The organism is Pseudoduganella sp. UC29_106, assembly GCF_044055365.1.
Classification (GTDB): Bacteria; Pseudomonadota; Gammaproteobacteria; order Burkholderiales; family Burkholderiaceae_D; genus Rugamonas.
Map to the genome: position 1 here is coordinate 5,731,615 of NZ_CP171977.1, position 115,343 is coordinate 5,846,957.

Below are 115,343 nucleotides of genomic sequence, written 5' to 3' on the forward strand. Positions count from 1 at the left end.
CCACAAAGCCGGGCATTTTCCAGCTCGGCATTCCGGCGTTGGAGAAGGGCTTGCCCCAGCAGCTTTTCGCGCGCGCCCGCTCTTCGAATCTGTTGAAAGCAGGTTCGTTCTCGACACTGGTCTATCCCGATCCCAGAGGCGAGTTCGAGCTGCGCCGTGAGATTGCAGGCTATCTCTCCATTTCGAGAAACCTCCAATGCTTCCCGGAGCAGGTGTTCATTACTTCGGGATTCGCGTCAGGCTTGGGCCTTGTCCTGCGTGTGCTTGGTTTGGAGGGGGAAAAGGCCTGGATGGAAGAACCCGGCTTCCGATTTACGCGGAAAGGCCTGGAGCTTGCTCGTTTGCGCGTTGTTCCTGTACCGGTTGATGCGGAGGGTCTCAATGTAGACTATGCAATTGAGCACTGTCCGGATGCCGCACTGGCGGTAGTGACGCCAGGTCAACAAGCGCCCTTGGGCGCCACGATGCCTTTGCGGCGGCGGCTGCAACTGCTTGACTGGGCGGCCACCAGCGGTGCCTGGATTATCGAAGATGACTATCTGAGCGAGCTACAGCTTGAAGGCAGGCCCGCGCCCGCCCTGGCATCGTTGGACGAAGGGCAACGCGTTATTCACATCGGCTCGTTCAGCAAAACGATCAGTCCTGGGTTACGCCTCGGATTTGTAGTGGCGCCGCCGGAACTGACGACTCCACTCTCCGAAGTGGCAGCGACGCTTGCACCAGCCCCTTCGCCGGTGGTTCAGCTCGCTACTGCGCGATTCATGCGTGATGGTCATTACATCCGGCGGGTGCACCGGCTCAAGCGTCTGTATTCTGCACAGAGTAATACCTTGTGCGAGCAGTTGCGGATGCGCGATGCCCAGTGGATGAAGGCCGGCCTGGCTGTGCTGCTGAAACTGCCTGATGGGGTACCTGACACGCAGATCGTTCGCGAAGCAATTAGCTGCGGCATGGCGCCATCGCCGTTTTCCTCCTGGTTTGGAACGCCTTCGTGGACTTTACAAGGCCTGTTGCTCGGCATTGCCACGTCGCCCGAACAGTATGTCGCCACAGCCTGCAGTCAGCTGTTCGAGATCATCGACCAATATCGTTAAGCGTGCGGGGAGCGGCCTGGGGCCGCATGAGATCGTCGGGAATTTTGTTCGGCCCGCTCTCAACATCCCAAGCCTGCGCGGCGATCCGCCAGCCCCCGTTCTCGCGCACCAGGACCGTAGCGTTCATCTCCCGAGTAACGGTCGACGCATCTTCCAGCATCTCGCACGCCGCGAAAGCGACGGCGACGTTACCGAAAACGCGCACGTCACAGCCAAGAGGCCTTACCTTGAACGCCACAAGTTTCCCCTCAGCCCGCAGTCGTTTCATGCGCTCGATGAACTCGTTAAGAGATTGCGTCTTCGCCGGCCGGGCGGCCGGAAAGAGTGCGGCGCCGGGGAGAAATGTGCCGGCGAACGTTTCCCAGTCTGCGCTCTCGACTTCGCTCCAGGAAAGAGTCAGTTCCTGGCGCATCAGCTGCCTGATTGCACAAACATCAGCATCTTCAAGGTCGTCCATGGCTTCCTCCGCCCACATGATTGCTGTGAACGACAGCATATGCCCAAAACTGCGAGTCGCGCTAGAAGCCGGCTTCGGACAAAGCCTTGTCCCAGGGCGGAACCGGCTGATACTCGACCAGCAGGAAATCGATCAGCGCGCGGACTTTCGGCGAGGGCTGGCGGCTGGCGGGATAGAGCGCGCTCAGGTGATTCAGGGGAAGTGACCACTCACCCAGCACCGGCACCAGGCGGCCTTCGAGGATGTCGCGCCAGGCGAGGAAGGTGGTGGTGTAGACGATGCCGAGCCCGCGCAGAGCGGCATGCTGCAGCACCAACCCGTTGTTGGCGGTGAAAGCGGGCGTGACGCGGACGGTAGTTTCGTCGTCTCCGCGCTTGAAGTGCCAGGCGATGCCGCCGGTGAGGTGGCTGAAGTGAAGACACTGGTGGCGATGCAGGTCCTCGGGCGACGATGGCTTGCCCCAGCGCGCCAGATACGCGGGAGCCGCACACAGCACGCCCACGCAAGGCGCCAGCGGTCGGATCGCGAGCGCGCGCGAATCGGGGATGCCGCCCACGCGTATCGTCAGGTCGAAGCCATGCTCGATGGGATCGAGCAGCGCGTCGTCCACGTGCAGCGAGGGCGTGAGCTGGGGATGCGGCAAGCTGAAGCGGGCCACGGCATCCGCCAGCCACTCGCTGCCGAAGCTGGACGGCGCCTGGATGCGCAAGGGACCGGCCAGTTCGATGCCGGCGTGAGTGACCACTCTCGCCGCTTCCTGCGCCTGCGCTACGGCCAGCGCGCACGGTTCGAGATAAGCCTGCCCCACGTCGGTCAGGCTCACGTCGCGCGTGGAGCGGTGCAGCAGGCGCGCCTTCAGCTTTTCCTCCAGCGCCAGCACATTCTTGCTGACCATGGCGCGCGTAATGCCGAGACGGCGCGCGGCGCCGCTGAAGCTGCGCTGGCGCGCCACCTCGACGAAGATTTCCATTGCCCTGAGCTGGTCCATGCAGCAATTGTCTCCATTTTGGAGACAATGTGTCAACCGTTTGCCTGTAGATGGGCGCGAATCAAATCCCTACAATGGCTCCATCGAATACAAGGAGTCCCGCCATGCTGAGCGCAGAACAGAAAGCCCAATACCAAAAGGACGGCTTCATCATCATCCCGAATTTCAAGACCGCCGAGGAAATCGCCGCCCTGCGCGCCCGCGCTGCGCAAGTGGTCAATGATTTCGACCCCGGCGCCGCGCAAGGCATCTTCACCACGAAGAACCAGAACGCGGACGAATACTTCCTGGCCTCGGACAACACGGTGCGCTGCTTCTTCGAAGAAGAGGCTTTCAGCGCGGATGGACAGCTGAAGCAGCCGAAGGAACTCTCGATCAACAAGATCGGCCACGCGATGCACGACCTGGATCCCGGCTTCCGCGCCTTCACCTCCGACGCGCGCCTGGAGCAGGTGGCGCGCGACCTGGGCCTGGAGCAGCCGCAGGTCTGGCAGTCCATGTACATCTTCAAGCAGCCGGGCATCGGCGGCGAAGTGCGCTGGCACCAGGACGCGACCTATTTCGAAACCACGCCGATCAGCGTGACCACCTTCTGGTTCGCGCTGGAAGATGCGACGCTGGAAAACGGCTGCATGTGGGCGGAGCCAGGCGGCCATCGCACGCCGCTGCGCGAGCGCTTTGTGCGCAATGGCGATGCGGTGCGCATGGAAAAGCTGGATGACATGCCCTGGCCAACCGACGCCACCGCCGTGCCGCTGGAATGCAAGGCCGGCTCGCTGGTCTGCTTCCACGGGCTGCTGCCGCACTACTCGGCGCCGAACCGCTCGCCGGTGTCGCGCCACGCGTACACCTTGCACGTGACGGATGGCCGTACCGAGTATTCGCCGCAGAACTGGATCCAGCGTGACGCCTCCTTACCGGTGCGGGGTTTCCTGTGAAAGTAAAGATTTTCGCTCCGCATTGGGGCAGCAATGAGCTGCCTCCGGATGTGTTCATCGCGCGCGTGCTCGACGCAGGCTTTGACGGCATTGAAATGTCGCTGCCGCTGGATGTGGCGCAGCGTGATGACTGGGTCTCGCGCATTCGCGCGGCAGGGCTGGATTTGATTGTCGCTCAATGGGAGACAGTCTTCCATACCGACTTCGAAGCGCATAAGCGGGCGCTGGGCGAGCTGTTGAACAATGCTTGCGCCGTCAAGCCGCGGCTGGTCAATTCTCACACGGGAAAGGACTTTTATTCGCCGCAGCAGAACGAGGAATTGATCGCGCTGGCGGACGCTATCTCGAAGGAACATGGCGTGCCGATCGTGCATGAGATCCACCGCAGCCGTTTCAGCGCGCACCCGATGCTCCTGCTGCCTTACCTGTGTCGCGTGCCTTCGCTGATGCTGAACGCGGATCTGTCGCATTGGTGCGTGGCTTGCGAATCGCTGCTGCAGGATCAGCCGGAAATGCTGGAGCGCGTGTTTCCGCACGTGCGGCACATCCACGCGCGCGTGGGACATGCGCAGGGGCCGCAGATTGCGGATTTCAGGGCGCCGGAGTTTGAGGCGGAGCTCTCCGCACATCTGGCGTGGTGGGATCGCATCATCGAATTGCGGCGCGCGGGCGGCGCCGAGATCATGACGATTACGCCGGAGTTTGGCCCTGCGCCGTATACGTTCAATATGCCGTATACGCGCCAGCCGGTATCCGACGCGTGGGAGTTGAATGTCGCCATGCTGCATACGCTGCGGGCCCGATACGCAACGGCGGATCAATGATCCGCCCTACGCGACAACGACTTCTTCCGGTTCCACGACTCGCGGCAACGTGATTATGATCAGGGTGCCGGCACCGGGGCTCGGACTCGATGTTGATGGCCCCGCGCAGCACGCCGGTCACAATGTTGTAGACGATGTTCATGCCCAGCCCCGACCCGCCCTGCCCCATCTTGGTGGTGAAGAAGGGGTCGTAGATCTGGTGCAGCGTCTTGCTGCTCATGCCCACGCCATCGTCGCGGAAACGGAGTTCGGCCATGTCGCCTTCCAGTTCGCGGATGCTGATGGTGATCAAGCCGCGCTCGCGGCCTTCGAAGGCGTGCAGCATGGCGTTGTTGATCAGGTTACTGAGAACCTGGCCTACGCTGCCGGGGTAGGAAATGCACGTCACGCTCTCCGGCATATCCACCTTCACTTCGCAGTTCGCCCGCCGCAACTGGGCGGCATAGGTGGCGAGCGTGTCGTGCAGCACGCTGCACAGGTTGAAGCTTCGGCGCTGGTCGGAGGTCTGGTCGACCGCCACCTGCTTGAAGGAGTTGATCAGGTCCGCCGCGCGACGCAGCGAGCCAGCGATGATGGAACAGGCCAGCTTGGCGTCGCGCAGGTGGGCGTCCAGCGTGGAGCGGCGCACACCGCCGGCTTCGATCAGCTGACGTTCGAAGTCCGCAACCATATCGTTCAGCGCAGTCGCCGTCAGCAGGCTGTTACCGATCGGCGTATTCAGTTCATGCGCGATGCCCGCCACCAGTGCGCCCAGCGACGCCATCTTCTCGGACGTGATCAGCGTGGCCTGCGCCTGCTGCAGCGTTTGCAGCACGGCCGACAAATCCTTGTGCGCCGTTTCCACATTATTCTTCTGCAGCGCCAGCTCTCCTAAGCTGCGTTCCAGGCCATGCTTGGCGTCCATCAGGTCCGCCTCCGTGCGTTTGCGATCGCTGATATCGCTGATCACCCACACGCAGCCTTTGGATGCATCGCTCTTGTCGAGGACTTTGCAGTTCACCATGCACCACAGGCGCGAGCCATCGATGCGGCGCAGCTCCGCTTCGAAGTGGGCACGGCTGCCCTCCATACCGCTCTGGAAGGGATCGGCCACGCCTTCGTTCACCAGCGATGTCGTGCGTTCTCCGGCCAGGCTGCCGGCCGGATAGCCCATCATCTCTTCCAGGCCGCGGTTGCAGCGTACGATCACGCCGTCCGCGATGAGGGCGATGCCGACAATGGCGCTGTCCTGGAAGGCGCGCTGCTCATCGAGCGTGCCGCGCAAAGCGTGGGCCAGTGCGCGGCGGCGCTGCAGGTTGGTGATCAGGGCCGCAATCAGGGTGCTGATCACGAAACCCGACAAGGCGATCGCCAGGATCAGCGTGGCGTTGCGGCTGTAGCGCTCACCGGCATGGCCTTCGAACTGCATCAGCCAGCGGCGCTCACCCACGTCCATCGCAATGGTGCGCGTAAGGCCAGCCAGCGCAGGCAGGCGCGGACCCGAACCGACCTTGCCGGCGCTGTCGAACATCAGGTTATCGACGCCGGACGGCTGCGGCTTCTCATCGTTCATATAGCCGGCGTCGTTGATCCGCACGTACAGATGCTGCAGCAGCGGACTGTCGATCACCTCTTCCATCAGGTCGTGCACGCGGAACACGATGGCGACGAAGCCGACGATGGCATCGTGACGTTCTGCCGGGGTGATCAGCGAAGCCCCGCGGCGATAGATCGGCGCGCGCGCCACGAATCCCGGCTGGCCGCTGGCATCCTGCACCAGGGTGATGCGCTCGGTGGCGATCAGGCGCCCCGTCTCCACGCCCATTTGCAGCGCGCGGTAGTGCGGCGGCAGCGCAGCGAGATCGAGGCCGAAGGCATTCTCGTTGCCGCGCATCGGCTCGTTGTATTCGATCAGGTAATGCTCATCGCGCACCGAGGCTGGATGGATCTTGTACTCGGGATAGCCGCCGCTTTGCAGGCTGTCGTCGTGGCGGATTTGTTCGGCATAGCGTTCCAGCGCGGACGACGGCACGCGGCGCACAAACTGGATGGCCTGGAAGCCGGGATAGCGGCGCTTTACATCGAGCTCGCGCACATAGCGGCTGAATTCCAGGCGCGTGACTTCCTGGTCGATCGCGAACAGGCCCTTGATGCTGAGGAGCGTGTCGAAGTAGGCCTTCTGGCGCTGCTGGGTATCGCGGGCGATTTTTTCGGTGTCGCGCTGGAAGGCTTCGGCCGCCTGGCGGTCCTGCTCCTTCATCACGAACAGGCACACCCACGCTGTGATGAAGATGCCGACAACAAAGGCCAGGTATCCGTGGGTGCGCATGGGACAATTCCGCTAACTGGGATCGGGAAAACGCGCTGCAATCTCCATGAACTGCTCCTCGATCGCCAGCATAGCATCGACCACGTCCGGATCGAAATGCTCGCCGCTGCCCTGCCTTATCAGCTCGATCGCCGTCTCGTGGGTGAAGGCCGGCTTGTAGACGCGCTTCGAAATCAGCGCGTCGTACACATCTGCCACCGCCAGCAGGCGGGCGGACACGGGAATCGCTTCGCCCGCCAGGCCTTGCGGATAGCCGGAACCGTCGTAGCGCTCCTGGTGCGAATACGTGATCTCGCGCGCGAAACGCAGGAACGTGGTGCTGCCGCCGAAACGCTGCGCCACATTGTCGATGGCGTCGCGGCCGTGCACCGTGTGCTGCTTCATGATCTCGAATTCTTCGGGCGTGAGCTTGGCCGGCTTGAGCAGGATCGCATCCGGTACCGCGACCTTGCCGATGTCGTGCAGCGGCGCGGCCTTGCACATCAGTGGGATATTTTCGTCGCTCAGTTCGTGGGCGAAGCGCGGGTGGGCCTGCAGCTGGCGCGCCAGGGCTTCCACATGGTGCTGCACGCGGGAGAGATGGCTGTCCGTCTTGCCGTGGCGCTTTTCGGCCAGGCTGGCCAGCGCCCACACGGCGGCATCGGCCAGCTGCGCCAACTCGCGCGTGCGCTCGGCAACCAGCTGTTCCAGGTGCCGGCCCTGGTGCGCCAGCAGTTCGCGCGCCTGCTTCAGTTCCAGCAGCGTGGACACGCGAGCCAGCAGCACCTCCTGCACGATGGGGCGCGTAACCACGTCCGCCGCGCCTTCGCACATCATGCGCAGGCGCTGTTCGTCATCATCGCGGTCGAGCACAATGATCACGGGAATGCTGGCGGTATCGGGATTGGCTTTCAGGTGCTGGCACAGGCGCACGCTATCGATGCTCACATCGGCCAGGATCAGGTCCGGGCGCGGCAGTTGCTGGGCCAGGCGTAACGCGGCCGGCCCGTCATCGGCCAGCCGCGTTTGATAATGGTCCTGAAGCAGAGCATTCAGGCGAACCAGGTTTTCGGCAGACCCGTCGGCGATCTGAATTACCGGCTTCGTCTTGGCATACATTGACAGCATCTCCTTGCGGCCGGCGGCCGCACTTTGCTGAATGATACCGTAGGACAAGGCCTAGTTGTCAGTCGGCAAGTGCGGGAGTCCCGTCGGGCAGGAAGGCACCGAAGCAGCGCGTGCACTCTATACAGAAGAGGTGCGCCACGCGGACGTTTTTTTGACGCAACACTAGTTGCAGATGGCCCTCTTCGCAGACGGGGCAGGTCTCGCGCATCGTGCCGCAGGCTGTTACATCCTCGGCAAGATAGTTACCGTCGTAGCGTACCCCATCTACAACACTTTGGGGGTCGAGCTCGACGAGAAAGAGATTTGGGGCAACTCCGCGTTGTTCCGGCACGGGTTTCCCCGGCGTGTAGAAATGATCCGCCTGATTCATTCTCATCCCCTTTTGCCCTGCGCGCATGCGGGCACTTAAACCTTAGTCAAATCGGCGGCGGGTGGCAAGGAAAAAATCCCCTTAGAAATAGCTTGCAATTAGATCGCACGCTATCTATACTGCCTCACATGGACACCAAAACCACCAACCCGCTGACTCAGGTACCCCGGCTCGATCAACAGCTGTGCTTTGCGCTGTACTCGACCTCGCTGGCCATGAACAAGCTCTACCGCAAGCTCCTGCGCAAGCTGGGGCTGACCTACTCGCAATACCTCGTCATGATGGTGCTGTGGGAACAGGATGAGCAGACCGTGTCCGCGCTGGGCGAGAAGCTGTTCCTCGATTCGGCCACGCTCACGCCGCTGCTGAAGCGGATGGAGCAGGCTGAACTGATCGCACGCAACCGCAGCCCGGAAGACGAACGCCAGGTCATCATTTCGCTGACGCCGCAAGGCAAGGCGATGAGCGACGAGGCAGCCGCCCTGCCGGCTTGCGTGCTCGATGCGAGCGGTTGCAGCCTGGACACCGTATTCCGTCTGAAAGACGAACTCGGTGAACTGCGCGACAGCCTGATGAAGAACGCCTGAAAGAAGTACTTTGCGCCGTTAAGGCGTCCCAAATAAGTAGCACACTATTTAATAGCACGTTATTTTTAGGAGAAATAGATCATGAAAAGCCTGAACACCCTGGTAGCTGCCTCCACCCTCGCCATCGCCAGCACGAGCGCTTTCGCCGTCGACTACACCGGCGTTGAGCCGCAAACGGCCAACTTCCTGAAAGCCATCGAAAATGCGCCGCCGCTGGAAAAGCTGAGCCCGAAAGATGCGCGCCAGGTCCTGGTCGATGCGCAGAAAGGCGCCGCGCTGCCCAAGGCGGACGTCTCGGAAAAGACCATCAAGGTGGACGGCCAGGATGTGAAGCTGCACATCGTGCGCCCCGCCGGTGCAAAAGGCACGCTGCCGGTGTTCATGTTCTTCCACGGCGGCGGCTGGGTGCTGGGCGACTTCCCGACCCACGAACGCCTGGTGCGCGACCTGGTCGTGAGCTCCGGCGCAGCCGCGGTGTTCGTCGATTACACCCCCTCGCCTGAAGCGGGCTATGGTGTGGCGATCAACCAGGCTTACGGCGCGACCAAATGGGTGGCGGCGCATGGCAAGGAAATCCATGTTGACGGATCGCGACTGGCGGTGGCCGGCAACAGCGTCGGCGGCAATATGGCGGCGGTGGTGTCCCTGATGGCCAAGAACAAAGGCGAGCCCAAGCTGCGCGCCCAGATCCTGCTGTGGCCGGTGACCGACGCCAACTTCGAAACCGGCTCCTACAACCAGTACCAGAGCGGCTACTTCCTCACCCGTAACATGATGAAATGGTTCTGGGACAGCTACACCACCGACGCCGCAGCGCGCAAGGAAATCTACGCCTCGCCGCTGCAGGCCACGACCGAACAGCTGAAAGGCCTGCCGCCCACCCTGATCCAGACCGCCGAGTTCGACGTGCTGCGTGACGAAGGCGAAGCCTACGGCCGCAAGCTGGCCGAAGCCGGTGTTGACGTAACGACCACCCGTATCAACGGCGTGATCCACGACTACGGCCTGCTGAACCCGCTGGCCAAAGTCCCCGCCGTCCAAGGCGCCCTCCGCGCCGCCGGCGCCGAACTCGCCTACCGCCTCAAGTAATCTTAGGGGTCAGGCACGAAACGTTACATGGGCTCGCCTGCCAGGCGAGCCCATGTAACGTTTCGTGCCTGACCCCGAAAACCAGTGTCCGCGCGGACGTCCGCGGACAGTTGCCGTGTATCAGGTTTTTTACAAATGAATTGATCGCGCAAATTAGGAAGATACGTAGAATACCCCGGCAATTTTCTTACAATATGTAATGTCAGGGGATTCAATGAAGCGCTCGATTTTCAGTATTGCCGCCCTATGCCTCACCGCCTCGGCCATCGCAGCCGATCCATTCGACGATAAGTTCCGCCAGCTCGACGAACTGCTGCCCACCGCCACCCAGTACCGCACCGCATCCGGCGCGCCGGGTCACGCTTACTGGCAGCAGCGCGCGGATTACAATATCCGCGCCACGCTCGATGAAGCCAACCGCGCCATCACCGGCAGCGAAACCATCACTTATCACAACAACTCGCCGGACACCCTCACCTACCTGTGGGTCCAGCTTGACCAGAATATCTTCAAGCCCGATTCCGATGCCCGCCTGATGATGACGGCGCCGTCGCGCGAGGCCTGGGCCAAGGCGCGCGGTGAAGAGGAAGGCATGAAGTTCGAGGGCATGCGCAATATCCTGACGCGCGACTTCGATGGCGGCTTCAAGATCACCGGCGTGAAGACCGCCAGCGGCGGCGCGCTGAAATACACGATCAACCGCACGATGATGCGCATCGACCTGCCTACGCCGCTGAAGCCGGGCGAGCGCTTCACCTTCGGCATCGACTGGAACTACAAGATCAATGAGCAGAAGGTGCTCGGCGGCCGCTCCGGCTTCGAATACTTCGAAGAGGACAAGAACGCGCTGTTCGAAGTGGCCCAGTGGTTCCCCCGCATGGCGGCCTACTACGACATCATGGGCTGGCAGAACAAGCAGTTCATCGGCTCCGGCGAATTCACGCTGGAATTCGGCGACTATGATGTGCAGCTGACCGTGCCGGCCGACCACGTGGTGGCGTCCACCGGCGAGCTGCAGAACCCTGCCGACGTGCTGAGCGCCGCCCAGCGCGACCGCCTGGCCAAGGCCCGCACTGCGGACAAGCCGGTGGTCATCGTCACCCAGTCCGAAGCCGAAGCGGCCGAGAAGTCCGTCAGCAAGGCCACCAAGACCTGGCGCTTCAAGGCGAAGAACGTGCGCGACTTTGCATGGGCCTCGTCGCGCAAGTTCATCTGGGACGCGCAGGGCTTCAGGAAGGATGGCACGAATGTGATGGCCATGTCCTACTATCCGAAGGAAGGCAATCCGCTGTGGGAGAAGTACTCCACCCAGGCCATCATCCACACCATCGACCAGTACAACAAGTTCAGCTTCGACTACCCTTACCCGGTCGCGATCTCGGTCAACGGGCCGGTGGGCGGCATGGAGTATCCGATGATCTCCTTTAACGGTCCGCGTCCCACCAAGGACAAGAAGACCGGCGAGATCACTTATTCCAAGCGCGCCAAGTATGGCCTGATCGGCGTGGTGATCCACGAGGTTGGCCACAACTACTTCCCGATGATCGTCAACAGCGACGAGCGCCAGTGGACCTGGATGGACGAGGGCCTGAACACCTTCGTGCAATCGCTGGCCCAGGAAGCGTGGGAAGAGAACTACCCGGCCGGCCGCGGCGACGCGCGCTACATCGTCGATTACATGCGTTCGAAGAACCAGGTGCCGATCATGACGAATTCGGAGTCCCTGCTCCAGTTCGGCAATAACGCCTACGCCAAGCCGGCCGCCGCGCTGAACATCCTGCGCGAAACGGTGCTGGGCCGCGAACTGTTCGACTACGCCTTCCGCGAATATGCCCGCCGCTGGAAGTTCAAGCGTCCGACTCCGGCAGACTTCTTTCGCACCATGGAAGACGCTTCCGGTACCGACCTTGACTGGTTCTGGCGCGGCTGGTTCTACACCACCGATGCGGTGGACGTGAGCATCGATGGCATCACCGAATACGGCGTGAGCACCAGAAATCCGGAAACGGAGAAAGCCTGGAAGAAGCAGCGCCACGATGAGGAACCTGTCAGCATCACCGATGAACGCAACAAGGGCATGCCGCGCCGCGCGGATGCGCATCCTGAGCTGAAGGACTTCTACAACGAGCACGATGACTTCACCGTCACCAACAAGGACCGCAACAAGTACGCCGAGTCGCAGGAAGAGCTGGAGCAGTGGGAAAAAGACCTGCTGGCCCAGGGCAAGCACCTCTACCTGGTGGACTTCTCCAACCTGGGCGGCCTGGTAACGCCGCTGATTCTGGAGATCGAACTGAAGTCCGGCAAAAAGTACATCGAGCGCATTCCGGCCGAAGTATGGCGCTATTCGCCGAAGAAGATCACGAAGCTGATCGTGACCGACGAGCCGGTGGCGTCCATCGTGCAGGATCCGAAGTGGGAAACCGCGGACATCGACCAGAGCAACAACGCCTGGCCGCGCCGTGTGGCCCAGTCGCGCGTGGAGCTGTTCAAGTCCAAGCGTCCGGATGATATGATGAAGGACTTTAATACTCCACTGAAGAACGGCAAGGACCAGAAGGCCAAGGCCGAACTCGATCAGAAGTAATGCGTTTCTTCAAAGCCGTTCTCCTGGCGGCGCTGATCTCGGTCGGCGCCGCTGCACAAGCCCATAATTACCACATGGGCTTGACCGACATCAGCTTCAATCCCCGCACAGGCAGTACCGAAATCGTCCATACTTACACGGCGCACGATGTGGAAGCGCTGCTGATGAATCTCTACCAGCGCAACTTCGACCTGGGCCTGGAGGAAGATCAGGCCGTGTTCCGGCGCTATCTCGAGAAGCAGTTCAGCATCTCCGCCAACGGCAAGCGCTTGCCCATCCAGTGGGTGGGCATGGAGGCGAAAGCCGACAGCATCGTGGTCTACCAGGAAATCGAGAAGACGCCGCTGCCGGCAAGCGCCACGCTGCATGACGCTGTCCTCAGCGATTTCATGCCGACGCAAGTCAACACCGTCAACGTGGCTGGCTTCGGCCGCCCGGCGCAAACCCTCGTTTTCACCGCGCAGAAAAAATGAGCAGCCGCTGCCCTGAGGCACGGCAGCTGAACGCCATGGCGGCTGCCGTGGTGCTCGCGCTGGGCGCCGCAGCGCCCGCCCGCGCCGACGATCCCTTCCTGCAGCGCGTGCTGGTGGAAGGCTCGCGCGCCAGCCAGATCGGCCTCGCCGACTCGGCCAGCGCCGGCACCGTCACGCAAAGCCAACTGGAAGCGCGCACCGTCTATCGCCCCGGCGAGCTGCTGGAAGCGACACCTGGCCTGGTCGTCAGCCAGCATAGCGGCGAAGGCAAGGCCAACCAGTTCTACCTGCGCGGCTTCAACCTCGATCACGGCACGGACTTGCGCACCACCGTGGATGGCATGCCCGTCAACCAGCGCAGCCACGCCCACGGCCAGGGCTGGACCGACCTCAATTTCATCATCCCCGAACTGGCGGCGCGCCTCGATTACAAGAAAGGCCCCTACTCCGCCAGCGAAGGCGATTTCGCGTCCGCCGGCGCGACGGCGCTGACTTACGCGAACCGCCTGCTCACGCGCGAGCTGGCCATCACGGGCGGCAAAAACGGCTATGCGCGCGCGCTAGTCGCCGGCTCGCAGGAAACGGACAACGACGGCAGCCTGCTGTACGCGCTGGAATCCATGCACAACGACGGCCCCTTCACGCGCGGCGACAATTATCGCAAGCTGAACGCCGTGCTGCGCTACAGCCAGGGCTATGCGAACAATGGCTACAGCATCACCGCCATGGCTTACCGCGGCAACTGGAACGCCACCGACCAGATCCCGCTGCGCGCGGTGCAGGGTGGTTCGCTGGGCCGTTTCGATGCTGTCGATCCGACGGATGGCGGCGGCGCGCGGCGCTACAGCCTGTCCGCCGCGTGGCGCCGCACCAGCGATGAAAGCAGCTCGCAGGCCAATGCCTATGTGATCAACAACCGCCTGTCGTTGTTCTCGGATTTCACCTACTTCCTCGAAGACCCGGTCAACGGCGACCAGTTCGCACAGCCGGATCGCCGCGTCACCAGCGGCGTGACCGCCAGCCACACCTGGCACGGCCACGAGGAGGATATGGCCTGGGAAACCACGATCGGCCTGCAGGCGCAGAACGACAATATCTTCAACGGTCTGCTGCACACGAAGGCGCGCGAAACCATCGATGTCGTGCGCGAGGACCATATCGTGGAGTCGAGCCTGGGCCTCTACGTCGAGCAGCAAATCCGCCTGACGCCCGCTATTCGCGCCGTCGGCGGCGTGCGCGCGGACCGCTACCGCTTCCGCGTGACCGGCAACCGCGCAGAGAACAGTGGCGCGGCGAGCGACACGCAGCTCAGCCCCAGCCTGAACTTCATTTTCGGTCCCTGGTCGCGCACCGAGTTCTACGTGAACGCCGGCAGCGGCTTCCACAGCAACGATGCGCGCGGCGTCGTGGCGAAGACCGATCCGGCCACGCCGCTTTCCCGTTCGCGCGGCTACGAAGTGGGCCTGCGCAGCGAGGCGGTCAAAGGCCTGCAGACGGTGCTATCCCTCTACCGCCTGGACTTCGATTCCGAGCTGGTCTACCTCGGCGACGCCGGCACCACCGAAGCAGGCCGCCCAAGCCGCCGCTACGGCATCGAATTCTCGAATTACTGGAAGCCCCTCAAATGGCTCTCTTTGGACGCGGATCTTGCTTTTGCCCGCGGCCGCTACCGCGAGCCAGCGCCCGAGGGCGACCGCATCCCCGGCGCCGTGGAAGGTGTGGCCCAGCTGGCGTTGACCCTCACGCCGCAAGGACCGTGGTCCGGCGCCCTGCGCCTGCGCTACTTCGGCCCACGTCCCCTGGTCGAGGACAATAGCGTGCGCTCGCAGGCCACGTCCACGCTGAACGGCCGCATTGCCTATAAATTCAGCAAATCCACCCAGCTCGAACTGGAAGGCTTCAACCTGGCCAACCGGCGCGATTCGGCCATCGACTATTTCTACGCCTCGCGCCTGAAGAACGAGTCCGAGGCCCATGACGATATCCACTTCCATCCGATCGAGTCGCGATCCTTCCGGCTGACCCTCACACACGCTTTTTAGACTGGCCGTACAATAGGTGGATGACACCTATTTTTACACCGCTGGCGGAGCTGACCGCCTCCCTGCGCGGCCAGGGTTATGCGCTGCTGGCGCCCGCCGACGTGGCTGCGCTGTCTGCTTGCACGCTGGACGAACTGAATGCCCTGGTCCCGAGCTGGGACCTGCTGGCGCCCGATAATTACCTGAAGGACGGCGGCCGTTATCGCCGCCGCCGCCATTCCTGCTTCGTGCAGGAGTACGGTGAGCTGACCCAGACCGCGCACCGCGCGCACTGGCAGCCGGTCGAGTACAACGCCCTGCACGGCGGCATGCGCCGCATGTTCGAGCCGATGGACCCGGCCATCGTGTCGCAGCCGGGCTGGCAGAAGCTGGTCTCCGCCCTGGGCCGCGCCTGCACCGAGGTGCGCGGTACGCACCCATGGTATGTGGAGGCGCATCAGTTCCGGATTGATACGACTGATGGTATCGGGCGTCCGACGCCTGAAGGCGCCCATCGCGATGGGGTGGACTGGGTGGCGGTGATCCTTATCGGCCGCACTGGTATCAAGGGTGGAGAGACACGCATCTTTGAAGCCGATGGGCCGAACGGCAAACGGTTTACCATGACGGAACCGTGGACTTTGCTACTGCTCGATGACGCAACTGTAATTCATGAATCCACGCCGATCCAGCCGCTGGAGGCGCACGGACACCGCGATACCCTGGTCCTCACCTATCGCGCAAACAGTTTCCAGGGCGACTGAGCACGCACGGCGGATCAAACGATCCGCCCTACGCGCCGCCGACCAGGAAAACTGCCTTGTGTTGCGGCGTAGGGCGGATCATTGATCCGCCGTGCGTGACCCGCCTATAACCTCAATCTCCGCCGCGCGCAATAATCCGGTAATATTCCACCATCCAACCAGCATGGAGGTGGTGAGTGGACTCGAGTTACGAGATTGCACCCGATGAGATTGAAATCCTCATCGTCGAGGACAGCCCGACCCAGGCCGAGCGTTTGCGCCGCCTGATCCAGTCCATGCGCTATAAGGCCCGCGTTGCGGGCAATGGCAAGTATGCGCTGGCCGAGATCCGAGAACGCAAGCCGCACCTGGTCCTGTCCGACATCGTGATGCCCGAAATGGACGGCTATGAGTTATGCCGCGCCATCAAGGCCGACCCGGCCATGCGAGATATCCCGGTCATCCTCGTCACATCGCTGACCGACCCCAAGGACATCATCCGCGGCATCGAATGCGGCGCCGATAACTTCATTCGCAAGCCTTACGCGGAAGACTACCTGCTGAACCGCATCGGCCAGATGCTGGTGAACCAGAAGCTGCGCAAGAACCAGAACATGGAAGTGGGCATTGCCCTCTACCTCGGCGACCAGAAGCACTTCATCAACGCGGAACGCCAGCAGATCCTCGACCTGCTGATCTCCACCTACGAACAGGCGGTGCAGGTCAACAGCGAGCTGCAGGCGCGCGAGCGGCAGGTGATCGAACTGAATATGCGCCTGGCCCACCACGCGGGCGAGCTGGAAACGATCAACCGCGAAATCGCGATGAAGAACCTGGAGCTGGCCGAAGCGAGCCGCATGAAGTCCGCCTTCATCGCCAATATGTCGCACGAGCTGCGCACGCCGCTGAACGCCATCATCGGCTTCACCGGCGCCCTGCTGATGAAGCTTCCGGCCCGCTCACCGGCGAGCAGGACCGCCAGCTGACCACCATCCGTTCCAGCGCGCGCCACCTGCTTTCGCTGATCAACGACATCCTGGACGTGGCCAAGATCGAAGCAGGCAAGGTCACGCTGTCGCTCGAGCAGGTGCAGTGCCAGGCCCTGATGAACGAGGTGGCGGACACGCTTCGTCCCCTGGCCGCGCAAAAAGGCCTGGCGCTGGAAGTGGACCTGACCACGGAGCCCATCACGCTGGACACCGACCGCCGCGCCCTGACCCAGATCCTGATCAACCTCGCCAACAACGCCATCAAGTTCACGGAAAAAGGCCACGTCAAGCTTAGCCTGAAGCAGCGCATGGACGACGGCGCGCGCATCACGGAATTCAGCGTGGCGGACAGCGGCCAGGGCATCCGCGAGGAAGACCAGGCCAAGCTGTTCCAGGCTTTCTCCCAGCTCGATTCCACCTCCACCCGCCATGCCGAGGGCGCAGGCCTCGGCCTTTATCTTAGCCAGAACCTCGCCAACCTCCTGGGCGGCTCCCTGTTCTTCAGCAGCGACTTCGGCAAGGGCAGCACCTTCACGCTGGCCCTGAAGACCAAACAACAGCATCACTGAACGCCCGCGCGGCGGAGGCAAGATGGCGGCACGCATCCTCATCATCGAAGACAACCAGGCCAATATGGATTTGCTGGTCTACCTGCTGTCCGCCTTCGGCCACGTGCCGCTGCAGGCGTATGACGGCGAGCGCGGCGTGGCCATGGCGAAGGAGGAGCGTCCGGACCTGATCCTGTGCGACCTGCACCTGCCGCGCCTGGACGGCTATGGCGTGCTGGCCGCCTTGCGCGCCGATCCCGCCACGCACGACATCCCTATCCTGGCCGCCAGCGCCGTGCCGGTGACCGATGGCGGCGCCTCGCTGCGCCGCTCCGGTTTCAGCGGCGCCCTGCCCAAATCGCTGGAGCCGGATGTGCTGATTCCTTCGCTGGAAGCGTGGCTGCCGGCGGCCATGCGTTCTTCGGTCGCGCCGTCCGCGCCGGCGCCGGCGCCGTCCGAATCGCCGGCTTCCTCGCACAATGGCTCGTCGCGCGCCCATATCCTGCTGCTGGACGCGGCGCCGGAGAACGCCGGCCTGGCAGCCAGCATCCTGGCGCATTGCGGTTATGGCGTAACGGTAGCGTCCACGGCGGAGCAGGTGCGGGATGTGATCCGGCAGCCATTCGACCTGGTTTTGTGCGACCTGGGGCTCTACGAGGACGGCCGCACGCGTTTCCTTGCTGATGCCCTGCACCAGCTGCCGGCCCAGCCGGTGATCGTGATCCGCCCGGATGACGACGATGACGTCTCCCCCCTCGGCCGGGGCCGAAGCAAAGCGCCGATTCTTTTATCCCATCCGTTGGAACCACAGCAATTGGTCTCCGCTATCGAATCTTCTCTTGCTCGGCGGGACTGATACCGTAATTCTACGGTATTGCAGTGCAACATACCCGGTACTATATTGGAAACGTCTCCTCCAAGCGTTCACAGAACATTTGGATTCAGCCCGCGCACAACGACGCGGGCTTTTTTCGCGCCGCATCAGCGCATCCACGGCGGAGACGGTATCTACGCACCTCGACGGAACACACGTTGCGACGTATACACCACCGCCGTGTAGGGCGGATCATTGATCCGCCGTGCATGCTACGCCAATAGCTTCAGCGACGCCCCGGCTGGCAGCGCCGGAAACGCCCTCGCCAGCGCCGCATCCGCCAACCGCAAATGCCGCTCCCCCACTTGCGCCAGCACCCGCCGAAAGTCAGTAGTCACCGGCAAGTCACGCCCCTCATTCAGCTGCGCCGTCGCCAGCCCGCGCCACTCCCCATGCACCTTCCCGCCATTAACACCCCCGCCGAGCACCCACATCACATTCCCGTGCCCATGATCCGTACCCTTATTCCCATTCTCGCGCGCCGTGCGCCCGAATTCGGACATGACCACAATCACCGTGTCATCAAACAAAGGCCCCAGCCGCTGCGCCAGCACGGACAAGCCCTGTCCCAGCGGCGCCAGCCGGTTCGCCAGCTGCCCGGTGCCTGCCCCCTGCCCCGCATGCGTATCCCCACCCGCCCAGCGCAAAGAAAGCCAGCTGGATATTCGGATCATTGCGCATCAGCGTAGCGAGACGGGCCGCATCGTCCGGGAAGCCATAAGGCAGCGGCGCGCCGCCGTCGGCCGCCTGCATCTCGGCCATCATCGGACTGGAGGCCGCCGCCCGCACTTCCTTATGCGCCTCGCGCCCCTCCATATAAGCCTGCCCGAAGCGCTCATGCCCCATATACAGCTGGTCGAAGGCCGAAGCCAGCGCCGGCCGCTCCAGCACCGCATTCTTCAGCGCCGCCGGACCATTGGCGAGATTGATGGCCGCCGCCCGCCCGCTCAGGATGCGCGGCATCACGGGCCCGATGCTGAGGGCGCGCGTGGGCGTGGAGTCCCCCCGGCAGCTGCGCCAGCAGGCGGTTCATCCACCCATCCTGCGTGCTTTTCACGCCCGGCGTGGCGGACTCCATATAGTCCTGGGCATCAAAGTGGGAGCGGCTGGCGTCCGGCGAGCCGCTGGCGTGGACGAAGGCCAGCTTCTTCTGCTGCCACAGCGGCATCAGCGGCGCCAGCGCCGGGTGCAGCGCGAAATAGCCATCCAGGTCCAGCGCCCCGCCCTCCGCACCCGGCTTTGCCAGCGCAATCGTGGGACGCAGCGCCGCATAGTCGGCATCGGCGACCGGCGCAACCACGTTCAGGCCATCCACCGCGCCGCGCAGCATGACGACGATCAGCTTGCGCTGCGTGGGCGCGCCGCTGGCCGATGTGGCAGCGGTAGCGGCCCAGGCGCTGCGCCCCAGCGGGACCATCAGGCCGGCGCCGGCAGCCAGGGTATTGAGAAAGTATCGACGGTCCATGATTACCTCTGCATGAAATCGGGGCCGCCCAGCAGCATGGCGGCGCGCAGTTTGTCCGGGCTGGCCGCCACCAGGGCGGCAGTGCGCGGCGTGATGGCCGGGCCGAGGGCGGCTTGCAGCGCCTGGGCATCGGAGTTCGTCGCAAGCGTGGTGGCGAAGGCGATGCGGCGGCTCAGGGCATCCGGATTGAGCCAGGCATCCTGGGTATTCTTGTAGCCGTCAGGAGTCTGGCAGCCATACAGAGGCTGGCCGAGGCGGCTCAGGGTACCCAGCATGGGTTTCACGTCCGTCACCGGCGCGGCGCTGGCGCGGGCGGCGGACACGACGAACTGGTATGGCGTCTTGAACTTGGCGTTGGCCGCCGCCTGGTCCATGAATTCCGGGCTGGTAAACATGGTGCGCAGCACGGAGCGGATATCGCCGCCCGTATCGCGCCAGGTGCGCGCCATGCGCTCGACCAGCGCCGGCGGCGGTTCATCGGCCACGAAGTACTGCGCCAGCTTGGCGCTGATGCGGCGCGCGGTCGACGGGTGGGCGGCCAGCACGTCCAGCGCCATTTCGCCCTCGGCCTGGCCGCGGGGCGCAATAGTCATGCCCAGCCACTGCTTGGTCCCGTTATCGTGGCGCTTGGGATCGAACACGAAAGTCTCGTTCCGCTGCACCATGCGGCGCGGCGCGTAGGTCCAGCCGGTCAGCATGCGCGCCAGCTCGGTCACATCCTTCTGCTTGTAGCCATTGTCCACGCCCAGCGTATGCAGTTCCATCAGCTCGCGGGCATAGTTCTCATTCAGGCCATCGGCCTTCGACACCCAGTTATCCAGGTAATGCAGCATGGCCGGGTGCTTTGCCGTGGCAGCCAGCAGGTCGCGGAACTTGCCGAAGACGTGGGGACGGATGGCGTCACGCTCATAGCTGGAAACCAGTACGCGGTCCTGGCCCTTGCCCTGGAAGACGTTGAAGTGGTTGAACCAGAAATCCACCATCACCTCTTCCAGCTGGCGCGGGCTCTCCACCGCGCGCAGCAGGCGGGCTTCAGCGGTTTCCGCAACCAGCTTCGCCACGGTTTCACGGCGCATGTCCTGGGCGGCGTCTTTATCCTCCTTGGCCATGGCACGCACCTGCTGGAACTCCTCCAGGGCCTGGCCGGCCGTCAGTTTCTGGGTCTGCAGCCCATCCAGGCGTTGCGCCAGCGCCGCAGGCAGCGGCGGCGGATCGAGTTGTTCATCGATATAGCGTTGCACGCCCATTTGCGTGACGCGCTCGATGTCCCCGGGGCGCGGCCCGTAAGCCAGGCGGTTCAGGACATGCAGCGCTGCCTGCTCTCCGGCCAGCGGCGCGGCGTGGGCAGGACTCAGGACAGCCGACGCGGCGAGGGCGGCAGCCACTATCCAACGTTCCATAACGTTATCCCTAGTTGATGGAGAGATTTTCTTTATACGCTTGCCGCGCCACGCTGCCAAATACTGGTTTGTATCGGGATGTTAATTGCTTGATTTGTATGCTTAAATGATTGATAGCCTCAACTTTTGGTGAATTTTGACGCTATATAAAACGATAACGTTTCGCAGAAAGTAAGAATGGAGAGAATCAAGCGCACACTGGCCGCCGCGGCAGCCCTGGCGCTGTGCGCCTGCGGCGTGCAGGGGCCGGCGGCCAGGGTCGCGTCCGAAGCGCCGCCGCAGTGGCAGGCGCCGCTGCCCCATCACGGCAGCATGGCGGAGCTGGCGGAATGGTGGCGCAGCCAGGGCGACCCTTTGCTGGTGCAGCTGATCGAGGCGGCGCAGGCGGCCAGTCCGGACATCGCCGCCGCCGCTTCCCGCATCGCCCAGGCCCGTGCGGAACGCGTGGCGGCCGGCGCCGCCCTGGTGCCTGACCTGACCGCCGTGCTCACGTCCACCCGCTCCAGCCAGCAGCAGGCCAATATCCCCACCAACACCACCAGCCAGGCCCTGGTGCAGACGCAGTGGGAAATCGATGTGTTCGGCGGCGTGCGCGCACGGCGCAATGCGGCCCAGGCGCGCCTGGAAAGCGCACAAGCCGGCTGGCATGAGGCGCGCGTGGCGGTGGCGGCCGAAACGGCCAACCAGTATTACGCCTTGCGCGCCTGCGAGCGCCTGCTGACGGTGGCGCGGCTCGATGCCGCATCGCGCTCGCATACCGCGCGCCTGACCGATATCAGCACCAAGGCCGGTTTCCAGTCCCCAGCCAATAACGCCCTGGCGCGCGCCAGCGCGGCGGACGGCAGTAACCGCGCCGCGGCCCAGCGCGCCGTCTGCGCGGTGGAGCTGAAAGTGCTGGTGGCGCTCACCGCCCTGCCCGAGGACGAGTTGCGCGGCAAGCTGGCCGAGGATTCGGCCACGGCGCCGCTGGCTCCTGCGGCGGGCCTCGCCATCAATACGCTGCCGGCCCAGTTGCTGGCCCAGCGCCCGGACGTGTTCACGGCCGAACGAGAGGTGGCCGCCGCCAGCTTCGAAGTGGCCGGAGCGCGCGCCGAGCGCTTCCCGCGCCTCACCCTGACCGGGTCCGTGGGCCGCGGCAATATCCGCGCCGGCGGCGAAAGCGTTACCGCCAATACCTGGCAGATCGGACCGGTGACCATGTCCCTGCCGCTGTTCGACGCCGGCGCCCGCCGCGCCAATGTGGATGCGGCGCGCGCCCGTTACGACGCAGCCGTCAGCAGCTACAAAGGCAGCGTGCGCAAGGCGGTCAGCGAAGTGGAACAGGCCCTGATCAACCTGCAAAGCACGCAGGAGCGTACGGGCGACGCGCAGACCGCGCTGGAGGGCTATCGCAACTTCTTCCAAGCCACGGAAGACCGTTACCGCAATGGCCTGGCCAGCCTGCTCGAACTTGAGGACGCCCGCCGCACGCGGCTGGCGGCAGAAAACACGGTGGGTAAACCTGCAGCGCGAACGCAGCGCTGCCTGGATCTCCCTGTACCGCGCGGCAGGAGGCGGCTGGACCGCCCCGCCCGCACAATGACAATGGAATCGCGCATGAATACCCACCACGCCCCCAAGGGCCGACGCCCGAGACAGCACCGCGCCACCGACTGCGTGCTGGCCGCGCCACCCGTTATCGCCCTATTCCTTGCGGCCCTGAGCGCCGGCATCGTGCTCGCCCCGCATCCGGCGGCGGCCGATGACAAGAAGGCCGAGGCGCCGCGCCCTGCGCTGACCGTGACCACGGCCCGCCCGCAAAAGACCACGCTGCCAATCCGCCTCACCGCCAACGGCAATGTGGCGGCCTGGCAGGAAGCGATCATCAGCAGCGAGTCGAACGGCCTGCGCCTGGCCGAGGTCTATGTGAACGTGGGCGACGTGGTGAAAAAAGGCGAGCTGCTGGCCCTGTTCAATGCGGACACCGTGAACGCGGACGTGGCCCAGGCCCGCGCCGCCCTGATCGAAGCCCAGGCCGCGGCGGCCGAAGCGCGCGCCAACGCCGAGCGCGCGCGCTCCATCGAAAACACGGGCGCCCTGAGCGCCCAGCAGATTTCCCAGTACATGACCGCCGAGGCGACCGCCAACGCGCGCATCGCTTCCGCCCGCGCCGCGCTCAATGCGCAGGACCTGCGGCTGAAATACACCAAGGTCGTGGCCCCCGATGCCGGCGTGATTTCCTCGCGCAGCGCCACGGTGGGCGTGGTCGCCGGCCCCGGCACGGAACTGTTCCGCATGATCCGCCAGGGCCGCCTGGAATGGCGCGCCGAAGTTACTGCGCCCGAGCTGCGCAATGTGCGCATCGGCGCCAATGCCGTCGTCAAGGCGGCCAACGGCAGCGAGCTGACGGGCAAGGTGCGCATGGTGGCGCCCACCATCGATCCGCAGACGCGTTCCGCCCTCGTTTATGTGGACCTGCCGCCCAACACTGCAAAGCAGGCGCCGTTCAAGGCCGGCATGTTCGCCAGCGGCCAGTTCGAACTCGGCTCCTCGCAGGCGATGACGGTGCCGCAGCAGTCGGTAGCCGTGCGCGATGGCTTCAGCTATGTGTTCAAGCTGAATAACGACCAGCGCGTGAGCCAGGTCAAGGTGCAGACCGGCCGCCGCCTCGGCGAGCGCATCGAGGTGCTGGGCGGCCTGCAGCCGGACACCGTGATCGTGGTCGGCGGCGCCGGCTTCCTCAACGACGGCGACCTGGTTCGCAACGCGGGTGCGCCCATCACGGGCAGCGCCGCCGTATCGGACAGCAAGCAGGCCTCCCGCTAAGGAAGCGCCATGAATTTCTCCGCCCTCTCGATCAGGAACCCCGTTCCTGCGATCATGCTCTTCATCCTGCTCACGCTGGCAGGGCTGCTGGCCTACAAGGCCAATCCGGTGCAGGATTTTCCGGACATTGAACTGCCGATCGTGAACGTTTCCGCCTCCCTGCCCGGCGCCGCACCGGCCCAGCTGGAAACGGAAGTGGCGCGCAAGATCGAGGACTCCGTCGCCTCCCTGCAGGGCGTGAAGAATATCTACACCAAGGTGCTCGACGGCGTGGCCAATATCATGGTCGAATTCGTCCTCGAGAAAAACACCTCCGATGCAGTCAACGAGGTGCGCGACGCCGTCACCCGCATCAAGGCCGACCTGCCGGCCGAGCTGCGCGAGCCCGTGGTCAGCAAGGTGTCCACCGCCGGCCGCGTGGTGCTGACCTTCGTGGTCGAAGCCAGGCCGGACGCCGGCCACGACAACCAGGACCTGAGCTGGTTCGTCGATAACACGGTGACCAAGCGCCTGCTGGCCGTGCAGGGCATCGGCCAGGTCAAGCGCGTGGGCGGCGTTTCGCGCGAGATCCGCGTGGAGCTGGACGACGAGCGCATGGCGGCGCTGCGCGTCTCCGCGCTGGATATCTCGCGCCAGCTGCGGCTGGTGCAGAAGGAAGCGCCGGGCGGGCGCGGCGACGTCAGCGGCGCCGAGCAATCGGTGCGCACCATCGCCACCGTGCAGACGGCGGAAGACCTGGCGAAGATGGATATCCCGCTCAGCAACGGCCGCCACGTGCGGCTGGAACAGGTGGCTACCGTGACGGACACCGTGGCCGAGCCGCGTTCGCTCGCGCTGCAGGACGGCAAGCCGGTGGTCGGCTTTGAAATCTTCCGCACTAAGGGCGCCAGCGAAACCCGGGTGGCAGCCGATGCGCGCGCCGCCATCGCCGAGCTGCGCCAGAAGAATCCAAACATTCAGATCACCCAGTCCATCGACAACGCCGTGCCGGTCGAGGAAAACTTTAAAGCGTCGATGGAGCTGCTGTACGAAGGCGCCGTGCTGGCGGTGCTGGTGGTGTGGTGGTTCCTGCGCGACTGGCGCGCAACCATTATCGCCAGCGCCGCCCTGCCCCTTTCCGTGCTGCCGGCCTTCCTCGGCATGTACTGGATGGGCTTTACGCTGAACGTGGTCACCCTGTTGTCGCTGGCCCTGGTGGTCGGCGTGCTGGTGGACGACGCCATCGTGGAAATCGAGAATATCGAACGCCACCTCCACATGGGCAAGTCGCCGATGCAGGCGGCGATGGAAGCGGCCGACGAAATCGGCATGGCGGTCATCGCTACCACCTTCGCGCTGGTCGCCGTGTTCCTGCCCACTGCCTTCATGGGCGGCATTCCCGGCAAGTTCTTCAAGCAGTTCGGGTGGTCGGCCGTGCTGGCCGTGCTGGCCTCGCTCGTGGTGGCGCGCCTGTTGACGCCAATGATGGCGGCCCACTTCCTGCGCCGCACCGTCAAGACCCATGAACCGGACAGCTGGCTGATGCAGCGCTATATGACCACGATGAAGTGGTGCCTGAACCATCGCGGCATCACGGCCATTGCCTCGGCCGCCTTCTTTGTCGGTTCCATCCTGCTGGCCGCTCTCCTGCCGACTGGCTTCGTGCCGGCGGGCGACCGCTCGCAAACCCAGGTCAGCCTGGAACTGCCGCCCGGCTCCACGCTGGCCAATACCAAGGTCATCGCCGAACAGGCGCGCCAGGCGATCATGCAGGTGCCGGCGGTCAGGCACGTATTCAGCTCCATCGGCGGCGGCTCGTCCGGCGACGCATTTGTACTGGGCGCCGCTCCCGAAGCGCGCCGCGCCGTGATGACCATCACCACCAAGCATCGCGGCGAACGCAGCGAGTCGATGGGCCGGATCGACAGCGCGATCCGCGAGAAGCTGGCGCCGATTCCCGGCGCACGCTTCACCGTCGGCCCGCCGGATTCAGGGGTCAAACTACAGCTGGTGCTGCGCTCGGAAGATCCGCTGGCGCTCACGCAGTATGCGCGCGCCGTCGAGCGCGAGTTGCGCACGCTACGCGGCATCGGCAACGTGACATCCAGCGCCTCGCTGGTGCGGCCCGAGATCATCGTGCGGCCGGACTTCGCCAGGGCGGCGGATCTTGGCGTGACCGCCAACTCCATCGGCGAAACCGTGCGCGTGGCCACGGCCGGCGACTATGATTTCGACCTGACCAAGATGAACCTGCCGGAACGCCAGGTGCCGATCCGCGTCAAGCTGCCGGACGCAGTGCGCGCCGACCTCGATGCGCTGGGGCGGCTGACGGTCCCGGGCCGCAACGGCCCCGTGCTGCTGGCCACCGTGGCCGATATCTCGGTGCAGAGCGGCCCGGCCCAGATCGATCGCCTGAACCGCGCTCGCAACGTCACGCTGGATGTGGAACTGGGCGGCCGTACACTGGGTGACCTGACGGAGGAGGTGTACCAGCTGCCTGCCATGAAGAGTTTGCCGGCCAGCGTCACCACCACCGAACTGGGCGACACCCAGGAGATGCAGGGCCTGTTCGTCAGCTTCGGCATTGCGATGGTGATCGGCGTGCTGTGCATCTACGGTGTGCTGGTGCTGCTGTTCCACGACTTCCTGCAGCCGATCACGATCCTGGCGGCGCTGCCGCTGTCCATCGGCGGCGCCTTTGTTGCGCTACTGATCACGCGCAATGCGCTCTCCATGCCATCGCTGATCGGCCTGATCATGCTGATGGGGATCGTGACCAAGAACTCCATCCTGCTGGTCGATTACGCCATCCTGGCGCGGGCGACGGGCATGAGCCGCTTCGATGCGCTGGTGGACGCCTGCCACAAGCGCAGCCGCCCTATCCTGATGACGACCATCGCCATGGGCGCCGGCATGCTGCCGCTGGCCCTGGGCTGGGGCGCCGACCCCAGCTTCCGCTCGCCGATGGCCATTGCCGTGATTGGCGGCCTGATTACGTCCACGCTGCTTAGCCTGCTGGTGGTGCCTGCCGTGTTCACCTATGTCGACGACCTGGAGCAATGGATCTATCGCACGGTGCGCAAGCTGCGCCGCTCGCGCCATGTTGCGCCGGCTGTTCCCGAGAGGAGAATGTAAATGGATGTCAGCATCGTTGAACTCGAGCCGGTGCGCGTGGCCTACCTGCGCCACACCGGCGAATACGGCCCTGCACTGAATGATTTCTGGCGCAAGGTCGTGCAGCCGTGGCTGGCCGCCAATGGCCTGCAGGGCCGCGTCACGTATGGCGTGGCGCTGGACGACCCCCGCACCACGCCGGCCGATCAATGCCGCTACGATGCCTGCGTTGCGGTGGACAAGGACTATGTCGCAACCGCGCCAGCGGCGCTGGAGACCATTCCAGGCGGCTGGCATGCCAGCACACGCTATTCCGGACCGGCGTCAGGCATCGGCCGGGCCTGGGGCGAATTTTATGGCAAGGTGCTGGGCGAAATGGGCCTGCGCGACCGTCCGGGCGCCTGCTTCGAGCGCTATGCAGCGGACTTCAAACAGGACCCGGTGACCGGCGCCTTCGAATGCGAGCTGTTCATCCCTATCGACCGGGACTAGGATTGGCCTGCTGCCAGCCGCCGCCCAGCGCGCGGTAGAGGTCCACGGACGCGGTCAGTAGCCGCGTCCTGAGCTGCAGCCGCGCCACGTCCGCGTTGTACAGCGTGCGCTGGGCATCCAGTTCTTCCAGGTAGGACGCATAGCCGTTGCGGTAGCGGTTGCGCGCAATGCGCAGCGTTTCGGCCGCCGTTTCGCGGCGCGCGTCGTTGGTCACCACCTGTTCCCTCAGCCTGTAGATGGCGCCGATGCCGTTTTCCGCTTCGGCGAAGGCGTTGCGCACCGTGCTTTCGTAGGCGAAGATGGCCTGGTCGCGCTGGGCCGCGGCGGAGTCGGTCTGCGCCTGCACGCGGCCGCCTTCGAACAGCGGCGCCGTGATGCCTGCGCCGAAGCGCCACAGATTGATGGGCGAATGCAGGAAGTTGCTGAAGTCGGTGGACTGGATGCCGTCCGTGGCCGTCAGGCGGAATGAAGGCAGCAGCTGGTCGCGCGTGGCCTGCAGGCTGGCGTTGGCGGCGATGACCGATTGCTCGGCCCTGGCGATGTCCGGCCTGCGGCGCAGCAGTTCGGACGGCAGGCCGGCCGGCACAGGCGGCGGGACCAGTTCGGCCAGCGGCGTGCCGCGTGCGATCGGGCCGGGATTGCCGCCGGTGAGGAAGCTCAGCGCGTTCTCTGTTTCGAAGATCTGCCGTTGCAGCTGCGGGATCTGTTCGGCGGCGGTTTCGTATTCAGCCTGCGCCTGCAGCCATTCGAGCTGCGATGTGTAGCCGACTTCGAATTGCTGTTTGGCGAGCCTGCGCGATTCTTCCCTCAGTTTCAGCGTGGCGATGGCCAGTTCCAGCTGCGCGTCGAGGCCGCGCAGATTGAGGTAGGCGTTCGCCACTGTGGCGGCGATGGACAGCGCCGCGGCGTCGGCATTGGCCTGCTCGGCGCGGTAGCTTGCCGCCGCGGCTTCCGTGGCGCTGGCCAGCCGGCCCCACAGGTCGACTTCGTAGCTTGCCTGCAGTTCGGCGACAAAAAGATTGGTGATGTAGGGAACGCCGTTGTAGGCCAGCGTCCTGGCCCGCGCCGGGGCGGCGTTCACGCTCAGCGACGGCAACTGGCCTGCGTGGGCGGCGGCCACCCGCGCGTGGAAGTCGGCGACGCGGGCGCGGGCGACGCGCAGGTCGCCATTGTGCTCCAGCGCGGCCGTGACCAGCGCTGTGAGCGCGCTATCGTTGAAGGCGAGCCACCATTGCTGTTCGACCTGCTGCGCACCGTCGGCCGCCGCGCCATTCGCGCCCGGGCCTACCGCATTGCGCCACTGCGCAGGCACCGCCAGCGTCGCCTGCGGCGGCGCCGCCACTTTCGCCGCGCACCCCGCCAGCAGGAAAGCCATCACCACCGCCGCCGTCCCGGTCCGCAGCGCGTCCCCCTCGGCGCGTGGGCGCTGCGGGCCTGCGGGCGGTACGGTGGACGCAGCGCGGGAGGTGCGGGGCGCGATCATGGATTGCGCCCTTTGCCGGCCGTAGTGGAATCGTCGAGGACCGCGGAGGTGTCGATGCTGACGATGACGGACATGCCAGGCCGCAGCCGCGCGGCAAGCTTCTGGCCGGGGTCAATCCTGATGCGCACGGGAATGCGCTGTGCGATCTTGACGAAATTGCCGGTGGCGTTATCGGCCGGCAGCACGGCAAACTCGGAGCCAGTAGCCGGCGAGATGCGCTCGACAACGCCCGTCAGCATGGCGCCGTTCAGCGCGTCCACCTTGAAGGTCGCCGGCTGACCCACCTGCACATTGGCCATCTGGGTTTCCTTCATGTTCGCAATCACCCACATCTGCGACGGCACGAGCCCCATGAGCTGGGCGCCGGAATTGACGAAGGCGCCCTTGCGCACCGTGACCTGCCCCAGCTGCCCATCCTGCGGCGCGGTGATGTGCGTGTTATCAAGGTCCACTTTGGCGGCCTTCAGCGCCGCTTCGGCATTGGCCACCGCCGCCTCCAGCGCGGCGCGGTTCACGGACACCGCCTGCGCCTGCTGCTTCGCAATCTCCACATTGGCACGCGCCTGCGACACGGCGGCCACCGTCTGCGCGCGGGCCGCACGCTGGGCGTCCTGCTCGCGCAGCGACAGCGAACCGTCCGACGTCAGCTGCTCCACGCGAGACAGGTCCGCCGCCGAGCGCGTCGCCTGCGCCTGGGCATTGGCCAGCGCCGCCTCGTTCAGCGCAATCGTGGCTTCGGCGCTGCGGCGCGACTGCTCCCAGTTGGCCAGGGCCGCCTTGGCGCCGGCCAGTTGCGCCTGCGCCTGCTCGTAGCGCTGGCGGTAGGTGCGCTGGTCGATTTCCACCAGCAGGTCGCCCTGCTTCACCAGCTGGAAGTCCTGCACCTTGACGTCGGTGACATAGCCGGAGAGCTGGGTGCCGATCACCGTCACCTGTCCGCGCACCAGGGCGTTTTCGGTGGAGACGATCGGGCTGCTGAACGGCGGCAGGCGCCAGGCGTACAGCACGATCAGCACACCGATCAAGGCGATCAGCGCGAAGCCGGCGCCGGCCATCCACTGCTGGCGCGTGTCCGGCTGGGGCGATGCAGGTGGCGCGGCTGGCGGCGCGGCCGGCGCGGCGACGACTGGCGGCGCGGGAGATGCCGGCGCAGGCGGCACAGGCTGGGCGGGCGGCGGAGGCAGGTTATTGTCGTTTGGCGTCATTACGATCCGGAGTTAGAGAGTGAGACACTGGCCATGCCTGTCTGCGCATTCTGCGGCGGCACCACGGGACGGCAAGCCGTGCACCATTGCCAGAAATAGTGCACCGCCATCCAGACCAGCGTGCCACAGGCGACATAGAAAATAATCAGGAACACGTCGTTATAAGCCAGCACATTCGCCTCGCGCGTGGCCGCCGCGCCCAGCGATGCCACACCCTGGGCATTGCGCAGCGCCGGGGTCGGACAAGGCGCCGCCCAGCGCCGCGCCCGAGCCCTGGATGCGCGCCGCCACAAGCGGATCGAGCAGGGTCAGCTCCTCCACCAGCTGGCTGGAATGGAATTTCTCGCGCACCGACTGCAGGGTGCCGATCAGTGCCGAGCCAAGCAGGCTGCCCAGGTTCTGCGTCATCGAAAACATCAGCGAGAACGAGATCAGGTTGCGCGGCTGCGCGATCACCGCGCCGAAGCCGGACACGAAAATCGGCCCGATGAAGAAAGTGCCGCTGTACGCCAGCAGGAACTGGCTCAGGTACATCTGCTCGGGACGCGTCAGGCTGGTGGCGCGCGAATCCATGAAAGCGCCGATAGCCATCAACGCCAGCGAGAACATCAGCATTTCCTGGATGCGCGCGGGCGAAATAAACAGGGCGCTGGTGACGATGCCAAGGAAACTCCCCAGCAGCACGATCAGCCACAGCGTATCCATCTGGTCGTTGTTCAGGCCCATGGCCTGCAGGAAGCCCACCGAGCCGCCGGCCTCCGACTGCACCACGCGGATCAGCAGCACGGACAAGGCCAGGCGCGTCATATTGGCCGTGGTCAGCCAGCGGATATTCAACAAGGGATTCGAGCGGTTATGCTCGATGATCACCGCCGCCGTGCCGAGAATGATGGCGCCCACCAGGCTCCAGCCTATCCATGGCGCCTCGAACCACCACACGGTGCGCCCCAGCGCCAGCACGGCGCACAGCAGCGCCACGCCGGGCGCGAACAGCGCAAAGGTCAGGAAGTCCAGCTTCTCGAAAGCCTTCACCCGGTCGCCCGGCGGCAGCTTAAGCATCAGCACGCAGCCCAGCGACAGCAGCGCCATGCCCAGCTCGAAGGAATACAGGCCGCGCCACTCCGCAATGCGCAGCAGGTCGGACGAAAAAATGCGGGCCAGCGGCAGCGCCAGCTGAGCGAAGCCGACGCCCAGCACCACGCCCTTCAGCCGGTGCTGGGCCGGAAACGCCTGCAGCACGTAATACAGGCCCAGCACCGTCAGCGCCGCGCCGCTGATGCCGTGCGCCGCGCGCACCGCGATGGCGGACGCCAGGCCGTGCACGAACAGGTGGGCCAGCGTGACCAGCGCATACAAACCCAGGAACAGCTCCGTGAACAGGCGCAGGCCGAACTGCTGGCGAAACTTCACCAGCAGCAGGTTCATGGACACGTTGGCCATCACATAGGCCGCGGGCAGCCACTGGATCTCGGCCTGGAACACGCCCAGCGAACCCTGGGCATACAGGAGATTGACGGTGACCAGGGCATTGCCCAGGCCACCCGTGATGGCGACGATGAAGCCGACCAGCAGATAGGCGATGCGCCGCGGCGTGGAATGCAGCGGCGTGGAAGGCGAACCCGGAAGCAGCGGGCGCTCGTGGGGAAGCCAGGTCTGTGGTGCGTAAACATCCATGCGTTTCGCTCAGCTCTGTCGTCGTCTTGACGACAGGATACCACCACAGACCGGCTTCGACTTCACACTTTCGGGGGGTCGGACTCGCGCTCCCAGATGCGGTGCATGGCCAGCGCCTCGCGGAAGGCCGCCAGCGCGCCGGACAGGTCGGCCGCCTCGGTGCCGATCACGCCGCGATCATGGCTGCCGTCGGGCAGCGTAGCCGGAATGCCGGCCGCCGCCAGCAGCTGGGTGCCCTCGCCCACCACCAGCATGGGCTTCAGGTGGCGGTATTGCAGCCGCACGAACTCCAGCGCCTGCGCGTCGGCGGCCAGGGTGGCGCCGGCCTGGGCGCCATCCGGGATCACGACCGCGTCCCACAGCGGCGCAGGCATCGCTTCCAGCGACACTTCCACATCCAGCGTTCCGCCATTCATGCCCTTCACCCGCCCCATGTTCGGGCCGACCAGGCGCGGCACGGCGCCATCGGTCAGCAAGCCCTCGTAAATGCTGCGCACCGACGCATCGTCCGTGCCGTTTGCGACCAGGATGGCCACGCGCCGCGACCGGATGCCGCGCTCGCCCGGCCGCGCCATCAGCGACAATGGCGGCGAAGGCTGGTATTCGGGCGGCTGGCCCGTCATCGCCGGCGGCGACGGGTCCGGCAGTTCCATGCCCAGGCCGTCCGCCACGGCGGTGGCCAGCATCAGGTCGACATTGGCGAGGTTGGCCACCATGCGGCGGCGCACGGCCGGGGTCTGAACGCGCGTCAGCTCGAAGCGGAAGCCGCCCACGATATGCGATTGCTCCACCGGCGTCTGGCTGATCCAGAACAGGCGGGCCTGCGAGTAGTGGTCGGCAAACAGTTCGGGCTTGCCGCGCACCTTGTCTTCCTCGATATGTTCGGTGAAGCTGATGAAGCCCATGCGCCCGGTCTGGAACGGGCAGCCGCCGCCCAGCGAGTTCGGCTCGTAGTTCACGCGGCCGCGGTGGATGGCCTGGCGGTGCATGCCGTCGCGCTGGTTGTTGTGGACCTGGGCCACCGGCGCGTTGATCGGGATTTCATGGAAGTTCGGCCCGCCCAGGCGGCTGATCTGCGTGTCCACATAAGAGTGGATGCGGCCCTGCATCAGCGGATCGTTGCTGAAGTCGATGCCGGGAATGATGTGGGCGGTGCAGAAGGCCACCTGTTCGGTCTCGGCAAAGAAATTATCCGGATTGCGGTTCAGGACCATGCGGCCAACCGGCTGCAGCGGCACCAGTTCCTCCGGCACGATCTTGGTCGGGTCCAGCACATCGAAGGGGAACTGCGCGGCCTGGTCTTCGGTGAAGACTTGCAGCGCCAGCTCCCACTCGGGATAGTCGCCTGCCTCGATCGCTTCCCACAGGTCGCGCCGGTGGAAGTCCGGATCGGCGCCGCTGATGCGCACCGCCTCGTCCCACGCCAGCGAGTGTGTGCCTTGCAGGGGCGACCAGTGGAACTTGACGAAGACGGACACGCCGTTCGCATTCACCATGCGGAAGGTGTGCACGCCGAAGCCCTGCATCATGCGGTAGCTGCGCGGGATGGCGCGGTCGGACATGGCCCACATCATCATATGGGTCGATTCCGGCGTCAGCGAAATGAAATCCCAGAAGGTGTCGTGCGCGGTGGCCGCCTGCGGCATGGCGAAGTGCGGCTCGGGCTTGGCGGCGTGCACCAGGTCCGGGAATTTCATCGCATCCTGGATGAAGAAGACCGGGATGTTGTTGCCGACCAGGTCCCAGTTGCCTTCTTCCGTGTAGAACTTCACGGCGAAGCCGCGCACATCGCGTGCGGTATCGGTGGAACCGCGTTCGCCGATCACGGTGGAGAAGCGGACAAAGACGGGCGTGCGCTTGCCTGCGGCCGAGAATGGCGCGGCGCGCGTGATGTCGCTCAAGTCCTTGTAGCTTTCGAAGTAGCCGTGGGCGGCCGAGCCGCGCGCATGCACCACGCGCTCGGGGATACGCTCATGGTCGAAATGGGTGATCTTCTCACGCAGGATGAAGTCTTCCATCAGCGTGGGGCCGCGCAGGCCGGCCTTCAGCGAATTCTGGTTATCCGCAACGGGCACGCCCTGGTTGGTAGTCATTCCGCGGCCGCCCGCATCGGTGCGCACGCGGTCGAGCGGGCCGTTATTGGGGTTTTCGCCCTGCGGCGGCAGGCCGTCGCCGACCTTGGGCGAGGCATTGCCTTCGCTGGCCGTGCTGGCAGTGGCGACCGGCACGCCGGGCTTGGCCGATTGGCCGGGCGCGGGCGTGCGCGCGGCATCGCCATATTCGCCGGCCTTGTTGGCGTTGTACGGCATCTGATCGGCCAGATCGCTGCCGCCGGCCACCTTCTCGCGCAACACCTCCGTGGCCGGATCGGGGCTCCCGGTCCGGTCAGGAGGTGCTGAGTTGGAAGGCGCGGAAACGGTGCTCAGGACGGAGCCTGCCCGTCGGTGGACGACGGGTCCTGTTTTCGCGTAGCCATCGGCTTAGTGCTTGCGCATGCCGAACAGTTTGGAAACGGCATAACCGGCGGCCAGTGCCACCAGTACCGATGTGGCGGGGCTCTTGCGCACATAGGTGCGGCCGGATTCGGCGAAGCGCTTGTAGGCGACGCCCAGGGTTTCGCGCTTCTTGTCGAGCGTGTCGCTCATGCGCTCAAGGCCGTCGGCCATCTTGTCGACGCCGGCGTGGGCCTGGCTGGCCAGGCGCTCGGCAGCGGCCGGGATTTTCTCATTGGCCTTGTCGATCGCGCTGTGCAGGTCCGAGCGGGTGTCGGTGCGCGTTGCGTCCTTGCCGATGTTGCTGATATTGGAGTCAGGTTTTCCGAAATTGGTATCCATGGCGATGTCCCTTCAGTGATGAGTGTGGATCGGGTGCATGGACAAAGATAGGCCGATCAGCTCACAGAGACAGTGCGCCACCTAACAATCAACAATCGCGCGCGCCACCGCGGTGGCGCTGCGCCCTTACCCCTTACTTCAAAAACTCCACCAACGCCGGCACCACCACCTCCGGCTTCTCATCAATCAGCCAATGCCCCGAGCCCGCGATGACTTTCCCGTCCACGTCATTGGCCACCAGTTTCGCCTGATCGATCAGGAAGGTACCGCTCGCCTTCTCGCCGGTCAGCACCAGCATCGGCTGCGTCAATTTCGTTTTCGAGAATTCAGCGAAGTCCTGTGCATCCTGCTCGAAGTTCTTGAAGTACTGGAAGCCGGCGCGCATGCCGTTGGGCTGGGCGTAAGACTTCGTGTAGAGCTGGCGGTCCGCTTCCTTCACCGATTTCGTCTTGTCGGCCGCGAAGTCGTTCCAGAAGTGCTCGAAGTAGATGCGCTCGCGGCCTTTGACCAGCGCGATCGCGGTTTCGCCGTGGAAGTGGAAGTGCCACAGGTCGCGCAACAGCCACACGTTTTTCCAGTCACCGACGCCGGGCAGGAAAGCATCCATCAGCGCGACCTTGCTGGTGTCGGCCGGATATTGCGCGGCATAAGCGTAGGCCACCATCAGGCCAATATCATGGCCGACAACCGCGGCCTTTTCTGTGGTGACGCCGGTGACCAGTTCGTGAATGTCCCTGGCCATATTCTTCTTGTCATAGCCTTCATCTGGACGATCCGAGCCGCCGGCGCCGCGCAGGTCCGGCACGATCACGGTATGGGTTTTCGCCAGGTCGGACAGGATGGGCTTCCACATATGGCCGGTCTGCGCATAGCCGTGAATCAGCACGACCGGGCTGCCCTTGCCGCCGATCTGGTAGTGGATTTTCGTACCGTTGACTTGCACGGTCTTGTCGACAAAGCCCGGCGCATCAGCGGCGCTGGCTGCGCCGAAAACGCTGACGAGGGCTGCTGCTGCGAGGGTGCGGGACAGGATGCTCATGATTAATTCTCCATTCAGATTTAGCGCCACCGGCGGCGGCACTGCTGTTAAGAGAACTTTAGTCATTACATTCAACGAAATCAACGCATCAAGAATAAACAAATCATTCAGTTTTTATGAATACGCCCGCCAGCGCGTAGGGCGGATCATTGATCCGCCGTGCATGCGCTGCGACAGCGCCAAACACGGGCACAATATGTTCGCCAGCCCACTGCAACTCGCCCCGGAATATGTCACCCTTAGCTCGCACGTAAGAAGCGAGGAGCAGCCATGTTTCCAGTTTCCGCCATCAACGACACCACCACGGCGCCCACGGCGGCCGGGCCAGTGAACGCCCTGCCCAGCGCAGCCCCAACTGCGCCAACGCCCACCGCAACCGATGTCTCCGACGTCTCCACCTTCGGCCAGGTGCTGTCCGCACTGGCCCTGTCGCAGCGGCGGCTGCGCGATCTCGCGGCCGCGAGCGGCGCAACGGCGCCGCCTGATCTGGCGGCCGAGCTGGACGCGGTCGTGCAATCGCTGGCTGAAGCCTTCAACACCGGCGCCGCCACGCCAGCCTCGCTGCAGCTCTCGCAAGCGCTGCAAACCCAGCAGGCCGGCCTGGCCCAGCTCGGCGTAGAGCTGACGCCATCCCAGCTCGATCCGGGCGCCACGGTCCTGGGCGTGGACCGCGGCGTGCTGCGGCGGGTATTCGAGTCCAATCCGCAATCGACCCTGGTCACGCTCAGCGGCGCGGCGGCCGCCCTCGCTCAGGCAGCGGCCAGCGCGGCGCCGGCAGTCGTTACTGCGGCACAGCTGCCGCCCGATACGGCGGAGGTTCCAGGTGCAGCCAATGATCTCGCCCTGCTGGACGCCATTGCCACTGCCGCACCGCAGGGGCAGACGGAAGCCCAGCGCACCGCCACCTTGCAGGCGCAGGCAACTGTCCAGCAGCAGGAACAGCAACGGCTGGACCCAGCACGCGCCGAACAGGCGCGCCTCGAAGCGCAGCGCCTGGCGACCACGCAGGAGGAAGCCAATCTCGCCGAGCAGAGCCGCATCGCGCGCCAGGCGGCGGAGCGTTTGCAGACGACGCGCGAAGTGGCGAACGCCCAGCTGTCCACTCGCGAAACCGGGGACACGCAGCAGCAGCGCGTGGCCGAAGCGCAGGCGGCCACTGCACGCCAGCTGACCAGCACCCGCGAAGAGGACGCCGCGGCGCAGGCGCTGGCCGACCGTCTCGCCGCCGAGCGCCGCACCGGCGTGCAACAGCCCGCGGCGCAGCAAGTCTCCCCGCGCGAGGCCGCGCAACGCACCGCGGCACAGCAAACGACCCAACAGGCCGGCGCGGCGCAGCAGGCGGCCCTGCAAACCGAGGCCACGCAGCTCGGCCAGACGCGGACGGAACGTGCCGCCGCAGAGCGTCTCGAATGCAGCGCGGCTGGCAGTGGTCGAACAGTCGGCGCGGGCCGAGGATGCCGCGGCGGCGGCGGCACGCCTCGCCCAGGCACGGCAGGCGGCTATTGATGAATTCAACGCAGCGCAGCAAGCCGTGGGCGACACCGCCGCGCAGGCAAACCGGCTGCGCGATACGCGCACGGCGCAGGAGCGTCTGCAGCAGGCCGAGGCCGGCACACGCGCGAACGCGGATCGTCTGGGGCAGCCCGACCTCGCATCCCGGCAGGCTTCCGCCGAGCAGGATGAGCTGCGCCTGGCCGGCCAGCGCGAGACCTTGCGGCGCGCGCAGGCCGCTGCAATTGCGGCCGACCAGGGCACACGCACGGCCGCCGACAATACGGCGCGGCGTACAGCGGCAACGCAAGCGTCCGACAGTGCGCAAGCGGCGCAGCGGGCCGCGACGGCGTCGGAATCGGCTGCGGCCGAGCAGGCGCGCGTTGACGCGCAGATTGCAGCGCGCGAGCAAGCCGCGCAGACAGCGGCTCCCAACCCTGCCGCGGCGGGAGGCGCCCCAGCCCCAGGCGCTACCGGCACGGCCGGCACTACGGCAGCGCCGCAGGCGAAGCCAGCCGCCCGGCCCGCAGGAGGCGGCGCGCAATCTGGCTGCCAACCCCAATATTTCCGCCGCGGTGGCGGCCTACCGCACAGGCGACATCGCCGCAGCCTCAGGACGTTCTCCCGGACCCGCGCCGGCGGGCGAAGTTGTGCCGGCCGTGCAGGCAGTCACCCGCGTTCACGGCGCCTTGCCAGTGCAAACGGGCGAGCAAACGAACCGCCCACTTGTACCCCCGCCAACATCGGCTGCACCGCCCGCCACGACCACCGCACCGGCCGCGCCCGCCAACGCTGCCAGCACCGGCCAATCCGGCACCCCGCCCCGGCGCTGACCGGCGGCCCCGTTGTGCGCCGGGCACACACAACGCAATTCTTGTAACAGTCGGGCATTCCCAAGGGAAACTCTGTAATAATCGGAGGCATGAATCCCGGTAAGCGCGCCTTCCTGCTGCAATTCCCCCTGCTACTCGCGTCACTGATTGGCCTACCCCAGGCGGGCGCGCAGCCGCAATCGCAGACGGTAAGCCTGATCATGGGCGAGGCGCTGGACGAAGCGGGCCGCAGCAAGCCGCTGCGCGCCTGGCAGCGCAAGCTGTTCGATTACCTGGAGGGAGAGCTGAACGTCAGCTTCGACTTGAAACGCTATCCCTGGCCGCGCGCCGAACGCCATGCCATCAATGGCGACGGCCTGATTTTCGGCCTGCCGAAGAGCGCGGAACGTGAACGGACGCTGCGCTTTTCCGAGCCCACCGTCAGCAACACACTCTGGCTGGTGACGCGCAGCGACCAGACTTTCGCCTTCAATTCCATGGCCGACCTGCGCGGCAAAAAGATCGGCGCCGTGCGCGGCTACGGCTATGGCGATGAATTCGAACGCGCGCGGTCGGCCGGCCTGTTCCGCGTGGAGGACGACTTACCTTCGCGCGCGATGCGCCTGCAACGTCTGCTGCTCAAGCGCGTGGATGCCGTGCTGCTCTACCAGCCGAACTGGCAGACCGCGGCCGAATTCGAAGCCGAACTGCGCGCGCAGGCGGCGCCGCTGGCGAACGACCTGCGGCTGCCGCCGGACATCACCCTGAGCGTCCTGCCCCGGGCCGTGCAAATGGAGACGCCGCTCTACTTCGCGATCGCGCGCGGGCGGGACGACGCGTTGATCGACCGTATCAATCAGGCTTTGCTCAAGCAGCAGAAACAAGCCTCACTGCGCAACCGGCGCAGCTAGCCGGCTGTCCTGGCACACATCGACGCAGGCGCGCCGCTTGCCCCGGATTCAGGATTGTGGATAATCACGCAATTAACAAAATACGGGAGACTCCTGATGAAACTGAAACACTCCGCCGGCATGCTGGCCCTGATGGCGCTCGCCGCGTCGGCCTCCGCCCAGGACCTGGTGGTCAAGATCGGCCACAGCGGTCCTCTGTCCGGCGCACAGGCGTTTTCCGGCAAGGACAATGAAAACGGCGCCCGCCTCGCCATCGAGGAGCTGAACGCGAAACCGCTCACCGTCGGGGGCAAGAAGGTCAAGTTTGAACTGGTTTCGGAAGACGACCAGGGCGACCCGAAGGCCGGCGTGTCCGTGGCGCAGAAGCTGGCGGACAGCGGCGTGAAATACGTGGTCGGCCCCTACAACTCCGGCGTGGCGATTCCCGCTTCACGCGTCTATAACGACGCCGGCATGCTGATCGCGCCAGTGGCCACCAATCCCAAGCTGACGCAGCAAGGCTACAAGGGCATCTTCCGCATTAACGCCAGCGATACCCAGCTGGGTTCCAAAATGGCCGAATACGCGGCCGGTGAACTGAAGCTGAAAACCGTGGCCGTGATCGACGACCGCACGGCCTTCGGCCAGGGCCTGGCCGAGGAATTCAAGAAAAAGGCGCGCGCTTCGGGCATGACTGTCGCGGGCCATGAATACACGACGGACAAGGCGGTGGATTTCACGTCCATCCTGACCAAGCTGAAGTCGAAGAATGTGCAAGCCATTTTCTTCGGCGGCTATGCGCCGCAGGGCGCGCCGATGACACGCCAGATGAAGCAGCTGGGCATCAACGCCAAACTGCTGGGTGGCGATACGATCTGCACGGCGGAGATGGGCAAGCTGGGCGGCGATGCCGTCGGCGACAACGTGCTGTGCGCGCAGGGCGGCGCCTTGCTGGACAAGGCTTCCAGCGGCCCGGCCTTCAAGGCCAAGTTCAAGAAGCGCTTCAATACGGATCCGGATGTGTATGCGTCCGCCTATTACGATGCGGTGCAGATGTACGCAGCGGCCATGGCCAAGACCAATTCCGTTGATCCTGCCAAGGTGGCGGCCGAGATTTCTTCGGGCAGCTACAAGGGCGTTTCCGGGACCTATGCGTTCGACGCCAAGGGCGATATGAAGTCCTCGCCCGTGACCGTGTTCGCATTCAAGAACGGCCAGCCGGCGCCGATCGCCAGTTATTGAGTTTCACTGTCCAATGATGGGGCTGGCCCCGAAGGGGCTGTAGGGCGGATCATATGGGGGCGCCCAGCCCCGCCGTGCACAGCCACGAACATCAACCCTCGCCGAGAATCGCCCGATTGCGCTTCTCAATCGACTCCAACGTCTTCTCGGTCGCCCCCGGCCCCGGTACCGCGCGCACCTCATGCAAAGCTAAAACCCGCTCGCCCACCCGCGGCCCCACCGGCTCAATCGGCAACCCCGTGCTGTGCTCCACCAATTTGATCGGCGCCTCGTGTCCCAGCCACTGGTCGCCCCACTGCATCAGCGCCACCAGCACCGGATACAAAGCCTTCCCTTTCGGCGTCAGCACATAAGCGCAGCGCTTCTCGCTCCCTTCGGCCACTACCCGTTCCAGCACTCCATTCTCGATCAGGCTGTTCAGCCTTGAAGTCAGCACATTGCGCGCAATGCCCAGGCGGCTCTGGAAATCGTCGAAACGCGTCGTGCCGAGCATCGCTTCGCGCACGATCAGCAGGCTCCACCACTCGCCGACCTGGTCGAGCGAGCGGGCAATGGAGCAATTCATCCCATCGAAAGTTTTACGGTACATGGGCTTCATCTTAGCACATTAGTTGCGTCAAACAACTTTTGTGCTATATTCAGTTTCATCACGAAACTTTTTCGGATTTATTCCATGGACAAAAGACTACTTTTCCTTGCCTCCGGCATGTTCGCGCTGGGCACCGACAGCTTTGTCGTTGCCGGCATCCTGGCGCCGGTCGCCGCCTCGCTGCACATTTCGGTATCGCTGGCCGGACAGATGGTGACCATCTACGCCCTGAGTTATGCCCTGCTGTCGCCGGTAATCGCCGCAGCGGCCGCCAACTGGCCGCGCAAACAGCTGCTGCTGGCCGGACTGGCAGTTTTCGTTCTCGGGAATGTGATCACGGCGATCGCGCCGAATATTGAACTGGTGCTGGCGAGCCGCTTCCTGGCGGGACTGGGAGCGGCCATGTTCAGCCCTACCGCCACCGCAGCCGGCGCCGCCCTGGTGCCAGCGGAGCAGCGCGGACGCGCACTCGCCATCGTAGTGGCCGGCCTCTCCAGCGCCACGGCCCTGGGCGCGCCGCTCGGCACCTATATCGGCGGCCTGTTCGACTGGCGTGCGACGATGTGGTTCGTGTCAGCCATCGGTGCACTGGCTTTCATCGGCCTGGCCACGCTGCTGCCCGCCATTCCGACGCCGCCGGCCGTGAGCCTGAAGCGCCGTCTCGAGCCGCTGGGCGATGCCCGCGTGCTCCTCACGCTGCTGACCACCGGGCTGGTTTATTCCGGCGTGTTCCTGGTCTACACCTACATCAGCCTGGTTTTCGACCGCGCCACCGGCGGCAATGGCAGTGTGCTGTCGGCCCTGCTGCTGACGTTTGGCGTCGCTTCACTGGCCGGCAACCTGCTCGGCGGACGCCTGACTGACCGCTTTGGCAACCGTCCCATCATCAATATCGCGATCATCGTGCTTGTGGTGGACTTCGTGCTGCTGCCATGGACGTCGGCTTCGTTGCCGACTGCGGCCGTGGCGCTGGTTGTTTGGGGCGTTGCCGGCTGGGGCATGATCGTGCCGCAGCAGCACCGCCTGATCGGCACCGCGCCTTCCGCCGCGCCGCTGCTGCTCGGACTGAATGCGATGGCGCTGTACATCGGCGTATCGATGTCCGGCCTTCTCGGCGGCGCCGTGATCAAGCTGGTCAACGCTCACTCGCTCGGCCTGGTCAGCGCCGTCTTCATCGGCACCGCCCTGTTCGTCGCCGAAGCCGCCCAGCGCCGCATCGCCGGTTCCACGCCACCCGCCGCCGCCGTCGCCGGCTGATCCCCGCCCCTCCCCGCGCCCGCGGACGCCAGCCTCCCAGCGTCCGCGGACCACCTGCATGGGGTGTGTATCCCGATTTCGACAAACTCCACAAACCACCTTATTCGTCCTCATTTCTCCTCAAACGTCCATTTTTCTCCATTTTTTTGTCCAAGCTGAGACAGCCAGGGCATCGACACTCCTATTGCCGACATAGTGGGCAAAGCCCACCATGCCTGGATTGCGGCGGCCGAAGGAAAGGACCCGGCCGCCAAAGCAGGCTGCTATTTCCTAAGATCCTACATGGCAGCGAGCCGCAGCCCTGCGAGGTCCAGCGCAGCACGCCAGCCGGCGCCATGCCCATCGCGATCCTCGGCTAGCGGAAGCCACGCACGGCGTGCACGCGCGCGAAGTGCTGGTGACGGCCCGTCGCACGCAGCGGGCATCCATGCATCGAGATCGCGGACAACGGGCCTGGCGTGTCCGACGAGCTGGCCGCGCGCATCGCAACGGCGGCACAGTCCGCCACGCCCGCTCCTCACCGGCGGCGCCCGCTTCGTGCTGACCTTCTGGATCTGCGCTATATCAAAACGCTTACCCGATTCCGTGCGATGCTGGAATCTTAGGTGGTGCATAATTGAAAACAATCGGAGGACATCATGGACTTCTCCGCATTAAGCGCACACAAATATGCGAAGCGCCTGTCCGAAGCAGGCGCTCCGCCAGAACAGGTGGATGCGCACGCAGACTTTGCAGGCGAGGTCGTCAAAATCATCTCGGCGCGGGACACGGTAATGGAAACGAAGTGGGCAGAAAACTCGCTTGAGCATGCGCGGCTCGAAGCGAGAATTGAATCAAGGATCAGCGAAGCCAAGCAGGACATCATGCGCTGGGTGCTGGTCGTAGTTGGCGCCGGCGTGGCAATTCTCGCCACGCTGATCACCACCACGACCATCCTGCTCAAACTAACGGCTTAAGAGCTCGCTTGCTGGATCAGGTCGCGATGCTGCGCGCGGTTCAGGCGGGGAGCGACAATGGGCACGCTGAGCATGGTGCTGCCGACCGCCATCAACAGCAGCGCGGTGAACGTGCCGTTGGTGATGATCTGCTTATCCAGCAGGATATTGGCGAAGATGATTTCGATCAGGCCCTTGGTCTGCAGCAGCCAGCCGATGATGGAAGCCTCGCCGTCCTTCCACTTCAACACACGTCCCGCAAGATGCACGCCAGCCAGCTTGCCGCCGACGGATGCCACCATGAGCAGCGCGGCGACAAAGAACACCGAATAGCCGCCCAGATCCCATTGCGTGCGCAAGCCCGTGCTGAGGAAGAACACCGGCATCACAACCAGCAGCACATGGCTGTACAGCATATCCATCTTTTTCTGGTCGAACCAGTGCGCGTCCATCACCACGCCTGCGAGGAAGGCGCCGACCATGAAGTGCAGGCCCGCCCAGTCGGAGCCGAAGCTGCACAGCACGAGCCAGATCAGCGCGACATACCAGCGGTCGCCCGGCGACAGCCACGCCATCAGCCGGCGATAAGGCACGGTCAACACGCCGAAGGCGATCAGGAAGCCAACCTGGCGGCCGACGCGCTCCCAGTCCAGCAGAATCAGCGCCAGCACGCCCCAGATCATCACATCATCCAGGCTCGCATAACGCAGGATGCGCTGGCCCATGGGCTGACGCAGGATGTCCAGCTTTTCCATCAGCAGCACGAGGATTGGCAGCGCGGTCACGGCGCAGCCCATGCCGATGCCCAGCATGAACTGCCAGGTGTGCGCCTTCTCGCCAAGCCAGCCCGGATAGAACAGCAGCACCACGGCCGCTGCGCAGCCAAGCAGCAATGGCACGCCCAGCGCCAGGCTGGCCGTGGTCAGGCTCTCGCGACGGTATTGCCACGCCTTTTTCAGGTCCAGTTCAATCCCCGCGATCATCACGAACATCATCACGCCCCACCAGGCGATGCCATTCAGCGCACCAACCACGGACGGATTGAACACGAACTTGTGATATTCCGGAAAGGCTGCTCCCAGCACACCCGGTCCGAGCAGGATGCCCGTGATGATCTGGACGATGACCAGCGGCGCATAATAATCGGTCCGGAAGATGCGCCAGATCAGGAAAGGCACGGTGAAAATCATGAGCATCGCGAGAAGGAAGATCTCGGTGGTGTTCATGTGCATGAGGGTCTCCATTATTGGTAACATGAATTTAGTCACCTATGGTAGCGCTCACAACCGCATCTTGGCAAATTGGAAAGCCAAGCCGTGGCAACGTTTCCACACTTTGCGGCGCTACAAGCCTTACTGGTCGTAGCTGTGATAGAACGGCTTGAAGACGTCACTCGCAGCCGCGGGCTGGCCGAACCAGCGGGTGAGCGTAGCCGGCCAGGACTCTCCCACAGGCACCAGCATGAATTTGCCGGCGATACGCGTCGCATCATTTACCGCAACGATGGCCTCGGGCGAAGTGCCCTTGTTACCCAGTCCGCCAATCAGCGCATTGTGGCTTAGCAGCGTGCCGTCGCCGAACCGCTCGACCGCTATGTCTGACGGCTGCGCAGCCAGCGCGAAGCCGGCGCCAACGGCGTCGGTCAGCAACGCGAGCTCCGTTTCGCGCCGGTTCCCCTGGAACCGCAGATCCTCGCGGTTCAGGTGGTACAGGCCGAATTCATTGAGCTTGTCCTTGCCCGGATAGCCGGCGTAAGGCCCCTGCCCTATCCAGCGGAATTCGCCGAAACCGGCTGGCGCCATGACAGACAGGCCGGCCTCGGACAACACGCCTTCCGCCGCAAGCGGCGTGAAATCGTAGCTGACCTGGATAGCGCCGTTGCGCCCAATTTCGAGCTGGATTGTCCCCGCGACGCCACGTTCGTGCGCGGCCCGCTTGTCCGCCTTGGCTGCACCCGGCATCAAGTCATCTGCGCCAGCCGGCGCCGCCGCCATGGGCGCGCCATCCTGCGCGGCAGCCAGCACATAACGGCCGGAGATCGAAAGCATCACGCCGCCGCCGTCGCGCGTCGCCGCTTCGACCACCGGCGCATCCAGCGACGTGATGATCGACGACAGCCACAAGCCGGACTTTTGCGCGCTCAGCGCTTCCGCCATGGTCGGCTTACGCCCCGTGTGCGGATAAATGCCGTCCACCAGCAGCTTGCCCGCATGGTCACGGATGCTCAGCTTGCCCGTAGCGCGCTGCACCGACAACACCCACTGCGGCGACGTGACCGTCACCTCGCCGGCATTCTGGGCCAGCACCGGCGCGCCAGGTTCTTTCAGCGACGATGTCCAGGCCGTCCGCTGCACGCCCGGTTGCTCCAGCACCAGCGACCGTTCATTGATCTGCAAGCCTCGCTCGTCGACGGCGCGCAGATTCAGCGCCAACACATCGCCATCGCCGCCGCCGGGTATATCCACCTGCACGCCTACCGTTTCGCGCATATGCGGCCTCGCGTGCAGCGCAAGCTGCCCCTGCTTCATGTCCTTGCCGTTGCGCTGCAAGCTCCAATGCAGCTTCACGCCTTCCAGCGACCGGAAATCGAACCGGTTTTCGACCGTGACAGCGACCGATTGCCTGCCCGGTCTGACCGTCGCGCTCCGTTGCGGGAACTGCACCGGCGCATACACCTTGCGCATCTGCCAGTAATCGACCTGCGGCGTGCGGTCCGAATAAGTCAGGCCATCCGTTCCATCCAGGCCGTGCGTGTCGTAGTAATGGGTCGGGTCCAGCCAGACCAGCTGCGTGGGCCTGGACACGTCAACCGGCTGGCTGCTCATGCGCAGCAGGCCCTGGTCGTGGAAGTGCCAGATCGAGCCACCCGCGAACACCGGGTTGTTCTGCAGGATCTCCCACTGCTCCTGCATGCGGTCGGTCGCCAGGCCCAGCGCGTGGGCATACTCGGTCAGGATGGTTGGCCGCTTCAGCGTTTGCGCGTAGTTTTTCAGTGTGGAGTTGCTGGGATAATGCGGCGCGTAGATATCCACGAACGCCGGAATGCGCTCATAGTTTTTGGCGAAGTAGCTGCCGATCTTCGGGTAAGTGATCGGACGCGTAGGATCGAGCTTCTTTGCCAGGCGGCCAGCTTCCAGCTCCGCTTCCGTGATCGGATTCTCATTGCCGATGCTCCAGACCAGCACCGATGCGTGATTCTTGTCGCGCGCGATGGTGGGCTCCACGCGCGCCAGGATGTTATCGAGGTACTCCGGCTTTTCGAGATTTTTCTCGCCGTGGCCGATCGCAACCTCGTCCATCACGTAAATGCCCATCTCGTCGCACAGGTCCAGCAGGCGCTGGTGCGGCGGATAGTGCGAGGTGCGCAGGTAGTTGACGTTGGCCTTCTTCAGCAGCTCCAGGTCGCGCCGGATTTGCGCCTCGTCCACTGCGCGCCCCAGCCTGGGATCAAGATCGTGGTGGTTCACGCCGCGCATCTTGATCGGCCTCCCGTTCAGCAGCAGCACGCTGCCATCAATGCGCACTTCGCGCAAACCGACTCGCTGCTCCACCGTTTGCACCGCCTTGCCATCGACGGACACGGTCAACTGCAGTCGGTAGAGCGATGGCGTCTCGGCAGTCCACAGGCGCGGCTTCGCAACGCGGAACGACACCGCCCTCCGCAATCCATCCGTGCGCGCCAGCACTCGTTCACCGGCCACGCGCCCGGCGGGATCAAGCAATCGGGCGCGCACTTCGCCATCGCTTCGGCTTAGCAGCACATCGACTGCCAGTTCGGCCGCGCTGCCGTCCGCCAGCGTGGTCTTGGTCGTCAGGTCCTGCATGTGCGTGGCGGGAACAGAGAACAGCGTCACATCGCGATAAATGCCTGACAGGGCCCAGTCGTCGTTCAGGTCGAACTCATAGCCATGCGGCTTGGTGGTGACGCGCACGGCGAGCACATTGTCGGCACCGGCGTCCGGCAGCAAAAGTTCGGTCACGTCGAAGGTATGGCGATTGAAGGCGCTGGCGGACGACTCGCCCGCCTCGCGTCCATTCACCCACACCTCGTAGCCGAAGCCCACGCCCTCAAAACGCAGGAATGTGCGCCGGTCCTTCCACGCCGCCGGCGCCTTGAAGGTACGGCGATAGAGTCCCAATCCATCCTTCAGGTCATCGCCATAGGACGGTTCGGCAAATCCCTGCAGTTCCCAATTGGCGGGAACCTGGATGGTCTTCCAGGCCGAGACATCGAAAGGCGGCGCAGTGAAGCCAGCGTCCGCGCCCGGCGCCAGCGATGGAATGTATTTGAAGGACCACGTGCCGTTCAGGGACTGCGCAAACGAGGCATCGCTGGCGGGATAAACGGCGGCGGCATCCGCGCAGGCGTGCGCCATCAGCATCGCGCCGAGCGCGATCATTCGTCGGAACACAGGCGCTCCCTTTATTTAGGCGCCACGCGCCAGATCTCGCCGGTGACGTCATCCACCACCAGCAGCGAACCATCGTTTTGCACGGCTACCGACGACGGGCGTCCCCATACTTGCTTGTCGCTGACCACGAAGCCGGTCATGAAGTCCTGGTACTTCCCGGTGGGGACACCGTCCTTCATGAACACGCGCACCACTTTGGAACCGGTGCGGGTGGCGCGGTTCCAGGAACCGTGCAGGGCCAGCAAGATATCTCCGTTGTACTCAGCGGGGAACGCTGACCTGGCGCCCGCCGAAGCCTGGTAGGCGACCATGCCGAGTGGTGCGGAATGGGACGTGAGCAGCAAATCCGGCGTCGTGACCTTGTCCTTCAGGTCCGGACGCTGGCCCTTCAGGCGCGGTTCCTCGTTGGAGCCGATGTAATACCACGGCCAGCCATAGTACGCGCCGTTCTTCACGCGCGTGAGGTAATCCGGCGGCAGGTTGTCGCCCAGCAGATCGCGCTCGTTCACGCTGCAGAACAGCTCATTGGTGATCGGGTACAGGTACATGCCGACGCAGTTGCGCAGGCCCGTCGCGTAAGTACGCTTGTTCTTGCCGTCCGGATCGAAGGCCAGCACCAGCGCGCGGTTCAGCTCTTCGCCCCACGCCGCGCCCATGCCCTGCTTTGCCTCGAACTGCGCCAGCGGTTCGGGCGGTGCGGCGCCGATACGCTCGGCGTAGTTCGTGGCCGAACCAATGGACAGGTACATCGTCTTGCTGTCGGCCGAGAATACCAGCGTGCGCGTGGTATGGCCGCCCGGGGCTTCGGTCAGTTTTGGCACTATCACTTCCGGCTCGCCGCTTGCGACAAGGTCACCGTTCTTGTACGGGAAGCGCACGATGGAGTTCACATACGCCACGTACAGGTATTGCGGATTGGGACCGGCAGGCCAGAAGGCGAAGCCGAAGGGGCGATTCAGGTCGGAAGCGTAGACGCTGACCTTGTCCGCCTTTTCACCGGTGGAGGAACGGAATACCTTGATCAGGCGCTTGCTCATGGAGGACATGAACAGGTCGCCGTTCGGCGCCCTGATCAACAGGCGGCCCTTGTCCGGGTCCGTCGCCCACAGGCTGACCTTGAAGTTGTCAGGAACCGATGGCAGCACGCCGGCCGGGCGCGGCACGGTGGCCGGACCGTTGTTCACGCTTGGGCTGGCATAAGGCGCCGGCAGTTCACTGGCACGGGTTTCGTGAATGCGCCCCGGCTTGTCCGCGCTCCAGTGCAGGGTATCGGACGGTGCCGCCCCAACGGCCACCGGCGCAGCCGTCGCCTTGCCCTTCTGTGTGGACAGCCAGGCGATCAATGCCTCTCGATCCTTCTGCGCGGGCACGGCGGCCTGCATCGCAGTACCGGGAGCGAAGGAGGACGGGTCTTTGAGGAACAGGTCCAGGTCGGCGGCGGTCCAGGCCTTGCCCCTCGCGCCGAGGTCCGCCAGCGCGCTGGAATAATTGAAGCCCGGCGCGCTGCCCACCTTGCGCCCCACGACGTTGAACAGGCCAGGGCCAAGCAGCGCCTCCATATTCGGCTTGACCGTATGGCACATCGAGCAATTGTTCTCGAAGTAGGCCTGTCCGGCGCTGGGGGCTGCATGGGCCAGGCCGGTGAAGGCCAGCGCAAATCCGCCCAAGGCGCCAAGTGCGCTGGCAGAACTTATCAAAGGTCGACGTCGCATTGGGAGGCAATGAGCAAATAGTGATTTTGGCAATTGTCACGGAAATGCTCAATTCCCGATAGCCCCTCATGGCACTTCAATCGCGATCTTGATCAGGCCGCGCCAGAGATATGCGCTAACCGCATAACGACTATTCCAACAATAAATTGGATCTATATATCGCATCGCAGCATAATTGCACCTGTCTCCTCTATTCTCCTCCAAGGAAAAATAGATTCAGCCCGCTCCCTGAGCGGGCTTTTTTTTATCTGTGCTGCGCTAGACCTTCGCAGTCTGTTGCGCGTCCTGCGTTACCATCAAAGCGCGTCCTTCATCGCGGTCCTTCAGCGCGCCTTCCCGCACCAGTTTCGCGATGACCCCGCCTGTGGATCGGCCGAGTTGATGTGCGATATCCCTGATCGGGACCTCCTGCCTGAATAAGGCCAGCAGTTTGAGCCGGTCATCCTCCTCCCATTTTTTCCAGGCGCTGGACTGCGCGTGATTCTGCAGCTTGACGGCGTCCTTCGCCAGGAACAAGGCGCGAATGACGGTAGGATGGTGAAAAATGCTCTCGTTGTGCAGCGGCGAGTCCGTTACCGGATCGACGCCGAGCGCCAATTTTTCAATGATGTCGTGTACAAGCGTCGGCTTCAATTGCGTGCTCCCCCCTGAACTGTGTCTGGCGATGATATCGCCAACGTTGCTGCGCCTTGATGACGGCAATCAAACAAGCACACATTTTCGTGAGGGCGCTACTGACTGGCGGGACCCAGCCAGGCGAGCAACTATAATTTCCTAAGAGATATAGCCGTAGCCTATAACCAGTATTCGAACAATAAATTGGCTATGGATGCCGCGTCGCAGCATAATTACACCTGTCTCCTCTATTCTCCTCCAAGGAAATAGATTCAGCCCGCTCCCTGAGCGGGTTTTTTTTTGGTTCACCGCCGCATCGGCAAACAAAAAGCCCCGCCAGATCGAGACCGGGCGGGGCTTCAGGATGTTCTGGTGCCGGAGATAGGAGTCGAACCTCAACAGTGGGGGTTTTTGGGGCTACAGCGGGGTCCGGCTCCCTATGAAGCCCTCCCTCCGCACTCCCCAAAAATCCCGCCAAAATCCCAAAATAATCCCACGGGCCTTCCTGATGGAAGTTGATTTGTCTTCCCATCAGTTTTCGAAAACGGACCGCCAAACGATGATCGTGATGTATCGATCGTTTGAGGCGCGACCAAGAATAAATAGCGAAAACACCTTCCCAAGTAGGTCCGCGCTCGGCTTAGTACGACTATCCGGTTCGACATCACATGCCCTTAAGCGCTAAGTCTTTCGCTGTCCCCAGCAGAAGAATTCGCATTGATTTAGATCTTCTTCAACAGGAAATGGGACAGGGCCGAAATCAGCACAAGTGCGCCTACCATGTTCAGTATGAACATGAAGGTCAGCAGGATGCCCATGTCGGCCAGGAATTTGATTGGGGACCACGCCCAACACACCACGCCAGCAGCCAGGGTCACGCCAACCAACGCCACCACCTTGCTGGTGAACTGCAGCGCATAGCGGTATGCCTCGGCCAGCGAGGCGCCGGCGCGTTGCTGCGCCAACTGCACTGACAGCAGATAGAGCGCGTAATCGACACCAATGCCCACGCCCAGCGCGATCACTGCAGAGTCGCCACTTTCACCCCCATGCCTAATGCCACCATCAGCGCTTCACATAGGACGGAAGTCAGCACCAGGGGCAACACCGCCACCAGGACAGCACGCCAGCTGCGGAACGTGATGAAACACAACGCAATCACCGCGCCATAGAAGACATACAGCAGCATGCGGGAATTGGCCTCCTTCACCACGATGTTGGTGGCGGCTTCGATGCCGGCGCCGCCTGCGGCCAGCAGGAACTGACGGCCTTCGGTGCCGTGATTGCGGGAGAATCCGTCTGCGCCCTGCACCACGCGCTCCAGGGATTCTGCCTTGTGGTCGGCCAGGTAGGCGATGACCGGCATCAGCGAGCATTCGCTATTGAATAGCTCTGGGTTGGCGGTGGAAGCCTGTTGGGCGCCGTAGTTCAGCATGTCCTGGTTGCGCGCAATGGTCAGCCATTTCGGGGCGGCGTATGGCCCTGTTTATTCAACCGTCTAAAAAAATATTTTCGAACGGGATGATGGAGCACAGTTGAGACCTCGGGCCGCCGCGGCTGAACCCAGACAGGTACAGCTAAGAATTAATGAAATAAAAACCGAATTTAAGTTCTCCCTCCTGCATTGACAGCTGAATTTTGTACCAAACGGGCGCTCAATGTGCACTTCGGCATGATTCTTGACCTCAAAATTTCCTTGGACTACTTTGGGCATAGGTACTAAGCGACTTCACATCTAGGGGGCACCATGTCCGCGCTTTGTGACATTTGTCATGCACGTCCGGCGATGGCCCGCGTTGCCATCGTGCAGAATGGTCAGCGCAAAACCATTTCGATTTGCGACTACCACTATCGCGAACTGACCCGGCATCAGAGCATGTTGAACCCTTTTGATGCCTTGCTGGGTGGAGGGTCGGGTTCGCTGTCCAGCTTCTTCAATGACCGCGAGGACGAGGAGGATGGGTTCACGGCGGAAGTGCCACGCGAATCCGTCGATGCTACCGATGCCTTTAGCGAGCAGACCCTGGAGCTCTTGCAACGCGCGGCGGAAAAAGCCCATGAACTGAAACGCAGTGAACTCGACACCGAACATGTCCTGTATGTGCTGGCCGATTCGGATGTGTGCACTACCCTGCTGAAGGAACTGAAGCTCTCGTCGCAGGACATCAAGAGTTATATCGACCAGCATGCGCAGGTAGGCACAGCCATGCCCAGCGCGTCGATTGAAAAAATGACCGTATCGCCTCGCCTGAAGAAAGTATTCCAGTTTGCGTTCCAGGCGTCGCGAGATCTTGGCCATTCATACGTGGGGCCCGAGCACATTCTAATTGGGCTGGCGGCCGTCCCTGAAAGCGTAGCCGGAACGCTGCTGAAGAAATATGGTGTGACACCCGAGGCATTGCGCCAAAAGGTAGTCAAGGTAGTCGGAAAAAGGAGCGGAAGATGGCCGGCTCGATGCTCCCAGTGGCACACCCAACCTCGATAAATTTGGCCGCGATCTTACAACGCTGGCACGGCAAGGAAAACTCGATCCAGTGCTTGGGCGCGCGCAGGAAATCGAGAACACGATTGAAGTGCTGGCACGGCGCCGCAAGAACAACCCTGTGCTCATCGGCGAGCCTGGTGTGGGCAAGACCGCCATCGTCGAAGGCCTGGCGCAGCGTATCGTCAATGGCGACGTGCCCGGAGGTGCTGCGCGACAAGCGCCTGGTCGAAGTCAACATCAACTCAATGGTTGCCGGCGCCAAATATCGCGGCGAATTCGAGGAGCGCGCCAAGCAGCTGATCGATGAGGTGACGGCGAAAAAGGACGAGCTCATCCTCTTTATTGACGAACTGCACACCATCGTTGGCGCCGGCCAGGGCGGGGGAGAAGGCGGTCTCGATATTGCAAACGTCCTCAAGCCGGCGCTGGCGCGCGGTGAACTGAGCCTCATCGGCGCCACCACGCTGAACGAATACCAGAAGCACATTGAAAAAGATGCAGCACTGGAGCGGCGCTTCCAGCCGGTGCTGGTGCCTGAACCTTCGGTGGAACAAACCATCGTGATCCTGCGTGGCCTGCGCGACAAGCTCGAAGCCCACCACCAGGTGACCTTTGCCGACGATGCATTCATCGCCGCGGCCGAATTTGCCGATCGCTATATCACCTCCCGCTTCCTGCCCGACAAAGCCATCGACCTGATCGATCAGGCCGCAGCCCGCGTGCGCATCGGCGCCACGTCGCGGCCGGCCGACATCCAGGAGCTGGAGGCGGAAATCGCACAGCTCAAGCGGGAACAGGACTACACCTCTTCGCGCAAGCGCTTCGACGAAGCCAAAGGCTTTGAGGAACGGATCACAGGCAAGCAAAAACAGGTCGACGAATTAATGGAAGCCTGGCAGCGCAAGACCGGTTCCGAAACGCTAGAGGTCACCATTGCCGCTGTTGCGGAGGTAGTGTCACGCATCACCGGCATTCCGGTGGCCGACCTCACGCAGGAAGAGCGCGAGAAGCTGCTCAAGCTGGAAGAGAATTTGCGCGTGCGCGTGGTCGGCCAGGACGATGCAGTGACGGCGGTGAGCGATGCCGTCCGCCTGTCGCGTGCGGGCTTGGGCCAGGCCAATCGCCCTATTGCCACCATCCTGTTCCTGGGCCCGACCGGTGTCGGCAAGACCGAACTGGCTAAAGCTCTCGCGGAAACCGTATTCGGTGATGAACAGGCCATCATCAGAATCGACATGTCCGAGTATATGGAGCGCCATGCGGTGGCACGTCTCATTGGGGCGCCCCCCGGTTATGTCGGCTACGACGAAGGCGGCCAGCTGACGGAGCGCGTGCGCCGGCGGCCTTACTCCGTGATTCTTCTCGACGAGATCGAAAAAGCCCACCCGGATGTCTACAATGTTCTGCTTCAGGTCTTTGACGATGGCCGCCTGACTGACGGAAAAGGCCGCGTGGTCGACTTCACCAACACCATCCTGATCGCGACCAGCAACTTGGGCGCCTCACTGATCATGGACAACCTCGCACTGCCCGAGAAGGAGCGCAAGAGCGACAAGGCCGTGCGCGAACAGCTGATGCAAGCGCTGAAGGGCCACTTCCGCCCGGAATTCCTCAACCGTATTGATGAGGTGATCGTCTTTAATGCCCTCTCCAAGGACAATATCGGCGCCATCGTGCAGATCCAGCTTGACCGCGTCATGCGAACGGCAGCGGCACAGGATATCCATCTCAAGTTCAGCAAGCCACTGCTCGATCACCTGATCGAAGTGGGTTACCAGCCTGAGTTCGGCGCGCGGGAATTGAAGCGCCAGATCCGCCAGGAAGTGGAGACCCGGCTCGCAAAAGAGATCCTGGGCGATACATTGAAGTCTGGCGATATCGTGGAAGTTGACTACGATAACGACAACAGCCAGGTGAAATTCAACAAGGCAGCGCCCAAAGCGAAGCGCACACAATCCAAGAAGAGCGCGACAGTCCAATAGCAAACGAGGAGACCACCATGGCAACACGACGCGAAGTGCCCGGCATCAGGGAATATGACGCCCCTGGTGGCGGCTGGGGAGCCTTGCGCGCCACGGCGCAAGCGGTGCACGAGCAGATGGATACCTTCAAGGCGCCCATCACACTGCTCCGAACCAACCAGCCTACCGGATTCGACTGCCCAGGCTGCGCCTGGCCGGACAAGGAGCATCGCTCGACCTTCCAATTCTGCGAGAACGGTGCCAAGGCTGTGACCTGGGAGGCCACCAACAAGCGCGTGACGCCGGACTTCTTCCAGCAACACACGGTCACCCAGTTACTGATGAAGTCGGATTATGAACTGGAAGATAACGGACGCCTCACGCATCCTATGGTCTACGACGCCGCCTCGGACAAGTATGTGCCGGTCGAATGGGACCAGGCGTTTGCCCGTATTGGTGAAATCCTGCGCGGCCTGTCGCCCGAACAAGTGGATTTCTATACTTCCGGACGCGCATCCAACGAGGCCGCCTACCTGTTCCAGCTATTCGCCCGCGAGTACGGGACGAACAATTTCCCGGATTGCTCGAATATGTGCCATGAAGCGACCAGCGTAGGCCTGCCGCTGTCGATCGGCATCGGCAAAGGCACGGTGACGCTGGACGATTTCGAGCACTGCGAACTGATCATCGCCATCGGCCACAACCCGGGCACCAACCATCCCCGCATGATGGGGACCCTGCACGAGGCGGCACGGCGCGGCGTGCAGATCATTGTCTTCAACCCATTGCGCGAGCGGGCCCTGGAGCGCTTTGCCGACCCGCAGAACTGGCTGGAAATGGCCACTTACGGGTCGACCAAGATCGCCTCGACTTACTTCATGGTCGATGGTGGCGGCGATGCGGCAGCGCTGCTGGGCATCATCAAGATCCTGCTCGACATGGAGGACATACAGGGCAATGTGCTCGACCACGACTTCATCAAGAACTACACGGAAGGCTTCGACGACTTCTCGGCCAGTGTGAAAGCCACTGCCTGGGAAGATATCGAAAAGGCCAGCGGCCTGACGCAGGCCGACCTGAAGGAAGTCGCGGAAGCTTACGCAAAATCCAATGCCACCATCGTCACCTACGGCATGGGCGTTACGCAGCACAGCCGGGGCACGGCCAATGTCCGTCTGATTGCCGACTTGCTGATGTTGCGAGGGAATTACGGGAAGCCGGGCGCCGGCATCTGCCCTTTGCGCGGCCACTCCAATGTGCAGGGCAATCGTACCGTCGGCATTACCGAGAAACCGTCCGAGGAATTTCTGCAGGCGATGGAAAAGGTGTTTGGCTTCATGCACCTGCCGCGGCATCATGGTCGCGACGCCGTACGCACCATGCAGGCCATGGTCAATGGTTCGTGCAAGGCATTGTTCTGCCTGGGCGGCAATTTTGCCGTCGCCCTGCCCGACCCCGAGCAAAGCTTTACGGCGATGGGCAATCTGGACCTGAGTGTCCACATCGGCACCAAGTTGAACCGCTCGCACCTCCTGGTGGGCAAGGAAACCTACCTCTTCCCCTGCCTGGGCCGGACCGAACTGGATGTGCAGGCCGGCGGCGCGCAATCGGTAACGGTGGAGGACTCCATGTCGATGGTGCACGCCTCGGCTGGCAGACTGCCTCCCGCCTCGGATCAGCTGCGGTCGGAACCGGCCATCATTGCCGGCATGGCGCACGCAACGCTCCCCAACAGCAAAGTCCCATGGCTGGACCTGATCGAAGACTACGACAAGATCCGCAACCTGATCGAACTGACCGTACCGGGCTTTGAGAATTTCAATGCCCGCATTCGTGTGCCCGGCGGCTTCCAGCTGCCGGTGCCACCCATGCAACGCAAATTCTCCACGCCCACGGGCAAGGCTGTCTTCTCGGTCTACGGCGGCGTCAAGGAAGATGCCGATGTACTGGGTGGCGAAAATATCCTGCGCCTCATTACGCTGCGCAGTCATGACCAATACAACACGACGATCTATGCCATGGATGACCGCTATCGCGGCGTCTTCGGCCGACGCGACGTGTTGTTCATGAATGAAGACGATCTCGCAGCCAACGGCCTGGAGCACGGCGACCTGGTCGACATTGAAACAGCGCTTCCTGGCCGCACGCTGCGCCTCGAAAACATCACAGCGATCGCCTACAAGATCGCACGCGGTTCGGTGGGGCGTACTACCCTGAAGCGAATGTGCTGATCCCGCTGGACTATATCGATAAAGAAAGCGGCACCCCTTCCTACAAATCGGTGCCGGTGCGAGTGGTGCGCCATGGAACAAATTGACGCTCTAACGCTAGCGAGAATGCAGTTCGCATTCACCGTGGCCGTGCACATCATATTCCCGGCCATCAGTATCGGCATGGCCAGCTTTTTGGCGGTGCTCGAGTGGCGGCATTTGCTTACAGGCGACCCTACTTACAAGGATATGTTCCTGTTCTGGTCGAAGATCTTCGCCGTTTCGTTTGGCATGGGCGTGGTCTCCGGCGTGGTCATGGCGTACGAGTTCGGCACGAACTGGAGCGAATTCTCGCGCGTGGCAGGCAATATCACCGGCCCCTTGCTCACCTACGAGGTGCTGACCGCCTTCTTCCTGGAAGCGGGTTTCCTCGGCGTCATGATCTTTGGCTGGGAACGGGTGGGCCCAAAGGGGCATTTCTTTGCCACCGTGATGGTGGCCCTGGGAACCCTCATTTCGACGTTCTGGATACTGTCGTCGAACAGCTTCATGCAAACGCCGCAAGGCCATGCCATTGTCGATGGCCGCATCGTGCCGGTGGACTGGCTGAAGGTCATTTTCAATCCCTCCTTCCCGTACCGCCTGGCGCACATGACGATTGCCGCCTTTATTGTCGCCGGCTTCCTCATCGCTGGGTGCGGCGCCTACCACCTGCTCAATGGTCGTCGCGACAAGCCGGTCAAGCGCAGCTTCTCGATGGCGCTGTGGCTCATGCTGTTGCTCACTCCCATCCAGATCCTGATCGGTGACGCTCATGGCCTGAACACGCTGGAACACCAACCGGTCAAGATTGCGGCCATCGAAGGTCTATGGGAAACAGAGAAAGGCGGCACGGCCCTGAACGCGTTCGGCTGGCCGGACATGGAAGCGGAGGAAACGCGCTATGCCTTCAAGATTCCGCATCTTGGCAGCCTGATCCTGACGCATAGCTGGGACGGCGAAATCCGCGGCATGAAGGAGTTCCCGAAGGAGGACCGACCGCCCTCCTATATCGTATTCTGGTCGTTCAGGATCATGGTTGGATTGGGCATGCTGATGCTGCTTGTCTCTGTGCTCGCAGCACTGCTGCGCAAGGGTGACCGCTTGTACGAGGCGCGCTGGTTCCAGTGGTTCGTGCTGTGCATGGCGCCATCCGGGGTCATTGCGCTGCTCGCAGGATGGGTCACCACCGAAGTCGGGCGGCAACCATGGACAGTGTATGGGGTCCTACGCACGGTCGATTCGGTCTCCCCGATCAGCGCACAGCAGGCCGGCGTGTCGCTACTGATCTTTGTGGTGGTGTACTTCCTGGTGTTTGGCGCCGGCGTCTACTACATGCTGAAGCTGATGAAAAAAGGGCCTGTGGAACAGACACCGGACGAGTTCTCGCGCCCGAACCCGGTTCTGCGCAATCGTGCGCTGGACGTGCTGAAGAGGGGATGATGCCATGCAACTCGACCTCGCAGTCATTTGGGCCATCATCATCGCACTGGGCGTACTGATTTATGTGATGCTGGATGGTTTCGACCTGGGCATCGGCCTTCTTTTTCCCTTTGTCGAAAGCAAGGAGGAACGTCAGGTCATGTTGAACACGGTGGCGCCGGTATGGGACGGTAACGAAACCTTCCTGGTGCTGGGGGGCGCGGGACTATTCGGCGCTTTCCCCATCGTGTACGCGACACTGCTGCCGGCCTGCTACCTGCCGCTCATCGTCATGGTGGTCGGACTGATCTTCCGCGGCGCGGCCTTCGAGCTGCGCGCCAAGGCGCACCGTACCCAGGCGCTTTGGGACCTCGCCTTCATCTGCGGCTCCGGCGTGGCATCATTCTGCCAGGGCATCACGCTGGGAGCGCTGCTGCAAGGCATCAAGATCGCCGACGGCAAATTTGTCGGCGGCGCCTTCGACTGGCTTTCGCCATTCAGCGTCTTCTGCGGCATTGGCGTGCTGGTCACCTACACGGCGCTGGGCTGCGGTTGGCTGATCATGAAGACCGACGGCGAACTGCAAAGCAAAATGCGCATGGTGATGCGACCGTTGGTTGGCGTGCTATTGCTGATCATCGCCATTATCAGCCTGTGGACGGTCCTGGGGCTTCCGGCTGTTGCGCACCGCTGGTTTGGCAGCGGGTATCTGGGCTACTTCCTGCCCGTGCCAATCCTGGTTGTGGCCTGCGTCTGGGGCGTCTTCAAGACCGTACGCGAACAGCACGACACGATGCCATTCTACTTGACGCTGGCACTATGCTTCCTGGGTTTCAGCGGACTGGTAATCAGTATCTGGCCGAACATCGTGCCCCCTTCACTGACCATCTGGGACGCTTCCTCGAGCCGCGAAAGCCAGCTGTTCGCGCTCGTCGGAACATTGATCATCTTGCCGATCATTTTCGTGTACCACTTCATGCAGTACCGTGTGTTCAAAGGTAAGGTGCGGGAGGGCGATGCGGGCTATCACCATTAAAAGAGGCGAACCAAGATGATCGTCCGGCCGATGCAAAGCTGGTTCCGTATGCTCTTCATATGGAACGGCTCGGTACTGCAAACTATCATTCCCCAGTTGCTCGTGATGGGGATCCTGAGCACGCTGGCCGTGCTTACGCATGGCCGCGTCTTCGGAGAAAAAATTCCCTTGAGCCCGGTACCCTTCACGCTGTTCGGGCTGACCTTGGCAATCTTCCTCGTTTTTCGAAATAATGCGAGTTACGCCCGCTTCGTGGAAGCCCGTCTTTTGTGGGGGAATTTGCTGATCGCGTCGCGCACGCTGACATCACAGCTACTGAGCTATCTTCCGGCGCAGGCGCGCCTGGCCGACAGCATCATTGCAACCGCCTACGCCCTAAAGCACCAGCTCCGCCGCACCGACCCCAATCCCGATCTGGTCCGCCTGCTTGGGGCGGAGCGTGCAAAGGACCTGCATCACAAGCTCTATCGCCCCGTAGTGCTGCTGAACGAGATCAGGGCGCACCTGGAGGCGACGTCGGAAACAACGCGTTGGATGCTCGATGCACAACTCAACGACCTAGAGCGTTGCGTCGGTGGATGCGAACGCATCGCTTCGACTCCCATTCCCTTTGCGTACAGCGTTCTGCTGCATCGCTCGGTTTATGCATACTGTGTACTGCTACCGTTCGGGCTGGTCGATTCCACGGAATTCTTCACGCCGCTGCTATGCGTCTTCATCTCCTACACCCTGATTGCGCTGGAAGCCATCGCCAACGAAGTCGCCGAACCTTTTGGCATGGCGCCCAACGCGCTGGCCCTGGACGCCATGGCGCGCACGATCGAACGCTCGGTACTTGAACTATGCGGCCGCCAGGTGCCTGAAGAAGTCCGGCCCACCGGGCCGTACCAGCTAACCTGATCCTAACTCCTCATCCCTGCGGCATGCATCAGCAGCCTGATGAGAAGCGCCACCACGCCAAGTGCCGCAACGCTCGCAGTCCAAAGCAGCACCATCCAGCCAAACCGTTTCCACATCGTGCGCCCTCCCCTGCCATACAGAGTTCAACTTAGCATACGCGCCTGCCAGCAACTGCGTTACGCCGAATAGTCGACAAAGCCATCCGCCCTGCAAAAGCAAACCAGCTTCAGTCCCGAGTGGCGGGCAATATCGATGGCCAGCGATGTCGGCGCCGAAATGGTGGCCAACAGGGGGATGCCGGCGCGCGCCGCCTTGATGGTCAGCTCAGAGCTGGCCCGGCTGGAAAGGAAGACAAAACCGCTGCCTTGCTTCGCTTTCTGCTGCGCCAGGTGGCCAACCAGCTTGTCCAGCGCATTGTGGCGGCCCACGTCTTCAAACACATATTGCACGCCCCCATCCATGCCACACCAGGCGGCGGCGTGGACGCAGCCGGTCATGCGCATCAAGTCCTGGTGCTGCCCCAGTTCCCTGGCGGCCCGCGCAATGGCGGGGCCCAGTGGATCGGGTAGTGGTACCGCCGGTATCGGCGCCGCTGTAAGGTCGAGCAGCGCCAGGCTCTCTATGCCGCATATCCCGCAACCCGTGCGGCCTGTCAGGGTGCGGCGCCGCTCTTTGAGGCGCACAAAGCACTCCTCTGCAATGGTGAGCAGTACCTGCGTCGCAGCCGGCAGTTGCTGCACTTCGACGTCGTAGATTTGCGATGGCCTGTCCACTATGCCTTCCGTCAGCGCAAAACCGGTCGCCAGTTCCTCCAGATGCAGCGGAGTCGCCATCATCACGACATGCGAAATGCCATTAAAGACCAGCGCTACGGGCAGTTCCTCGGCTACGCAATCGCTCGAGACGAACAGTGCATCACCGCGATGTCGCGTGATCTGGCGTTCCTGGTACCCAGAAGCTGCTTTGGCGTCGCCGTCCATAGTGCGTCACCTGATCGTTGGTTATAGTCCAAGTGTAAGCACGGGCAACTGGCGTGGCAAGCAGTCAGCCGTGTCTCTTGCAACATAAACTGTTGCACCAACCATCGTTATGGCCGCGAATTTTTCCGGTGCATTGTACGGTCATCCGCTTCGCTGCACGCGGCCGGATAGGCAGCACCAAGGGTAAGCAGCCAGCGAAACATACGAAAGCCTCACACAACGCCAGAGCTGTTACTAACGCTTCGTCCAGTTCTTCGGGACTCCAAGGGAACTCATGGATAGAACGCTGCACTAGTGACCGTCTTTCTTTTAAGAATGCGCCATAGTTCACCGCAACTTAATAGTTCTGTATCTGCATACCAACTTTGGTGGTTTCCAAGCTCGACCGCCTCGGCCGGGACGCGCCTGACGTGCTGGCGACCATCAAGTCGTTGGCTGGGTTGGGTGTGGAGGTCGTGGTCCTGCAACTCGGCAAACTCGATCTGACATCGCCCGCCGGCAAGCTAATGCTGGCGATGCTGGCAGCAGTTGCGGAAATGGAGCGCGATCAAGGCAATGATCGCTGGATATGAGGCCAGGACGAGCGTCAGCGCCTTGGCAAAGCTCTACGGCGTGTCTCGGGCTACCGTCCTGACCATCGTCCAGTCGCGGCAACAAGCAGCGAAGCCGCCGGCGCCCGCAGAAGCGAGCGGTCGAATTTAGGCCGCAGACAGGGATGGAAAGTAATTGAACACGAAAAATCGCTACCACTTGAAAGCCGCCACCAAACATCACCGAAGTAGCGACGCTGCCTTGCTAGGCCCTTGCAGACCGCCACATGCGCCGACTACCAAAGATTCGACACTCTCTGCAAGGCGAGAATCACCAATTAAAAAAATTATGCGCGATGAACATAGCAAACGAAAATCCAAGGAATGCTAATACCCCATGAATGAAATATCGTACGCAGGTCGCGGTGGCCGCAATGGCGCTATTCGTCTTTTCATTTAGCTTCCCCGACTTTCTAGTCGCCATACTGACGACGGTGAACAGCCCCAAAATGATTACAACCAAAATGACAATTTTCATCTTCGATCCTTTACTTGATGACGACCACAAGACTTCCGATTGCGATGATTAACGCAGTCACAGTGGCTGCACACAGCCATAGAAGGCGCATTCGGAGCAGCTCGATTTTGGCCACCATGAGGGTGTTCTGGTCGGCGAGAGATTTAATAATGTCGGAGGCCGAAAGCATCTGAGCTTGCATAGCGGCTAAGCCTGCTTCAGTCTGATCAATTCTCACGGCAATACGCGCCTGGGTCGAATCGACGTCGGTTGTGTGGGCCAATTTGGAGGGGGGCTTGTTAGCTACCGCGTCCCACAAACTCCGTGCGCTACCAGCCAACTGAGGTGCGGCGCTGATAACATCGGTCCACGGAACAGTCTTTAGAATTGCGAGCCAGCCCAGTGCCATATCTACCCTTAATCAAGTTGCCATATCGTACTGAAGCATAACATCCTGCAAAGGTCATAACAATCTTGCTAAGAGCACACTTAGGTTTTGATTGATTGGCCCTGCCATTGTATTGCCCAGTGCGGCCCCAGTCATACTTGCCCGCAGTCTTAACGCCCTAACTTCAGGCCATGTCAACGGCTTGACAAATTTCCATGTGCACGGCATAGTTCACTCACTCATTCATCGCACCGAGTGAACAAGTCAACAATCCTTAGGAGCAATTGTCATGACTTTACTAATCAACTTGATTAAGCGCAGCGCGCATAAATTTAACGAGGACAAATATCCCTCAGAAGTGTATTACCACTTGACGGACCTTATCAGCCAGGCAAGCACATGCCAGGAAATGGGGTCGGCGCTAATTCAGCTGATCCATTGGAAGGCCGGACATGTCCGGCGCGACCCCGCCGGAAAATATGTGGCAGCTCCGTCAGGCACGCGCTACATGGTTGGTTCGATAAGATACAGCAACACGTTGACCGATGCCCATATTGCCACTCTGATGTCGGAGCAGTTTTTCCAGTGGGCAAAGGCCATCCGCTCCCTGGAACGTTTTGACACCATTTATATCCAACAGCTGCATGAAATGGGGCTATGGACGACCGTCGTCATGCCCGTCTTCATTCTGCATTGCTTGCGGCCGCGCGTATTTCCCATTTGCGACATCATGGTGCTGTATGCCCACGACTTGTTAACCGGCGATCCAGACGGCACTCTGCCCGCGACATTCACAGAAGCATGACGAGGTACGCTGCCTATCATGCATGGTGGCTGGATGTACTGGCTGAGGCTGGTATTGGCCCAATGTCGGCGCAACTAAACCAGTTGAAAGAAATTGACTCGGGACTGTGGGCCGTGGGAAAACAGGCGAAAAGGCTGGCCGCGAAGCAACACGACGCCCCGGACACGCAAGAGGCATACGTTATGCCAGCGATAAGCACCGACTCCGAGCAATTCAAACATCGGGCGGTGGAGCTCCGCGGCCGAGGGCAAACCCAGTTAAACGCGATTGTCATGGCAGCGAACGAGTTGGGGATTGAACTCAAGCCGTCGTACCTCAAATATCCGGGCAGTCACTTTGATCGCTGGCGAAAGCAAGGGCTGGGATAAACTGGCGCATCGAGCGGTGCTTGGGGCAAGGTTTAAATTTCCTCACCACCGCAACCGCCGCCACTTGCACCCCTTTGACTTTTCAAGCTGTAGAGCTCTCAGTTATTCGCATACTCAAAATGCTGCTCCCCCGGCGGGAGGCCAAAAGACGCCCCCCCAGGTCACGTGCATTGCATCGTCCCGACCCTCAAAAAATTTCTTGCGCACAGCGGATGAAATTTATTTTTCAGACGACCACCAAGCACAGTGCGAATTGGTGGCCGCGAAAAAGTAAAATTCTAGAAGCTCCGACGTCCACTATGTGCGACTTCTCAGTTTTGTATTTTAGGCCGCTCTCAGGGTGTGGTGCTGACCTTACCGATAAAGATGTTGTCTATGAAGAAGTCCCATGAACTGGTGTTCGAATTTACCTTAACCTGTTTAATTTGCTTTGATGGTAGTTCGACCACAGCCGCTCCCGACTGACTATTCGATACCAGAGAAAGCGTCTTCGATCCGCCAACATTATCGATCACAGTGTATTGCACGGTAAAAGTCTGTCCGTTCATCAGCAGCATGCTGACTCCATCGACAGAATTTTCGAAATCTATCGTGAGTGTTGGCGAACATCCGGGACAAAAATAGGCTGTTCCGTATACCGTGGTTTGATTCCTCGGGAGATTCGTAGTACCACTCAATATCTGGCCTCCCGAGATGGTCGCGCCCTCTACTTTGAGAGGGGGTTGAACACCCGAGAAGACGCTCCCACCATTGAATTTTTCAAAGTCCACGAAGCATCCATCCAATTTGGGCGATGTTAGATCGATATAGATCTTAATTAAGGAGGCTGCGTATCTAACGGCGATCGGCCCTAGTTCTCGAAACTGGTCTGTTGCAATTGTATCATCTATGGTTGCGTACTGCTGGTTTCGAGTGGCATCGGTCAAACCACTTAGCGTGTAGCGCAGGCCCTTATAGGCAATTCGTCTACTTCTATTGTCGTAAAAATAATTGGTATCGCTTCGCGTGGCGATGGGCCCGTCTCCTTGGAAGACAGTGTCTTTACTGTAAAAATTTCGACTTGTAAATTGTTGTAGCTCCGAGAATAGGGCTTCTGCAGAGCCGGCGCTGACAAACCCGTCGGATACGGGCGGAGCTGTCGGAATACGGATTTCGGATTCGACTGGATCCGCGTCACCATGACCTTCATAATTCAGATGCGGATCATTACGCGTGTGCGCGGGAGAGGTCAAATCTTCGAGCAGATGCAAGACATATCCCAGATCGCGCAACCCTTCCTCGGATGGATTCCCTGCACTGTCTTTTGCATGAGAAATAGCGTCACTCCACTTATGCTGGTTATTGGCTACGGTTGTCCCAAAAATGGGAATACTATACTGACAGGATCCAGCTCCGAAACCCCATTGAATGGAAGAGCAACTTGCCGACGCAATCGAGAGCGCCGGCGTGAAATGGAAAATTGGGCGTTTTCTGTCGTCTTCCGCTGCGGTCCCAATTTGGAGCAAATCATTAATTTTCGACGAACAAAGGGCCCGGTTGTCTATTTGTGAAAGATAGTTAACAGCGGCCCGTGTAATGTTTGCGTGTGTCGGTACCTCATGCGCCATGAGATGTGGTACTACAATCAGCAGAAGAATAGATAACGTCAGCCTCATGGTAACTCTCCATATATTTGCGCTATTTTAAAGTACATTACCAGAACATAATCAACCATTCTCCTGTGGGGGCCTGTGCCATTCCTACTTTCAAGGAAACAGGGTTTCCGTTGTCATCTTTCCAGTCCACTGAGTAGATACGTGATGTTGCTGTTGTTTTGCTTAATCGAGCGCTACCAAAAGCCGTAGCCAAGGCATCTCGCTGTTGGATAGATAAATTCTCGAAAGTTTGGCGATTTTGCGGTGCGGGTGAAAAATGCTTGAGTGCGCCCTCAATATTACCGTCCCGCAGCTCCGCCGCGAGCTGCGCAAGCGTTTGTTCCGCCGTAGCTGCCGATTTCACATGAATACTAAATGGCTCAGATATTGCTCGCCGGAGAATTCCACGAAAGCCAGCAGAGACCCGATAGCGCAGCTCGGTCGGATTAGGCTGGCTTATCGTAAACTTTAAAGTAAAGATGCGATCCCCAAGTGCAGCATCACCATTCAAACCGTCATCGTGCAAAATTCCGATCGTCGCTAGGCTTCCGTCATCATTTTCTCGTTGCAGAAAAACGCTACCGGCAATAACGGTTGAGTCGGGTATCTGAGAGGTTACAGTAATCTGTGCAGTAGTGCCCGCAACGAAAGAATCTATATTCGGTTTAGTCAACCCAATCGCAGGAGCCGCCAATATTTCACCTGATGCGCAGAACAGTAAGGCCGCCGTGCCATTAGCCACAATGCAATTTTTCATTTGAATTTTCATGGCAGCCACCTGGATGCGGAGTGATACTTAACAGCTCCAATCGCAAAAAAAGCAATAACAAATAAAGCGAAACTGGAAGGCTCAGGTATAGGTGTTGATGAAAGCGACGACACCGACAGATCATCCATCGTAAAAGAATATCCTGACGAACTACCTATTATCTCGATTTTTGATATCCCACCGAAATATATCAAACTAAGAAGTTCATTAGGTACACTGCCAGCGTCGCCGGACAGACGCAAATTACTGGAAAACTGCGACAGCTGAGAGCCAACCACGTTCCCGTCTGCATCGAACGCTGTCATCTTTAACGGGTCAAGATAAGTAAAATATGCGCCGAAGCTCGAAATCGGCGCGGCAAATAGAATCTGCATAGGCCCACCGTCGTCCGAAAGAACAACAGTGCCAGAATTTGGCGGGAATTCGAACTCGTTCAAAGAAGCACCTGCTTGTAGAGCAAGCGCATTTAAAAACGAAAGCCCTCCGATCTGATTTGTAACTGCCTGATTGTCGAAAAAATTCTCGAAATCTATTTTCTCTGCTTGTGCATGTGAAAAAAATAGAAACGAATATGATATAAGCAACCAACGGATTATCTTGTTTGCCGAAGTCATAATTTTACCTTTCGCACAGTGAGCGTCAACGAAGTTGCACAAAAAAATACAGAAGATATGATGCAGTAAGCTTTGCCAAAAACCATTCGAATTTCATGCAGGCATCGAGTTGCGTAACTACGGCATTCGCCGAAGTGCGTCCCCCCGAAAAAAACAGACAGCGAGGTTTCCAATGAATATGGATTGCCAAGATAGTATTAGGTTACTTGCACGGAGCGATATTTCAAGTCGAACGCTACAGTTGTTGTATTTGCGCCGCATGCGGCCAACAAAAATTCCGGCATTAATACCCATGCAGCGGCTGGCCCCAACATCCGCAGCGGCAATGATATGCGAATAAATTCTTCGTGAACCCAATTTCAGAATAAGTCGTTGATTTTACATATTTTCCTTAAGCATTCTAGTTTTTTTGCACTCAACATGGTGCACAAGGCAATTTTGCAAAATTAGTTCTTTTATTTTCTTGCCGAGCAAGCCCGCTTTTCTCCCCATTTCTATTGAAAGAAATTTCACTTCCGTTTCTTTTCGAGACGCATCAAGGCCTTTATGGAAGTATTTAACTTCCCTATCGTCCAAAGTGATATTGTTGCAGCTCTGACCTGCCACCCAATTTGTACTAGACCGAACTGGTTGGCCGCTCATTGATGTATTTTTGGGGCCATTCCTAAATCACTTGCTTGGCTAGCCGCCGCGATACAAACCAATGTGGGCTTAAACATTCATCGCGAAACTTGCCAATGAAGCTTCGATACATGCATTCTCCTGTGGTTTTCCGGACGTGCTGCATTTCAGCTTCAAGCGCATCTCATAAGCCCATTTATCAGGCGTCTTGCAGGCAAATTCTGGGCCGTTATCGAAAGTCACCGAGCTTGACACACCGCGCGACTCCACCAGCCACTCCAGCACAGCAACCACTCGCTTAACAGGCAGCGAGATGTCGACTTCGATAGCCAGACATTCCATCGTAAAATCGTCAACGATGTTCAGACATCGCAGCCGCTTTTTTTCGACAGCCGTCCGACACAAAATCCATCGACCACCTTTCGGCCGCGTTGCTGGCACTGTGTTCGTACCATGCCAGCGATACGTTCGCGCTTCCTGGGTCGAACCATCTGCCCCGCCGCGTAATACACGCAGCAATTGCGTTTGCGGCTCGAATTCGCGGCAAATCCTGACAATGGTGCAACCACCACAAAAGAAGGCATCATGGACTTCACATACCTCCTCACTCCATTCGCCGCTAGTTACGGCCTCTGTTGCGGCCACCGATTCAAACGGCGTGTAACGGATGTCAAAGCGCCGCCCCATCCGCACAATGTCCAGGCCGAGCCGCCGTGCGCAAGAGAGTCGTATGAGGTCGCCATTGAAGCCCTGCAGCAGAGTTTTGCTAAGGTGATGGTGAAACTTGACCGCATCGAAGCGAAGGTGGATCTACTGTTTTCCACGGGCGACTGAGTGGGCTGCAACTTTGGCCACATAGTTGCAGCCGTGGCTGCGTCCTCGCCTCTGGACCTCGCCCTCATCATTTCGCAGGGTATAGTCAGATGAAAGTACGAGTGAATTCTGGGGCCACGCAGTCTGGGCAATCACGCGCAGCCTGTTGTGAGTGCTACTGCCTGCACTTTCGAGCAGCCCGAGCAACTCGCTACAATGCCCGTATTAAACGGCGGCGTATGGCAAACACGGCTGTGGACAACAATGCAGTGGTATTCCGTCAGACGTTGCTATTGCCTCGCCTTACGAACCGCAACCAAAGCAAAACAGCCAATCGTCAAAAGTAGCAATGCATTCGGCTCTGGCACGGAATTGACATCGAGGCTATATTGAAATCCGTTCTCAGTCGAGATAAGCTTTCCAGAGTCTGAAGTCAAGACTAAGGGTTGGTCACCGGAAATAAAGTCAATAGCCGAGGTGTGCAATCCATCAATTACGGCTCCTGGGCCATAAACACTCGAAACGCTTCCTTGAAAATTCCCATCGATACGAACCTTGTCTCCGTTGCTCACCAACACAGACAGCGTGAAATTTGCAATATCCATACCATCCACGAAATCATAGCCAACGACACAATTGAAGCACGTTGACTGAGTATGCCCTCCGTTGGCCGACAGAGTGTAGCCAACAAGGGCGCTGTAACTGCTGCCATTCGGCGTGGTTGTTATTACAGAGATTCCGCTTGATAAGTATGCCCATCCATTCATATGGCCGTCCGTATGGCCGGATATTTTCAACAAAGTAGAGCCAGACAACCCAGACACAGTCCAAACGTCGCGCCAACCTGTAAAGAAGGTCCCGTTCCCATCCCAAGTTTGATTTGCACTAAGTCTTACCGGATCGGCCGATGCATAACCCGTGCTTTTTCCCATCTGTGATTGGGCAGATAGATAAGCGCCGGGCGCAGTAAGGGTAACCTGGTCGGTTCCAAACAAGCCGTCGTAGGCGATGTCATAAAGTCCAGTTGAACTATTGAAGGTAGGGAGAACACTCCGAGCAGTAGCAAACGCACCAGAAGTTAAGTGCGTGGTAGGCTGAGTGTACCAAGGATCATTCGACGGATCGTAAGTTCCAGCTTGAGCGTCGATAACAGCAACCATTGCAATCAAACCCAGGATGAATTTCATGTCTTCCTCCTTCTAGAATTTAGTGGTGGGTGACAAGCAATTAGCGTTCCTGATGTTGTCGACTCAACTAATGAACAAATTTTTCTCCTGGTCTGTAAAATTTTTCGACATAAATATCAACAGTTAGCGCTGCCTCATTCACTGGGGAAGCGGTAAACCAAATCTACTCTCTTGAGTCGACTACCATAAATGTACAAGTGCGCATAGAAAATTGGCTGTCAAAATTTCCGACAGTGACGTGCAGAAGTTCTAATGTATCAGGATCTATAGGCGCGACCGGACGGCCCTGAAAAGTAATCTGAGCATTACCACATAGAGCGGTCTTGCGAAATTTAACCAATAGACACGGAGGTACTCGATGAACCGCGCTCAGTCCCTTAGATACTATTGAGCATTTAATAATGCCGCCGTTCAAAATCGGCATAGGTCATCCTCTTGATGCGCTCCGGCTTACGTACTCATCAAGACGACTAAGTACACTGGTCGCTGGGATCGTCTAGCCGCCGACAGGCGGCCAGGAACGTCGCGGTGTATTGGGTGCCGGCATCGAGTGAGTGGAACCTGACACCCTTCACGCTGAAGCGGATCCAGCGAACCGCCGTTTATCACGACAAGCCTGAGGTAATGTACGACAGCGGTTGGCTCTGCATCTTCTGGTGGCCGAGAGAGCTAGAACCGGCGGAGCGCGGTCCTGCTTTGAGCGGAGTATGCGGGGGTGAAGGAAATATTCTTCTTTGCTGCGTTAACGCAAGTATAGTAGCCTTAGTTTTCCATCGATTGACAGTCCTTGCATTCAAAATGAACGACGACGCAGCGAACGAAAATCAGATTCTCCTCTGTTCCCACTGCTTCGCAGACGAAGGATTAAGAGTAGACGCTACAAGGCACGGCCTTGAGCAGCCCGACGAATGCCCGCAATGCAAGAGCACTGAGGGGCGGAAGCTCACAAAATCGCACATCGAGGCCCTTGCATGGTATTTTTTCGTAAGCGGCACTACAGTCCGCAGTGAGTATGGTGGATATCCAAGGATTCAGTTCAACGAACACCATTACGGAGAGACCTCCATTTCTCCATCGGCATGGCTCAAGAACGACATCAAATTGATTGAAGAATCAGCGAAGATTGGATTTTTTCACTATGGTCCGCGCTTTTGGATGTTTGGCGAAATAGAGCCTCTAAAAGCGTTGCAGGATCCGGCGACTAGGCAGCCGATTCTTGAGCGAATTCTGAATGAATACCCCGTAGTAGCACTTGCCAAAGACACCAAGTTCTACCGGCTTCGAGTTGGTCCCACAGAGCCTGCTGACCCTCTGGAATATGATAGCCCGCCAGTTGCTCTAGCAGGCAATGGCCGCTTGGACTCGGCCGGCTTTCCGGTAATGTACGGATCCCAAGACATCGATGTCTGCATACATGAATGCCATGCTTCTGCAGATGACGATATTTTCGTTGCTACTTTTAAGACTCAACGGGACTTACGCCTCCTAGATCTCACCCACGTTCTCCAAGAGGACGTAACAGAGTTTGAGAGTCTGGATCTGGCACTGCATATGCTGTTCCTTGCCAGATCTCATTCCTACGAGATTTGTCGCGCAATCGCACAATACGCGTGCCAGGCGGGTTTTGACGGCATCATCTATCCTTCGTATTTCAGCCTGATCCGCACAGGTGGCCATCCATTCGAGACTGTCATGGGTATGTCAGTTCGCCGGTTTCACCCACAGGCGAATCAATACGCTAATGCATATACTATCCAGAATTTCGCGCTATTCGGGCGCCCGTTGGAAAGTGGCCTGGTAAGTGTGGAATGCATAAACCGTTTAATTATTACCCAGGTCGGCTACCAAGGACACTTCGGGCCTGTGACTTACTAAGTCCCAACTGGGCAAGTAGTACATCCTCATCGCACCTCTTCGCTCAGCGGCCTGACCTCCAGGTCGCCCTTCCCGGCCAGCCTCTCGATCTTCACCGCTCGGATTTCGTTGTGCCCACCTGGCGGCACCGCCTTGAGCACGGCAATAGCTTCGTCAAAGCGGCCAAGGAGGCGCAGTAGCTCGCCCTTCTGCACTTGGTCTCCTGGCTTCATCTCGCCCACCTCCAGCAGGCCAAGCAGGGCCTCCATATTCGCGCGCTCTTCCGCTTCCGGCCAACGCGGCACGTTGGGAATGGGCGTGCCATCCACACGGGTGCGGAAGCGGTCATTAAGAGCCCACCAAACATGTCGTCGGAGCCAAAGTACCCGGCCCCGGCTCTGTCCCTCGGAATGCGCGAGGACGAAGGATATATCCTCGATGGAGGAGATGCCCGCCTCACGGGCCGTTTTCCAGCCCAGCGGGATCTGGAGCCACTCCGCCTCCTCGCGTAGCCTTCCATCAGGATCGCCTCGCCAACGCGCTATAAGCCGCTCCAAGCCGCCAAACTGGCGAGGTGGATAGTCCAGCACCCCCAATCGTTCAAGATCTTGAATCCAGAACAGCGCAGCACATGCGGAACAACGAACAAGCGGTGCGAGAGCAGAGTCCCACCAACCAGTTGGCGCGCCGTCTGTCCAGGCGCGAGCGCCAACAACAAAAAGAGACTTCAGCTCCCGGCGAAGAAAGAAGGAGCCACAGTCAGGGCACGCATACACGTCGGGGGCGGCGAAACGGGTCATGGCGCAATTGTATCGCCAGCCCTGATGCCTTGAGCATTAACCCGGAAAGCCGTGCTGCATCAAATATGCCACGACCCAGTCGTGCAGCTTACGCAAATCCTTATGCGTGTACTTGTAGTACCTCGGGTTAGTCCTACTAGTCCAAGGTGAATCTCGATACACAGCATCCTCTATGTCCCAGAGTTGCTCCTTGTTTAGCAAGCTCTTCAACCTCTTTGTCACCCGAGTGAACAACCTGGTAAATGGCATTCCATTCGGGCGTTTTTGACGTGCATCGCGACGGCTTTTGATTTCGATGGGGAATGCGAACAGCCCCTCATCTTCTTGACAAACTGAAGCCTGAGCCTGCACCGCACCCGTGATGGCACTCAGCTTAGGAAAGGCGCGTGCACCGCCACCGCCAAGACGCGAGTACAGGAAATTGATAAACGTCCCCGTGAAAGTCAAGTCTATCAAGTCATTGCCGATTCCTAGGCCGGTAACCCACCTAAACACAGTAGTGTCACCCTCCTCGGACACCAGCGTCACACTCCGATCAAATATCGCATGGGCGGCGACATCGAGGCGGCGATATGCGACCTTGGGAGTCAGACCTGCATGAAGTGCAAACTCCGCTACCGTTACGCCCAAAAGTAATCCTGGGAAGCTGGTGGCGGAGGCAGGATCTTGTGCAACGATCGCAGCCATGCGCCTTAGGATGTAGCGTTCATCAACCGACAGGTCGCGTGCACTTTCAGCCAATGCTCGCTGCAGTTCGAGTTCGCGATCACGCGCTAGCGCAGCTTCCGTAATTTCAGGAGTCAGAATTTCAATCATTCTCGAACATAAGTGAAGTGCAGTGTGGGTCGAGGAAACAGGCCTATCGGAAAGCGGGTAGGTTGTAGGCTGTGCCCGCCCCTCTACGCGCCTTGCTCAGCACGTAGGGGGGCACACAAGATTAGGACTTCGAGATCGCAGCCGCAGGCGTGTCAGCTTGCACGCATTTGAACATCACGTCAGCCTTTGGGTAGTTCCCGAAAACATATGGGGGTTGCGCCTCCACGGCGCTGGTGAGCTGGAACTGCTTGTTCAGGCGCGTGCAGAACTGGTTGCCTTCCGTGATCGCTTCCGCTTTCAACGTGCTGGCCCCCGAGAATCCAGTAGCCGCCTGCCGCGTGACCATGTATGCGTCCTGACCAATTGATACCACCCCGGAATTGGCTGCGCAGCCAGCCATAAGTAATGCAACCGCAAGAACAGCAAATTTCATATTACTTTTCATCCTAGTTAAAAAGGGAGGCTTAAGCGAGCCCCGAACGCACTACATCAACTTTTCACCGCCCCTTCGCCATCTGGCTTATCAACTAGAGCGCGGCCTTCTTCTCGATCCTTTAGCACTCCTTCACGCACCAACTTCGAGATGATGCCGCCCTCCGACCTGCCAAGCTGAAATGCGATGTCTCTGATCGAGGCTCCCCGTTTAAACAAGGCCAACAACTTGTTTCTGTCTGTCGGGTCCCATTTTTTCCCCGCACTGGACTCCGGCGGCATTGTGATTGTGGCGTCAACAGGCTGATTGCGCTGAGCGGCGAGCTTGGCGGTCCAATGGGTTGCAGGCGCCTTGGCGGAAGTCGCGGCACGAGATACATGCTGAAGGGTTGCGGCCACTGGGATGGAGTTAGGCGTCGATGTGGCCACTTGCCCTTGTACTTGCGCGGCAGCCTGTTCTGCCTCAGCCCGCTTTGCAGCTACATACTGCCGTTTCACGGCATCACGCGCGAAAAAGAGCGCGCGGATGACAGTAGGGTGATGGAACACGCTTTCGTGTCGCAGAGGCGCACCGGTAACTGGGTCAATGCCGAGAGCTAGTTTTTCAATAATGTCGTGTACAAGGGTCGGCGTCACTTACAGCTCCATTCCTTCATTTCGCGGCTCCTCTTTAGAACGTAATTTCTGACCTTTCGGTGCGCCAGTACAGAATTAACGTACTCAGTTTTTATCGCCACAACCGAGCAAAACAAAGGGTCGATTCTACGTTTTTCGTAGAGAAAAAGAATAGCCAAATCTACGACTATCGTAGGATGCCTTCCAGCAAGTTCTCCGCCTCCATCTTTGGCCGCCGCCTTCGGCAGGCGAGGCAGCTCTCCGGGCTACCGCAGGACAGACTAGGGGTTCTTGCCGGGCTAGAAGAATCGTCGAGCAGCGCTAGAATCAGCAGATATGAAAGCGGCATCCATGAACCCACAAGCGTGTTCGCTCAGGCACTTGCCGAAGTACTGCACGTACCTGCTGCATATTTTTACTGTGCCGATGACGATCTTGCGGAGCTGATCTTGCTCTACTCAGGATCGAAGTCGGTTGATCGACATGAACTGATCGTACAGGCACGCAGCCTCTCCGACATCCCTCCACGATCACGAAAGACTCGCGGCCCTTAAATCTGAGGGATCAAATTCAATCACATCACGCCTTGCATCAAAACCTGCCTCAAAATGATTCCATTAGGACAGAAGCATTACCTCTAAAGACGTACGCGGCATTGATCGGTGTGGGGTACAAAAGGGGTACAACGAAAAAAGCGCAAATGGAGAAATAAAAAAGGGTTACACACGAAAGTATGTAACCCTTTGTTATTACTGCTAAATTCTGGTGCCGGAGATAGGAGTCGAACCTACGACCTTCGCATTACGAATGCGCTGCTCTACCAACTGAGCTACACCGGCAAAGAGCCCGGATTATAGCAAACTAATTGACAGTTTGCTAGTGTTTAATGAACAACAATTATTGCCGGGCCGCGGGCAGCGCAAACACGGCGGATCAATGATCCGCCCTACGCGTCCCGGGACCGGGTACGTCCCGCCGAATATGTTACAGCCCGGTGCGCTTATTCGTGGTGATAACCGGTAACAACCGCCACTTCGTCGCGCGAGCCGAGGATGACGGGCACGCGCTGGTGCAGCTTCTCGGGCTGGATGTCGAGGATGCGGTGCTTGCCGTCGGTGGCCATGCCGCCGGCCTGTTCGACGATGAAGGCCATCGGGTTGGCTTCATACATCAGGCGCAGCTTGCCGGGCTTGGACGGGTCGCGTACGTCCGCCGGGTACATGAAGATGCCGCCGCGGTTCAGGATGCGGTGCACGTCCGCCACCATGGAGGCGATCCAGCGCATATTGAAGTCCGCGCCGCGCGGGCCCGTGGAGCCGGCCAGCAGCTCGGAAATATAGCGCTGCACCGGCGGATGCCAGTGGCGCTGGTTGGACATATTGATCGCAAATTCCTTGGTCTTGGTCGGGATTTGCATATTGCGCTGGGTGAGCACCCAGGAGCCCATTTCGCGGTCCAGCGTGAAGCAGTTCACGCCGTTGCCGGTCGTGAGCACCAGCATGGTTTGCGGGCCGTAGACGGCGTAGCCGGCGGCGACCTGCTTTGTGCCCGGCTGCAGGAAGTCCTTCTCGGTCGGTTCGCCCATGCCTTCCGGCGCTTTCAGCACGGAGAAGATGGTGCCGATGGAGACGTTCACGTCGATGTTCGAGGAGCCGTCCAGCGGGTCGAACACCAGCATGTATTCGCCTTTCGGGTAGCGGTTCGGGATCAGGTGGATTTCTTCCATTTCTTCCGACGCCATCGCCGCCAGGTGGCCGCCCCATTCGTTCGCTTCCAGCAGGATTTCGTTGGAGATCACGTCCAGCTTCTTCTGGACTTCGCCCTGCACGTTTTCCGTTTCCAGCGCGCCGAGCACGTCGCCCAGGGCGCCCTTGCCCACGCTGTGGCTGATGGTCTTGCACGCGCGCGCGACCACTTCGATCAGCAGACGCAGCTCGGCGGGGATGTTGTGGTGCTGGCGTTGTTCTTCAACGAGGTGTTGGGTGAGGCTGATGCGTTTCATTCGGGTTCCCTGGTCTTGGTTTGAAGTTCGTTGTCGTTCACGCACGGCGGATCAATGATCCGCCCTACGCGTTTCGTTTTTTTGCGCCCGCGACGTCCGATCCGTCGCACGGCGTTCCGATTTTTTACGCCCCGCGACATCCGATCCGTCGCACGGCGTTCCGATTTTTTACGCCCCGCGACATCCGATCCGTCGCACGGCGGTCCGATTTTTTACGCCCCGCGACGTCCGATCCGTCGCACGGCGTTCCGATTTTTTACGCCCCGCGACGTCCGATCCGTCGCACGGCGTTCCGATTTTTACGCCCCGCGACGTCCGATCCGTCGCACGGCGTTCCGATTTTTTACGCCCCGCGACATCCGATCCGTCGCACGGCGTTCCGATTTTTTACGCCCCGCGACATCCGATCCGTCGCACGGCGTTCCGATTTTTTACGCCCCGCGACGTCCGATCCGTCGCACGGCGTTCCGATTTTTACGCCCCGCGACGTCCGATCCGTCGCACGGCGTTCCGATTTTTTTACGCCCCGCGACGTCCGATCCGTCGCACGGCGTTCCGATTTTTTACGCCCCGCGACGTCCGATCCGTCGCACGGCGTTCCGATTTTTTACGCCCCGCGACGTCCGTTCCGTCGCACGGCGTTCCGATTTTTTTACGCCCCGCGACGTCCGATCCGTCACACGCCGTTCCGATTTTTTTGCGCCCCGCGACATCCGATCCGTCGCACGGCGATTCGATTTTTTTACGCCCGTTCCGCCGCACAGCGTAGGGCGGATCATCGATCCGCCGTGTTTAATTGGCCAGCGCCTTCGACACCACCTCCATCACATCATTGGACAGCGGCGTCGCGGCAGCCACGCGTTCAAGCGCATGGCGCATATGAACCTGCAACTCCGGCGAATACCTGCGCCAGCGGTCCATCGAACGTGCAAGGCGCGCTGCAACTTGCGGGTTAAGCGCATCAAGCTTGATCACATGCTCCGCCCAGAACTCGTAAGCGCTGCCGTCCGCGGCATGGAACTGCGGCGGATTTGCGTTGCAGAAAGCGAACAGCAGGCTGCGCGCGCGGTTCGGGTTCTTCAGCGTGAACGCCGGATGCCGCATCAACTCGCGCACGCGTGCCACGTCGGTATGCGGCGCGGTGGCCTGCATGGTGAACCATTTGTCCACCACCAGCGCCTCGCCCTTGAACTCCTGGTAGAAGGTCTCCAGACGCTGGCTCACATCGGCGCCGCTGTGAATCATGGACACCATCGCCGCCGCGCGGTCCGTCATATTGGTCGCATTGTCGAACTGCGTTCTCGGCCAGCTTCATGGCCTCGGCATTCGGCTGCACCAGCAGATAAGCCAGCGCCAGGTTGCGCAAGCCGCGCTTGCCGGCGGACGCCGCATCCGGGCTGTAAGGTCCCGGCGTGGCGTTGGCCTCATAGACTTCGTGCAGCTCGTCCGCCAGCGCGGAGCCGATCGCATGGCGCATGAACTGGCGCGCGGTGTGGATGGCCTGTGGATGCACCACTTCCATCGCCTCCGCAATGATGGTTTCCGACGGCAGGATCAGCGCCTGTTCGCGGAAGGCCGCGCCCAGCGAGTCGTCCGTCAGCAGGGCACGCAGCGCTTCGATATAGGTATCGTCCAGCGAAAGGGTACGGTCCGTGGTCACCGCGCCGCACAGCGCCAGCAGGCGCTCCATCGCCAGGCGCTGGCCCGCTTCCCAGCGGTTCACGGGGTCGCTGTCGTAGCGGAACAGGTGCAGCAGCTCGTCGTCGCTGTAGTCGTATTCCAGCACCACCGGCGCCGAAAAGTCGCGCAGGATGGACGGCACCGGCTGTTCGGCCACGCCGCTGAACGTGAAGGTCTGCTCCGCCTCGGTCAGCTCCAGTACGGCGGTCGTACCGCGGCCTTCGCCATCGACGGTAAGCGGCAGGTCTTTGCCGTCCTTGTCCAGCAGGCCCACAGCCACGGGGAGGTGGAAGGGCAGCTTTTTCTCCTGGCCCGGCGTAGGCGGGCAGCTCTGGGACAGGGTAAGCTCATAGGTCTGCGCATCCGCATCGTAGCGCGACTTCGCCGACACCACCGGCGTACCGGCCTGCGAATACCAGCGCTCGAACTGCGTCAGGTCGCGTCCATTGGCGTCCGCCATCGCGGCGCGGAAATCGTCGCACTGCACGGCCTGGCCGTCGTGGCGCTCGAAGTACAAGTCCATGCCCTTGCGGAAGCCCTCGCGGCCGAGCAGGGTCTGGTACATGCGCACTACTTCGGCGCCTTTTCATACACGGTGACCGTGTAGAAGTTATTGATCTCGACGAAGGAGTCCGGACGCACGGGATGCGCCATCGGGCCGGCATCTTCCGGGAACTGCGCCTGGCGCAAGGTGCGCACCTGGTCGATGCGGGTAACGGCGCGGCCGGATTCGGTACCGATCATGTCCGCCGAAAATTCCTGGTCGCGGAATACAGTCAGGCCTTCCTTCAGCGACAGCTGGAACCAGTCGCGGCAAGTCACGCGGTTGCCGGTCCAGTTGTGGAAGTATTCGTGGCCGACCACGGCTTCGATGCCCGCGTAGTCGATGTCCGTGGCAACGCGCGGATTAGCCAGCACGAACTTCGTGTTGAAGATGTTGAGGCCCTTGTTCTCCATGGCGCCCATATTGAAGTCGCCCACCGCCACGATCATGAAGCGGTCCAGGTCCAGCTCCAGGTCCCAGCGCTCCTCGTCCCAGCGGATGGAATTCTTCAGCGACTGCATGGCGTAGTCGGTCTTGTCCAGATTGCCCTCTTCCACCCACACCTGCAGCAGCACGTCGCGGCCGGACGCCAGGGTGTACGTCTCCTCCTGGCTGACCAGCTGGGCCGCCACCAGGGCGAACAGGTAGCTCGGTTTCTTGAACGGGTCTTCCCACTTGGCGTAATGACGGCCGTCATCCAGGTCGCCCTCTTCGATCAGGTTGCCGTTGGAGAGCAGCACCGGATATTTTTCCTTGTCCGCGCGCAGCATGACCGTGTACTTCGCCATGACGTCCGGACGGTCCGGGAAATACGTGATACGGCGGAAGCCTTCCGCCTCGCACTGGGTATAGAAGCTGCCGTTCGAGGTGTACAGGCCAGACAGGGTGGTATTCCGCTCCGGCGCGCAAGTGGTTTCGATTTCCAGCGTGACTTCGGCCGGCGCCTTGCGGATGGTCAGCGTATTGTTGGCGACGATGTACTGGTTCGGCTTCAGCGCCTGGCCATTCATGCGGATGGCCACCAGTTCAATGTCCTCGCCATTCAGTACCAGGTCGCGACTCTTGCTGTCCGGGTTCTGGCGCAGCGTGATGCGGTTGGCGACCACGGTTTTGGCAGGATCCAGGTCGAAGCCCAGTTCTACGGTGTCAACGAGGTAGCTGGGCGGGGTGTAGTCTTTACGGTAGATCGTCTGGGGGCTATCGGTGCGCATGGGTTTCGTTCTGGGCAAAGACAAAGAAAGGTTATTTTACCAACAGCGCGCAGGGGCGACGCCCGATTCTTTTCCGGTTCTTTTCTGTTCTCCCCCGGGCGGTAACATTCTGTAATAATTAGGCGAAACGATTGTTGCAGTAATAAACTGTCAAATGAGTAGAATTCCTTTGAAAATTGGGAGTCAGACCATGAAAGCGCTAGCCAGCATACTCATAGCGGCCGCCAGCCTGCTGCTGAGCGGGTGCGCCACGACCTTGCGCAGTGACGTCACCGTGTTCCACCAGTGGCCCGCGGACCTGCAGGACAAGTCATATGTCTTCGAAACCCCGCCTCCGGCCGAGGATACGCTGGAGCACCGCAGCTATCTGGCCCTGGTCAGCAATGAACTGGCGAAACTGGGCTTCCAGCAGGCTGCCAACCCGGCCGACGCCAAGCTGAGAGTGGGCATGCGCTTTTCCACCGTCGATCATCCGACCCGCGTGCTGCAGGCGTCCGATCCCTTCCTGATGTCGCCCTACTACGGCCCCTGGGGCTATGGGCGCTTCGGCTACGGTCCGTATCGCCGCTACTACGGGGGCTTTTATGGCTACCGCGGCTTCTATGACCCCTGGTATTGGGGCCCGATGGAGTACCGCGAAGTCATCCAGCACAATTACGAGCGCAAGCTGTACGTGACGATCAATAACCTGGCCGGTAACAAGCTGTTCGAGGTGACGGTGAATAACACCAGCCGCAAACAGTCCACCCCCGCCGTGATGCCCGCCCTGGTGCAAAGCGCCTTTACCGGTTTCCCGGGCGAGAGCGGCAAGGCCAAGCGCGTTGACCTCGAAATCCAGTAAGCCGTTTGCCTCCCAATGCCGTCCAGTTCTATCTGGACGGCATTTTTTTAAACCCGGGGCAGAAGCAGGTGTCAGGCACGTTGTGCCTGACACCAGGTTCACGCCCTGGGTTTTGACAAGGACTGCCGATGTCCCTCTCGCCTGACCCGCGCTACCCCATGCTCGCCTGGCTGCGCGAAGGCGCCCGCACCGCCGTGATGCTTCGCCCCCGCTGGACTGGCCTACCAACCGGCCCGGCGATGATCGCCGCGCTGTTCGTGTTGAATCTCGCCCTGGCAGTGCTGATCCAGCGCCTGTATGTGGACGGCCCGGCCATCTTCTACTGGCAAGCCTTCAACGCCGGCTGGTTGTCCCTGGCCCTGCTGCCCTGGTGCGCCTGGCTGGTACGCGGGGACACGCCGCGCCTGTTCACGATGCTGCAAGCCCAGTCCATCGCGCTCACGCTGCTGGTCGGCGCCGTCTACGTGGCCATGATCTACGGCCATCTGGACACAACAAGACTCGGCCGCTTCGGCAACGCGGCTGTCTGGATGGTCCCGCCCGCGCTGGCACTGATTTCGCAACTGGTGCTGCTCTGGCGCGGCGGCAGCGGGGAGCCGCTGCCGTCCGCCACCGCCATCCTGGTGCTGATCGGCTGCTTCGCGCTGAACATCTTCGCCCGCCCCGCCGATTTCTGGTATCCGAAGCAGCAGGAAAGCGCCGAGCCGTATCCCTTCAAGCTGACGCAGGAACTGGCCGAGGCGCAGCCCGCGCTATTGGCGAAGCAGCTGGCCGCGCTGAAGCCTCAGCGTCCCGGCAAGGTGGATATGTACGCCCTCACCTTCGCGCCCTACTATGCGGACGTGTTCTGGCGCGAAAGCGGCGTTGTCGCGGAGGTGATGGCCAAGCGCTTCGATGCTGAGGGACGCGTGCTGCAGATGGTGAATCACTTCCACACGGCCGGCACGCAGGTCTGGGCCACGCCGCTCAACCTGCACCGCGCCATCGCCCGGATTGCGCAAACCATGGACCGGGATGAGGACATTCTCTTCCTTCACCTCACCTCACATGGCGGCGCGAATGGGCACCTGGCCTCTCAGTTCCCGCCGCTGTCGATGCAGGACCTCACGCCGCAGGAGCTGAAGAAATGGCTGGACGAAGCGGGCATCCGCAACCGCGTGATTTCGATCTCGGCCTGCTATTCGGGCAGCTGGATCGCGCCGCTGGCCAACGAGAACACCCTTGTGATGACGGCCGCTGATGCCGATCACACGTCCTATGGCTGCGGCAGCAAATCGGAGCTGACCTTCTTCGGCCGCGCCATGTATGACGAGCAGCTGCGCTCCCGCACACGCTCGTTTGAGGAAGCGCACGCCGCCGCGCGCAAGATCATTCTGCAGCGCGAACAGGAGGCAGGGAAAACCGACGGCTACTCGAATCCGCAAATATCCGTCGGCTCAGGAATTCGTGCGCGCCTGGAACGCATGCTGAAACCAGAGGCGTAAAGCAAGTGTCAGCCACGATGTGGCTGACACTAGGTTCACGCCGTGGGTTTTGCTTCAGCTGTAATAAGCTTCGCTGGCAAAGGTAATCACACCGATCAGCGCGACAACCAGCAGCAGGATCACCAGCAGGCGGCCAAATTTCGGGGATTGGCCTGGATCGTCGTCTTCGGCTGGTCGGTTCTGATCGGTCATGATGCTCAAGGAAGAATAATGGTGGACCCTGTGGTCTTGCGCGCTTCGAGGTCGATATGCGCCTGCGCCACGTCGGCGAGATTATAGCGCTGGTTGATATCGATCTTCACCTTGCCGCTGCCCACCACATCGAACAGCGAAGCCGCGCAGGCTTCCAGGTCGGGACGCTTGGCCACATAGGTGAACAGCGTGGGACGAGTCACGAACAGCGAACCGCGCGACTGCAGTTCGCCCAGCGAGAACGGATCGACCGGCCCGGACGCATTGCCGAAGCTGACCATCAGTCCCAATGGCGCCAGGCTGTCCAGCGAGCCAATGAACGTATCCTTGCCGATCGAGTCATAGACCACGGACACGCCCTGCCCGTTCGTGATCTCTTTCACGCGCTGCGTGAAGTTTTCCGTGTTGTAGTTGATCACGTGCGCCGCGCCATGCGCCTTGGCCAGCGCCGCCTTCTCGTCCGAACCGGCGGTGCCGATCAGGTTCACGCCCAGCGCCTTGGCCCACTGGCAGGCGATCAGGCCAACGCCGCCGGCCGCCGCGTGGAACAGGATGGTGTCGCCCGCCTTCAGTTGCGCGGTGCGGTGGAACAGGTACTGTACCGTCATCCCCTGCAGCATCATGGCCGCCGCCGTGTCGAAGCCGATATTGTCCGGCAGCTTGAGCAGGATGGCGGCCGGCATATTGCGCTTTTCCGAATACGCCCCGTTGGGACGGCCCGCATAGGCCACACGGTCGCCCGGCTTCACATGCGTAACGCCCTCGCCCACCGCTTCCACCACGCCCGCGCCTTCCTGGCCCAGGCCGGACGGCAGCGGCTGCGGATACAGGCCGGTGCGGAAGTAGACGTCAATGAAATTCAGGCCGATCGCCTCATGGCGCACGGTCGCCTCGCCGGGACCGGGCGCACCGACATTAACGTCCACATACTCCAGCACTTCCGGCCCGCCGGTGCGGGAAAAGCGGATTGCCTTGGTCATTTGGACTCTCCCATCTGGGTTTGCAGCTGCGACAGCACCAGGTGCGCCGACGCCAGGTTGGTGGCGCAGGCGATGTTGTGCACGTCGCAGGCGCGCACCAGCGCGTTGATGTCCGGTTCGTGCGGCTGCGGCGTCATCGGGTCGCGCAGGAAGATGATGGCGTCGATCAGGCCATCGACCAGCAGGGCGCCGATCTGCAGGTCGCCGCCCAGCGGGCCGCTTTGCTTGCGATCCACTTCCAGGCCCACCTCGCCGATCAGGCGCCCGCCCGTGGTGCCGGTGGCGCACAGCTGGCATTGTTTCAGGAAGTCTGAGTACTCGCGCGCCAGCGCGATCATGTCGTCCTTCTTCTTGTCGTGGGCAATCAGGGCAATGCGGGGCTTCATTTCTTATCACCTTTCACTTTGGACAGCGTATAAATCCCGGCCAGCACCAGCGCGGTGCCCGCCAATTGCCAGCTCGTCACCGGCTCGGAAAGAATCACGGCGCCGAGGAAGAGCGTGGACACAGGACCGATCATACCCGCCTGCGAAGCCACACCCGCGCCGACGCGTTGCACGGCGGTCATCGTCATAAACACCGGCATCACCGTGCAGAATATGCCGTTGACCAGGGACAGCCAGTACACCGGCATCGGCTGGATCAGCAGCGAGGCAGGCCGCAGCAGGAAGAATTGTCCGATGCAGGCCACGCTGGACACGCACATCGCATACGCGACCAGCCGCAAGGACCCCAATCGTTTGACCATTTCGCCGGAAGCCAGCAGGTAGATGCCGTAGGCGAGCGCCGAGCCGAGGACAAGGCTGGAGCCCAGCGCCACGTTGCCGCCGCCCTGCAGGTCGTGCACGAACACCAGCACGATCCCGCCGTAAGACAGCATCAGCGCCAGCCATTGCTTGCGGCTGATGTGCTGCTTCAACCAGGTGGACGAAATCAGCAGCACGAAGGTCGGCGTGAGGAAGAGGATCAGGCGCTCCAGGCCCACGCTGATGTATTGCAGGCCGAGGAAGTCGAGAAAGCTGGAGAGGTAGTAGCCGATCAGGCCCAGGCCGACGAGACGCCAGGCGTCCGCCTTGCTTAGCGGTGCTTCGGTGCGCATCTTCCAGATGGCCACTGCCGCGAAGATGGGCAGCGAGAACAGCATGCGGAAGGCGATCAGCGTAACAGCGTCGATGTGATAGCGGTAGAGGAGCTTGGCCACCACCGCCTTGGTGGAAAACAGCACCGCGCCACCCACTGCAATCGCCAGTCCGCCCAGGTAAGCGGCACGTGCGCCGGATTGGGACGGGGTGGTGGTGCTGGTAGTCATGCCTGTCATTGTATGACGAAACGGCAATGGCTGCTGAGCACCCCTTTAAACCCACGGCAACCCCTGGTGTCAGCCACGACGTGGCAGACACCTGTTCGGAGTCCGCGGCCATAAACGGGTGTCTGCCACATCGTGGCAGACACCAGCTCCGGCCTTGGGTTTAGCTGATAGCCACAGCCGCAACGCCCGAAGTAACCGTGGCGGTGGTAACCCCCGCCCCCCCTGCCCGGCGTCACCGTCACGACAGTAAACCCCTGCGCATCCGTATTCAAATGCTTCAGCCAGGGATTGCTGCTCAACCCCGCCAGCTGCTGCGCCAATCCCAGCAAGGCCGTATTGAAATCGCCGTTGGCCTTCAGTCCCGCCAGCACCTGTTCCACCGTCGCATCCAGCGCAGCCTCCGGCAGCCCCTTCGCCGCCAGCGCGCCACGCAACTGCACGGACACCTGCGCCGCCAGCGTATCAACGGTAGGCGCCGCCCTGCCCAGCGTGTAATCCAGAAGATTAAAGTTCAGCGCCAGCGTGCCCAGGCCCGGCACCGGCACGGACAGTGGGTACGACACCAGCGTGCCCAGGTCGCCCAGCGCCGCCGCCGCATCGCGCAGGTAAGTAAAGAATGAATCGGACGACACGCCCGCCGTCACCAGGTCCACCGCCACCGGCGTGCCGCCATTGGCCGCGTCGAAATCGTCGCTGACGGTGCCGGCGAAGAAGGAGTGGATGTCGCCCGTCAGCGCCACCACATTGCCGATATTGTTGGACTTCAGGTGCGACATGAGCGCCTTGCGCTCGGCGTTGTAGCCGTCCCACTGGTCGCAGTTGATCAGGAAGCGGCGGAAGTAAGGCGCCAGCGCGGCCTGCTTGCCCGATGCCACTACGAAGGCCGACGACGCCTTGTTCGCCTGCACATCCGGCTTGATATATCCGATGGCGATGGCCTGGGCCGCAGCCATAGCCTGCGCCGTGGCGCCGGCTGCCGCGGCATTGTCCGCCTGGCCGTAAGCCAGCACGGCGACTGTCGCCTGCGTAATATTCAGGCCCGCCTCGAAACACTCTAAAACCCACGGCAGACCCTGGTGGCTGCCACGATGTGGCAGCCACCTGTTTTTGCGCCTCGGCTGTTTTCATGCGACGCGGCACTTCGACCACAGTCCGGGGACGCGGACCGGGTGTCTGCCACGCCGTGGCAGACACCAGCCTCTGCCGTGGGTTCTAAAAATTGCCACGCATAATTGCAAACCAGCCGCGCGACAACTCAACAAATTGGGACTACTCTTCCGTTACAAAAAAGACATTCTTGCGTGTACGAAGGGAGCTCATCATGGCAGATGGCATTATCAAAGGCGGCACGAGTGGCAACGAAACCATTCAAGGCACCGCCGGCAACGATTTTCTGTATGGCAACGGGGGCGCCGATATCCTGATCGGCGGCGATGGCGACGACCGCCTGGACGCGGGCCAGATCTACGACGCGGCCACCAACACTTATAAAAACGACCTCATCGGCGACACCTTTGATGGCGGCAACGGCAACGATGAATTCTGGGGCAGCTTCGGCAACGACATCATGAACGGCGGCAACGGCAACGATGCCTTCCACGGCGGCGCCGGGGCCGACATCATGAACGGCGGCGCCGGATTCAACGCCTACGACGGCGGCGACGGCATCGATACCGTGGTCTACAACGGTGCGCGCAGCTCCTTCGGCGTGGCCGTTGGCGGGGACCACGTGGCCCATGTCACCGGCAACGGCATCAGCGATACCGTCCTGCCGAACGTCGAGCGTATCGAGTTCAACGACGGCGGCGTGGCGCTGGATATCAACGGCAACGCCGGCAAGATGTTCCGCCTCTACCAGGCCGCCTTCAACCGCGCCCCCGACCAGGTGGGCCTCGGCTTCTGGATCGACGCTGCCGACCGCGGCGAGCCCTGGATGGGCATGGCCCATGGCTTCACCCACAGCGCCGAATTCGACCGCCTGTACGGCGCCAACGCCAACAACGATACCTTCCTCACGGCCCTCTACGCCAATGCCCTGCACCGCACGCCCGATGCGGACGGCTACAAGTTCTGGATCGATGCGCTGAACCGCGGCGTGTCCCGCGAATCCGTGCTGATCGACTTTGCCGAAAGCCCGGAAAACCAGGCCCAGGTCATCGGCAGCATCGAGCACGGGATCAACTACGTTCCCTGGGCTTGACGCCCCTACCTTCGGCGGTTCCATGAAGGGCGATATGCTAGAATATTGCCCTCGATTGCACACCGTCTAAGGAAGATTGAACATGGCTGGACACAGCAAATGGGCCAACATCAAGCATAAAAAGGCTGCAACGGACGCGAAACGCGGCAAGATCTGGACGCGCCTGATTAAGGAAATCACCGTGGCTGCCCGCATGGGCGGCGGCGAAATCGCCTCCAATCCGCGCCTGCGCCTGGCCATCGACAAAGCGGCCGACGCCAATATGCCGAAGGATAACGTCCAGCGTGCAATCACCCGCGGTACCGGCGGCGGCGACGGCGCCAACTATGAAGAAGTACGTTACGAAGGCTACGGCATCGGCGGCGCGGCGATCATCGTCGACTGCATGACCGACAACCGCGTCCGTACCGTGGCCGAAGTGCGCCACGCCTTCAGCAAATTCGGCGGCAATATGGGCACCGAAGGCTCGGTGGCCTTCCTGTTCAAGCATTGCGGCCAGTTCCTGTTCGCTCCCGGCGCCGATGAAGCCAAACTGATGGACGCCGCGCTGGAAGCCGGCGCCGAAGACGTGATCGCCGATGAAGAAGGCGGCTTCGAAGTGCTGTGCGGCCCGAACGATTTCTCGGCCGTGAAGGATGCGCTGGAAGCGGCGGGCTTCAAGGCCGAAGTGGCGGAAGTGATCATGAAGCCGGCCACCGAGACCGTCTTCACCGGCGAGGAAGCAGCAAAGATGCAGAAGCTGCTGGACGCGCTGGAAAACCTGGACGATACCCAGGAAGTCTATACCAACGCAGTCATCGAGGAATAATCCCCAATGAAAATCCTGGTAGTCGGCTCGGGCGGCCGTGAACACGCTTTGGCATGGAAACTCGCGCAATCCGAGCGCGTGCAGATGGTCTATGTAGCCCCCGGCAATGGCGGCACGGCGCGCGATGCGCGCCTGCAGAACGTGCCCATTACGGACCTCAACGCACTGGCCGATTTCGTGGAACAGAACCACATCGGCCTGACCGTGGTCGGCCCTGAAGTGCCGCTGGCGGCGGGCATCGTCAACCTGTTCCGCGCGCGCGGCCTGAAGATCTTTGGCCCGACCAAAGAGGCGGCGCAACTCGAGTCCTCCAAGGATTTCGCTAAGGCCTTCATGAAGCGCCACGGCATCCCGACCGCCGACTACGAAACCTTCGCCGACGCCGCAGCGGCCCACGCCTATGTGGACGCCAAGGGTGCGCCGATCGTCATCAAGGCCGACGGCCTGGCCGCCGGCAAGGGCGTGGTCGTCGCCATGACGCTGGAAGAAGCGCATGCGGCCGTGGACCATATGCTGTCCGATAACGCCTTCGGCGATGCCGGCGCGCGCATTGTGATCGAGGAATTCCTGGCCGGCGAAGAAGCGTCCTTCATCGTCATGTGCGACGGCAAGAACGTGCTGCCGCTGGCCACCAGCCAGGACCACAAGCGCCTGCAGGACAACGACCAGGGCCCGAACACGGGTGGCATGGGCGCCTACTCCCCGGCCCCGATCGTGACCCCGGCCATGCATGCGCGCGTGATGCGCGAGATCATCATGCCGACCATCCACGGCATGGCGAAGGACGGCATCCAGTTCACCGGCTTCCTGTACGCGGGCCTGATGATCGACGCCGCCGGCACGCCAAAGACGCTGGAATTCAACTGCCGCATGGGCGACCCGGAAACCCAGCCCATCATGTCGCGCCTGAAGACCGACCTGCTGGGCGTGATGGAACATGCCGTTTCCGGCACGCTGGACCAAGTGGAACTGGAATGGGACCGCCGCACCGCCGTGGGCGTGGTGATGGCCGCTGCCGGCTATCCGGATAATCCGGTCAAGGGCGCGTCCATCCACGGCATCCCGGCCGAAACGCCGGAATCCGTGACCTTCCACGCCGGCACCGCCGATGCGGACGGCAAACTGGTCGCCTCCGGCGGCCGCGTGCTGTGCGTGGTCGGCCTGGGCGACAACGTGAAGATGGCGCAGAAACAGGCTTACGACGCGGTCGACAAGATCGCCTTCGAAGGCATGCAGTTCCGCCGCGATATCGGCTGGCGAGGCCTGAAGCACTAAACCGATAACCCCTGGTGTCTGCCACGATGTGGCAGACACCGGTTGAAAGCCGCCGGCTGCGATTATGTCCGCGGCACTTGAACAGGTGTCTGCCACGTCGTGGCAGACACCAGCATTACGCCGTTGGTTCAAAGAAGAGAAAAAACGAAATGTCCGCCCCCAACCCACAAGACGTCAAAGCCTGGCTGATAAGCCTGCAGGACCGCATTGTCACCGCGCTGGAAAGCGTGGACGGCAAGGGCTTCCTGCGCGATGGCTGGGAGCGTCCCGAAGGCGGCGGCGGCATTTCGCGGTTGATCGAAGAAGGCAATGTGATCGAGCGTGGCGGCTGCAACTTCAGCCACGTGATGGGCGCCAAGCTGCCGCCATCGGCATCGGCGCACCGTCCGGAGCTGGGCGGCCAGCCCTGGGAAGCGATGGGCGTCTCGCTGGTGATCCACCCGCGCAATCCCTACGCCCCCACGGTGCACATGAACGTGCGCTTCTTCAGCACCAGCGCGGCGGACGGCACGCCGGTGTGGTGGTTCGGCGGCGGCATGGACCTGACGCCCTACTACGGCAACAAACAGGACGCGAAACACTTCCACCAGACCTGCCACGATGCGCTGGCGCCTTACGGCTCCGAGCTGCACGGCAAATTCAAGGCCTGGTGCGACGACTACTTCTACCTGAAGCACCGCAAGGAAGCGCGCGGCGTGGGCGGCATCTTCTTCGACGACTTCAACGCCCTTGGTTTCGATCAAAGCTACGCCATGACCCGCAACGTGGGCGACGCATTCCTGAACGCCTACCTGCCCATCCTGGAAGCCCGCAAGGACGCGCCCTATGGTGAGCGCGAGCGCGACTTCCAGGCCTATCGCCGCGGACGTTACGTCGAATTCAATCTTGTGTTCGACCGCGGCACCCTGTTCGGCCTGCAGTCCGGCGGCCGCACGGAGGCGATCCTGATGTCGATGCCGCCGATCGTGAAATGGCGCTACGACTGGCATCCGGAGCCGGGCAGCCCCGAAGCGGCGCTGTACACCGACTTCCTACCGCATCGCGACTGGCTGGCCACGTGACCCGCTGCATCGCACTGCTGGGAGGCAGTTTCGATCCGGTGCATAACGGCCACGTCGCGCTCGGCGCGCATTTCGCAGCACTGCTGCAGGCCGACGAGCTGCGTGTGATCCCTGCCCTGCCGTGGCAGAAATCCTCCCTGGTGGCCACGCCCGATGAGCGCGTGGCCATGCTGCAGCTGGCGTTTGCCGGCCTGCCGTGCAAGGTGACGGTCGACCGCCAGGAGCTGGAGCGCGGAAAAAGCACCTATACGATCGAAACGCTGCGCGCGATCCGCGCCGAAGTGGGGCCCGATGTGTCGCTGGCCTTCCTGATGGGCGCGGACCAGCTGCAGCGGCTGAATACCTGGCATGACTGGCAGTCCCTGTTCGGCCTGGCCCACTTCTGCGTGGCGGCCAGGCCCGGTTTCGAACTGGACGCCGCCCATATTCCGCCGGCCGTGGCGCTGGAATTCCAGCGCCGCCTGGCCGGCCCGGCCGAGCTGCATGCGCAGCCGTCCGGCCTGACCTACGTCGCAGCCGATATGGCCGTCGATGTATCGGCTACAGGCATTCGTGCTGCATTACAACGTGGACTGGAGGCTGACTCGCTTGTCCCCGGCGTAGTGCTAGACTATATTGAACAACACAATCTTTATAAGAACTAAATGGATATCAAAAAACTGCAAACTCTCGTCGTGGACGCCCTGGAAGACGTGAAGGGCCAGGAAATCGTCCTGTTCGACACCACCGGCCTGACCAGCCTCTTTGACCGCATCTGCATCGCTTCCGGTACTTCCAACCGCCAGACCAAGGCACTGGCTTCGTCCGTGCGCGACAAGGTCAAGGAAGCGGGCGGCGACGTGATCGGCATCGAAGGTGAAGACACCGGTGAATGGGTGCTGGTGGACCTGGGCGACATGATCGTCCACATCATGCAGGCGCCGATCCGCGCATACTACCGCCTGGAAGAGATCTGGGGCGAGAAGCCGGTGAAGCTGGGCGCAGCCAAGCGCAAGTCCACCACTGAAGGCAAGGCCGCCGCCGACGCCGAAGCGAAGCCGAAGAAGGCCGGCCACCTGGCCGCGACCAAGAAGGCCAAGGACGCGGAAGCCGTGATCGAGAAGAAAACCACCGCGCGCAAGCCGGGCACTGTGAAGGCTGCCGCCGCCGCGGGCGCCGTGGCGAAGAAAGCCGCCGCGAAGAAAGCCGCTCCGAAGGTCGTCGCACCGGAAGGCAAGAAAGTGAAAGTGGCTGAAACCAAGACCGCCGCGGCCTCCGCCAAGGCAGCCAAGGAAAAGAAAGCGGCCGAGGCGCCTGTCAAGACCGTCATCAAGCGCATCAAGAAGCCAGCGGCCGAGTAAGTGCAACTGCTCATCGTTGCGGTCGGCCACAAGATGCCGGCCTGGATCGAAAACGGCTTCGCCGAATACGTCAAGCGCATGCCGCCCGAGCTGCGCATCGTTCTAAAGGAAGTGAAGCCGGTCGAGCGCTCCGGCAGCAAGACCGCCGCCACCGCCATGGCGCTGGAGCGCGAACGGATCGAGGCGGTACTGCCCAAATCCGTCCGCATTATCGCCCTCGACGAGCGGGGCAAGGATCTCACCAGCGTCGGTTTATCCCAGCAATTGGAAGCCTGGCAGCAGGACGGCCGCGATACGGCCTTCCTGATCGGCGGCGCCGACGGCCTCGATCCCGGCCTGAAAGCCAGGGCCGAAGGCATGATTCGCCTGTCCAGCCTCACCCTCCCCCACGGCATGGTGCGCGTGATGCTCGCCGAACAACTCTACCGGGCGTGGACAATTACACAGAACCACCCTTATCATCGTGTTTAATTAATATGGCAAGGGCACATGCCGCAGGCGGCGGACGCACGGCGGATCAATGATCCGCCCTACATCCTTCGGACAAACCACGGCATGATGGCCCGATGCGCGACGGATTTGATCCGCCAAACGTCGGGACAATGCCCCGATGCGCGATGGATTCGATCCGCCGCCGTCGGAACATGGCCCGGTGCGCGACGGATTCGATCCGCCAAACATCGGGACAATGCCCGAGGCGTGACGGATTTGATCCGCCAAACGTCGGGACAATGGCCCGAAGGGCTGTAGGGCGGATCATTGATCCGCCGAATGTGTGATCTGCCGCGAAAACATTAAATAAACGAGACAATGAAACCGGTCGAAAAGAAGATCTTCCTAGCTTCAAAAAGCCCGCGGCGGCGTGAGCTGCTGCGCCAGATCGGCGTTGACTTCGAGCTGCTGATGCTGCGCAGCGACGGCCCGCGCGGCCCGGACGTCTCCGAGGACGTGCACCAGAACGAAGAGCCGCTGGCCTACGTCGGCCGCGTCGCCCAGGAAAAAGCGGACTTCGCCTGGGACATCATCCAGAAGCGCCGCCTGATCCTGCGCCCCGTCCTGGCCGCCGATACCACGGTGACCATTGACGGCGAAATCCTGGGCAAGCCGGCCAATGCCAACGAAGCCGCGGCCATGTTGCGCAAGCTCTCCGGCCGCACACACCAGGTGCTGACTTCCGTGGCAGTGCATTCGCAGGACTTCTCCGGCCACATCACCCAGGTCTCGGACGTCCGCTTCGGCAAACTGACCGACCACGACATCAAGGCCTACTGCGCCACCACCGAACCCTACGACAAAGCCGGCGGTTACGGCATCCAGGGCCTGGCCGCGCTGTTCGTCGAGCACATCCAAGGCAGCCACTCCGGCATCATGGGCCTGCCCCTGTTTGAAACCGCGCAGCTGCTGCGCCAGGCCGGACTGAAGCTGCCCTAATGAACGAAGATATCCTCATCAACATCACGCCCCAGGAAACGCGCGTCGCCCTGGTCCTGCAAGGCGCCGTGCAGGAACTGCATATCGAACGCACGCTGACCCGCGGACTGGCAGGCAACGTCTACTCCGGCAAAGTGGTGCGCGTACTGCCCGGCATGCAGTCCGCCTTCATCGACATTGGCCTGGAACGCGCCGCCTTCCTGCACGTGGCCGATATCTGGGAAGCGCGTCCCCACGACGGCCAGAACGCCACCCCTACGCCCATCGAAAAACTGCTGTTCGACGGCCAGGTGCTGACCGTGCAGGTCATCAAGGACCCGATCGGCACCAAGGGCGCGCGCCTGTCCACGCAAATATCGATCGCCGGCCGCATGCTGGTCTATCTGCCGCAGGACGCCCACATCGGCATCTCGCAGAAGATCGAAAAGGAGTCGGACCGCGAAGCCCTGCGCGCGCGCATGCAAAGCCTGCTGCCGCCCGAGGAAAAAGGCGGCTACATCGTCCGCACCCAGGCCGAAGATGCGTCCGACGCCGACCTGCAGGCCGATATCGAATACCTGCGCAAGACCTGGGGCGCCATCTGCCACGGCGCGCGCACCCGTCCACCGACTTCGCTGCTGCACCAGGACTTGAGCCTGGCCCAGCGCGTGCTGCGCGATTTCGTGCACGACGAAACCGCAACCATCCAGGTGGACTCACGCGAAAACTTCCTGTCGCTGACGGAGTTCGGCCGCATCTACACGCCTTCCGTGCTGCCACGGCTGCAGCACTACACCGGCGAGCGCCCCTTGTTCGACCTGTATGGCGTTGAAGAAGAAATCCAGCGCGCGCTGGGCCGCCGCGTCGACCTGAAGTCCGGCGGCTACCTGATCGTCGACCAGACCGAGGCGATGACCACGATCGACGTCAACACCGGCGGCTTCGTCGGCGGCCGGAATTTCGCGGACACGATCTTTAAGACCAATCTGGAAGCGGCGCACGCCATCGCGCGCCAGCTGCGCCTGCGCAACCTGGGCGGCATCATCATCCTCGACTTCATCGACATGGAAAACACCGAGCACCGTAACGCGGTGCTGGCCGAGTTGAAGAAGGCCCTGTCGCGCGACCGCACCAAGGTCAGCGTTTCCGGCTTCTCCGCCCTCGGCCTGGTCGAGATGACGCGCAAGCGCACCCGCGAGTCGCTGGCCCACATCCTGTGCGAACCCTGCCCCGCCTGCGGCGGCAAGGGCCAGGTCAAGACCTCGCGCACCATCTGCTACGAAATCCTGCGCGAGCTGCTGCGCGAAGCCAAGCAGTTCAACCCGCGCGAATTCCGCATCCTCGCCTCGCAGGAAGTGGTCGACATGTTCCTCGAAGAAGAATCGCAGCACCTGGCCATGCTGGGCGATTTCATCGGCAAGAAGATTTCGCTGCAGGTTGAAAACTCCTATCATCAGGAACAGTACGACGTCATCCTCATGTAGTGCCGCCCAAAAGGAGCGCTGGTATGAAACGATTGGCGCCGCTGTTGATGTCACTACCTCCCCTGCTGGCGCTCGCGGCGCCAGCGGAGGAATTCACGCCGTTTGCCGTGACTTTCGAGAACGATGTTTTCGTCAACTCGGACGACAACTACACCGACGGCGTGCAGATCGCGTGGGCCCGGCGCAAACTGGCTGACGGCCCGCTGGAAAAGCGGCTGCTGGCGTCCATCTGCCGTCAGTTCGGATGCGACGCCAGGCAGGAAGCGACCATCACGCACAAGATCGGCCAATTGATGTACACGCCGACCGACATCTCCAATCCCGCGCCGCAGCCGGAAGACCATCCCTGGGCCGGCATGCTTTACTACCAGCGCAATTACGATCTGGCGGTCAGCGAGAAGGAAAGCATCACCATCAGCGGCCTGGCGGGCATCATCGGCCCGCATGCGCTGGCAAAGCAGGCGCAGAAATTCATCCACCGCCATATCACCAATTCGCCGGACCCGCAGGGGTGGCACAACCAGATCGGCAACGCCCTGGGCCTGATGGCGACGCTGGAGCAGCGCAAGAGCATCGGCTACCTGCTGGGCGACCCTGAGCGCTGGAGCCTGAACAGCGCCTGGTACTGGCGCGCCGCCGCCGGCAATGTGACCACGTCCGCCGCGATTGGCCTCTCGTTCCGCTACGGCTATCGTCAGCCGGCGCTGGTCCTGGGCGACAATTCCGGTATATCCACCAAGTCCGGCCCCATGATAGAAAACCGCGCCGCCCGCCCCGTCGCTCCTGGAAGCGCATGCCTTGGCCTGGCCTGGCTCGATTGCAGCCTCACCGCGAACATCGAGCTGCGCGCAGTCGCCTACAACGTCTTCCTGGACGGACGCTGGTGGCACGACGATCCGCATGTGGACAGCAAGGTGCTCGTTGCCGACACCTCGCTGGGCCTGCGGCTCGCCCTGCCCCGCCACAAGCTGGGACGCTTCGGCACGCCCTTCATCATGTTCCAGATCACGCAGCGCAGCTCCGAATACCGTTCCGCCAAGCCGCCCGGCGCGCAAGCCTGGGGCGCGATCACGGTCGGCGCGGATTTCCCCTAGAACTTGCCCGCTGGCCGCCTTCGGCAGTTTTTTGGGCGGTCCCGCACTTCACTGATGTGACGCAAAGTTTGTCGGATCGCACCGATGCATCAATTGCGCTAGACTGGCCGACGCGGCAACCATTTGGGAGCGCTGAATGCCGCAACCGGCGAGCTCATTAAGCAAGCGAGTAAAGGACGATCACTCCATGACTAAGCAAGATTTTGTTTCCCTGTGCATCGCGGGACTTGCCTCACCTGCAGAAATCGACGAGTACGTTGAACGATGGCATAAGGGTCAAGCGGGAGCGCAGCAGCAATTAGGCGACTATTTAGGGATGAATCTGGACGAGTACGCAGCCTGGGTCGCGGATCCGGAATATCTGTACGCGATTATCGCTGCACGTGCTCAGCCAGCCAAGTGAGGAACGAGGATCCTTCCCCCGGATTCAGCATGCGCCCGGCCCCACTCGAACGCTTGCTGCTGCCCGCCGGTGTCGACGGCGCCGTGATTCGGCTTCTGGCGGCCAAGGCTCTGCGCGCATTTGCTGACGGCTACATGGCCGTGCTATTACCCGCCTACCTGCTCGGCCTCGGCTTCGGCACGCTGGAAGTCGGCATCCTCAGCACGGCCACCCTGCTCGGATCGGCCCTGGCCACGCTGGCGGTAGGCGCCTGGGGCCACCAGCTCCAGCCGCGCCGCCTTCTGCCCGGCGCCGCCCTGCTGATGCTGGTCACCGGCCTGCTCTTCGCCTCGTTCTCGACCTTCTGGCCGCTGCTGCTGATTGCCTTTGCCGGCACGCTGAATCCCAGTTCCGGCGACGTCAGCGTGTTCCTGCCGCTGGAACACGCCCGGCTCGCCCAGTCCGGCCAGGGCGCGTCAAGAACCGCCCTGTTTGCCCGCTATTCGCTGCTGGGGGCCCTGTTCGCGGCGCTCGGCGCGCTGGCTTCCGCCGCCCCGCAATGGCTGGCCGCCGCCGGCATCGGGCAATTAACGGCATTCCGGTGCATGTTCATCCTGTATGGCCTGGTCGGCGCCGCCGTCTGGCTGCTCTATCGCCGCATGCCCGCACCGCGCGAGGAAACCAGCGCCGCCGCCCCGCAGCCCTTGCGCGAATCGAAAGCCATCGTGCTGCGCCTGGCCATGCTGTTTTGCGTCGATTCCTTCGCCGGCGGGCTGGCCATCAACGCCCTGATGGCGCTATGGTTCTTCCAGCGTTTCGGCCTTTCGCTGGCCGCCGCCGGCAGCTTTTTCTTCTGGACCGGGCTGTTGTCCGCCGCATCGCAGCTGATCGCGCCCAGGGTCGCCGAGCGCATTGGACTGGTCAACACGATGGTGTTCACGCACATCCCGGCCAGCATCTGCCTGATCGCCGCCGCCTTCGTGCCGGACGTCAAATGGGTATTTGCACTGCTCTTCCTCCGGGCACTGCTGTCGCAAATGGACGTCCCGGTGCGCAGCGCCTTCGTGATGGAAGTGGTCACGCCCGCCGAGCGGGCCGCCGCCGCCAGTTTCACTGCCGTTCCCCGCAGCCTGGCATCGGCCATCAGCCCGACGATAGGCGGCGCGCTGTTCGCCGCCGGCTGGCTGGCGGCGCCACTGGTCGCCTGCGGGCTGCTAAAGATCGCCTATGACCTGGCGCTATGGCGCGCCTTCCGGCAAACGCATGTGCCCTCTCGCGCATGCAAATGAGAAGTGTTATCATTCTCATTTTCTTTGTCCACAATTGTTGCCATGTCGAAACAACGTCTGCACGCCATTCCCGCCAAACGCTCGATCATTGCCGCCGCCGTCGCCCTGCTGGCGGCCAACGCGCTGCATGCGCAGGAGGTTGAAAGCGCGCAGCCGATCGAATCCGTCCGGATCACGGGCAACTGGCTGGGCTCCGGCCTGCAGAACAGTGTGAAGAATTTTGCGGGCGCGCGCACCGTGCTGCAGAAGGACGATATCGACAACACCGGCGCGTCGTCCATCGGCGACGTGCTGCGCCGCATCCCGGGCGTACAGGCGACCGATAATTCCGGCACCGCCGGCAGCGCGATCTCGCTGAATATCGGCGTGCGCGGCCTGACCGGGCGCTACTCCCCTCGCTCGACGATCCTGCTGGACGGCATCCCGCTGGCCGTGGCGCCATACGGCCAGCCGCAACTGTCCTTCGCGCCGGTCAGCCTGAATAACATCGAATCCGTCGACGTGGTGCGCGGCGGCGGCGCGGTGCGCTATGGTCCGCAGAACGTGGGCGGCATCATCAACTTCCGCAGCCGTTCGATTCCCGAAGCGCCGGGCTTTGTTGGCGACGCCAGCGTGCGCTACAACCACTTCGGTGAAGGCGGCCACAATACGCAGTACAGCGCCTTCCTCGGCACCCAGTTCGATAACGGTGCGGGCCTGGCGATTCTCTACTCCGGCATGGACGGCAGCGAGTGGCGCGAAGGCAGCGACGAGAAGGTGAACGACTTCGCGCTCAAGTACCGCTACAAGATCAGCCCTAGCAGTGAGTTCTACGGCAAGCTAACCTACTTCGATGTGAAGTCGCAAACGCCGGGCGGCCTGACCGTGGCGCAGTACAACGCCAATCCCTTCCAGAACACGCGTCCCACCGACTTCTGGAACGGCGACCGCAAGGGCGGCGATATCGGCTACCTGAACACGATCTCGGCCACCCAGGAATTCGAGATCAAGGCTTACTACAACGAGAGCTTCCGTCAGAGCTCCCTGATCAACGCGGCGAAAACGCAGATCACCGTCCAGCCGCGCAACTACCAGGTGCTGGGCATCGAACCGCGCTACACGCAGCGCTTTGCCGCCGCCGGCCTGACGCATGATGTGACCGTCGGCTACCGCTACCTGCGCGAACACGGTGATGACAACAACTTCACGCGCAATGTCGCCACCAGCGTGAACGGCGCCGTGACCACCTTCGACAATTCCACCGACGCGCACTCCGTCTATATCGACGACCGCATCGCCGTCGGTGCATGGCGCATCACGCCGGGCATCCGCTTCGAGCGCATCCGCTCCGACCGCGTGGACGCGACAGCCAAGTCGACCTTCAGCACGGACAACGACAAATACCTGCCGTCGCTGAACGTGGCTTACCTGGTGAATCCTGCGCTGACCGTGTTCGCCAACTACAGCACGTCCTTCGGCCCTGTGCAGAACGTGCAGCTGAATTCGCAGACCGCGGCCAATCCGCTGAAGCCGGAACTGGCGAAGACTTCCGAACTGGGCGCGCGCTGGAAGAATGGCGCGGTAAGCGCGGAGCTGACTTTCTTCCGCCTGAAGTTCGACAACCAGATCCTGCAGGTACCGGGCTCCGTGCCGCCGGTCTTCCAGAACATCGGCGCCACCAAGCATGACGGCGTCGAAACCGCCGTCGATTACACTTTCGACGAAGCGAGCGCGCTGGCGGGCCTGAACCTGTTCGCGAACTACAGCTACACCAAGGCGCTGCAGGAATCCGGCACGACCGCGGGCCTGGACGTGCCCTTCTACTCGCGCAACACCGACACCGTCGGCGCCCGCTACCGCATCGGCGCGTGGACCGTGAACCTGTCGTCCACCCACCAGAGCAAGCAGTATTCGGACGCGAGCAACACCGTGGCCGAAGCAGCCAACGGCGGTGTCGGCCAGATCCCCGGCTTCCGCCTGTGGAACGCTCAGCTGAACTGGAAAGTCGCCGGCCTGCGCGGCTATGAAGTCACGGTCGGTGTGAACAACCTCTCCGACAAGCGCTACTACACCCGCAACGTGGACGGCAACGCCGGCCGCATGGCCGGCGCCCCGCGCACCGCTTACGCGCAGCTGCATATTTCGTATTAAGCCGCAGGCAACGCGAACACGGCGGATCAATGATCCGCCCTACGCCGCACGACGGACCATCGGGTTTGGCCCCACAACGAACACGCCGGATCAATGATCGCCCCACGGCCCCCGCGGGGGCAGATAATCCGTCGTGAGGCGTAGGGCGGATCATTGATCCGCCGTGCATGCGCACCGATACCTTCAACGACACCCCACCACCCGCCCCCCCACCACAAACCCGCCAACCGCAATCCCATCCAACACCCAACTCGCCGCCGAATGGCCACTGAAAGCCGCCAGCAGCGCAGCTCCAGAAGCAACCGCCGCCGCGCAACCCAGCACGGCCAACGGCCCCAGCATCAGCACATCAACATTCTCAACGCCAGCGGCCACGCCAAGCGGCAGGTACAGCACAAATCCTGCCGCGGCGCCCAGTAAACGAGAGACACGAAAATATCCAGCCGCTGGCAGCTCTCCGGCATCAAGGCCAGCGCCACAGCGACCGCTGCCAGCATGGCCCCAAGTGCCACTGTCCTCAAGCAAAGTGTAGGCGTCATATTATTGATATAAATTTTAGATCAGTCTACACAAGAAAAAACCAACCGGCAACGACTTCGATCGACCGCTAAGTCTTGCCTGCAGCCTGCAGCATGCACTTCGAGAGCTTGTCGAAATGCAGCAGCGCTGCCTGGGTAAGTTCGATTTGTTTGCGGCGCGTGTCCTCGGTATCGGACAGCATGATCCAGCCCTTTTCGCGCATCGAAGTAAGCCGGTTGTGAAGAGTGGCCGGTGAACCCAGCTCCTTTTTGGCCATCATGTCGCGAACCGACAGGCGCTGATCCTCCTTGCCTGCCCGGGCGACGATAGCCAGGATGCGCTCCTCCAGCGGGTCAAGTGCCGGCAAGGCGGGCAAGCCGCGCAGCGCTTCCGCCAGTTGCAGGAAGCGCAGGTAGATGTCAGCAGGACGCTTGGGCGTGGTCATAATGCTGGAGCCGGTGTGAATACGTTATAAATTCTAACACGCACGCTTCGGCGCGGGCAGGAAGGACAGCGCCCACTTCGCGGTATAGACGACCAGAAGCGTACCGGCCAGGTCGCCGATGAACATCACTATCAGTCCGCTGGCCAGATGCTCGTCGCCGTGCACCGCGAACCAGAGATGATGCAGCAGCGGGCTCGCGGCGGAGCACCCGACGGCGCAAAGCAGCAGCCGCTGCGGCGTGAGATTGGTCAGCGACGAGCGCAGTCCCAGCCAGCGCTGCGCTACCAGGTATGCGAGATAGGGGCCGACGGCGCCGGCTAACGATCCCATGGCCCCGCGCACGATATCGCCGGGGAAGTAGTACCAGTAACACGCGAGCCAGCCGCTGATCAGCAAGCCGATCGCACCGGCGCCGCCAAACAGCAGCGTGCAAAGCAGGCGCGTCCCGGCAGGCAGATAGACCCAGCCGATCCCGGCCAGGAATTCGGTTTCTTTAAAAAACACTTCGTTCACGGCCATCATGGTGCCGTGTATCGCAATCGTGGCCAGCACGAGATACAGGTTCATGCGGCGCTCAGTCATGGAGCCATCCGCGAATCACTGCAGCCAGACGGTCCGGCTGCTCGAGCGGGATCATGTGACCTGAGTCTTCAATGACCTCCAGCCGCGCACCGGGGAGGCCTTGCGCGAGTTCGCGCGCTTCGTCCGGGCTGCGCATCTGGTCCTGTGCGGCGGCGATGATCAGGGTTGGGCACTGGATTTCCGCCAGCCGCGCGGCGTCACTGTCACGCACGACCATAGATTGCTCTACGAATGCTTCGCGGCCCAGGCGCGAACCCATTTCGCGCACCTGCGCGATCAGCGCTTCGTTCGCGGCGTTTGCCGGGTGAAGCGACTGGATGATTGCCGCGCGCCCCAGGCCGCGGAAGGGGCCGATCGGCTTGGCGCGCGCTGCGGTTTGGCGCTGGGCGATTTGCAGCGGTGTGTCGGCGCGGCTGGATGTCGCTACCAGCACCAGTTTGCGGACGCGCTCGGGCGCTTGCCGTACCATTTCCGAGCCACATAACCGCCCATCGAAAAGCCCAGCAAGTCAAAGCGGCCTTCCGGCGACGCCTGCAGCGCGGCCCGCGCCATTTCCTCGATCGTCTCGCCGCCGGCTAGCGCCACGTGCACCAGCTCCCGCGCAGCGCCGGTCGGCCCGGCCGCCAGCGCAGGCCGCAGCGCGTCCCACAGCGTGTCGTCCAGCATGTAGCCTGGCACCAGCATCAGCGGCACCGCTCGGCCAGGCGCGCGCCCTGTGTCCGCAGCGCCCCCAGCCGCAGCGCTCGCCGCATTCGCCGTCGCATGCTCCTCGCCGCTCGCCGCAGATGGCGCCAGCCACCGGGCGTCGGCCATCCCCTCCGGCATCAGCCGCGCAGTACCAGCCACTTCGCCCGGTGCTGGAGGCCGAGCGGCGCCGGCTTGCGCGGCTGGGCCGGGCGGGGTGGCGGGATCGGTCATGCGGGGCGCAGCATGGGCTGCAAGGTCTGCCAGACCTGCTCGCCGCTGATGCCGCGCATGCAGTTATGGTGGCCGAGGGGACATTCGCGCTGCCGGCAAGGCGAGCAATCGAGCCGCAGCGAAATCGACGCAGCCAGGTCGGAGAACGGCGGCGCATGATCCGGATCCGTCGGCCCATAGATCGCGATCACGGGACGGTTCAGGGAAGAAGCCACATGCAGCAGCCCCGAATCGTTGCTGACCACTGCATCGGCGCGCGCAATCAGCGCCACAGCCTGGCCCAAAGACGTCCTGCCCGCCAGATTCACGCAGGAAGGCGCCACGGCGCAAACGGACTCGCAAACGGCAGCGTCCTTCGGACCGCCCAGCAAAGCGACCTGCGCGCCAGGCACGCGGGCAAAGATCTCCTGCGCCAGGTCGCCAAAATGCGAGGCCGGCCAGCGCTTGGCGTTGCCGAACTCCGCGCCAGGCGCGAAGACCACCAGCGGACGGCCAACGTCCAGGCCAACCTTGGCGCAGGCGGCGGCAATCTGCGCGTCCGAAGCGACCAGGCGCGGACGGGGCACGCCGGCCGGCGCTGCAGCCGCAGGCGCCAGGGCCAAAGCCGCATAAAACGGCACCATCGGCCGCGGCGGCGCCGAATCGTGGTGCATCACATTGATCAAGCCATAACGGCTCTCGCCCTTGTAGCCGACGCGGCGCGGAATCCCCGCCAGCCAGGGAATCAGCGCATATTTTAAGCGTGTTGGGCAGCACATAGGCAGCAAAGTAGCCGCGCGCCCGCAGCACCCGGGCATAGCGCCAGCGCTCGCGCAATTGCAGCGCGCCGTGCCGGAACGGCGTTTCGAGCACCTCGTCCACCTCCGCCATCTGGCGCCACACGGGCGACACGGCCGGCGGCGCCAGCACGTCGATCGGCGCCGACGGATACTGCGCGCGCAACAGCTGCAGCAAAGGCTGCGCCATCACGGCATCGCCGATCCAATTGGGAGAAATGACAAGAATGCGTTGCACGGTGCTCCTTATAGCGCGGCCCGGCCCGGGCGGGTTGCCGAATTATATACGCCCGCGGACCCCGCGCCAGGGCTCCTGGCAGCGCTGCTATAATGGGCAATTTTCAGCATGCGTCTTCACGCCGCCACTGCGCCCCCGATGGATATGACCAGCACCACGCCGCTCCCGAAAACCAGCGGCGGCCTGATTGCCTCCCTGTTGATCTTCGCCCTGCCCGCGCTGGCCCTGTCCACGCGCTACGGCCTCGGTGCGTGTATGGGACTGATGCTCGTGCTGTTCTTCTGCTTCGCCAAACGCGGCACGCTGCAGCCCTATAAAAATTACTGGCCCGTCGTCGGCCCCGTGGTGGCAGCCTTCGTCGGCTATTTCGTGGTCTCGCTGGCGCGCATGGTCATCAACCACCAGGGCCTGTACACCCTGGACGGTCCTTCGCGCATGATGCTGGGCCTGAGCGCCATCGGCGCCGTCTACTTCCTGCGCCCCAAGGCGCGCTGGTTCTGGCTGGGACTATGCGTGGGCACCGCGATCGCCGCCGGCATCGCCATCTACCAGACCTCCGTCGAAAACCTCGACCGCGCCGTTGGCATGACGCACCACGCCATCACCTTCGGCGACCTGGCCATGGCCATGGGCCTGATGGCGCTGTGCGGCCTGTCCGAATTCCGCCGCAGTCGCCTCTCCTTCCTGCCCGTGCTGGCCTTCCTGTGCGGGATCATCGCCTCCATCCTGTCCGCCTCGCGCGGCGGCTGGCTCGCCCTGCTGCTGGTGCTGGCGCCGCTGGTGCGCTTCGGCTATGGCATCTACGGCAAGCGCCTGCTGGTCGCCTGTGGCGTGGCTGTGGCGCTGTTTGCCATCGCCCTGGCCGTGCCGCATACCGGCGTTGCCCACCGCATCGCCATCGCGGCCGACGAGGTGCAGCGCTACTACACGCTGAACGACGCCACCACCTCAGTGGGCATCCGCCTCGAACTGTGGAAAGCGGCGTGGATGATGTTCAGCGAGCACCCCTTCTTCGGTGTAGGCCGCGACGAATTCGACGTGGTGCTGCACGCCCTGGCCGACGCCGGCCGCCTGCAGAAGTCGCCCGCCCTCGACTACAGCAGCGCCCACAACGATATGCTGCATACCCTGGCCACCGGCGGTCTGGTCGACTTCACCCTGCTGATCGCCATGTACGCCGCGCCGCTGATCATGTTCGCCCGCCTGCTGCGCGCACCGGAAAAGGGCCAGCGCCCGCTGGCACTGGCCGGCCTGATCGTGGTTTTGAGCTTCATCGGCTTCGGCCTGACGGACGTGATGTTCTGGCTGATGGCGCCGAAGATCTTCTACATCACGATGATCGGCGCCCTCGCCGCGCTCTGCCTGCGCGCCCAGGAAGCCGAGCCGCCGCTGCGCCGCGTGCTCGTCACCCGCACCGACAATATCGGCGACGTGGTGCTCACCCTGCCCATGGTCGGCTACCTGAAGCAGCAGCACCCGCAGGCCGAAATCAGCTTCCTGTGCCGCTCCTACGCCGCCGCCATCGTCGCCCAATGCAAGCACGTGGACAAGGTGCTCACCGTCGAATCCATCGGCGATGTGAAAGCGCATATGCGCGCAGCGGGCTACGACACCGTCATCTTCGGCTTCGCCCAGCGCAAGCTGGCCAATGCCGCCTGGCGCGCCGACGTGCTGCGCCGCGTGGGCAGCAGCCACCGCTTCTACCACTGGTTCACCTGCAACCTGCTGGCCCACTTCAGCCGCGTGAAGTCCGACCTGCACGAAGCCCAGCTGAATTTCAAGCTGCTCAAGCCCCTCGGCATGAACTTCGCGCCCACGCTGGAACAGTGCTGGCGCCTGTACGGCATGAGCGTGCCGCGCCACCCGCAGGCCGACGCGCTGCTGGCGAAGGACAAATTCAACCTGATCCTGCACCCGAAATCGAACGGCAACGGCCGCGAATGGCCACTGCAGCACTACACGCAACTGGCCGCGCTGCTGCGCACCGTGCCGGACGTGCAAATCCTCGTCACCGGCAGCCCGGCCGAAGGCAAGTTCCTGCAGGAGCATGCACCAGAACTGCTGGCATTGCGGAACGTGAAGAATGTTTGCGGCCAGCTCGACCTGCAAGGCTTCACCGCCCTGATCGGCGGCTGCGACGGGCTGATTGCCAGCGGCACCGGTCCGCTGCATATGGCGGCCGCCCTGGGCCGCCCGACGGCGGGTCTGTTCCCGCCCGTGAAGCCGATCGATCCGGCACGCTGGGGCGCGCTCGGCGAACGCGCCATGAGCCTGGTGCAGCCCAAGCCCTGCGAAGGCTGCAACGACGCGAAAAGCTGCAACTGCATGAATGCGCTGCAGCCGCAATGGCTATTTGAAGTGGTGCTGCAATGGCGCCGCGAGAAGCTCAGCGTGCCATTGCGATCCGCACCAGGTCAGCCACATTATCAACCCCAAGTTTAGACATCAGGCGCGCCTTGTGGACTTCCACGGTGCGCACGCTGATGCCCAGTTGCGGCGCAATCTCCCGGTTGTGCCGCCCCATCACCACCAGCTCCATCACTTCGCGCTCGCGCGGCGTCAGCTCGTCGAGCAACTGGCGCGACTGCGACTGGCGGTCCAGCGCCTGGCGTGAGCTGCGCTCCATCGAGAACGCTTCCTCGATCGCCGCGATCAGCTTCGCATCGTCGAAGGGCTTTTCCAGGAAGTCGACGGCGCGCGCCTTGAACGCTTCGCGCGCCAGGCTCACGTCGCCGTGGCCGGTCACGATGATCACGGGCAGCGGGCAGCCCATCTCATTCAGTTTGCGCTGCAGCGCCAGCCCGTCCATGCCGGACATGCGGATATCCGCAATCAGGCAGCCCGCCCAATCGGGCTGGTAAGCCTTGAGAAAAGCTTCAGCGCTCGCAAAGACGGCGGTACGGTAGCCGCGCACGCCCAGCAGCAATCCCAGCGCATCGCGCACCGAGGGGTCATCGTCGACCAGGAAGACGGTCAGGTTATTTGCCAATTTGATCTCCAGTTTCCAGCGCCGGCAGTATAAATCGGAATATGCCGTGATCGCCAACTTCCGCCCACAAACTTCCGCCGTGCGCCTCCACGATCGCGCGGCTTAATACCAGTCCCAGGCCCATGCCGCTGGCCTTGGACGACACGAAAGGCTCGAACAGGCGCCCCGCCACTTCTTCCGACACGCCCTTGCCGCTGTCCTCCACCGTCAGGCGCAGCTTGCCGCCCACGGCCTCGGCGTGGAGCTTGATGCGGCGCGCGCCGGCCGGCTGGGCGCGCACCGCGTCCAGCGCATTGGCCAGCAGGTTGCGCAGCACCAGCTCCATCTGCAGGCGGTCCACCTGCACGGCCACAGGCGGCGCCTCGGCCAGTTCCAGCACCACGCCATGTTCGTGGAAAGGCACGCGGAACTGCTGCACGATTCCCCCCAGCAGCATCGCCACGCTGACCGATTCCAGGTGCATGGCGCCGGTGCGGAAGAAATCGCGCAGGCGCCGCACCACTTCGGCCGCGCGCGCCGATTCGGCGATCATCTGGCCGATGGCGTGCTTCAGCATGTCCCCCGTCTCGCCCCGCTCCAGCAGGTGCTCGCAGGCCTTGCCGTAGGCGCCCAGCGCGGTCATCGGCTGGTTCAGTTCATGCGCCAGCGCGGCCGCCATCTCGCCTGCCGCGGCCAGGCGCAGCGTCTGTTTCAGTTCATCTTCCGTCTTGCGCCGTTCGTCGACCACGATGCCGATGAAGAAGGCGACCAGCGCCAGCACGGCGTCCAGCATTTGCAACTCGTAGACGGAAATATCCGGCCCGCGGTTGCCCTTGACCATGGTGACCACGGCCAGCTGCACCACGAACACGATCAGCGCCGCGCCGTACACGCCCTGGCGGGCGGCCGCCCAGATCACGGGCAGGAAGAGGAAGTAGAAGTGCTTGAACTGAGACGTGAGGATGTAGCCGAACACCGCCCACAGCACGAAGATCGCCAGGGCCAGGTAGCCCAGGGTCTCCAGCCGCCACACGGCCGCGCGCAGGCGCTCGCGCGGGCCGGTGCTGGCCAGCATCCACAGCAGGGGCATGGTGACGACCACGCCCACCATGTCGCCAACAGCAAAGCGCCAGGCCGCCATTGTCCATTCATGTGCCGGAATCAGCCCCGCGCCCTTCAGCAGGCCGGTGTAGATGGCGCCATTCACCAGGGAACCGCCGGCGATCGTAGCCAGCCAGCGGAACAGGTTCTCGCGGCTGCCGAACAGCTCCGTGCTGCCGAACTGGCGCCGCAGCGCCTCGCCGATCAGGCCATAGCCAACCATCAGCCACGCCGCCGTCAGCAGCGTTCCCACCACGCCGGCAGGCATGCCGCGCACCAGCACTTCGCCCGCCACCAGCGCAACGAACCAGGGCAGTGCCGCACGCTTGCCGTAGCGCATCCAGAACAGCAGGCCCAGGGCCGGGTCGGGATTCCAGGGCGTAATGTTGAGGCCGAACAGCGGCTCGACGTAGCTGAGCCAGTCGAACAGCAGGTAAAGGACGACATAAGCCGATGCGGGGACCAAAAACGAAAAACGCATAAGGAAAAAAGCGCAACTAAGGGTTTTACGTATCGTATTGTGACAATTAACAATCTACGCTCAGGCAATGAGAGTTTCCTGTAAGCACTCACTAAGGGGAAACCCTACGCCAATTCACGAATTGCTAGCCGAATTTCCCATCGATACTATCCCCACGATTGTAACGTATTGTTTCCATAACCTAGTTGTTGGAAACAAAAGAGGAGACACAGCAACATGCAGGCTATCACCCTCCGCTCCGGCCTGGAACGGAAATCTCACCTGTCGCGAACTTTCGCGGCGTTCAAACTGCAGTTGCGTGCCCTCGCCTATCCCCAGGTGACCAACACCTGGCTGGACCTGCTCAATTCCCACAGCCTGCTGCGCGATATGGCCACGGCCCAGCCGCGCCTGATCCACAAGGTCTACCGTCCCTGGCTGAGCCAGCGCATGTGCCGCCGCCAGCGGCTGGACGCACTGATTGCCCATTACCGCTTCGTGCTGCAATGCGGCTGGGGCGAAATGGTGGCCGAAGCGGCGCGCCGTCCGATGGAACTGGCCGGCTTCGAAGGCAAGTCCGGCGCCCGCTACAGCATCGAGCTGTGCGCCGTGGTGCCGATGGAGCGCGAGGGAGAGCTGGTACTGCAGCTGCGCTGCGGCGAGGCCCTGGTCTACTCGGTGGCCTTTTCCTTCCTGCCGGAGGGACGCAAGGTGCAAGTCGGCATCGGTTGCATCCAGGGACCGCAGCACGGCGCGGGACTGGAACTGGCCCGCACCGCCACGCGCGACCTGCACGGCCTGCGTCCCAAGAACCTGCTGGTGCGCCTGGTGCGCCAGATCGGGCACGCCAGCGGCTGCCCGCAGCTGGTGCTGGTCGGCAACGACAACCGCACGGTGGCCAGGAAATCCCTGCGTCAGGGCAAAGTAAAAGCGGATTACGACAGTTTGTGGCTTGAAATGGGCGCCCGTCGTCGCCACGATGGAGATTACGAGCTGGACTGCGAACCGCTGCAGCCGCCCTGCATGGATGAGGTACCGTCCAAGAAGCGTTCCGAGGTGCGCAAGCGCCACGAGCTGATGGAATCGGTCAACACCGCCGTGCTGGCGCAGCTGGCGCCAAAGCCGGGCCTCAATGCCCCGCTGCCGCGTGAGCGGAGTAGAATCGAGCTTGTTGCGGCGGCGTGTGCGGTAGCGAACTGATGACCTAGTCCGGTACCGCCAGGCTGGCGACTTTGAGCGAATCACACTTTGTGGAGGAAGCGAAATGCGCCTGGATATCTACCGACGACCCGAACACGACGGCATCTTCTCCTACCTTGCCGTCCCCGAAGGCAAGCCTATCCCCCAGGAAGCCATCAGTACCGACTGGATTCCCGCCGCCAAGGCAGTGGAAGTGGATGACGACACGCAGACACTGCCTGATTTCCATATCGAAGGCCTGAGGCAACAGATGGGCGCCAAGGGCTATGCCATTACCGGATTAAAGGATATGTAGTTTTGCGCCGCGGGCGCGCATGCACGGCGGATCAATGATCCGCCCTACGCGTCCCCGATGAAGCACAAATCGCCCATGCGTCCCCGATGACGCATCGACGATTTGCCCGCGCGTCCCGGCGGCGCATCACGGCGGATCGATGATTCGCCCACGGCGGCTCGCTCGGCGACGGGCGACCTGCCGCGCGGCGTAGGGCGGGTCATTGACCCGCCGTCAGCGCCGCCTTTGGCCAGGCACTTGCCGCGGTCATACTCAACCCGCGTGCCTGCCGCACCATCCTGTCGACATCCGTAAAGAGCGCCGGCTGGCTCGCCGCGCAGGCGCTGCGCTCCTGCGCAATGCGCGCGCGATTGCGCTCCACCGTGGCCGTGGTCAGCTCCATCCCGAAATCCTGCGGCGCGGAGCCGAGCATCCTGCCCACCAGCACCTCGCCCAGCGTTGCCTTGAAATGCCCCGCCTCCCAATACCAGCGCGTATGCTGCGTGCTGCCTGCGCCTGGAATCGCCTCGCAATTGAATTCGCCATAGCCGCTGAAATCGTGCAGCGTGATGCGCGCCTGCGGATGCCGCGCGCGTGCCGCCGCCACTTCCTCCACCAGCACGCCCTTCCAGGTCTCGAAGCGGTTCCACAAGCCCGACTGCTCGATGATCGCCATCATCTGCGCGTGATACGGATAGATCATCAGGTGCACGTCCACAGCCGGATTGGCCTGCGCCGCCGTATCCAGCAGGGACGCGAGCTCCTGATGTACGGTAGCGGCATCGAGCTCACCGCCCGCCCTGCGCAAGGCGCCGCGCACGTTCTCGCTCGCGCGCTGCTGGAAAATCTTGTAGTAGCCATCCACGCGCACGAAGCGTTCGTACTGGCGCAAGGGCGTGAAGCCGCGCAGGGTCTGGCTCTCCGCTTCCGGATCGCGCTGGATCATCAGCGTGAGCATGGCATCCTTCAGCGAGGACAGCGAAAACAGCGCATCGAAGCGCCAAATCCCCGCCCATTGCGCGGGACGCTTCACCGGCGCGGCCGCCTGCGCAGCGCCCGGCGCCGACATCGCGTCCATGAACTCAAGCCCGGCGATGATGCGCTGCGGCTTCTTGCCAGACGCGACCAGCGCCTGCAGCTGGCCGACGGCGGTATCGGTGCCGGTGCCCGCCAGTCCGAGATTGAAAGCCTGGCCGCCAAGCGCAGGGTTCATCGGATCAAAGCCGACCTCCACCCGTGAATTCCCCAGCAGCAGCGTCGATGCTTCCATCCGCTGCGCGTTAGCGAGCTTGATCTCGTTGCGGTAGCGCGTGGTCATCGGCTTCACGGCGTTCACGCCATCCTTCAGCACCAGCCCGTACAAGCCGTACGGATCGACCAGCAGCACCGTGCCCACCGCAATCGCGCAGCCCACGATCAGCGTCATGACCATCCAGAGCAGGAAGCGTTGATAAGCCATGATCTAGAACTGGAAATAAAGGAAATCGCTGGGACGGTTCAGGGACAGCACACCCAGCACCGCCAGCACACCCATCGCCACCGCCCAGCGCGGCGACGGCCGCCACACAAGGCGGCTACGTTCAGGCGCCGCGCCACGTTCGGGGTGCGCATCCAGCGCAGGATCATGCCCGCGCAGGATCTCCTGCGTATTCGGCATCCGGAAAGCGATGAAGCCGGCAAAGATCACCCACGCCCAGGTCTCAATGAAGCGCGTGGCGCCACCCAGCGTCCACTGCACGCCCAACGCTTCAACAGCCTGCTTCAGGCCGCCGATGCGCGCGCCGATAGCGTCAGGCAGCGTGACGCCATGCAGGCCCGCCATGCCCCCTGCAATCGTCAGCGCGCCGGAGAAATCGGCAGCGCGGAAGAATACCCCAGGCAAAGCACACGGCGGCGAAAGTCAGCGTGCCAGCACACCAGCGCCACCAGCGGCTTTCCGTCGGCCAGCCGATGCGCGCAGCCAGCGCCTGCCAGCCATGATTGATCACCAGGTAAGCGCCATGCAGCGCGCCCCACGCCACGAAGGTCCAGCCGGCGCCGTGCCACAAGCCGCCCAGCACCATCGTGACCATCAGGTTCAGGTGACGGCGCACCGGCCCCTTGCGGTTGCCGCCCAGGGCAAAGTAGAGGTAATCGCGCAGGAAGCGCGACAAGGTCATATGCCAGCGCCGCCAGAAATCGATGATGCTGGTGGCCTTGTAGGGTGAGTCGAAGTTCAGCGGCAGACGCACGCCGAACAGGCGGGACAGGCCGATCGCCATGTCCGAATAACCGGAAAAATCGAAGTACAGCTGGAAGGCATAGGCCAGCACGCCGCCCCAGGCCACCAGCAGCGTGGCCTGCTCCGGCTGCGCGAACAGCTCGTTCGCATACGGCGCCAGGTTATCCGCCAGCAGCACCTTCTTCGCCAGCCCGATTGCAAAGATCGACGCGCCTACCGCGAAATTGGACGCGCGGGGGATGCCATTACTGGCGTCCGCAAACTGCGGCATCATTTCCTTGTGATGCAGCACGGGACCTGCGATCAGGTGCGGGAAATACGTGACGAACAACAGATAGTGCAGAAAGCGGCTTTCGTTCACGTGGCCGCGCGCCGTATCGACGAGGAAGGCGATCTGCGTAAAAGTGAAGAAAGAGATGCCGATCGGCAAAATCGGCGGCGTATCGGTGATGCGCAAAAAACCTGCATACTTGTAGTAAGCAAGCAACACCAGGTTGGCCGCGACGGCCACCGAAAGCCAGCGGAAGCGCGCTTCGCCCTGGGCCACGCGAATGCGCAATGCGCAGCCGTAGTTCAGCGTGACGGAGGCCAGCAGCAGCGGCACATAACGCACATCCCACCATCCGTAGAAGAAGATGGACGCCAGCGCCAGCCAGCCGATAGCCAGGTCCGGCGCACGGCGGGCGGCAGCGAAGTAGACGATCAAGGTGATCGGCAAAAACGCCAGCAAAAAGCTGAAGGAGTTGAACAGCATGGACGCCTCATCAGGAGCGATGAGCCATCATAAACTTAATTAGTATTCAACTGCTACCTCCTGAGCACCAACCGCTTGCTCAAGAGCAATTTTCAACGCATCCGACGGCGCCACGCGCCACTCATCGCCCAGTTGCAGCACGCAATCGATGCCCTGCGGCTTGATGCGCATGGCGATGGGCAGGCCGTATTCGTCGCGGTGCGCAGCCAGCACTTCCTTCAGCTTGGCCGATGGCACCGCGCCCGGCAGCGCCCAGCCCATCTGGCGGCCGAACTGCACGCGCGCGGCGGTGATGTCGTAGACCTTTTCCGCCGTGATGCGCAGGCCGCCGGAGAAGCGGTCTTCAGACACCTTGCCGGTCACGCACAGGAATTCGTCTTCCTTGAACATATGCTTGTTCGGCTCGAACAGCTCGTTGTACACGGTGACTTCCACCACGGCGGTCTTGTCGTCCAGCGTGATAATCAGCAGCTTGCCGCGCTGGGTCATCTGCGTGCGCACGCCGGTGATCACGCCCGCCATCATGCGCGGCTCGCGCGACGGTTCGAGTTCGGACAGCTTGGTGCGCGCAAAGCGGCGCGCCTCCGCCTGGTAGGAATCGAACATATGGCCGGACAAGTAGAAGCCCAGCGCGATCTTCTCTTCCGCCAGCTTTTCGCGGTCGGTCCACGCCGTGGCGGCCACGTAGTCCGGGGGGCGCCACGAGGTCGGAATCGTCGCCGCCGAACAGGCTGACCTGGTTGGCCGACTTGGCTTCCTGGTCCGCATATTCCATCGCAAAGCCAACGGACGCGAACAGCACCGCGCGGTCCACGCCGAAGCTGTCGAAAGCGCCCGAGCGGATCAGGGCTTCGATGGTGCGGCGGTTGATCTGCTTCTTGTCCACGCGCTTGCAGAAGTCGAACAGGCTGGTGAACGGGCCGCCGTTCTGGCGCGCCGCGATGATCGCCAGGATCGCGTTCTCGCCCGCGCCCTTCACGCCGCCCAGGCCATAACGGATGTTCTTGACCGGCTTGCCCGTGACGGAAGGCGCTTCGCCATCCGGACGGAAACGGTAGTCGGACTTGTTGATGTCCGGCGGCAGCACCGTCAGGCCGCAGACCTCGATCGAGTCTTCGACCAGGATCTTCACCTTGTCCGTATCGTCCATGGCCAGCGACATATTGGCTGCCATGAACGCGGCGGTGTGGTGGTGCTTCAGGTAAGCCGTATGATACGACAGCAGCGCGTACGCAGCCGCGTGCGACTTGTTGAAGCCGTAGCCCGCGAACTTCTCCATCAAGTCGAAGATCTCGTCGGCTTTTTCTTCAGTCAGGCCACGCTCGCCGGCACCCTTGCGGAAGATCGCGCGGTGCTCGGCCATCTCTTCGGCCTTCTTCTTACCCATCGCACGGCGCAGCATGTCCGCGCCGCCCCAGCGAGTAGCCGCCGATGATCTGCGCCATCTGCATAACCTGTTCCTGATAAACCATGATGCCGTAGGTTTCGGACAGGATGCCCTCGGTACGCGGGTCAGGATAGTCGAACTTCTCGCCGTGCTTACGTTTGCAGAAGTCCGGGATCAGGTCCATTGGGCCCGGACGGTACAGCGCCACCAGCGCGATAATGTCTTCGAAGCGGTCGGGACGCGCGTCCTTCAGCATGCCCTGCATGCCGCGCGATTCAAGCTGGAAGACGGCGACGGTTTTCGCCTTGGTCAGCAGCTCGTAGGATGGACGGTCGGTCAGCGGCACCCGGGAAAGGTCGAAGTCCGCCATCGCCGGATCGAGATCCTTGATGTAGTTGACGGCGCGGTCCAGGATGGTCAGCGTGGTCAGGCCCAGGAAGTCGAACTTCACCAGGCCGACGGCTTCCACGTCGTCCTTGTCGTACTGCGACACCACGCCCGAATCGCCGGACTGCGTGTACAGCGGGCAGAAGTCGGTCAGCTTGCCCGGCGCGATCAGAACGCCGCCGGCGTGCATGCCGATGTTACGGGTGATGCCTTCCACCTGCTGCGCGAGATCGAGCAGCTGGCGTACTTCCTCTTCGTTTTCCTGGCGTTCCTTAAGCAGCGGTTCTTCCTCGATCGCCTCGGCAATCGACACCGGCTTGCCCGGCTTGAACGGAATCAGCTTGGACACGCCATCGCAGAAGTTGTAGCCGAAGTCCATCACGCGGCCCACGTCGCGGATCGCGCCCTTGGCCGCCATCGTACCGAAGGTCGCGATCTGCGACACCGCGTCGCGGCCGTACAGGTCCTTCACGTGCTGGATCACCAGTTCGCGCTTTTCCTGGCAAAAGTCGATGTCGAAGTCGGGCATCGAAACGCGTTCAGGGTTCAGGAAACGCTCGAACAGCAGGTTGTACTTCAGCGGATCGAGGTCGGTGATCTTCAGCGCATACGCCACCAGCGAGCCTGCACCCGAACCCCGGCCCGGGCCAATCGGCACGCCATTGTTCTTGCCCCACTGGATAAACTCCGCAACGATCAGGAAGTAGCCCGGGAACTTCATCTTGATGATGGTGTCGTTCTCGAACTTCAGGCGTTCTTCGTAGCGCGGACGTTCCGCTTCGCGCTTGACCGGGTCCGGGAACAACTGCTCCAGGCGCTCTTCCAGGCCCTTCTTCGTTTCCGCAACGAGGAATTCGTCAATGGTCATGCCCGGCGTCGGGAAGTTCGGCAGCTGCGGCTTGCCCAGCGTGAGCGTGAGGTTGCAGCGCTTGGCGATTTCGACGGAGTTCTGCAGCGCGGCCGGCAGGTCGTGGAACAGCTCCGCCATCTCGGCCTGCGTCAGGAAACGCATCTGCTGATTGAAGCGCTTCACGCGCTTGGCGTTCGCCAGCATTTCGCCTTCCGCGATACACACACGCGCTTCGTGAGCAATGAATTCCTCTTCGCTCATGAACTGCACCGGGTGCGTGGCCACGACCGGCAGGCCCAGTTTGGACGCCAGCGCCACCGAGTGGCGCACCTGCTGCTCCTGGTTCGGCTGGCCCGAACGCTGGATCTCGATGTAGAAATGTCCAGGGAAGATCTTCGCCCACTTCTCGGCGTTCTGCTGCGCCAGTTCCAGGTTGCCGTTCTCGATGGCCTGGCCAATGTCGCCGTGATGGGCGCCGGACAGCGCGATCAGGCCATTGGCGCCGGATTCTCCGGGCAGCAATGCGTAGGTCTCGGTCGGCAGCGCTTCCAGCCACTCGGTGCGGATTTCCGCGCGTCCCTTGTACTGGTTGGTCAGCCAGGCTTGCGACAGCAACTCGCACAGCTGCAGATAACCCATGCGGTTCTTCGCATACAGCATGATGCGGGAGGGCTTGTCGCGATTTTCGTCATTGGTGATCCAGGCGTCCACGCCGACCACGGGCTTGATGCCCTTGCCGCGCGCGGCCTTGTAGAAGCGCACCATGCAGAACAGGTTCGCCAGGTCGGTCACCGCCAGCGCGCCCTGCTTGTCCTTCACGGCCTGCTTGACCAGGTCATCGATCCTGACCAGGCCATCGACAATCGAATATTCCGTGTGCACGCGCAGATGCACGAATCCCGGCCCAGCCGGCGCCGCCGCGGCCTCTACGCCGCCTGCCTGTTCGATGGTGTCAATGCTCATTCGCGGTTGCTCATTCCCTGTGCAAAAGAGCCGCTATTCTACCAGTCCCAGCGCCCCCGGCGTCCCCAGTTTCATCGCGCAAGGCTGCCGAATATCGTCACCGCAGTACCGAACATCGTTACCACGATGACAACAGCTCCCCACAACTGTTTCTCCAACTTCGCGATTTTCGCTTCCAGGTCTCGATGAGAGGCATCAATCTTAGCTTCGAGCTCCACTCGCAGGCGATCGAAAGCAGCTGCCAGTTGCTTCTCAAGCATGGCGCTGAACTCTTGCCTTTGGGCCTCCATGCTTTTGTCAATGTGCTGGATGACCAATCGAAATTCTTGCGTATGTTCCACTGCAGTCTTCTCAAGTTGTACGATCCGGGCCTCATGGTCTGCGTTGATTTGATCGCCGTCAGCGCGTGAAGGTTCCATGGCCATCTCCGGAAAGTACGTATGGCCAAATTCTTAACCACCAGGCTAAAGCCGCCTTGACGCGGCGCAGCCGAATGCTATTTTTGTTTCCAGCGAAGCTCGTCCAATTTCCGGTCCAATTCCCGACGGAGATCGTCGATTATCGATCTCAATGATTCGCTGCCTGTCCCCAGTCGCTCGTAAAGCATGGTACTGATCTGCAGCCTCAGAATTTCCGTGATTGCCTCGATATGCCGACTTTGCCTTGAGAGCGCAAAATCAATGTGTTGCATAAGTGCCTGATATTCGTTCGAATCCATGTTAGTCTCCCGGCGCAGCCCCCTCTTCACCTGCGCACCGTTGGACCGTTTTTGGCCACCAAAGTTTCGCATGCAATCTGACATGGAGTCTGGTCAGATCTACTAGAATGAGTGTTTTGCAACCCAAGGAGGAGAACGTGATGAAATATTACGCAGCAGCAGCACTGATGATGCTGGCCGTATCCGCCCAGGCAGCCACGCCGGAAGATCTGGCCAAGGCCAAGAACTGCATGGCCTGCCATGCCATCGCCAGCAAGGTAGTCGGCCCGGCCTACAAGGACGTCGCCGCCAAGTACAAAGGCCAGAAAGACGCCGAAGACAAGCTGGTGCAAAAAGTGATGAAAGGCGGCTCCGGCGTCTGGGGCGCAGTGCCTATGCCTCCGAACCAGGTGACCGACGCCGAAGCGCACACCCTGGTCAAGTGGGTCCTGTCCCAGAAATAATCCCCCGCGCCGCTGGCACCCCGCCAGCGGCCGCTCACCACCATTGCATGAATCTACCCACCACGGCTGTCGATAGCGCTGATAGGACTCCCCCCAACCCGATTATCGCGCCTACAAACACACGTCCATAGAATTCGAGTCGTCGCTCGACAGAGTCCAGTCTCCCTGTCAGATCTTTCTTGGCT

General features: G+C 62.0%; 101 protein-coding genes, 1 tRNA gene and 8 pseudogenes (2 of these 110 only partly in view). 51 read left to right on the top strand and 59 right to left on the bottom strand.

Translation table 11 applies throughout. The features are described 5' to 3' along the window. Window positions 1-1,094, top strand: the 3' portion of a protein-coding gene (locus ACHMW6_RS28620) for a PLP-dependent aminotransferase family protein (protein WP_395402050.1). It extends 319 nt beyond the left edge of the window; 1,094 of the gene's 1,413 nt are visible here — the last part of the coding sequence; its start codon lies off the left edge, out of view; its stop codon occupies window positions 1,092-1,094. Here the strand turns inward: ACHMW6_RS28620 and ACHMW6_RS28625 are convergent. Both ACHMW6_RS28625 and ACHMW6_RS28630 read right to left on the bottom strand, forming a co-directional pair. After that, window positions 1,075-1,551, bottom strand: a complete 477-nt coding sequence (locus tag ACHMW6_RS28625; RefSeq protein ID WP_395402052.1) for a nuclear transport factor 2 family protein — start codon at window positions 1,549-1,551, stop codon at window positions 1,075-1,077. The genes ACHMW6_RS28620 and ACHMW6_RS28625 overlap by 20 nt on opposite strands. Before the next feature lie 61 nt (window positions 1,552-1,612). Continuing rightward, window positions 1,613-2,539 (bottom strand): LysR family transcriptional regulator, encoded by a 927-nt coding sequence (locus ACHMW6_RS28630; RefSeq protein ID WP_395402054.1) that lies wholly within the window; start codon window positions 2,537-2,539, stop codon window positions 1,613-1,615. A 104-nt stretch (window positions 2,540-2,643) separates the two neighbouring features. Here ACHMW6_RS28630 and ACHMW6_RS28635 point away from each other — a divergent pair, with 104 nt between their 5' ends. Next, the gene (locus tag ACHMW6_RS28635; RefSeq protein WP_395402056.1) at window positions 2,644-3,477 is read left to right on the top strand and encodes a phytanoyl-CoA dioxygenase family protein; all 834 of its coding nucleotides are present in this window, start codon (window positions 2,644-2,646) and stop codon (window positions 3,475-3,477) included. Further along, a complete protein-coding gene (locus ACHMW6_RS28640; RefSeq protein WP_395402058.1) occupies window positions 3,474-4,301 on the top strand; it encodes a sugar phosphate isomerase/epimerase family protein in 828 nt (275 codons plus the stop codon). Before ACHMW6_RS28635 ends, ACHMW6_RS28640 begins: the two co-directional genes overlap by 4 nt. Here the strand turns inward: ACHMW6_RS28640 and ACHMW6_RS28645 are convergent. From ACHMW6_RS28645 to ACHMW6_RS28655, 3 genes are all read right to left on the bottom strand, one after another. Beyond that, the gene (locus ACHMW6_RS28645; protein WP_395402060.1) at window positions 4,201-6,609 is read right to left on the bottom strand and encodes a CHASE domain-containing protein; all 2,409 of its coding nucleotides are present in this window, start codon (window positions 6,607-6,609) and stop codon (window positions 4,201-4,203) included. The two genes, ACHMW6_RS28640 and ACHMW6_RS28645, sit on opposite strands and share 101 nt — an antisense overlap. A gap of 12 nt (window positions 6,610-6,621) precedes the next feature. After that, window positions 6,622-7,707 carry an HD-GYP domain-containing protein gene (locus ACHMW6_RS28650; RefSeq protein WP_395402062.1) on the bottom strand — a complete coding sequence of 362 codons (1,086 nt, stop codon included), beginning with the start codon at window positions 7,705-7,707 and terminating at the stop codon, window positions 6,622-6,624. 67 nt (window positions 7,708-7,774) lie between these two features. Then, a complete protein-coding gene (locus ACHMW6_RS28655; RefSeq protein WP_395402064.1) occupies window positions 7,775-8,086 on the bottom strand; it encodes a hypothetical protein in 312 nt (103 codons plus the stop codon). 128 nt (window positions 8,087-8,214) lie between these two features. Here ACHMW6_RS28655 and ACHMW6_RS28660 point away from each other — a divergent pair, with 128 nt between their 5' ends. From ACHMW6_RS28660 to ACHMW6_RS28700, 9 genes and pseudogenes are all read left to right on the top strand, one after another. Next, window positions 8,215-8,673, top strand: coding sequence for a MarR family winged helix-turn-helix transcriptional regulator (locus ACHMW6_RS28660; protein ID WP_395402066.1), 459 nt, complete (start codon window positions 8,215-8,217; stop codon window positions 8,671-8,673). 81 nt (window positions 8,674-8,754) lie between these two features. Beyond that, window positions 8,755-9,762 (top strand): alpha/beta hydrolase, encoded by a 1,008-nt coding sequence (locus tag ACHMW6_RS28665; protein WP_395402068.1) that lies wholly within the window; start codon window positions 8,755-8,757, stop codon window positions 9,760-9,762. 214 nt (window positions 9,763-9,976) lie between these two features. Beyond that, window positions 9,977-12,349 carry a M1 family metallopeptidase gene (locus tag ACHMW6_RS28670; protein ID WP_395402070.1) on the top strand — a complete coding sequence of 791 codons (2,373 nt, stop codon included), beginning with the start codon at window positions 9,977-9,979 and terminating at the stop codon, window positions 12,347-12,349. After that, window positions 12,349-12,822, top strand: coding sequence for a DUF6702 family protein (locus ACHMW6_RS28675; RefSeq protein WP_395402072.1), 474 nt, complete (start codon window positions 12,349-12,351; stop codon window positions 12,820-12,822). The genes ACHMW6_RS28670 and ACHMW6_RS28675 overlap by 1 nt, the downstream gene beginning before the upstream one ends. After that, window positions 12,819-14,864, top strand: a complete 2,046-nt coding sequence (locus ACHMW6_RS28680; protein ID WP_395402074.1) for a TonB-dependent receptor — start codon at window positions 12,819-12,821, stop codon at window positions 14,862-14,864. Before ACHMW6_RS28675 ends, ACHMW6_RS28680 begins: the two co-directional genes overlap by 4 nt. Before the next feature lie 20 nt (window positions 14,865-14,884). Then, complete coding sequence (locus ACHMW6_RS28685) at window positions 14,885-15,607, top strand: 2OG-Fe dioxygenase family protein (protein ID WP_395402076.1); 723 nt, start codon at window positions 14,885-14,887, stop codon at window positions 15,605-15,607. 275 nt (window positions 15,608-15,882) lie between these two features. After that, window positions 15,883-16,583: pseudogene (locus ACHMW6_RS28690) on the top strand (response regulator); the annotation flags it as partial. 45 nt (window positions 16,584-16,628) lie between these two features. After that, a complete protein-coding gene (locus ACHMW6_RS28695) occupies window positions 16,629-17,144 on the top strand; it encodes a sensor histidine kinase (RefSeq protein WP_395408736.1) in 516 nt (171 codons plus the stop codon). Window positions 17,145-17,166: 22 nt separating this feature from the next. Next, window positions 17,167-17,979: a response regulator gene (locus ACHMW6_RS28700; RefSeq protein ID WP_395402078.1), complete on the top strand. Its 813-nt coding sequence runs from the start codon at window positions 17,167-17,169 to the stop codon at window positions 17,977-17,979. A gap of 230 nt (window positions 17,980-18,209) precedes the next feature. Here ACHMW6_RS28700 and ACHMW6_RS28705 read toward each other — a convergent pair whose 3' ends face one another. From ACHMW6_RS28705 to ACHMW6_RS28720, 4 genes are read right to left on the bottom strand one after another with little or no spacing between them, the layout of a single operon-like run. Beyond that, on the bottom strand, window positions 18,210-18,590 hold the full coding sequence (locus ACHMW6_RS28705; protein WP_395408737.1) for a DUF1501 domain-containing protein: 381 nt from the start codon (window positions 18,588-18,590) through the stop codon (window positions 18,210-18,212). Beyond that, window positions 18,520-18,888, bottom strand: a complete 369-nt coding sequence (locus ACHMW6_RS28710; RefSeq protein ID WP_395408800.1) for a hypothetical protein — start codon at window positions 18,886-18,888, stop codon at window positions 18,520-18,522. Before ACHMW6_RS28710 ends, ACHMW6_RS28705 begins: the two co-directional genes overlap by 71 nt. Continuing rightward, window positions 18,833-19,462, bottom strand: coding sequence for a DUF1501 domain-containing protein (locus ACHMW6_RS28715; protein WP_395402080.1), 630 nt, complete (start codon window positions 19,460-19,462; stop codon window positions 18,833-18,835). Before ACHMW6_RS28715 ends, ACHMW6_RS28710 begins: the two co-directional genes overlap by 56 nt. A 2-nt stretch (window positions 19,463-19,464) precedes the next feature. After that, window positions 19,465-20,862, bottom strand: coding sequence for a DUF1800 domain-containing protein (locus ACHMW6_RS28720; RefSeq protein WP_395402082.1), 1,398 nt, complete (start codon window positions 20,860-20,862; stop codon window positions 19,465-19,467). Window positions 20,863-21,039: 177 nt separating this feature from the next. Here ACHMW6_RS28720 and ACHMW6_RS28725 point away from each other — a divergent pair. The 4 genes and pseudogenes from ACHMW6_RS28725 to ACHMW6_RS28740 all read left to right on the top strand — a co-directional run. Beyond that, window positions 21,040-22,293: pseudogene (locus tag ACHMW6_RS28725) on the top strand (efflux transporter outer membrane subunit); the annotation flags it as partial. 279 nt (window positions 22,294-22,572) lie between these two features. Further along, window positions 22,573-23,667: an efflux RND transporter periplasmic adaptor subunit gene (locus ACHMW6_RS28730; protein WP_395408738.1), complete on the top strand. Its 1,095-nt coding sequence runs from the start codon at window positions 22,573-22,575 to the stop codon at window positions 23,665-23,667. A gap of 9 nt (window positions 23,668-23,676) precedes the next feature. Beyond that, entirely contained in the window at window positions 23,677-26,781 is a 3,105-nt protein-coding gene (locus tag ACHMW6_RS28735) for an efflux RND transporter permease subunit (RefSeq protein ID WP_395402084.1), read from the top strand. Next, window positions 26,782-27,252, top strand: coding sequence for a GyrI-like domain-containing protein (locus ACHMW6_RS28740; RefSeq protein ID WP_395402086.1), 471 nt, complete (start codon window positions 26,782-26,784; stop codon window positions 27,250-27,252). Here the strand turns inward: ACHMW6_RS28740 and ACHMW6_RS28745 are convergent. From ACHMW6_RS28745 to ACHMW6_RS28775, 7 genes are all read right to left on the bottom strand, one after another. Next, window positions 27,236-28,735, bottom strand: coding sequence for an efflux transporter outer membrane subunit (locus tag ACHMW6_RS28745; protein WP_395402088.1), 1,500 nt, complete (start codon window positions 28,733-28,735; stop codon window positions 27,236-27,238). The two genes, ACHMW6_RS28740 and ACHMW6_RS28745, sit on opposite strands and share 17 nt — an antisense overlap. Further along, a complete protein-coding gene (locus ACHMW6_RS28750; RefSeq protein WP_395402090.1) occupies window positions 28,732-29,940 on the bottom strand; it encodes an HlyD family secretion protein in 1,209 nt (402 codons plus the stop codon). Before ACHMW6_RS28750 ends, ACHMW6_RS28745 begins: the two co-directional genes overlap by 4 nt. Further along, complete coding sequence (locus tag ACHMW6_RS28755) at window positions 29,940-30,113, bottom strand: hypothetical protein (protein WP_395402092.1); 174 nt, start codon at window positions 30,111-30,113, stop codon at window positions 29,940-29,942. The genes ACHMW6_RS28750 and ACHMW6_RS28755 overlap by 1 nt, the downstream gene beginning before the upstream one ends. Next, window positions 30,100-31,614, bottom strand: coding sequence for an MFS transporter (locus ACHMW6_RS28760; protein ID WP_395402094.1), 1,515 nt, complete (start codon window positions 31,612-31,614; stop codon window positions 30,100-30,102). The genes ACHMW6_RS28755 and ACHMW6_RS28760 overlap by 14 nt, the downstream gene beginning before the upstream one ends. A gap of 62 nt (window positions 31,615-31,676) precedes the next feature. Next, on the bottom strand, window positions 31,677-33,968 hold the full coding sequence (locus ACHMW6_RS28765) for a catalase (protein ID WP_395402096.1): 2,292 nt from the start codon (window positions 33,966-33,968) through the stop codon (window positions 31,677-31,679). 126 nt (window positions 33,969-34,094) lie between these two features. Continuing rightward, entirely contained in the window at window positions 34,095-34,448 is a 354-nt protein-coding gene (locus ACHMW6_RS28770) for a YqjD family protein (protein ID WP_395402098.1), read from the bottom strand. A gap of 133 nt (window positions 34,449-34,581) precedes the next feature. Further along, on the bottom strand, window positions 34,582-35,487 hold the full coding sequence (locus ACHMW6_RS28775; protein WP_395402100.1) for an alpha/beta fold hydrolase: 906 nt from the start codon (window positions 35,485-35,487) through the stop codon (window positions 34,582-34,584). 270 nt (window positions 35,488-35,757) lie between these two features. Between ACHMW6_RS28775 and ACHMW6_RS28780 the strand changes: the two genes are divergently transcribed. From ACHMW6_RS28780 to ACHMW6_RS28795, 4 genes are all read left to right on the top strand, one after another. Next, complete coding sequence (locus ACHMW6_RS28780) at window positions 35,758-36,993, top strand: hypothetical protein (protein ID WP_395402102.1); 1,236 nt, start codon at window positions 35,758-35,760, stop codon at window positions 36,991-36,993. A gap of 368 nt (window positions 36,994-37,361) precedes the next feature. Continuing rightward, window positions 37,362-37,811, top strand: a complete 450-nt coding sequence (locus tag ACHMW6_RS28785) for a hypothetical protein (protein ID WP_395402104.1) — start codon at window positions 37,362-37,364, stop codon at window positions 37,809-37,811. Window positions 37,812-37,900: 89 nt separating this feature from the next. Beyond that, on the top strand, window positions 37,901-38,701 hold the full coding sequence (locus ACHMW6_RS28790) for a substrate-binding periplasmic protein (RefSeq protein ID WP_395402106.1): 801 nt from the start codon (window positions 37,901-37,903) through the stop codon (window positions 38,699-38,701). 96 nt (window positions 38,702-38,797) lie between these two features. Beyond that, window positions 38,798-39,922 (top strand): branched-chain amino acid ABC transporter substrate-binding protein, encoded by a 1,125-nt coding sequence (locus tag ACHMW6_RS28795; protein WP_395402108.1) that lies wholly within the window; start codon window positions 38,798-38,800, stop codon window positions 39,920-39,922. 91 nt (window positions 39,923-40,013) lie between these two features. Here the strand turns inward: ACHMW6_RS28795 and ACHMW6_RS28800 are convergent, their stop codons facing one another. Next, window positions 40,014-40,511: a winged helix-turn-helix transcriptional regulator gene (locus ACHMW6_RS28800; protein ID WP_395402110.1), complete on the bottom strand. Its 498-nt coding sequence runs from the start codon at window positions 40,509-40,511 to the stop codon at window positions 40,014-40,016. Window positions 40,512-40,595: 84 nt separating this feature from the next. Here ACHMW6_RS28800 and ACHMW6_RS28805 point away from each other — a divergent pair, with 84 nt between their 5' ends. Next, entirely contained in the window at window positions 40,596-41,768 is a 1,173-nt protein-coding gene (locus tag ACHMW6_RS28805; RefSeq protein ID WP_395402112.1) for an MFS transporter, read from the top strand. Window positions 41,769-42,123: 355 nt separating this feature from the next. On the opposite strand, the gene ACHMW6_RS28810 is transcribed toward ACHMW6_RS28805, so the two are convergent. Then, entirely contained in the window at window positions 42,124-42,276 is a 153-nt protein-coding gene (locus ACHMW6_RS28810; RefSeq protein ID WP_395402114.1) for a hypothetical protein, read from the bottom strand. Between the two features lie 130 nt (window positions 42,277-42,406). Between ACHMW6_RS28810 and ACHMW6_RS28815 the strand changes: the two genes are divergently transcribed. Beyond that, window positions 42,407-42,724 carry a hypothetical protein gene (locus ACHMW6_RS28815; RefSeq protein ID WP_395402116.1) on the top strand — a complete coding sequence of 106 codons (318 nt, stop codon included), beginning with the start codon at window positions 42,407-42,409 and terminating at the stop codon, window positions 42,722-42,724. Here ACHMW6_RS28815 and ACHMW6_RS28820 read toward each other — a convergent pair. From ACHMW6_RS28820 to ACHMW6_RS28840, 5 genes and pseudogenes are all read right to left on the bottom strand, one after another. After that, window positions 42,721-43,929 carry a cation:proton antiporter gene (locus ACHMW6_RS28820; protein ID WP_395408739.1) on the bottom strand — a complete coding sequence of 403 codons (1,209 nt, stop codon included), beginning with the start codon at window positions 43,927-43,929 and terminating at the stop codon, window positions 42,721-42,723. The genes ACHMW6_RS28815 and ACHMW6_RS28820 overlap by 4 nt on opposite strands. Before the next feature lie 126 nt (window positions 43,930-44,055). Then, a complete protein-coding gene (locus tag ACHMW6_RS28825; protein ID WP_395402118.1) occupies window positions 44,056-47,115 on the bottom strand; it encodes a glycoside hydrolase family 2 TIM barrel-domain containing protein in 3,060 nt (1,019 codons plus the stop codon). An 11-nt stretch (window positions 47,116-47,126) separates the two neighbouring features. After that, window positions 47,127-48,782 carry a PQQ-dependent sugar dehydrogenase gene (locus ACHMW6_RS28830; protein WP_395402120.1) on the bottom strand — a complete coding sequence of 552 codons (1,656 nt, stop codon included), beginning with the start codon at window positions 48,780-48,782 and terminating at the stop codon, window positions 47,127-47,129. A 303-nt stretch (window positions 48,783-49,085) separates the two neighbouring features. Next, the gene (locus tag ACHMW6_RS28835; protein WP_395402122.1) at window positions 49,086-49,460 is read right to left on the bottom strand and encodes a hypothetical protein; all 375 of its coding nucleotides are present in this window, start codon (window positions 49,458-49,460) and stop codon (window positions 49,086-49,088) included. A gap of 704 nt (window positions 49,461-50,164) precedes the next feature. Next, window positions 50,165-50,910, bottom strand: a pseudogene (locus tag ACHMW6_RS28840) (MMPL family transporter); the annotation flags it as partial. Window positions 50,911-51,189: 279 nt separating this feature from the next. On the opposite strand from ACHMW6_RS28840, the pseudogene ACHMW6_RS28845 reads away from it, so the two are divergent. The 5 genes and pseudogenes from ACHMW6_RS28845 to ACHMW6_RS28865 all read left to right on the top strand — a co-directional run bounded on the left by ACHMW6_RS28845 (window position 51,190) and on the right by ACHMW6_RS28865 (window position 59,495). Next, window positions 51,190-53,909, top strand: a pseudogene (locus ACHMW6_RS28845) (ATP-dependent Clp protease ATP-binding subunit). A gap of 17 nt (window positions 53,910-53,926) precedes the next feature. Beyond that, window positions 53,927-56,205: pseudogene (locus ACHMW6_RS28850) on the top strand (FdhF/YdeP family oxidoreductase). After that, window positions 56,192-57,580, top strand: a complete 1,389-nt coding sequence (locus ACHMW6_RS28855) for a cytochrome ubiquinol oxidase subunit I (RefSeq protein ID WP_395402124.1) — start codon at window positions 56,192-56,194, stop codon at window positions 57,578-57,580. Before ACHMW6_RS28850 ends, ACHMW6_RS28855 begins: the two are co-directional and overlap by 14 nt. A 4-nt stretch (window positions 57,581-57,584) precedes the next feature. Next, window positions 57,585-58,595 (top strand): cytochrome d ubiquinol oxidase subunit II, encoded by a 1,011-nt coding sequence (gene cydB / locus ACHMW6_RS28860; protein ID WP_395402126.1) that lies wholly within the window; start codon window positions 57,585-57,587, stop codon window positions 58,593-58,595. 15 nt (window positions 58,596-58,610) lie between these two features. Beyond that, the gene (locus tag ACHMW6_RS28865) at window positions 58,611-59,495 is read left to right on the top strand and encodes a bestrophin family protein (RefSeq protein WP_395402128.1); all 885 of its coding nucleotides are present in this window, start codon (window positions 58,611-58,613) and stop codon (window positions 59,493-59,495) included. A 2-nt stretch (window positions 59,496-59,497) separates the two neighbouring features. Here the strand turns inward: ACHMW6_RS28865 and ACHMW6_RS28870 are convergent, their stop codons facing one another. Next, window positions 59,498-59,611, bottom strand: a complete 114-nt coding sequence (locus tag ACHMW6_RS28870) for a DUF2474 domain-containing protein (RefSeq protein ID WP_395402130.1) — start codon at window positions 59,609-59,611, stop codon at window positions 59,498-59,500. Between the two features lie 60 nt (window positions 59,612-59,671). Further along, window positions 59,672-60,475: a formate dehydrogenase accessory sulfurtransferase FdhD gene (gene fdhD / locus ACHMW6_RS28875; protein WP_395402132.1), complete on the bottom strand. Its 804-nt coding sequence runs from the start codon at window positions 60,473-60,475 to the stop codon at window positions 59,672-59,674. Between the two features lie 368 nt (window positions 60,476-60,843). Between fdhD and ACHMW6_RS28880 the strand changes: the two genes are divergently transcribed. Further along, window positions 60,844-61,047, top strand: coding sequence for a recombinase family protein (locus tag ACHMW6_RS28880; protein ID WP_395408740.1), 204 nt, complete (start codon window positions 60,844-60,846; stop codon window positions 61,045-61,047). 289 nt (window positions 61,048-61,336) lie between these two features. On the opposite strand, the gene ACHMW6_RS28885 is transcribed toward ACHMW6_RS28880, so the two are convergent. Further along, entirely contained in the window at window positions 61,337-61,543 is a 207-nt protein-coding gene (locus ACHMW6_RS28885; protein WP_395402134.1) for a hypothetical protein, read from the bottom strand. Window positions 61,544-61,553: 10 nt separating this feature from the next. Further along, window positions 61,554-61,931, bottom strand: coding sequence for a hypothetical protein (locus tag ACHMW6_RS28890; RefSeq protein ID WP_395402136.1), 378 nt, complete (start codon window positions 61,929-61,931; stop codon window positions 61,554-61,556). Window positions 61,932-62,199: 268 nt separating this feature from the next. Here ACHMW6_RS28890 and ACHMW6_RS28895 point away from each other — a divergent pair, with 268 nt between their 5' ends. Then, window positions 62,200-62,715: a hypothetical protein gene (locus tag ACHMW6_RS28895; protein WP_395402138.1), complete on the top strand. Its 516-nt coding sequence runs from the start codon at window positions 62,200-62,202 to the stop codon at window positions 62,713-62,715. Then, window positions 62,712-63,083: a hypothetical protein gene (locus ACHMW6_RS28900; protein ID WP_395402140.1), complete on the top strand. Its 372-nt coding sequence runs from the start codon at window positions 62,712-62,714 to the stop codon at window positions 63,081-63,083. The genes ACHMW6_RS28895 and ACHMW6_RS28900 overlap by 4 nt, the downstream gene beginning before the upstream one ends. Window positions 63,084-63,418: 335 nt before the next feature. On the opposite strand, the gene ACHMW6_RS28905 is transcribed toward ACHMW6_RS28900, so the two are convergent. The 5 genes from ACHMW6_RS28905 to ACHMW6_RS28925 all read right to left on the bottom strand — a co-directional run bounded on the left by ACHMW6_RS28905 (window position 63,419) and on the right by ACHMW6_RS28925 (window position 68,721). Continuing rightward, window positions 63,419-64,738: a hypothetical protein gene (locus ACHMW6_RS28905; protein ID WP_395402142.1), complete on the bottom strand. Its 1,320-nt coding sequence runs from the start codon at window positions 64,736-64,738 to the stop codon at window positions 63,419-63,421. 37 nt (window positions 64,739-64,775) lie between these two features. Further along, window positions 64,776-65,486 carry a hypothetical protein gene (locus tag ACHMW6_RS28910; protein WP_395402144.1) on the bottom strand — a complete coding sequence of 237 codons (711 nt, stop codon included), beginning with the start codon at window positions 65,484-65,486 and terminating at the stop codon, window positions 64,776-64,778. Further along, a complete protein-coding gene (locus tag ACHMW6_RS28915; protein ID WP_395402146.1) occupies window positions 65,483-66,100 on the bottom strand; it encodes a hypothetical protein in 618 nt (205 codons plus the stop codon). The genes ACHMW6_RS28910 and ACHMW6_RS28915 overlap by 4 nt, the downstream gene beginning before the upstream one ends. Before the next feature lie 711 nt (window positions 66,101-66,811). After that, entirely contained in the window at window positions 66,812-67,408 is a 597-nt protein-coding gene (locus ACHMW6_RS28920) for a DDE-type integrase/transposase/recombinase (protein WP_395402148.1), read from the bottom strand. A 416-nt stretch (window positions 67,409-67,824) separates the two neighbouring features. Further along, window positions 67,825-68,721 (bottom strand): PEP-CTERM sorting domain-containing protein, encoded by an 897-nt coding sequence (locus ACHMW6_RS28925; protein ID WP_395402150.1) that lies wholly within the window; start codon window positions 68,719-68,721, stop codon window positions 67,825-67,827. Window positions 68,722-69,519: 798 nt separating this feature from the next. Here ACHMW6_RS28925 and ACHMW6_RS28930 point away from each other — a divergent pair. Next, the gene (locus tag ACHMW6_RS28930) at window positions 69,520-70,596 is read left to right on the top strand and encodes an RES family NAD+ phosphorylase (RefSeq protein ID WP_395402152.1); all 1,077 of its coding nucleotides are present in this window, start codon (window positions 69,520-69,522) and stop codon (window positions 70,594-70,596) included. 26 nt (window positions 70,597-70,622) lie between these two features. On the opposite strand, the gene ACHMW6_RS28935 is transcribed toward ACHMW6_RS28930, so the two are convergent. From ACHMW6_RS28935 to ACHMW6_RS28950, 4 genes are all read right to left on the bottom strand, one after another. Then, window positions 70,623-71,375 carry a hypothetical protein gene (locus ACHMW6_RS28935; protein ID WP_395402154.1) on the bottom strand — a complete coding sequence of 251 codons (753 nt, stop codon included), beginning with the start codon at window positions 71,373-71,375 and terminating at the stop codon, window positions 70,623-70,625. Window positions 71,376-71,411: 36 nt separating this feature from the next. Further along, window positions 71,412-72,191: a hypothetical protein gene (locus tag ACHMW6_RS28940; protein WP_395402156.1), complete on the bottom strand. Its 780-nt coding sequence runs from the start codon at window positions 72,189-72,191 to the stop codon at window positions 71,412-71,414. A gap of 121 nt (window positions 72,192-72,312) precedes the next feature. Continuing rightward, the gene (locus ACHMW6_RS28945; protein ID WP_395402158.1) at window positions 72,313-72,624 is read right to left on the bottom strand and encodes a hypothetical protein; all 312 of its coding nucleotides are present in this window, start codon (window positions 72,622-72,624) and stop codon (window positions 72,313-72,315) included. 56 nt (window positions 72,625-72,680) lie between these two features. Beyond that, the gene (locus tag ACHMW6_RS28950) at window positions 72,681-73,259 is read right to left on the bottom strand and encodes a winged helix-turn-helix domain-containing protein (RefSeq protein ID WP_395402160.1); all 579 of its coding nucleotides are present in this window, start codon (window positions 73,257-73,259) and stop codon (window positions 72,681-72,683) included. 176 nt (window positions 73,260-73,435) lie between these two features. On the opposite strand from ACHMW6_RS28950, the gene ACHMW6_RS28955 reads away from it, so the two are divergent. After that, entirely contained in the window at window positions 73,436-73,792 is a 357-nt protein-coding gene (locus ACHMW6_RS28955; protein ID WP_395408741.1) for a helix-turn-helix domain-containing protein, read from the top strand. Window positions 73,793-74,001: 209 nt separating this feature from the next. Here the strand turns inward: ACHMW6_RS28955 and ACHMW6_RS28960 are convergent. From ACHMW6_RS28960 to pepN, 3 genes and pseudogenes are all read right to left on the bottom strand, one after another. After that, a tRNA-Thr gene (locus ACHMW6_RS28960) sits at window positions 74,002-74,077 on the bottom strand. 161 nt (window positions 74,078-74,238) lie between these two features. Then, window positions 74,239-75,240, bottom strand: coding sequence for a class 1 fructose-bisphosphatase (locus tag ACHMW6_RS28965; protein WP_395402162.1), 1,002 nt, complete (start codon window positions 75,238-75,240; stop codon window positions 74,239-74,241). A gap of 792 nt (window positions 75,241-76,032) precedes the next feature. Next, window positions 76,033-78,675: pseudogene (gene pepN / locus ACHMW6_RS28970) on the bottom strand (aminopeptidase N). A gap of 190 nt (window positions 78,676-78,865) precedes the next feature. On the opposite strand from pepN, the gene ACHMW6_RS28975 reads away from it, so the two are divergent. Together ACHMW6_RS28975 and ACHMW6_RS28980 are read left to right on the top strand one after the other, a co-directional pair. Then, the gene (locus ACHMW6_RS28975; RefSeq protein ID WP_395402164.1) at window positions 78,866-79,516 is read left to right on the top strand and encodes a DUF4136 domain-containing protein; all 651 of its coding nucleotides are present in this window, start codon (window positions 78,866-78,868) and stop codon (window positions 79,514-79,516) included. A 128-nt stretch (window positions 79,517-79,644) separates the two neighbouring features. Then, window positions 79,645-81,000: a C13 family peptidase gene (locus tag ACHMW6_RS28980; protein ID WP_395402166.1), complete on the top strand. Its 1,356-nt coding sequence runs from the start codon at window positions 79,645-79,647 to the stop codon at window positions 80,998-81,000. Window positions 81,001-81,054: 54 nt separating this feature from the next. On the opposite strand, the gene ACHMW6_RS28985 is transcribed toward ACHMW6_RS28980, so the two are convergent. From ACHMW6_RS28985 to ACHMW6_RS29005, 5 genes are read right to left on the bottom strand one after another with little or no spacing between them, the layout of a single operon-like run. Beyond that, window positions 81,055-81,192 (bottom strand): hypothetical protein, encoded by a 138-nt coding sequence (locus ACHMW6_RS28985; protein ID WP_395402168.1) that lies wholly within the window; start codon window positions 81,190-81,192, stop codon window positions 81,055-81,057. 5 nt (window positions 81,193-81,197) lie between these two features. Beyond that, a complete protein-coding gene (locus ACHMW6_RS28990; protein WP_395402170.1) occupies window positions 81,198-82,172 on the bottom strand; it encodes a quinone oxidoreductase family protein in 975 nt (324 codons plus the stop codon). Continuing rightward, window positions 82,169-82,558 (bottom strand): methylglyoxal synthase, encoded by a 390-nt coding sequence (locus ACHMW6_RS28995; RefSeq protein WP_395402172.1) that lies wholly within the window; start codon window positions 82,556-82,558, stop codon window positions 82,169-82,171. The genes ACHMW6_RS28990 and ACHMW6_RS28995 overlap by 4 nt, the downstream gene beginning before the upstream one ends. After that, window positions 82,555-83,481 carry a DMT family transporter gene (locus tag ACHMW6_RS29000; protein ID WP_395402174.1) on the bottom strand — a complete coding sequence of 309 codons (927 nt, stop codon included), beginning with the start codon at window positions 83,479-83,481 and terminating at the stop codon, window positions 82,555-82,557. The genes ACHMW6_RS28995 and ACHMW6_RS29000 overlap by 4 nt, the downstream gene beginning before the upstream one ends. A gap of 5 nt (window positions 83,482-83,486) precedes the next feature. Next, a complete protein-coding gene (locus ACHMW6_RS29005) occupies window positions 83,487-84,491 on the bottom strand; it encodes an alkaline phosphatase D family protein (RefSeq protein WP_395402177.1) in 1,005 nt (334 codons plus the stop codon). 311 nt (window positions 84,492-84,802) lie between these two features. Here ACHMW6_RS29005 and ACHMW6_RS29010 point away from each other — a divergent pair, with 311 nt between their 5' ends. From ACHMW6_RS29010 to ACHMW6_RS29070, 13 genes are all read left to right on the top strand, one after another. After that, window positions 84,803-85,681, top strand: coding sequence for a DUF4214 domain-containing protein (locus ACHMW6_RS29010; RefSeq protein ID WP_395402179.1), 879 nt, complete (start codon window positions 84,803-84,805; stop codon window positions 85,679-85,681). 82 nt (window positions 85,682-85,763) lie between these two features. Then, entirely contained in the window at window positions 85,764-86,489 is a 726-nt protein-coding gene (locus ACHMW6_RS29015; protein ID WP_395402180.1) for a YebC/PmpR family DNA-binding transcriptional regulator, read from the top strand. Between the two features lie 6 nt (window positions 86,490-86,495). Beyond that, on the top strand, window positions 86,496-87,764 hold the full coding sequence (gene purD / locus ACHMW6_RS29020) for a phosphoribosylamine--glycine ligase (RefSeq protein WP_395402182.1): 1,269 nt from the start codon (window positions 86,496-86,498) through the stop codon (window positions 87,762-87,764). Between the two features lie 149 nt (window positions 87,765-87,913). Beyond that, complete coding sequence (gene hemF, locus ACHMW6_RS29025; protein ID WP_395402184.1) at window positions 87,914-88,825, top strand: oxygen-dependent coproporphyrinogen oxidase; 912 nt, start codon at window positions 87,914-87,916, stop codon at window positions 88,823-88,825. Beyond that, window positions 88,822-89,469, top strand: a complete 648-nt coding sequence (locus tag ACHMW6_RS29030; protein WP_395402186.1) for a nicotinate-nucleotide adenylyltransferase — start codon at window positions 88,822-88,824, stop codon at window positions 89,467-89,469. Before hemF ends, ACHMW6_RS29030 begins: the two co-directional genes overlap by 4 nt. After that, the gene (gene rsfS, locus ACHMW6_RS29035) at window positions 89,470-90,165 is read left to right on the top strand and encodes a ribosome silencing factor (protein ID WP_395402188.1); all 696 of its coding nucleotides are present in this window, start codon (window positions 89,470-89,472) and stop codon (window positions 90,163-90,165) included. Further along, window positions 90,166-90,636 carry a 23S rRNA (pseudouridine(1915)-N(3))-methyltransferase RlmH gene (rlmH, locus tag ACHMW6_RS29040; protein ID WP_395402190.1) on the top strand — a complete coding sequence of 157 codons (471 nt, stop codon included), beginning with the start codon at window positions 90,166-90,168 and terminating at the stop codon, window positions 90,634-90,636. Between the two features lie 339 nt (window positions 90,637-90,975). Further along, complete coding sequence (locus tag ACHMW6_RS29045) at window positions 90,976-91,596, top strand: Maf family protein (RefSeq protein WP_395402192.1); 621 nt, start codon at window positions 90,976-90,978, stop codon at window positions 91,594-91,596. Continuing rightward, window positions 91,596-93,059, top strand: a complete 1,464-nt coding sequence (gene rng, locus ACHMW6_RS29050) for a ribonuclease G (RefSeq protein ID WP_395402194.1) — start codon at window positions 91,596-91,598, stop codon at window positions 93,057-93,059. Before ACHMW6_RS29045 ends, rng begins: the two co-directional genes overlap by 1 nt. A gap of 23 nt (window positions 93,060-93,082) precedes the next feature. After that, window positions 93,083-94,153 (top strand): lipid A deacylase LpxR family protein, encoded by a 1,071-nt coding sequence (locus ACHMW6_RS29055; protein ID WP_395402196.1) that lies wholly within the window; start codon window positions 93,083-93,085, stop codon window positions 94,151-94,153. Window positions 94,154-94,340: 187 nt separating this feature from the next. Next, a complete protein-coding gene (locus ACHMW6_RS29060) occupies window positions 94,341-94,556 on the top strand; it encodes a hypothetical protein (protein WP_395402198.1) in 216 nt (71 codons plus the stop codon). 29 nt (window positions 94,557-94,585) lie between these two features. Further along, window positions 94,586-95,824, top strand: a complete 1,239-nt coding sequence (locus ACHMW6_RS29065; RefSeq protein WP_395402200.1) for an MFS transporter — start codon at window positions 94,586-94,588, stop codon at window positions 95,822-95,824. 42 nt (window positions 95,825-95,866) lie between these two features. Beyond that, window positions 95,867-97,954, top strand: coding sequence for a TonB-dependent receptor family protein (locus ACHMW6_RS29070; RefSeq protein ID WP_395402202.1), 2,088 nt, complete (start codon window positions 95,867-95,869; stop codon window positions 97,952-97,954). A 607-nt stretch (window positions 97,955-98,561) separates the two neighbouring features. On the opposite strand, the gene ACHMW6_RS29075 is transcribed toward ACHMW6_RS29070, so the two are convergent. The 5 genes and pseudogenes from ACHMW6_RS29075 to waaF form a co-directional block, all read right to left on the bottom strand. Beyond that, the gene (locus tag ACHMW6_RS29075) at window positions 98,562-98,918 is read right to left on the bottom strand and encodes a winged helix-turn-helix domain-containing protein (RefSeq protein WP_395402204.1); all 357 of its coding nucleotides are present in this window, start codon (window positions 98,916-98,918) and stop codon (window positions 98,562-98,564) included. A 33-nt stretch (window positions 98,919-98,951) separates the two neighbouring features. After that, window positions 98,952-99,500, bottom strand: coding sequence for a hypothetical protein (locus ACHMW6_RS29080; protein ID WP_395402206.1), 549 nt, complete (start codon window positions 99,498-99,500; stop codon window positions 98,952-98,954). Beyond that, window positions 99,493-99,933: an alpha/beta fold hydrolase gene (locus tag ACHMW6_RS29085; protein ID WP_395402208.1), complete on the bottom strand. Its 441-nt coding sequence runs from the start codon at window positions 99,931-99,933 to the stop codon at window positions 99,493-99,495. Before ACHMW6_RS29085 ends, ACHMW6_RS29080 begins: the two co-directional genes overlap by 8 nt. After that, window positions 99,924-100,418 (bottom strand): esterase/lipase family protein, encoded by a 495-nt coding sequence (locus ACHMW6_RS29090; RefSeq protein WP_395402210.1) that lies wholly within the window; start codon window positions 100,416-100,418, stop codon window positions 99,924-99,926. The genes ACHMW6_RS29085 and ACHMW6_RS29090 overlap by 10 nt, the downstream gene beginning before the upstream one ends. After that, window positions 100,415-101,432, bottom strand: a pseudogene (gene waaF, locus ACHMW6_RS29095) (lipopolysaccharide heptosyltransferase II). The gene ACHMW6_RS29090 and the pseudogene waaF overlap by 4 nt, the downstream one beginning before the upstream one ends. Before the next feature lie 138 nt (window positions 101,433-101,570). On the opposite strand from waaF, the gene ACHMW6_RS29100 reads away from it, so the two are divergent. After that, window positions 101,571-103,874, top strand: a complete 2,304-nt coding sequence (locus tag ACHMW6_RS29100) for an O-antigen ligase family protein (RefSeq protein ID WP_395402212.1) — start codon at window positions 101,571-101,573, stop codon at window positions 103,872-103,874. On the opposite strand, the gene ACHMW6_RS29105 is transcribed toward ACHMW6_RS29100, so the two are convergent. Continuing rightward, window positions 103,819-104,421, bottom strand: a complete 603-nt coding sequence (locus ACHMW6_RS29105) for a response regulator transcription factor (protein WP_395402214.1) — start codon at window positions 104,419-104,421, stop codon at window positions 103,819-103,821. The genes ACHMW6_RS29100 and ACHMW6_RS29105 overlap by 56 nt on opposite strands. Then, window positions 104,411-105,967 carry an ATP-binding protein gene (locus ACHMW6_RS29110; RefSeq protein ID WP_395402216.1) on the bottom strand — a complete coding sequence of 519 codons (1,557 nt, stop codon included), beginning with the start codon at window positions 105,965-105,967 and terminating at the stop codon, window positions 104,411-104,413. The genes ACHMW6_RS29105 and ACHMW6_RS29110 overlap by 11 nt, the downstream gene beginning before the upstream one ends. A gap of 231 nt (window positions 105,968-106,198) precedes the next feature. Between ACHMW6_RS29110 and ACHMW6_RS29115 the strand changes: the two genes are divergently transcribed. Both ACHMW6_RS29115 and ACHMW6_RS29120 read left to right on the top strand, forming a co-directional pair. Next, window positions 106,199-107,161 carry a VirK/YbjX family protein gene (locus tag ACHMW6_RS29115; protein WP_395402218.1) on the top strand — a complete coding sequence of 321 codons (963 nt, stop codon included), beginning with the start codon at window positions 106,199-106,201 and terminating at the stop codon, window positions 107,159-107,161. 64 nt (window positions 107,162-107,225) lie between these two features. Beyond that, on the top strand, window positions 107,226-107,456 hold the full coding sequence (locus ACHMW6_RS29120) for a DUF6139 family protein (protein ID WP_395402220.1): 231 nt from the start codon (window positions 107,226-107,228) through the stop codon (window positions 107,454-107,456). A gap of 44 nt (window positions 107,457-107,500) precedes the next feature. Here ACHMW6_RS29120 and ACHMW6_RS29125 read toward each other — a convergent pair whose 3' ends face one another. The 7 genes and pseudogenes from ACHMW6_RS29125 to ACHMW6_RS29155 all read right to left on the bottom strand — a co-directional run bounded on the left by ACHMW6_RS29125 (window position 107,501) and on the right by ACHMW6_RS29155 (window position 114,715). Then, entirely contained in the window at window positions 107,501-107,659 is a 159-nt protein-coding gene (locus ACHMW6_RS29125; RefSeq protein WP_395402222.1) for a hypothetical protein, read from the bottom strand. After that, window positions 107,656-108,894 (bottom strand): hypothetical protein, encoded by a 1,239-nt coding sequence (locus ACHMW6_RS29130; RefSeq protein ID WP_395402224.1) that lies wholly within the window; start codon window positions 108,892-108,894, stop codon window positions 107,656-107,658. The genes ACHMW6_RS29125 and ACHMW6_RS29130 overlap by 4 nt, the downstream gene beginning before the upstream one ends. 3 nt (window positions 108,895-108,897) lie before the next feature. Continuing rightward, a complete protein-coding gene (locus ACHMW6_RS29135) occupies window positions 108,898-109,257 on the bottom strand; it encodes a hypothetical protein (RefSeq protein ID WP_395402226.1) in 360 nt (119 codons plus the stop codon). Next, window positions 109,226-110,410, bottom strand: a complete 1,185-nt coding sequence (locus ACHMW6_RS29140) for an MBOAT family O-acyltransferase (RefSeq protein ID WP_395402228.1) — start codon at window positions 110,408-110,410, stop codon at window positions 109,226-109,228. The genes ACHMW6_RS29135 and ACHMW6_RS29140 overlap by 32 nt, the downstream gene beginning before the upstream one ends. Before the next feature lie 39 nt (window positions 110,411-110,449). After that, a pseudogene (gene dnaE / locus ACHMW6_RS29145) lies at window positions 110,450-113,997 on the bottom strand (DNA polymerase III subunit alpha). 71 nt (window positions 113,998-114,068) lie between these two features. Next, window positions 114,069-114,416: a hypothetical protein gene (locus tag ACHMW6_RS29150; protein ID WP_395402230.1), complete on the bottom strand. Its 348-nt coding sequence runs from the start codon at window positions 114,414-114,416 to the stop codon at window positions 114,069-114,071. Between the two features lie 77 nt (window positions 114,417-114,493). Then, complete coding sequence (locus ACHMW6_RS29155) at window positions 114,494-114,715, bottom strand: hypothetical protein (protein ID WP_395402232.1); 222 nt, start codon at window positions 114,713-114,715, stop codon at window positions 114,494-114,496. 140 nt (window positions 114,716-114,855) lie between these two features. On the opposite strand from ACHMW6_RS29155, the gene ACHMW6_RS29160 reads away from it, so the two are divergent. Next, window positions 114,856-115,158 carry a c-type cytochrome gene (locus ACHMW6_RS29160; protein WP_395402234.1) on the top strand — a complete coding sequence of 101 codons (303 nt, stop codon included), beginning with the start codon at window positions 114,856-114,858 and terminating at the stop codon, window positions 115,156-115,158. A 34-nt stretch (window positions 115,159-115,192) separates the two neighbouring features. On the opposite strand, the gene ACHMW6_RS29165 is transcribed toward ACHMW6_RS29160, so the two are convergent. Then, window positions 115,193-115,343: the 3' portion of a hypothetical protein gene (locus tag ACHMW6_RS29165; RefSeq protein ID WP_395408801.1), read on the bottom strand. It continues 125 nt past the right edge of the window; 151 of the gene's 276 nt are visible here — the last part of the coding sequence; its start codon lies off the right edge, out of view — the gene reads right to left on this strand; its stop codon occupies window positions 115,193-115,195.

Coding starts and splice junctions, on each gene's coding strand:
- ACHMW6_RS28770 (WP_395402098.1), bottom strand. CDS start 34,448: ATGGATACCAATTTCGGAAAACCTGACTCCAATATCAGCAACATCGGC.
- ACHMW6_RS28665 (WP_395402068.1), top strand. CDS start 8,755: ATGAAAAGCCTGAACACCCTGGTAGCTGCCTCCACCCTCGCCATCGCC.
- ACHMW6_RS28920 (WP_395402148.1), bottom strand. CDS start 67,408: ATGGGGCGGCGCTTTGACATCCGTTACACGCCGTTTGAATCGGTGGCC.
- ACHMW6_RS28680 (WP_395402074.1), top strand. CDS start 12,819: ATGAGCAGCCGCTGCCCTGAGGCACGGCAGCTGAACGCCATGGCGGCT.
- ACHMW6_RS28630 (WP_395402054.1), bottom strand. CDS start 2,539: ATGGACCAGCTCAGGGCAATGGAAATCTTCGTCGAGGTGGCGCGCCAG.
- ACHMW6_RS28870 (WP_395402130.1), bottom strand. CDS start 59,611: ATGTGGAAACGGTTTGGCTGGATGGTGCTGCTTTGGACTGCGAGCGTT.
- ACHMW6_RS28885 (WP_395402134.1), bottom strand. CDS start 61,543: ATGAAAATTGTCATTTTGGTTGTAATCATTTTGGGGCTGTTCACCGTC.
- ACHMW6_RS28915 (WP_395402146.1), bottom strand. CDS start 66,100: ATGACTTCGGCAAACAAGATAATCCGTTGGTTGCTTATATCATATTCG.
- ACHMW6_RS28740 (WP_395402086.1), top strand. CDS start 26,782: ATGGATGTCAGCATCGTTGAACTCGAGCCGGTGCGCGTGGCCTACCTG.
- ACHMW6_RS28990 (WP_395402170.1), bottom strand. CDS start 82,172: ATGACCAAGGCAATCCGCTTTTCCCGCACCGGCGGGCCGGAAGTGCTG.
- ACHMW6_RS28645 (WP_395402060.1), bottom strand. CDS start 6,609: ATGCGCACCCACGGATACCTGGCCTTTGTTGTCGGCATCTTCATCACA.
- ACHMW6_RS28790 (WP_395402106.1), top strand. CDS start 37,901: ATGAATCCCGGTAAGCGCGCCTTCCTGCTGCAATTCCCCCTGCTACTC.
- ACHMW6_RS28655 (WP_395402064.1), bottom strand. CDS start 8,086: ATGAATCAGGCGGATCATTTCTACACGCCGGGGAAACCCGTGCCGGAA.
- rsfS (WP_395402188.1), top strand. CDS start 89,470: ATGGATATCAAAAAACTGCAAACTCTCGTCGTGGACGCCCTGGAAGAC.
- ACHMW6_RS29090 (WP_395402210.1), bottom strand. CDS start 100,418: ATGACCGATCCCGCCACCCCGCCCGGCCCAGCCGCGCAAGCCGGCGCC.
- ACHMW6_RS29060 (WP_395402198.1), top strand. CDS start 94,341: ATGACTAAGCAAGATTTTGTTTCCCTGTGCATCGCGGGACTTGCCTCA.
- ACHMW6_RS28855 (WP_395402124.1), top strand. CDS start 56,192: ATGGAACAAATTGACGCTCTAACGCTAGCGAGAATGCAGTTCGCATTC.
- ACHMW6_RS29130 (WP_395402224.1), bottom strand. CDS start 108,894: ATGGCTTATCAACGCTTCCTGCTCTGGATGGTCATGACGCTGATCGTG.
- purD (WP_395402182.1), top strand. CDS start 86,496: ATGAAAATCCTGGTAGTCGGCTCGGGCGGCCGTGAACACGCTTTGGCA.
- ACHMW6_RS28940 (WP_395402156.1), bottom strand. CDS start 72,191: ATGATTGAAATTCTGACTCCTGAAATTACGGAAGCTGCGCTAGCGCGT.
- ACHMW6_RS28745 (WP_395402088.1), bottom strand. CDS start 28,735: ATGATCGCGCCCCGCACCTCCCGCGCTGCGTCCACCGTACCGCCCGCA.
- rng (WP_395402194.1), top strand. CDS start 91,596: ATGAACGAAGATATCCTCATCAACATCACGCCCCAGGAAACGCGCGTC.
- ACHMW6_RS29070 (WP_395402202.1), top strand. CDS start 95,867: ATGTCGAAACAACGTCTGCACGCCATTCCCGCCAAACGCTCGATCATT.
- ACHMW6_RS28750 (WP_395402090.1), bottom strand. CDS start 29,940: ATGACGCCAAACGACAATAACCTGCCTCCGCCGCCCGCCCAGCCTGTG.
- ACHMW6_RS28935 (WP_395402154.1), bottom strand. CDS start 71,375: ATGACCCGTTTCGCCGCCCCCGACGTGTATGCGTGCCCTGACTGTGGC.
- ACHMW6_RS28865 (WP_395402128.1), top strand. CDS start 58,611: ATGATCGTCCGGCCGATGCAAAGCTGGTTCCGTATGCTCTTCATATGG.
- ACHMW6_RS28760 (WP_395402094.1), bottom strand. CDS start 31,614: ATGGATGTTTACGCACCACAGACCTGGCTTCCCCACGAGCGCCCGCTG.
- ACHMW6_RS29075 (WP_395402204.1), bottom strand. CDS start 98,918: ATGACCACGCCCAAGCGTCCTGCTGACATCTACCTGCGCTTCCTGCAA.
- ACHMW6_RS28775 (WP_395402100.1), bottom strand. CDS start 35,487: ATGAGCATCCTGTCCCGCACCCTCGCAGCAGCAGCCCTCGTCAGCGTT.
- ACHMW6_RS28735 (WP_395402084.1), top strand. CDS start 23,677: ATGAATTTCTCCGCCCTCTCGATCAGGAACCCCGTTCCTGCGATCATG.
- ACHMW6_RS28890 (WP_395402136.1), bottom strand. CDS start 61,931: ATGGCACTGGGCTGGCTCGCAATTCTAAAGACTGTTCCGTGGACCGAT.
- ACHMW6_RS28945 (WP_395402158.1), bottom strand. CDS start 72,624: ATGAAATTTGCTGTTCTTGCGGTTGCATTACTTATGGCTGGCTGCGCA.
- ACHMW6_RS28800 (WP_395402110.1), bottom strand. CDS start 40,511: ATGTACCGTAAAACTTTCGATGGGATGAATTGCTCCATTGCCCGCTCG.
- ACHMW6_RS29045 (WP_395402192.1), top strand. CDS start 90,976: ATGAAACCGGTCGAAAAGAAGATCTTCCTAGCTTCAAAAAGCCCGCGG.
- ACHMW6_RS28955 (WP_395408741.1), top strand. CDS start 73,436: ATGCCTTCCAGCAAGTTCTCCGCCTCCATCTTTGGCCGCCGCCTTCGG.
- fdhD (WP_395402132.1), bottom strand. CDS start 60,475: ATGGACGGCGACGCCAAAGCAGCTTCTGGGTACCAGGAACGCCAGATC.
- ACHMW6_RS28720 (WP_395402082.1), bottom strand. CDS start 20,862: ATGGAACGTTGGATAGTGGCTGCCGCCCTCGCCGCGTCGGCTGTCCTG.
- ACHMW6_RS28670 (WP_395402070.1), top strand. CDS start 9,977: ATGAAGCGCTCGATTTTCAGTATTGCCGCCCTATGCCTCACCGCCTCG.
- ACHMW6_RS29055 (WP_395402196.1), top strand. CDS start 93,083: ATGAAACGATTGGCGCCGCTGTTGATGTCACTACCTCCCCTGCTGGCG.
- ACHMW6_RS28625 (WP_395402052.1), bottom strand. CDS start 1,551: ATGGACGACCTTGAAGATGCTGATGTTTGTGCAATCAGGCAGCTGATG.
- ACHMW6_RS28985 (WP_395402168.1), bottom strand. CDS start 81,192: ATGACCGATCAGAACCGACCAGCCGAAGACGACGATCCAGGCCAATCC.
- ACHMW6_RS29160 (WP_395402234.1), top strand. CDS start 114,856: ATGAAATATTACGCAGCAGCAGCACTGATGATGCTGGCCGTATCCGCC.
- ACHMW6_RS28910 (WP_395402144.1), bottom strand. CDS start 65,486: ATGAAAATTCAAATGAAAAATTGCATTGTGGCTAATGGCACGGCGGCC.
- ACHMW6_RS28980 (WP_395402166.1), top strand. CDS start 79,645: ATGTCCCTCTCGCCTGACCCGCGCTACCCCATGCTCGCCTGGCTGCGC.
- ACHMW6_RS28930 (WP_395402152.1), top strand. CDS start 69,520: ATGAACGACGACGCAGCGAACGAAAATCAGATTCTCCTCTGTTCCCAC.
- ACHMW6_RS29120 (WP_395402220.1), top strand. CDS start 107,226: ATGCGCCTGGATATCTACCGACGACCCGAACACGACGGCATCTTCTCC.
- ACHMW6_RS29100 (WP_395402212.1), top strand. CDS start 101,571: ATGGATATGACCAGCACCACGCCGCTCCCGAAAACCAGCGGCGGCCTG.
- ACHMW6_RS28975 (WP_395402164.1), top strand. CDS start 78,866: ATGAAAGCGCTAGCCAGCATACTCATAGCGGCCGCCAGCCTGCTGCTG.
- ACHMW6_RS29125 (WP_395402222.1), bottom strand. CDS start 107,659: ATGACCCGCCCTACGCCGCGCGGCAGGTCGCCCGTCGCCGAGCGAGCC.
- ACHMW6_RS29115 (WP_395402218.1), top strand. CDS start 106,199: ATGCAGGCTATCACCCTCCGCTCCGGCCTGGAACGGAAATCTCACCTG.
- ACHMW6_RS29140 (WP_395402228.1), bottom strand. CDS start 110,410: ATGCTGTTCAACTCCTTCAGCTTTTTGCTGGCGTTTTTGCCGATCACC.
- ACHMW6_RS28965 (WP_395402162.1), bottom strand. CDS start 75,240: ATGAAACGCATCAGCCTCACCCAACACCTCGTTGAAGAACAACGCCAG.
- ACHMW6_RS28700 (WP_395402078.1), top strand. CDS start 17,167: ATGGCGGCACGCATCCTCATCATCGAAGACAACCAGGCCAATATGGAT.
- ACHMW6_RS28815 (WP_395402116.1), top strand. CDS start 42,407: ATGGACTTCTCCGCATTAAGCGCACACAAATATGCGAAGCGCCTGTCC.
- ACHMW6_RS29155 (WP_395402232.1), bottom strand. CDS start 114,715: ATGGATTCGAACGAATATCAGGCACTTATGCAACACATTGATTTTGCG.
- ACHMW6_RS28635 (WP_395402056.1), top strand. CDS start 2,644: ATGCTGAGCGCAGAACAGAAAGCCCAATACCAAAAGGACGGCTTCATC.
- ACHMW6_RS28900 (WP_395402140.1), top strand. CDS start 62,712: ATGACGAGGTACGCTGCCTATCATGCATGGTGGCTGGATGTACTGGCT.
- ACHMW6_RS29135 (WP_395402226.1), bottom strand. CDS start 109,257: ATGGCGGGCCTGCATGGCGTCACGCTGCCTGACGCTATCGGCGCGCGC.
- hemF (WP_395402184.1), top strand. CDS start 87,914: ATGTCCGCCCCCAACCCACAAGACGTCAAAGCCTGGCTGATAAGCCTG.
- ACHMW6_RS28660 (WP_395402066.1), top strand. CDS start 8,215: ATGGACACCAAAACCACCAACCCGCTGACTCAGGTACCCCGGCTCGAT.
- ACHMW6_RS28675 (WP_395402072.1), top strand. CDS start 12,349: ATGCGTTTCTTCAAAGCCGTTCTCCTGGCGGCGCTGATCTCGGTCGGC.
- ACHMW6_RS28650 (WP_395402062.1), bottom strand. CDS start 7,707: ATGTATGCCAAGACGAAGCCGGTAATTCAGATCGCCGACGGGTCTGCC.
- ACHMW6_RS29080 (WP_395402206.1), bottom strand. CDS start 99,500: ATGACTGAGCGCCGCATGAACCTGTATCTCGTGCTGGCCACGATTGCG.
- ACHMW6_RS29015 (WP_395402180.1), top strand. CDS start 85,764: ATGGCTGGACACAGCAAATGGGCCAACATCAAGCATAAAAAGGCTGCA.
- ACHMW6_RS28895 (WP_395402138.1), top strand. CDS start 62,200: ATGACTTTACTAATCAACTTGATTAAGCGCAGCGCGCATAAATTTAAC.
- ACHMW6_RS29010 (WP_395402179.1), top strand. CDS start 84,803: ATGGCAGATGGCATTATCAAAGGCGGCACGAGTGGCAACGAAACCATT.
- ACHMW6_RS28780 (WP_395402102.1), top strand. CDS start 35,758: ATGTTTCCAGTTTCCGCCATCAACGACACCACCACGGCGCCCACGGCG.
- ACHMW6_RS28820 (WP_395408739.1), bottom strand. CDS start 43,929: ATGAACACCACCGAGATCTTCCTTCTCGCGATGCTCATGATTTTCACC.
- ACHMW6_RS28805 (WP_395402112.1), top strand. CDS start 40,596: ATGGACAAAAGACTACTTTTCCTTGCCTCCGGCATGTTCGCGCTGGGC.
- ACHMW6_RS28925 (WP_395402150.1), bottom strand. CDS start 68,721: ATGAAATTCATCCTGGGTTTGATTGCAATGGTTGCTGTTATCGACGCT.
- ACHMW6_RS28995 (WP_395402172.1), bottom strand. CDS start 82,558: ATGAAGCCCCGCATTGCCCTGATTGCCCACGACAAGAAGAAGGACGAC.
- ACHMW6_RS28715 (WP_395402080.1), bottom strand. CDS start 19,462: ATGGACCGTCGATACTTTCTCAATACCCTGGCTGCCGGCGCCGGCCTG.
- ACHMW6_RS28685 (WP_395402076.1), top strand. CDS start 14,885: ATGACACCTATTTTTACACCGCTGGCGGAGCTGACCGCCTCCCTGCGC.
- ACHMW6_RS29150 (WP_395402230.1), bottom strand. CDS start 114,416: ATGGAACCTTCACGCGCTGACGGCGATCAAATCAACGCAGACCATGAG.
- ACHMW6_RS29065 (WP_395402200.1), top strand. CDS start 94,586: ATGCGCCCGGCCCCACTCGAACGCTTGCTGCTGCCCGCCGGTGTCGAC.
- ACHMW6_RS28795 (WP_395402108.1), top strand. CDS start 38,798: ATGAAACTGAAACACTCCGCCGGCATGCTGGCCCTGATGGCGCTCGCC.
- cydB (WP_395402126.1), top strand. CDS start 57,585: ATGCAACTCGACCTCGCAGTCATTTGGGCCATCATCATCGCACTGGGC.
- ACHMW6_RS28905 (WP_395402142.1), bottom strand. CDS start 64,738: ATGAGGCTGACGTTATCTATTCTTCTGCTGATTGTAGTACCACATCTC.
- ACHMW6_RS29000 (WP_395402174.1), bottom strand. CDS start 83,481: ATGACTACCAGCACCACCACCCCGTCCCAATCCGGCGCACGTGCCGCT.